Source organism: Allobosea sp. (genome assembly GCF_030695125.1).
GTDB lineage: Bacteria > Pseudomonadota > Alphaproteobacteria > Rhizobiales > Beijerinckiaceae > Allobosea.
Genome location: NZ_JAUYTP010000073.1, coordinates 54,157 through 163,922, shown reverse-complemented (window position 1 = coordinate 163,922; position 109,766 = coordinate 54,157). Strand labels below are relative to the sequence as shown.

At 68.7% G+C, this 109,766-nt stretch carries 109 protein-coding genes and 4 tRNA genes (2 of these 113 only partly in view); 55 read left to right on the top strand and 58 right to left on the bottom strand.

All coding sequences use genetic code 11. From position 1 onward, the window contains the following. The 4 genes in view from tssM to Q8S38_RS22035 are tightly spaced (at most 4 nt apart) and all read left to right on the top strand, a layout consistent with a single transcriptional unit that may run on beyond the window. Positions 1–2,136 carry the 3' portion of a type VI secretion system membrane subunit TssM gene (gene tssM, locus Q8S38_RS22050; RefSeq protein ID WP_305682483.1) on the top strand. The gene continues 1,479 nt to the left of window position 1, outside the view, so only the last 2,136 of its 3,615 coding nucleotides appear in the window; its start codon lies off the left edge, out of view; the stop codon is at positions 2,134–2,136. Between the two features lie 4 nt (positions 2,137–2,140). Beyond that, positions 2,141–2,848 carry a type VI secretion system-associated protein TagF gene (gene tagF / locus Q8S38_RS22045; RefSeq protein ID WP_305682482.1) on the top strand — a complete coding sequence of 236 codons (708 nt, stop codon included), beginning with the start codon at positions 2,141–2,143 and terminating at the stop codon, positions 2,846–2,848. Further along, positions 2,845–3,654: a PP2C family protein-serine/threonine phosphatase gene (locus Q8S38_RS22040; protein ID WP_305682481.1), complete on the top strand. Its 810-nt coding sequence runs from the start codon at positions 2,845–2,847 to the stop codon at positions 3,652–3,654. The genes tagF and Q8S38_RS22040 overlap by 4 nt, the downstream gene beginning before the upstream one ends. Continuing rightward, positions 3,651–5,732: a serine/threonine-protein kinase gene (locus Q8S38_RS22035; RefSeq protein ID WP_305682480.1), complete on the top strand. Its 2,082-nt coding sequence runs from the start codon at positions 3,651–3,653 to the stop codon at positions 5,730–5,732. Before Q8S38_RS22040 ends, Q8S38_RS22035 begins: the two co-directional genes overlap by 4 nt. A gap of 20 nt (positions 5,733–5,752) precedes the next feature. Here the strand turns inward: Q8S38_RS22035 and Q8S38_RS22030 are convergent, their stop codons facing one another. The 5 genes from Q8S38_RS22030 to Q8S38_RS22010 form a co-directional block, all read right to left on the bottom strand. Continuing rightward, a complete protein-coding gene (locus tag Q8S38_RS22030; protein WP_305682479.1) occupies positions 5,753–6,034 on the bottom strand; it encodes a hypothetical protein in 282 nt (93 codons plus the stop codon). A gap of 47 nt (positions 6,035–6,081) precedes the next feature. After that, positions 6,082–7,698 (bottom strand): transglycosylase SLT domain-containing protein, encoded by a 1,617-nt coding sequence (locus tag Q8S38_RS22025; RefSeq protein ID WP_305682478.1) that lies wholly within the window; start codon positions 7,696–7,698, stop codon positions 6,082–6,084. Positions 7,699–7,845: 147 nt separating this feature from the next. Beyond that, entirely contained in the window at positions 7,846–9,447 is a 1,602-nt protein-coding gene (locus Q8S38_RS22020; RefSeq protein WP_305682477.1) for a class I SAM-dependent methyltransferase, read from the bottom strand. A gap of 86 nt (positions 9,448–9,533) precedes the next feature. Next, complete coding sequence (locus tag Q8S38_RS22015) at positions 9,534–10,754, bottom strand: OmpA family protein (protein WP_305682476.1); 1,221 nt, start codon at positions 10,752–10,754, stop codon at positions 9,534–9,536. A 36-nt stretch (positions 10,755–10,790) separates the two neighbouring features. Further along, positions 10,791–12,311, bottom strand: coding sequence for a caspase family protein (locus Q8S38_RS22010; protein ID WP_305682475.1), 1,521 nt, complete (start codon positions 12,309–12,311; stop codon positions 10,791–10,793). A gap of 176 nt (positions 12,312–12,487) precedes the next feature. Here Q8S38_RS22010 and Q8S38_RS22005 point away from each other — a divergent pair, with 176 nt between their 5' ends. From Q8S38_RS22005 to Q8S38_RS21995, 3 genes are read left to right on the top strand one after another with little or no spacing between them, the layout of a single operon-like run. Next, positions 12,488–13,774 (top strand): DUF4399 domain-containing protein, encoded by a 1,287-nt coding sequence (locus Q8S38_RS22005; protein WP_305682474.1) that lies wholly within the window; start codon positions 12,488–12,490, stop codon positions 13,772–13,774. Then, positions 13,771–14,253: a DUF4399 domain-containing protein gene (locus Q8S38_RS22000; protein ID WP_305682473.1), complete on the top strand. Its 483-nt coding sequence runs from the start codon at positions 13,771–13,773 to the stop codon at positions 14,251–14,253. Before Q8S38_RS22005 ends, Q8S38_RS22000 begins: the two co-directional genes overlap by 4 nt. 48 nt (positions 14,254–14,301) lie before the next feature. Beyond that, positions 14,302–16,137: an SUMF1/EgtB/PvdO family nonheme iron enzyme gene (locus Q8S38_RS21995; RefSeq protein ID WP_305682472.1), complete on the top strand. Its 1,836-nt coding sequence runs from the start codon at positions 14,302–14,304 to the stop codon at positions 16,135–16,137. On the opposite strand, the gene Q8S38_RS21990 is transcribed toward Q8S38_RS21995, so the two are convergent. Beyond that, complete coding sequence (locus tag Q8S38_RS21990; RefSeq protein WP_305682471.1) at positions 16,134–16,529, bottom strand: hypothetical protein; 396 nt, start codon at positions 16,527–16,529, stop codon at positions 16,134–16,136. The genes Q8S38_RS21995 and Q8S38_RS21990 overlap by 4 nt on opposite strands. A 176-nt stretch (positions 16,530–16,705) precedes the next feature. On the opposite strand from Q8S38_RS21990, the gene Q8S38_RS21985 reads away from it, so the two are divergent. Continuing rightward, the gene (locus Q8S38_RS21985; protein ID WP_305682470.1) at positions 16,706–17,503 is read left to right on the top strand and encodes a GGDEF domain-containing protein; all 798 of its coding nucleotides are present in this window, start codon (positions 16,706–16,708) and stop codon (positions 17,501–17,503) included. A gap of 72 nt (positions 17,504–17,575) precedes the next feature. Here Q8S38_RS21985 and Q8S38_RS21980 read toward each other — a convergent pair. The 4 genes from Q8S38_RS21980 to Q8S38_RS21965 form a co-directional block, all read right to left on the bottom strand. Next, positions 17,576–17,649 (bottom strand) — tRNA-Gly (locus tag Q8S38_RS21980). Between the two features lie 35 nt (positions 17,650–17,684). Continuing rightward, positions 17,685–19,832 carry a heavy metal translocating P-type ATPase gene (locus tag Q8S38_RS21975; protein WP_305682514.1) on the bottom strand — a complete coding sequence of 716 codons (2,148 nt, stop codon included), beginning with the start codon at positions 19,830–19,832 and terminating at the stop codon, positions 17,685–17,687. Between the two features lie 286 nt (positions 19,833–20,118). Then, on the bottom strand, positions 20,119–22,677 hold the full coding sequence (locus Q8S38_RS21970) for a heavy metal translocating P-type ATPase (RefSeq protein ID WP_305682469.1): 2,559 nt from the start codon (positions 22,675–22,677) through the stop codon (positions 20,119–20,121). 253 nt (positions 22,678–22,930) lie between these two features. Next, the gene (locus Q8S38_RS21965; RefSeq protein WP_305682468.1) at positions 22,931–23,758 is read right to left on the bottom strand and encodes a phosphogluconate dehydrogenase C-terminal domain-containing protein; all 828 of its coding nucleotides are present in this window, start codon (positions 23,756–23,758) and stop codon (positions 22,931–22,933) included. A gap of 120 nt (positions 23,759–23,878) precedes the next feature. Between Q8S38_RS21965 and Q8S38_RS21960 the strand changes: the two genes are divergently transcribed. Genes Q8S38_RS21960 through nanR form a run of 3 tightly spaced genes read left to right on the top strand, consistent with a single transcriptional unit; the run spans position 23,879 to position 27,233 of the window. Then, positions 23,879–25,135, top strand: coding sequence for a ribulose-bisphosphate carboxylase large subunit family protein (locus Q8S38_RS21960; protein WP_305682513.1), 1,257 nt, complete (start codon positions 23,879–23,881; stop codon positions 25,133–25,135). After that, positions 25,132–26,508, top strand: a complete 1,377-nt coding sequence (locus Q8S38_RS21955; protein ID WP_305682467.1) for a four-carbon acid sugar kinase family protein — start codon at positions 25,132–25,134, stop codon at positions 26,506–26,508. The genes Q8S38_RS21960 and Q8S38_RS21955 overlap by 4 nt, the downstream gene beginning before the upstream one ends. Then, positions 26,505–27,233 (top strand): transcriptional regulator NanR, encoded by a 729-nt coding sequence (gene nanR / locus Q8S38_RS21950; RefSeq protein ID WP_305682466.1) that lies wholly within the window; start codon positions 26,505–26,507, stop codon positions 27,231–27,233. The genes Q8S38_RS21955 and nanR overlap by 4 nt, the downstream gene beginning before the upstream one ends. Before the next feature lie 61 nt (positions 27,234–27,294). Here nanR and Q8S38_RS21945 read toward each other — a convergent pair whose 3' ends face one another. From Q8S38_RS21945 to Q8S38_RS21930, 4 genes are all read right to left on the bottom strand, one after another. Then, positions 27,295–28,281: an amino acid ABC transporter substrate-binding protein gene (locus Q8S38_RS21945; protein WP_305682512.1), complete on the bottom strand. Its 987-nt coding sequence runs from the start codon at positions 28,279–28,281 to the stop codon at positions 27,295–27,297. 92 nt (positions 28,282–28,373) lie between these two features. Further along, positions 28,374–29,009, bottom strand: coding sequence for a L,D-transpeptidase (locus Q8S38_RS21940; protein WP_305682465.1), 636 nt, complete (start codon positions 29,007–29,009; stop codon positions 28,374–28,376). A 13-nt stretch (positions 29,010–29,022) separates the two neighbouring features. Beyond that, entirely contained in the window at positions 29,023–29,526 is a 504-nt protein-coding gene (locus Q8S38_RS21935; protein WP_305682464.1) for a hypothetical protein, read from the bottom strand. 301 nt (positions 29,527–29,827) lie between these two features. Continuing rightward, positions 29,828–29,912: transfer RNA gene (locus tag Q8S38_RS21930), tRNA-Tyr, on the bottom strand. Between the two features lie 186 nt (positions 29,913–30,098). Between Q8S38_RS21930 and Q8S38_RS21925 the strand changes: the two genes are divergently transcribed. Beyond that, positions 30,099–30,929 carry a TrmH family RNA methyltransferase gene (locus tag Q8S38_RS21925; protein ID WP_371125944.1) on the top strand — a complete coding sequence of 277 codons (831 nt, stop codon included), beginning with the start codon at positions 30,099–30,101 and terminating at the stop codon, positions 30,927–30,929. 19 nt (positions 30,930–30,948) lie between these two features. Here the strand turns inward: Q8S38_RS21925 and Q8S38_RS21920 are convergent, their stop codons facing one another. Further along, positions 30,949–31,497 carry a hypothetical protein gene (locus Q8S38_RS21920; RefSeq protein ID WP_305682462.1) on the bottom strand — a complete coding sequence of 183 codons (549 nt, stop codon included), beginning with the start codon at positions 31,495–31,497 and terminating at the stop codon, positions 30,949–30,951. Positions 31,498–31,877: 380 nt separating this feature from the next. Here Q8S38_RS21920 and Q8S38_RS21915 point away from each other — a divergent pair, with 380 nt between their 5' ends. The 6 genes from Q8S38_RS21915 (at position 31,878) to Q8S38_RS21890 (ending at position 36,849) form a co-directional block, all read left to right on the top strand. Next, positions 31,878–33,551 carry an MFS transporter gene (locus Q8S38_RS21915; protein WP_371125943.1) on the top strand — a complete coding sequence of 558 codons (1,674 nt, stop codon included), beginning with the start codon at positions 31,878–31,880 and terminating at the stop codon, positions 33,549–33,551. 150 nt (positions 33,552–33,701) lie between these two features. Further along, positions 33,702–33,776: transfer RNA gene (locus Q8S38_RS21910), tRNA-Thr, on the top strand. Between the two features lie 104 nt (positions 33,777–33,880). Beyond that, complete coding sequence (locus Q8S38_RS21905) at positions 33,881–34,309, top strand: hypothetical protein (protein ID WP_305682461.1); 429 nt, start codon at positions 33,881–33,883, stop codon at positions 34,307–34,309. A gap of 132 nt (positions 34,310–34,441) precedes the next feature. Beyond that, complete coding sequence (locus Q8S38_RS21900) at positions 34,442–35,425, top strand: MBL fold metallo-hydrolase (protein WP_305682460.1); 984 nt, start codon at positions 34,442–34,444, stop codon at positions 35,423–35,425. Between the two features lie 148 nt (positions 35,426–35,573). Next, entirely contained in the window at positions 35,574–36,347 is a 774-nt protein-coding gene (locus Q8S38_RS21895; RefSeq protein ID WP_305682459.1) for an NAD kinase, read from the top strand. Positions 36,348–36,432: 85 nt separating this feature from the next. Continuing rightward, a complete protein-coding gene (locus Q8S38_RS21890; RefSeq protein ID WP_305682458.1) occupies positions 36,433–36,849 on the top strand; it encodes a carboxymuconolactone decarboxylase family protein in 417 nt (138 codons plus the stop codon). A gap of 7 nt (positions 36,850–36,856) precedes the next feature. On the opposite strand, the gene Q8S38_RS21885 is transcribed toward Q8S38_RS21890, so the two are convergent. Both Q8S38_RS21885 and Q8S38_RS21880 read right to left on the bottom strand, forming a co-directional pair. Then, on the bottom strand, positions 36,857–38,071 hold the full coding sequence (locus Q8S38_RS21885; protein ID WP_305682457.1) for a DUF2336 domain-containing protein: 1,215 nt from the start codon (positions 38,069–38,071) through the stop codon (positions 36,857–36,859). Then, positions 38,068–39,156, bottom strand: coding sequence for a lytic transglycosylase domain-containing protein (locus Q8S38_RS21880; RefSeq protein ID WP_305682456.1), 1,089 nt, complete (start codon positions 39,154–39,156; stop codon positions 38,068–38,070). Before Q8S38_RS21880 ends, Q8S38_RS21885 begins: the two co-directional genes overlap by 4 nt. Positions 39,157–39,307: 151 nt before the next feature. On the opposite strand from Q8S38_RS21880, the gene Q8S38_RS21875 reads away from it, so the two are divergent. Genes Q8S38_RS21875 through Q8S38_RS21865 form a run of 3 tightly spaced genes read left to right on the top strand, consistent with a single transcriptional unit; the run spans position 39,308 to position 40,915 of the window. Then, the gene (locus Q8S38_RS21875) at positions 39,308–39,805 is read left to right on the top strand and encodes a MaoC family dehydratase (RefSeq protein WP_305682455.1); all 498 of its coding nucleotides are present in this window, start codon (positions 39,308–39,310) and stop codon (positions 39,803–39,805) included. A gap of 5 nt (positions 39,806–39,810) precedes the next feature. Next, positions 39,811–40,689 carry an HpcH/HpaI aldolase/citrate lyase family protein gene (locus Q8S38_RS21870; RefSeq protein WP_305682454.1) on the top strand — a complete coding sequence of 293 codons (879 nt, stop codon included), beginning with the start codon at positions 39,811–39,813 and terminating at the stop codon, positions 40,687–40,689. Positions 40,690–40,708: 19 nt separating this feature from the next. Next, a complete protein-coding gene (locus tag Q8S38_RS21865) occupies positions 40,709–40,915 on the top strand; it encodes a heavy-metal-associated domain-containing protein (protein ID WP_305682453.1) in 207 nt (68 codons plus the stop codon). A 167-nt stretch (positions 40,916–41,082) separates the two neighbouring features. Here Q8S38_RS21865 and Q8S38_RS21860 read toward each other — a convergent pair whose 3' ends face one another. Both Q8S38_RS21860 and Q8S38_RS21855 read right to left on the bottom strand, forming a co-directional pair. Continuing rightward, positions 41,083–41,688 carry a flavin reductase family protein gene (locus tag Q8S38_RS21860; RefSeq protein ID WP_305682452.1) on the bottom strand — a complete coding sequence of 202 codons (606 nt, stop codon included), beginning with the start codon at positions 41,686–41,688 and terminating at the stop codon, positions 41,083–41,085. 4 nt (positions 41,689–41,692) lie between these two features. Beyond that, the gene (locus Q8S38_RS21855; protein WP_305682451.1) at positions 41,693–42,262 is read right to left on the bottom strand and encodes a nitroreductase family protein; all 570 of its coding nucleotides are present in this window, start codon (positions 42,260–42,262) and stop codon (positions 41,693–41,695) included. 104 nt (positions 42,263–42,366) lie between these two features. On the opposite strand from Q8S38_RS21855, the gene Q8S38_RS21850 reads away from it, so the two are divergent. Then, positions 42,367–43,293: a hypothetical protein gene (locus Q8S38_RS21850; RefSeq protein WP_305682450.1), complete on the top strand. Its 927-nt coding sequence runs from the start codon at positions 42,367–42,369 to the stop codon at positions 43,291–43,293. A gap of 10 nt (positions 43,294–43,303) precedes the next feature. Here Q8S38_RS21850 and Q8S38_RS21845 read toward each other — a convergent pair whose 3' ends face one another. From Q8S38_RS21845 to yidD, 6 genes are all read right to left on the bottom strand, one after another. Further along, complete coding sequence (locus tag Q8S38_RS21845) at positions 43,304–44,059, bottom strand: SGNH/GDSL hydrolase family protein (RefSeq protein ID WP_305682449.1); 756 nt, start codon at positions 44,057–44,059, stop codon at positions 43,304–43,306. Positions 44,060–44,070: 11 nt separating this feature from the next. Continuing rightward, positions 44,071–45,276, bottom strand: coding sequence for an OpgC family protein (locus Q8S38_RS21840; protein WP_305682448.1), 1,206 nt, complete (start codon positions 45,274–45,276; stop codon positions 44,071–44,073). A 227-nt stretch (positions 45,277–45,503) separates the two neighbouring features. Then, positions 45,504–46,139, bottom strand: a complete 636-nt coding sequence (locus Q8S38_RS21835; protein ID WP_305682447.1) for a GDYXXLXY domain-containing protein — start codon at positions 46,137–46,139, stop codon at positions 45,504–45,506. Beyond that, positions 46,139–47,425: a DUF2157 domain-containing protein gene (locus tag Q8S38_RS21830; RefSeq protein WP_305682446.1), complete on the bottom strand. Its 1,287-nt coding sequence runs from the start codon at positions 47,423–47,425 to the stop codon at positions 46,139–46,141. The genes Q8S38_RS21835 and Q8S38_RS21830 overlap by 1 nt, the downstream gene beginning before the upstream one ends. 151 nt (positions 47,426–47,576) lie before the next feature. Then, entirely contained in the window at positions 47,577–49,586 is a 2,010-nt protein-coding gene (thrS, locus tag Q8S38_RS21825) for a threonine--tRNA ligase (protein WP_305682445.1), read from the bottom strand. 185 nt (positions 49,587–49,771) lie between these two features. Further along, positions 49,772–50,122, bottom strand: coding sequence for a membrane protein insertion efficiency factor YidD (yidD, locus tag Q8S38_RS21820; RefSeq protein WP_305682444.1), 351 nt, complete (start codon positions 50,120–50,122; stop codon positions 49,772–49,774). A gap of 34 nt (positions 50,123–50,156) precedes the next feature. On the opposite strand from yidD, the gene Q8S38_RS21815 reads away from it, so the two are divergent. Next, positions 50,157–50,903, top strand: a complete 747-nt coding sequence (locus Q8S38_RS21815) for a phosphatase PAP2 family protein (protein WP_305682443.1) — start codon at positions 50,157–50,159, stop codon at positions 50,901–50,903. Between the two features lie 16 nt (positions 50,904–50,919). Here Q8S38_RS21815 and Q8S38_RS21810 read toward each other — a convergent pair whose 3' ends face one another. Beyond that, the gene (locus tag Q8S38_RS21810) at positions 50,920–51,369 is read right to left on the bottom strand and encodes an iron-sulfur cluster assembly scaffold protein (RefSeq protein WP_305682442.1); all 450 of its coding nucleotides are present in this window, start codon (positions 51,367–51,369) and stop codon (positions 50,920–50,922) included. A 184-nt stretch (positions 51,370–51,553) separates the two neighbouring features. Between Q8S38_RS21810 and folE the strand changes: the two genes are divergently transcribed. From folE to Q8S38_RS21795, 3 genes are all read left to right on the top strand, one after another. Beyond that, positions 51,554–52,195, top strand: a complete 642-nt coding sequence (gene folE / locus Q8S38_RS21805) for a GTP cyclohydrolase I FolE (protein WP_305682441.1) — start codon at positions 51,554–51,556, stop codon at positions 52,193–52,195. 89 nt (positions 52,196–52,284) lie between these two features. Then, positions 52,285–52,689: a phosphoribosyl-AMP cyclohydrolase gene (gene hisI, locus Q8S38_RS21800; protein ID WP_305682440.1), complete on the top strand. Its 405-nt coding sequence runs from the start codon at positions 52,285–52,287 to the stop codon at positions 52,687–52,689. A gap of 267 nt (positions 52,690–52,956) precedes the next feature. After that, complete coding sequence (locus Q8S38_RS21795; RefSeq protein WP_305682439.1) at positions 52,957–53,928, top strand: patatin-like phospholipase family protein; 972 nt, start codon at positions 52,957–52,959, stop codon at positions 53,926–53,928. A 9-nt stretch (positions 53,929–53,937) separates the two neighbouring features. On the opposite strand, the gene Q8S38_RS21790 is transcribed toward Q8S38_RS21795, so the two are convergent. Further along, on the bottom strand, positions 53,938–54,369 hold the full coding sequence (locus Q8S38_RS21790) for a CBS domain-containing protein (RefSeq protein WP_305682438.1): 432 nt from the start codon (positions 54,367–54,369) through the stop codon (positions 53,938–53,940). Between the two features lie 194 nt (positions 54,370–54,563). Continuing rightward, positions 54,564–55,385, bottom strand: a complete 822-nt coding sequence (locus Q8S38_RS21785; RefSeq protein WP_305682437.1) for a rhomboid family intramembrane serine protease — start codon at positions 55,383–55,385, stop codon at positions 54,564–54,566. A gap of 446 nt (positions 55,386–55,831) precedes the next feature. On the opposite strand from Q8S38_RS21785, the gene Q8S38_RS21780 reads away from it, so the two are divergent. The 4 genes from Q8S38_RS21780 (at position 55,832) to Q8S38_RS21765 (ending at position 58,721) form a co-directional block, all read left to right on the top strand. Continuing rightward, positions 55,832–56,410 carry a PAS domain-containing protein gene (locus Q8S38_RS21780; RefSeq protein ID WP_305682436.1) on the top strand — a complete coding sequence of 193 codons (579 nt, stop codon included), beginning with the start codon at positions 55,832–55,834 and terminating at the stop codon, positions 56,408–56,410. 62 nt (positions 56,411–56,472) lie between these two features. Continuing rightward, positions 56,473–57,087: a PilZ domain-containing protein gene (locus tag Q8S38_RS21775; protein ID WP_305682435.1), complete on the top strand. Its 615-nt coding sequence runs from the start codon at positions 56,473–56,475 to the stop codon at positions 57,085–57,087. Between the two features lie 96 nt (positions 57,088–57,183). Beyond that, positions 57,184–57,882 carry an HAD hydrolase-like protein gene (locus Q8S38_RS21770; RefSeq protein ID WP_305682434.1) on the top strand — a complete coding sequence of 233 codons (699 nt, stop codon included), beginning with the start codon at positions 57,184–57,186 and terminating at the stop codon, positions 57,880–57,882. A 227-nt stretch (positions 57,883–58,109) separates the two neighbouring features. Beyond that, positions 58,110–58,721 (top strand): transglutaminase-like cysteine peptidase, encoded by a 612-nt coding sequence (locus Q8S38_RS21765; RefSeq protein ID WP_371125942.1) that lies wholly within the window; start codon positions 58,110–58,112, stop codon positions 58,719–58,721. 190 nt (positions 58,722–58,911) lie between these two features. Here the strand turns inward: Q8S38_RS21765 and Q8S38_RS21760 are convergent, their stop codons facing one another. Both Q8S38_RS21760 and Q8S38_RS21755 read right to left on the bottom strand, forming a co-directional pair. Then, positions 58,912–59,442, bottom strand: a complete 531-nt coding sequence (locus tag Q8S38_RS21760; protein WP_305682432.1) for a gamma carbonic anhydrase family protein — start codon at positions 59,440–59,442, stop codon at positions 58,912–58,914. Between the two features lie 60 nt (positions 59,443–59,502). Next, positions 59,503–59,829 carry a DUF6949 family protein gene (locus Q8S38_RS21755; RefSeq protein WP_305682431.1) on the bottom strand — a complete coding sequence of 109 codons (327 nt, stop codon included), beginning with the start codon at positions 59,827–59,829 and terminating at the stop codon, positions 59,503–59,505. A 179-nt stretch (positions 59,830–60,008) separates the two neighbouring features. Between Q8S38_RS21755 and Q8S38_RS21750 the strand changes: the two genes are divergently transcribed. Further along, a complete protein-coding gene (locus Q8S38_RS21750; RefSeq protein ID WP_305682430.1) occupies positions 60,009–60,785 on the top strand; it encodes a hypothetical protein in 777 nt (258 codons plus the stop codon). A gap of 138 nt (positions 60,786–60,923) precedes the next feature. Here Q8S38_RS21750 and Q8S38_RS21745 read toward each other — a convergent pair whose 3' ends face one another. Both Q8S38_RS21745 and Q8S38_RS21740 read right to left on the bottom strand, forming a co-directional pair. After that, positions 60,924–61,136, bottom strand: a complete 213-nt coding sequence (locus Q8S38_RS21745) for a DUF3126 family protein (protein WP_054141925.1) — start codon at positions 61,134–61,136, stop codon at positions 60,924–60,926. 271 nt (positions 61,137–61,407) lie between these two features. Continuing rightward, a complete protein-coding gene (locus tag Q8S38_RS21740) occupies positions 61,408–62,403 on the bottom strand; it encodes a helix-turn-helix domain-containing protein (RefSeq protein ID WP_305682429.1) in 996 nt (331 codons plus the stop codon). Positions 62,404–62,451: 48 nt separating this feature from the next. Here Q8S38_RS21740 and Q8S38_RS21735 point away from each other — a divergent pair, with 48 nt between their 5' ends. The 3 genes from Q8S38_RS21735 (at position 62,452) to Q8S38_RS21725 (ending at position 66,733) form a co-directional block, all read left to right on the top strand. Then, positions 62,452–64,554 carry a methyl-accepting chemotaxis protein gene (locus Q8S38_RS21735; RefSeq protein ID WP_305682428.1) on the top strand — a complete coding sequence of 701 codons (2,103 nt, stop codon included), beginning with the start codon at positions 62,452–62,454 and terminating at the stop codon, positions 64,552–64,554. A gap of 992 nt (positions 64,555–65,546) precedes the next feature. Then, on the top strand, positions 65,547–65,984 hold the full coding sequence (locus Q8S38_RS21730; protein ID WP_305682427.1) for a hypothetical protein: 438 nt from the start codon (positions 65,547–65,549) through the stop codon (positions 65,982–65,984). Between the two features lie 14 nt (positions 65,985–65,998). Further along, positions 65,999–66,733 (top strand): hypothetical protein, encoded by a 735-nt coding sequence (locus Q8S38_RS21725; protein WP_305682426.1) that lies wholly within the window; start codon positions 65,999–66,001, stop codon positions 66,731–66,733. 248 nt (positions 66,734–66,981) lie between these two features. Here Q8S38_RS21725 and Q8S38_RS21720 read toward each other — a convergent pair whose 3' ends face one another. After that, entirely contained in the window at positions 66,982–68,304 is a 1,323-nt protein-coding gene (locus Q8S38_RS21720) for a serine hydroxymethyltransferase (protein WP_305682425.1), read from the bottom strand. A gap of 128 nt (positions 68,305–68,432) precedes the next feature. Between Q8S38_RS21720 and Q8S38_RS21715 the strand changes: the two genes are divergently transcribed. Further along, positions 68,433–69,323: a LysR substrate-binding domain-containing protein gene (locus Q8S38_RS21715; RefSeq protein WP_305682424.1), complete on the top strand. Its 891-nt coding sequence runs from the start codon at positions 68,433–68,435 to the stop codon at positions 69,321–69,323. A gap of 206 nt (positions 69,324–69,529) precedes the next feature. Here Q8S38_RS21715 and cysE read toward each other — a convergent pair whose 3' ends face one another. Together cysE and Q8S38_RS21705 are read right to left on the bottom strand one after the other, a co-directional pair. Then, complete coding sequence (gene cysE / locus Q8S38_RS21710; protein WP_305682423.1) at positions 69,530–70,378, bottom strand: serine O-acetyltransferase; 849 nt, start codon at positions 70,376–70,378, stop codon at positions 69,530–69,532. A gap of 177 nt (positions 70,379–70,555) precedes the next feature. After that, positions 70,556–71,323 (bottom strand): alpha/beta fold hydrolase, encoded by a 768-nt coding sequence (locus tag Q8S38_RS21705; RefSeq protein ID WP_305682422.1) that lies wholly within the window; start codon positions 71,321–71,323, stop codon positions 70,556–70,558. A gap of 96 nt (positions 71,324–71,419) precedes the next feature. On the opposite strand from Q8S38_RS21705, the gene Q8S38_RS21700 reads away from it, so the two are divergent. From Q8S38_RS21700 to Q8S38_RS21685, 4 genes are all read left to right on the top strand, one after another. Next, positions 71,420–72,403 (top strand): acetyltransferase domain-containing protein, encoded by a 984-nt coding sequence (locus Q8S38_RS21700; protein WP_305682421.1) that lies wholly within the window; start codon positions 71,420–71,422, stop codon positions 72,401–72,403. Between the two features lie 73 nt (positions 72,404–72,476). Further along, a complete protein-coding gene (locus tag Q8S38_RS21695; RefSeq protein ID WP_305682420.1) occupies positions 72,477–72,731 on the top strand; it encodes a zinc-finger domain-containing protein in 255 nt (84 codons plus the stop codon). Between the two features lie 112 nt (positions 72,732–72,843). Then, on the top strand, positions 72,844–74,025 hold the full coding sequence (locus Q8S38_RS21690; RefSeq protein ID WP_305682419.1) for an FAD-dependent monooxygenase: 1,182 nt from the start codon (positions 72,844–72,846) through the stop codon (positions 74,023–74,025). Positions 74,026–74,114: 89 nt separating this feature from the next. Next, positions 74,115–74,432, top strand: coding sequence for a hypothetical protein (locus Q8S38_RS21685; RefSeq protein ID WP_305682418.1), 318 nt, complete (start codon positions 74,115–74,117; stop codon positions 74,430–74,432). Between the two features lie 9 nt (positions 74,433–74,441). Here the strand turns inward: Q8S38_RS21685 and chrA are convergent, their stop codons facing one another. From chrA to Q8S38_RS21670, 3 genes are all read right to left on the bottom strand, one after another. Then, entirely contained in the window at positions 74,442–75,836 is a 1,395-nt protein-coding gene (chrA, locus tag Q8S38_RS21680; RefSeq protein WP_305682417.1) for a chromate efflux transporter, read from the bottom strand. After that, a complete protein-coding gene (locus Q8S38_RS21675) occupies positions 75,833–76,666 on the bottom strand; it encodes a sulfurtransferase/chromate resistance protein (protein ID WP_305682416.1) in 834 nt (277 codons plus the stop codon). Before Q8S38_RS21675 ends, chrA begins: the two co-directional genes overlap by 4 nt. Positions 76,667–76,796: 130 nt before the next feature. Beyond that, the gene (locus Q8S38_RS21670) at positions 76,797–78,059 is read right to left on the bottom strand and encodes a hemolysin family protein (RefSeq protein ID WP_305682510.1); all 1,263 of its coding nucleotides are present in this window, start codon (positions 78,057–78,059) and stop codon (positions 76,797–76,799) included. 129 nt (positions 78,060–78,188) lie between these two features. Between Q8S38_RS21670 and Q8S38_RS21665 the strand changes: the two genes are divergently transcribed. Next, entirely contained in the window at positions 78,189–78,854 is a 666-nt protein-coding gene (locus tag Q8S38_RS21665) for a DUF938 domain-containing protein (RefSeq protein WP_305682415.1), read from the top strand. Between the two features lie 33 nt (positions 78,855–78,887). On the opposite strand, the gene Q8S38_RS21660 is transcribed toward Q8S38_RS21665, so the two are convergent. The 6 genes from Q8S38_RS21660 to Q8S38_RS21635 form a co-directional block, all read right to left on the bottom strand. Next, on the bottom strand, positions 78,888–79,187 hold the full coding sequence (locus tag Q8S38_RS21660) for a type II toxin-antitoxin system RelE/ParE family toxin (protein ID WP_305682414.1): 300 nt from the start codon (positions 79,185–79,187) through the stop codon (positions 78,888–78,890). Between the two features lie 2 nt (positions 79,188–79,189). Beyond that, positions 79,190–79,453: a type II toxin-antitoxin system ParD family antitoxin gene (locus tag Q8S38_RS21655; protein WP_305682413.1), complete on the bottom strand. Its 264-nt coding sequence runs from the start codon at positions 79,451–79,453 to the stop codon at positions 79,190–79,192. Positions 79,454–79,603: 150 nt separating this feature from the next. Continuing rightward, a tRNA-Leu gene (locus Q8S38_RS21650) sits at positions 79,604–79,690 on the bottom strand. Between the two features lie 66 nt (positions 79,691–79,756). Further along, entirely contained in the window at positions 79,757–80,431 is a 675-nt protein-coding gene (locus Q8S38_RS21645) for a DUF1190 domain-containing protein (protein ID WP_305682412.1), read from the bottom strand. 28 nt (positions 80,432–80,459) lie between these two features. Beyond that, complete coding sequence (locus tag Q8S38_RS21640; RefSeq protein WP_305682411.1) at positions 80,460–82,040, bottom strand: AMP-binding protein; 1,581 nt, start codon at positions 82,038–82,040, stop codon at positions 80,460–80,462. Positions 82,041–82,137: 97 nt separating this feature from the next. Further along, positions 82,138–84,963: a phosphoenolpyruvate carboxylase gene (locus tag Q8S38_RS21635; RefSeq protein ID WP_305682410.1), complete on the bottom strand. Its 2,826-nt coding sequence runs from the start codon at positions 84,961–84,963 to the stop codon at positions 82,138–82,140. Between the two features lie 180 nt (positions 84,964–85,143). Here Q8S38_RS21635 and rutB point away from each other — a divergent pair, with 180 nt between their 5' ends. From rutB to Q8S38_RS21620, 3 genes are all read left to right on the top strand, one after another. After that, entirely contained in the window at positions 85,144–85,878 is a 735-nt protein-coding gene (gene rutB / locus Q8S38_RS21630; protein WP_305682409.1) for a pyrimidine utilization protein B, read from the top strand. A 47-nt stretch (positions 85,879–85,925) separates the two neighbouring features. Next, positions 85,926–87,128 (top strand): Zn-dependent hydrolase, encoded by a 1,203-nt coding sequence (locus tag Q8S38_RS21625; RefSeq protein WP_305682408.1) that lies wholly within the window; start codon positions 85,926–85,928, stop codon positions 87,126–87,128. Positions 87,129–87,248: 120 nt separating this feature from the next. Then, positions 87,249–88,163, top strand: a complete 915-nt coding sequence (locus Q8S38_RS21620; RefSeq protein WP_305682407.1) for a DMT family transporter — start codon at positions 87,249–87,251, stop codon at positions 88,161–88,163. 9 nt (positions 88,164–88,172) lie between these two features. Here Q8S38_RS21620 and Q8S38_RS21615 read toward each other — a convergent pair whose 3' ends face one another. From Q8S38_RS21615 to Q8S38_RS21600, 4 genes are all read right to left on the bottom strand, one after another. After that, a complete protein-coding gene (locus tag Q8S38_RS21615; RefSeq protein WP_305682406.1) occupies positions 88,173–88,667 on the bottom strand; it encodes a methyltransferase family protein in 495 nt (164 codons plus the stop codon). Positions 88,668–88,719: 52 nt separating this feature from the next. Continuing rightward, on the bottom strand, positions 88,720–89,229 hold the full coding sequence (gene gpt / locus Q8S38_RS21610) for a xanthine phosphoribosyltransferase (protein WP_291826491.1): 510 nt from the start codon (positions 89,227–89,229) through the stop codon (positions 88,720–88,722). 116 nt (positions 89,230–89,345) lie between these two features. Beyond that, positions 89,346–90,110 carry a competence/damage-inducible protein A gene (locus Q8S38_RS21605; protein WP_305682405.1) on the bottom strand — a complete coding sequence of 255 codons (765 nt, stop codon included), beginning with the start codon at positions 90,108–90,110 and terminating at the stop codon, positions 89,346–89,348. 100 nt (positions 90,111–90,210) lie between these two features. Further along, positions 90,211–91,068 carry an FkbM family methyltransferase gene (locus Q8S38_RS21600; protein WP_305682404.1) on the bottom strand — a complete coding sequence of 286 codons (858 nt, stop codon included), beginning with the start codon at positions 91,066–91,068 and terminating at the stop codon, positions 90,211–90,213. A 214-nt stretch (positions 91,069–91,282) separates the two neighbouring features. On the opposite strand from Q8S38_RS21600, the gene map reads away from it, so the two are divergent. Both map and radC read left to right on the top strand, forming a co-directional pair. Beyond that, positions 91,283–92,107 (top strand): type I methionyl aminopeptidase, encoded by an 825-nt coding sequence (gene map, locus Q8S38_RS21595; protein WP_305682509.1) that lies wholly within the window; start codon positions 91,283–91,285, stop codon positions 92,105–92,107. Continuing rightward, on the top strand, positions 92,104–92,856 hold the full coding sequence (gene radC / locus Q8S38_RS21590; protein ID WP_371125941.1) for a RadC family protein: 753 nt from the start codon (positions 92,104–92,106) through the stop codon (positions 92,854–92,856). The genes map and radC overlap by 4 nt, the downstream gene beginning before the upstream one ends. Before the next feature lie 36 nt (positions 92,857–92,892). On the opposite strand, the gene Q8S38_RS21585 is transcribed toward radC, so the two are convergent. After that, positions 92,893–93,378 carry a hypothetical protein gene (locus Q8S38_RS21585; RefSeq protein WP_305682402.1) on the bottom strand — a complete coding sequence of 162 codons (486 nt, stop codon included), beginning with the start codon at positions 93,376–93,378 and terminating at the stop codon, positions 92,893–92,895. Between the two features lie 214 nt (positions 93,379–93,592). Here Q8S38_RS21585 and Q8S38_RS21580 point away from each other — a divergent pair, with 214 nt between their 5' ends. The 5 genes from Q8S38_RS21580 to Q8S38_RS21560 all read left to right on the top strand — a co-directional run bounded on the left by Q8S38_RS21580 (position 93,593) and on the right by Q8S38_RS21560 (position 100,112). Beyond that, the gene (locus Q8S38_RS21580; protein ID WP_305682401.1) at positions 93,593–95,008 is read left to right on the top strand and encodes a circularly permuted type 2 ATP-grasp protein; all 1,416 of its coding nucleotides are present in this window, start codon (positions 93,593–93,595) and stop codon (positions 95,006–95,008) included. A gap of 73 nt (positions 95,009–95,081) precedes the next feature. After that, the gene (locus Q8S38_RS21575) at positions 95,082–96,023 is read left to right on the top strand and encodes an alpha-E domain-containing protein (protein WP_305682400.1); all 942 of its coding nucleotides are present in this window, start codon (positions 95,082–95,084) and stop codon (positions 96,021–96,023) included. Between the two features lie 86 nt (positions 96,024–96,109). Next, positions 96,110–96,937 (top strand): transglutaminase family protein, encoded by an 828-nt coding sequence (locus Q8S38_RS21570; protein ID WP_305682399.1) that lies wholly within the window; start codon positions 96,110–96,112, stop codon positions 96,935–96,937. A gap of 105 nt (positions 96,938–97,042) precedes the next feature. Continuing rightward, positions 97,043–97,792 carry a proteasome-type protease gene (locus tag Q8S38_RS21565; RefSeq protein WP_305682398.1) on the top strand — a complete coding sequence of 250 codons (750 nt, stop codon included), beginning with the start codon at positions 97,043–97,045 and terminating at the stop codon, positions 97,790–97,792. 88 nt (positions 97,793–97,880) lie between these two features. Then, a complete protein-coding gene (locus Q8S38_RS21560; protein ID WP_305682397.1) occupies positions 97,881–100,112 on the top strand; it encodes a putative bifunctional diguanylate cyclase/phosphodiesterase in 2,232 nt (743 codons plus the stop codon). Between the two features lie 30 nt (positions 100,113–100,142). On the opposite strand, the gene Q8S38_RS21555 is transcribed toward Q8S38_RS21560, so the two are convergent. Continuing rightward, a complete protein-coding gene (locus Q8S38_RS21555; RefSeq protein ID WP_305682396.1) occupies positions 100,143–100,742 on the bottom strand; it encodes an exopolysaccharide biosynthesis protein in 600 nt (199 codons plus the stop codon). A gap of 94 nt (positions 100,743–100,836) precedes the next feature. Beyond that, entirely contained in the window at positions 100,837–101,106 is a 270-nt protein-coding gene (locus Q8S38_RS21550; RefSeq protein ID WP_305682395.1) for an usg protein, read from the bottom strand. 188 nt (positions 101,107–101,294) lie between these two features. Here Q8S38_RS21550 and bcsS point away from each other — a divergent pair, with 188 nt between their 5' ends. Next, a complete protein-coding gene (bcsS, locus tag Q8S38_RS21545) occupies positions 101,295–102,020 on the top strand; it encodes a cellulose biosynthesis protein BcsS (RefSeq protein WP_305682394.1) in 726 nt (241 codons plus the stop codon). A gap of 12 nt (positions 102,021–102,032) precedes the next feature. Here bcsS and Q8S38_RS21540 read toward each other — a convergent pair whose 3' ends face one another. Beyond that, positions 102,033–102,767, bottom strand: coding sequence for an SDR family NAD(P)-dependent oxidoreductase (locus Q8S38_RS21540; protein WP_305682393.1), 735 nt, complete (start codon positions 102,765–102,767; stop codon positions 102,033–102,035). 83 nt (positions 102,768–102,850) lie between these two features. Here Q8S38_RS21540 and Q8S38_RS21535 point away from each other — a divergent pair, with 83 nt between their 5' ends. Further along, positions 102,851–103,015, top strand: a complete 165-nt coding sequence (locus tag Q8S38_RS21535) for a DUF2256 domain-containing protein (protein WP_305682392.1) — start codon at positions 102,851–102,853, stop codon at positions 103,013–103,015. Positions 103,016–103,187: 172 nt separating this feature from the next. On the opposite strand, the gene Q8S38_RS21530 is transcribed toward Q8S38_RS21535, so the two are convergent. From Q8S38_RS21530 to Q8S38_RS21515, 4 genes are read right to left on the bottom strand one after another with little or no spacing between them, the layout of a single operon-like run. After that, the gene (locus Q8S38_RS21530; RefSeq protein ID WP_305682391.1) at positions 103,188–104,786 is read right to left on the bottom strand and encodes a molybdopterin-binding/glycosyltransferase family 2 protein; all 1,599 of its coding nucleotides are present in this window, start codon (positions 104,784–104,786) and stop codon (positions 103,188–103,190) included. Beyond that, positions 104,783–105,475 carry an XdhC family protein gene (locus Q8S38_RS21525; RefSeq protein ID WP_305682390.1) on the bottom strand — a complete coding sequence of 231 codons (693 nt, stop codon included), beginning with the start codon at positions 105,473–105,475 and terminating at the stop codon, positions 104,783–104,785. The genes Q8S38_RS21530 and Q8S38_RS21525 overlap by 4 nt, the downstream gene beginning before the upstream one ends. 4 nt (positions 105,476–105,479) lie before the next feature. Next, on the bottom strand, positions 105,480–106,109 hold the full coding sequence (locus Q8S38_RS21520; RefSeq protein WP_305682389.1) for a LysE family translocator: 630 nt from the start codon (positions 106,107–106,109) through the stop codon (positions 105,480–105,482). Next, positions 106,109–106,432: an XdhC family protein gene (locus tag Q8S38_RS21515; RefSeq protein WP_305682388.1), complete on the bottom strand. Its 324-nt coding sequence runs from the start codon at positions 106,430–106,432 to the stop codon at positions 106,109–106,111. Before Q8S38_RS21515 ends, Q8S38_RS21520 begins: the two co-directional genes overlap by 1 nt. 199 nt (positions 106,433–106,631) lie before the next feature. Between Q8S38_RS21515 and Q8S38_RS21510 the strand changes: the two genes are divergently transcribed. After that, positions 106,632–107,402, top strand: coding sequence for an esterase/lipase family protein (locus tag Q8S38_RS21510; RefSeq protein ID WP_371125940.1), 771 nt, complete (start codon positions 106,632–106,634; stop codon positions 107,400–107,402). Positions 107,403–107,545: 143 nt separating this feature from the next. Here Q8S38_RS21510 and Q8S38_RS21505 read toward each other — a convergent pair whose 3' ends face one another. Continuing rightward, complete coding sequence (locus Q8S38_RS21505) at positions 107,546–108,745, bottom strand: vWA domain-containing protein (protein ID WP_305682387.1); 1,200 nt, start codon at positions 108,743–108,745, stop codon at positions 107,546–107,548. Positions 108,746–108,896: 151 nt separating this feature from the next. Continuing rightward, positions 108,897–109,274 (bottom strand): nuclear transport factor 2 family protein, encoded by a 378-nt coding sequence (locus tag Q8S38_RS21500; RefSeq protein ID WP_305682386.1) that lies wholly within the window; start codon positions 109,272–109,274, stop codon positions 108,897–108,899. A 54-nt stretch (positions 109,275–109,328) separates the two neighbouring features. Between Q8S38_RS21500 and Q8S38_RS21495 the strand changes: the two genes are divergently transcribed. Both Q8S38_RS21495 and Q8S38_RS21490 read left to right on the top strand, forming a co-directional pair. Then, positions 109,329–109,616 (top strand): BrnT family toxin, encoded by a 288-nt coding sequence (locus Q8S38_RS21495; RefSeq protein ID WP_305682385.1) that lies wholly within the window; start codon positions 109,329–109,331, stop codon positions 109,614–109,616. Beyond that, on the top strand, positions 109,613–109,766 hold the 5' portion of the coding sequence (locus Q8S38_RS21490; protein ID WP_305682384.1) for a hypothetical protein. Its footprint extends 56 nt past the window's final position; the window shows 154 of its 210 coding nt (coding positions 1–154); its start codon is at positions 109,613–109,615; the stop codon falls past the right edge of the window. Before Q8S38_RS21495 ends, Q8S38_RS21490 begins: the two co-directional genes overlap by 4 nt.

Genomic DNA, 109,766 nt, shown 5'->3' with positions numbered 1-109,766 from the left:
AGCCGCGTCCTGCCGCTGTTGCATAAGCTGCGGCACCTGCCGGCGGGCTACGCCACCCGCGAGGAGCCGACGCCGACCGCCGCCACCTTCGGCCTCAGCCAGCGCGCCCGCTTGCAGAACGCGGCCGAACTGACCTATCAGCAGGCGTTGGAGCGGATGCTGCGCTCGCGCATTATCTTCCGGCTGGAGGAGCAGCTCGAGGCCAACCAGACCAATCCCGGCTTCGTCTACGAGGCGCTCAAGGTCTACATGATGGTCGGCGGCCAGGCGAAGCTCGACCGCGACCTCGTCATCGCCTGGATGCGGCTGGACTGGGCCGAGAACCTCTTCCCCGGCGCCGCCAACGCGAAGGGCCGCGAGGCGCTGGAGGAGCATCTGGTCGCGATGCTCGATCTCGACGACGGCGAGGCCGAGCCGCTGGTCAAGCTCAACCAGTCGCTGATCGAGAACAGCCAGCGCACGCTGCGCCGCCTCAGCATCGCGGAACGCGCCTATGAGCTCTTGCGCACCCAGGCCCGCTCGCAGAGCCAGAAGGACTGGGTCGCGGCCCGCCGCGGCGGCTCCGACGTGCGCCTGGCTTTCGAAGGCGTCGGCGGCGAAGACCTCGACGCGGTCCGCGTGCCCTATTTCTACACCTATGACGGCTTCCAGAACGCCTTCGTCGACCGCCTCGGCGACATCGGCGACCGCATCGAGAAGGAGCGCTGGGTGCTGGGCGAGAATGTCGACCAGCAGGCGATCATCTCGCAATACGCCACGCTCTTCCAGGACCTGCTCAAGCTCTACAGCCGCGATTTCGTCGCCTCCTGGCAGCGCACCCTGGCGCGGCTCAAGCTGCGCCCGCTCAACGCCGACAAGCCGCAATATGTCGCGCTCAGCGCGATGGCCGCGCCGACCTCGCCCTTCAAGCAGATCCTCGAATCCGTCCGCGACGAGACGCAGCTCACCAAGGAGCGCGCCTCCCCCCGCAAGGCGGCCGCAGCGGCCGCGACCGATGTTCTGGAGAAGCGCGCGAGCGAGGCGCTGAGCCGGCTGGGCACCAATCTCCCGCTCAGCGCGCCCGGCGTCGAGCGCGTGCTCGGCGGCGGCGGCAACGAGGCGCTCGGCGCCGATATCGAGGCCCAGTTCAAGCCCTTCCATGTCCTGGTCGAGGGCGATCTCGGCCGCCGCCCGGTCGACCAGCTCCTGCAGGTCCTGTCCGAGATCAACCAGAACCTAGCCACCGCCGCGACCAACCCGGCCCAGGCGGCTGCGGCCAATGCCGCGCTGGTGCCGCTGATCGCGACGCTGCGCGCCAATTCCTCGCGCTACCCCGCCCCCTTCGGCGCTATGGTCGTGTCGGCCGTCAACGACTTCGAGGGCGATGCCACCGGCGCCACCGTCGCCCTGCTGCGCCAGGCGCTGGGCGATCAGGTCAGCCGCGTCTGCACGGAGATCCTGACCAACCGCTATCCCTTCGTGAAGGGCAGCGCGCGCGACGTGCCGCTGGCCGATTTCGCCCGCCTGTTCGCGCCCGGCGGCATCATGGACAAGTTCTACAAGGAGCGGCTCGAACCCTATGTCGACAGCTCCAAGGCGCAGTGGAGCTGGCGCGCCGACAGCCGCGTCGCCCGCTCGCTCTCCGCGACGACACTGCGCGAGTTCCAGCGCGCCAGCGAGATTCGGGAAGCCTTCTTCCCGACCGGCGGCAACCTGCCCTCCTTCCAGATGATCGTGGTGCCGACCGCGCTCTCGGCGGATGCCGCCAATGCCAAGCTCGAGATCAACGGCTTCACCGTCACGAGCCAGCAGGGCGTCAACACGCCCGCCCCGGTGATGTGGCCGGGCGCCGGCATCGGCCGCACCGCGATCACGCTGACGCTGGGCGGGGCGAGCGGCGGCGGCGTCTTCGGCGGCGGCTTCTTCTCCTCGGGGCCAAGCGCGCCATCCGGCGAAATCAAGCTGTTCGAGCGCGACGGCGTCTGGTCCTTCTTCCGCCTGCTCGACACCGGCTCTGTGCTGCGCCAGGGCGACAATGTCGGGCTGACGCTGGCGGCGGGCGGGCGCCAGGTCGGCTATCAGTTCGGCGTCGGCTCGCTGAAGAACCCGCTGATCCTGCCCGCCCTGCGGGAGATCCGCTGCCCGTCGGGGATCTGAGGCGATGAGCTGCGGCCTGTTCGGGAAGCTGCCGGCCAAGCGCGACTTCATCGCGGTGAACGCGCCGGCGGCCTTCCTCAAGGTCTACGAGGCCTGGCTCCAGGGCGGGCTGACCGCGAGCCGGCTCGCGCTGGCCGGACGCTGGCAGGAGGCCTTCCTCAACGCGCCGATCTGGCGCTTCTGGATCGGCCAGGGCCTGTGCGGGCAGGCCGTCGCCGGGGCCTTCATGCCCTCCGTCGACGGCGTCGGCCGCTACTTTCCGCTGACCGTCTTCGCCCTGGCGCAGCCCGGCGGCGCGATCCCGCATCCGGAACTCGACCCGCAGGACGCCTGGTATGCCGGGATCGAGGATTTCCTGCTGCAGGCCCTCGATCCGGGGGCGAGCTTCGAGGCCGTCTCGGAGCGCCTGGCGCGGCTAGCCGTCCCCAATGACTCGCTGCTCGCGCCGCCGCCGCAGGATATGGTGCGCCTCTCGGACGGCACCATCGTCACCGCGCTGGACGCGGCCGGCTTTCCCGCCCGGCTCGCCGCCCTGCGGGTCGAGGATCACGCCCGCGCCTATGCCCATTCGACCTGCTTCTGGACCGTTGGCGGCGAGAATTTCGAGCCGCTCGCTTTGGTCGGGCACGGGCTGCCCGACCCCTATCTCTTCGCCGGCCTGCTGACCGGCCATTTCGATGCGTTCCTCGAACCGGGGCGGGCCGTGTCATGAGCGATCTCAGCCAGAATCCGAGCCAGACCGCATCGGCCTTCGAGACCGGCGCCGTCAGCCATGTCGGCCGCATCCGCAGCGCCAACGAGGACAATCTCGTCGTCCGGCCCGAATTCGGCATCTGGGCGGTCGCCGACGGCATGGGCGGTCATGAGAACGGCGCGCTCGCCAGCGCCACGGTGGCCGCCGCGATCGAGAGCATCGGCAAGACCCAGTCGGCGCCCGACCTGCTGGCCCGGCTGGAGAATGGCGTGCTGGACGCCAATGCGACGCTGCGCCGCCACATCGCGGAGGGCAACGGCGCGGCAATGGGCTCGACGCTGGCGGTCCTGCTCGTCCACGAGCGTCACTTCGCCTGCGTCTGGTGTGGCGACAGCCGGATCTACCTCATCCGTGCCGGCCAGATCCTGCAGATCTCGCGCGACCACACCGAGGTCCAGGAACTGGTCGAGCGCGGCGTGATGACCGCCGCGGAAGCCAGGCTCTCGCCGCGACGCCATGTCATCACCCGCGCGATCGGCGTCCACGACGTGCCCGAACTCGACCTCGACAGCGGCGAGATCGAGGATGGCGACGTCTTCGTGCTCTGCTCCGATGGCCTGACCGAGCATGTCGCGGAGGCCGAGATCCTGGAAGCGGTCGAGGAGAGGGGCGCGCAGCAGGCCTGCAACGCCCTGCTGCAGCTCACCCTGCAGCGCGGAGCGCGCGACAACGTTACGGTGATCATCATGCGCTATAGCCGCAGGGACGACCGGACGACCCGGTGGATGCCGAACAGGCGCATGCAGGAGACCGACACGCCATGAGCGACTCCGAGCGCACCATCTTCGCGCCCCGCGCCGGCGCCGTCTCCGTCGGGACCACCCTGAACGGCATCTACGAGGTCGAGCGGCTGATCGGGGTCGGCGGCATGGGCGAGGTCTACAAGGGCCGCGCCATCCAGACCGGCGACGCGGTGGCGATCAAGATGATCCGCCCGGAACTCGCGCGCGACGAGGCGGCGCTCGCCCTGTTCCGGCGCGAGGCCGCCGCCCTGCACAACCTCTACAACGAAGCCATCGTCCGCTATTACGTCTTCACCATCGATCCGGGGACGCAGTCGCCCTATCTGGCGATGGAGTTCGTCGACGGCCAGCCGCTCTCGGAGCGCATCAAGCAGGCGCCGCTGAGCCTCGACGAGGTCGATGTGCTGCGCCGGCGCATAGGACCGGGCCTCCACGCCGCCCATCTGCTGGGCATCGTCCACCGCGACGTCTCGCCGGACAACATCATCCTGCCCGGCGGCAGCATCGCCCGCGCCAAGATCATCGATTTCGGCATCGCCCGCTCCAGCATCCTGGGCGAAGGCACGGTCATCGGCTCGGGCTTCGCCGGCAAGTACAACTACGTCTCGCCCGAGCAGCTCGGGCTCTATGGCGGCGACGTCACCGGCCGCTCCGACATGTACAGCTTCGGCCTCGTCCTCGCCGAAGCGATGACCGGCAAGCCGCTCGACATGGGCGGCAGCCAGGTCCAGATCCTCGAGAAGCGCCGTCGCCTGCCCGACCTCTCGGGCATCGACGCCCGCATCCGCCCGCTCCTGGCCCGCATGCTCGCCGCCGACCCGGCCGAGCGCTTCGCCGACATGTCGGAGGTCGCCGCCTGGCAGCCGCAGGCGCCGGCCGCCGCGGCCGCGGCCGGCAGGTCCCCGCTGCGCGCCGTCGCCGGCATCGCCGCGCTCGCCCTGCTGGCGGGCGGCGGATTCTATGGCTGGACCCTGCTGAACGACGAGCCGCCGCGCGGCAGCGCCCCGCCTCCGGCTCTCAACGAAACCCGCAGCGACCCGCCGGCCCAGGCCCAGACCCCGGCCCAGACACCCAACCCGGCGCAGGCCCAGAACCGCGTGCCGGAGCTGATCGAGCCGCCCGCCGTACCGACACCCGTCGTGGTGACCCCGCCGCCTGTGACGCAGCCGCCCCCGAACCCGCCGCCCGCGCTCAACGAGCCGCCGGCCGCCGCCGCCGCACCGCCCCAGCCCCAGCCACAACCGCAGCCGACGCAGCCCTCGCCGCCGCGACCCGAGCCGCAGACCGCCGTCGTCGCCCCGCCGCCGGTCGCGGCCCCGACCCGGCCCGATCCGCGCATGCCGCAGCCGACCGTGGCCGAGCCGGCGCGCCCGCCGGCGACGCCGGCCGTGCCGCCTGCCGCGCAACCGCGCCCGGAGACACCGCCCGCAGCGCCGGGGCGCAGCGACCCGGCCCAGATCGCGGTCGCTCAGCCGCCCCGCCCGCCGATCGAGCGCGTGCAGCGCTACATCGCGACCTATGACGGCGGCCCGTGCTTCTTCCTCTGGCCGACCGAGTTGACCGCGACGCGCGCGGTTCTGGAGGGCTTTGGCAACCGCACCGAGCCCTTCGTCGCCTTCGACACCACCTTCAAGGCGGCGCAGGGCTTCGAGGCGCAGATCCATCTGCGGCCGATCACGGCGGCGCAATGCCCGATGGCGGATTTCCTGCGCGCGCTCGGGGACAACATCGACCGCACCCCGCGGCTCCAGATCAACGCCTTCAACATGAAGAGCGGCGAGGTGCTGAGCGGGACCATCGACAATGACGGCGGCCGCAACGTCGCCGTCGTGCTGATCGGTGACGACGGGCTCGTCTACAATCTCGGCAGCTATCTGCGCCGCGACGGACGGCGCGCCACCTTCAACCTCAAGCTGGAATCGGCCGGGGGCGGGCCGCGGCCCCAGACCGTCCTGACCTTCGTCAGCACGGCACCGCTGCCGGCCCTGTCGGGCCCCAACCCCACCCCGTCGACGGATTTCTTCGCCAGCCTCCAGCAGGACGTCCTGCGCCAGGGCGAACCGCTCGGGCTGGGCGTGCGCTATTTCCGGATCGAGTAACCGGTCGCCGATGCGCCCGCTCAGTCGGCCTCGCGGTAAAGCACGCCCCAATCGTCCTGCCAGAGCCCCTGCGGATCCGCGACGACGATCGGCGCCCGGATCTCGTTGGCGAGCCGCACCGCGGCCCGGAAGGCATCGACCGGCGGCATCGGGTCGCTCAGGAAGTCGTTGACGAGATGCCCGCCCGCCAGTTCGGCCGGACAGGAAATCTGGCCGTGGGTCTCGCCGTCGCCGGCGCTCAGACTGAGCGTGATCGCGTCCGGCTGCGGTTCGTCCACCTGCTCGAAACGGTTGGCCGCCATGGTCCTGGTCTCCTCTGCGGTTCGGGCGGGCCGGCGGCCACGTCCGTCTACTTCTTCGCGCGCTCCGCCTGCTGGGGCGCGGCAGGGCGCACCGTCTTGTAGCGGTCGAGCCTGACCTTGATCATCTCGTTGAACTTGCGGTGGACCTCGGAGACCGACAGCGTCTTGGTCTCGCCGCCGGCATCCGCATAGAAGATCGGCCGGTTCGCCTGGGCCGGCCGCGGCAGCAGATCGGCCGCCTTGACGTCGGGCTTTTCCTCCATCGTCTCGATGAAGGTCTGGGCGGCGTCCGGCCCAAGGAAATGGATCAGGTAAATCTCGCCACCGGTGAGGTGGCGGCCCATGGCCTTCTCCAGCCGCAGCGTATCGCGCTTCAGCATCTCGCCGGCCAGCAGCGCCGAGAGATAGGGCTCGCGCCTGAGATCGAGGATGCGCTGGCGCTCGGCCGCATCGGCCACGACGAACTGGCGGCCATTGCGCCCGATCAGCTTCGCCTCCGCCGCCAGACCGTGCTTCGTTCCGAATTCGCTGACGACGCCGAGCCAGGTCTGCTCGATGAACTGGTAGAGGCCCGTGGCCGAGGACGTCTTGGCCTGAACCGAGGTCGAGAACGACGATTCCTTGTCCGCCACCGCCATCAGCAGCGTCGGATCCGCGCCCACCACCTTGCCGGCGCGCACGATCGTCTCGACGAGATGCCGCCGGATCCGGATCGGCCCGAAGGTCAGCAACTGCTCGGGGTCGCCGCCGGTCGTGATCGGCGCCTGCGGAATGCGCGAGCGCAGGCCCGGCGCCGCCTGGCCGGCGGGCAGTTTCGGCGGCACCAGGAGGATGTTGGACGGCGGCTGCGTCAGCGGCACGACCGGGATTTCCGGCGCCGCTTCGACCTGAGCCTTGATCTCGGCCAGCGTCGGATCGGCCTTCAGCGCAAATTCCGTCGCCTGCCGCGCCGCCTCCAGATCGCTCTCGACCGAGGACAGGATCAGCGAGGGACGCGCCGCCGTCTGCAGCGCCGGAGCGGCCAGGCTCGCGACCATGTCCGGATCCGGGGGAGCCTCCCCCTGCCCCATCTTGTTCAGGGCAATACCGAGCACGGCCGCAGTGAGACAGACGATCCCGACCGCGACCCCGATCATCATCGCCCGCCCCGACACGCCGCGCGCCGCGATTTCAGGCCCGGGCGACGCGAGCGGCTTCGGTATCGAGTCCGTGGAATCGAGGGTGCCGGAAACAGCCTTCGTGATCGCGACAGGTCGCTCGCCGGAGACACCGCGTCGCAAAGCCTCGAACCAGTCTTCGCCACGGGCGTCGAGGGCCGTCAATTCGGCGACCAGCCGACGCGCGGTGAGCGCGGGCACCCGCGCCTCCCGCTCGATCACGCCGGCAGCCGCCTTGTCGCCCAGTTCGGCGATGGTCTTGAGCGCGAAGAACCAGAGCTGCAGCGGCGTGCGACGATTGTCGAGCACCGTACCGGCCCCGGGCTGGAGCATGTAGTTGCAATGCTCGCAGGAACAGGCGCGTAGCTTCACGCGCGGCTCGAAACGGCCAGGACGGCTGCAGGCCGGGCAGGTCAGGCTGCTGCCGCCATGGCGCGCGCGCATCAGAGCGTCGAGGCAGGCCTCTTCCGGAAAGACGGCCTGGAACTGCCTGAAGCGTTCACTCATCGGGCCTCGCCAGCACTGCCGGTCCCTGGAAAGCCGCGGTCGGGCGAGTGGGCCCATCGCCCCTGCTGGATACCGCTGCGTCAGGATATGCGAGCCGCATGGCCGCGACAACGGCGTGCCGTCCGCCGCCAGCCGCAGGACGGCGCCTCAGGAAACGAGCAGCCCCAGCCGCGCCACATCCTTCAGGTGGACCGCCACCGCCTCGGCCGTGGCGAGTCGGGGCAAATCGCCGACATCGCGCCCCGAGCCATGCGCCTCGTCGAGGAAGGCGTTGAGATCGCTCAGGATGGTCTCCTGCGTGCGCGAGCCGTCGAGCAGGCCCACGAATTTTCGGACGACGACGCCATCGAGCGCCACCATGCGATGGCGCAGATCCGTGACCTCCCGGGACGTCGTCGCCTGCCAGCGCGCCACCGCGCTTGCCAGCGGCCGTTCCGAAATCGTCGTCGTCAGCGCCGGGGGCTCGAGCCTGATGTCGAGCAGGCCAGCCTTGAAGATCGCCAGCAGCGCCTCGTCGAGCCGGGCGATCTCCGCCGCGACATCGCCCTGCAAGGCAGCGCCGACATCCGCCACCGCCTGGGCGACGAGATCGTCGAAGGCGACACCGGCCGGCCACGCCGCGCCCAGCCGCCGCAGCGCCGCCTTGCAGAGCGGCAGGTCGACCGAGAGTTTCACCCCCGCGTCGAAGGCGAAGCGATCGACGCCCGACCGCGTCTCCTCGCCCTCCCCGGCTTCGACCAGCCGGGCCTGGGCCGCCAGGTGATAGGGTTTCAAGGCGCCGGGCTTGACCCCGCGCCGCAGCGGAACGTCCTGCCGACAGAGCAGCGTCTCGCGGAAGGCCCGCCCGATCAGCAGGTCGAGCGTCTGCTCGCGGCGGGCCGCCTCCTCGACGGGGATGCCCGCCAGCATCGCCTGCGCCGGCCCCTTGGCAGCGCCATACATGTTGGGGAAAGAGGCTTCGGCCAGGAACTGCAGGCCGTGCTGCTCGGCGGCGCCCAGCACCTCATGCAGCGCGAAGGCGCGCGCGCCCGGGTTGAGATCGTCGTGAAACAGCACATTGTCGGGCGTGTCGTCGAGTTGCTGCAGCCTCTGCCGCAGCGCCGCCCCGTGGAACGTCTCGGCGTCGCTGGCTTCGGCGACGGCTTTCAGCGCCGCGCGCGCCACCCGCACCCGCTCCTGCGGCTCGGCGATGTCGCGCGTGGCATAGAGCATCACGTCGCGGGCGAGATCGCGCAGCCGGCAGCCCGGCAGGGCATTGTAGCTGACATAGGCGATGCCTTGCGGCGCCAGCAACTCGCCGAAGATCGCGATGATCCGCTCGCGCACGATATCGGGCACCCAGGAATAGACGCCATGGACCAGGATGTAGTCGAACCGCCCGAGCTCGGGCCCGACATCCATGATGTTGCGGTGGTGGAAGGCCAGGTTGCCGAGGCCAAGCTCCGTCGTGGCCCGCTGCGCCAGCGCGATCGCGCTGCCGCTGAGATCGATGCCGACGAACGCGCTACCGGGATATTGGGCGGCCATCGGAAGCAGGTTGCCGCCCCGCCCGCAGCCGAGTTCAAGCACCCGCATCGCCGCGGCAGGCGCGGCCGCCATGCCATGGGCGTGCGCGATCGTCGCCAGCCGGGCCGGATGGGTCTGCGCGAAGGCATGCCCGGGATAGGCGACGGCGTCATAGGGGTTGATGTCCGTGCCGTTCATCCGCGCCGCCCGTCCCTGTTGCCCCTTGCGGACCACCTCCGGCATCGAAGCCTGACCTGGGCCGCCGCGCCTCCTCCGTTCGAAGGACAGCCGCCCCGCGGCGCCGCCGGAGGCCGCACCGCGCACCGCCTTCAGCAGCCGATAACCTTGAACTCCACCCGGCGGTCGAGCGCATCGCTCGCGTCGTCCTTGCCGGTGCCGACGAGATTGTCCTTGAAGCCACGGCCGCTCGCGATCATCCGGCTGCGTCCGTCGGGCATGCCGGTCAGCAGCAGGTCCATGATGAACTGCGCCCGCAGGACCGAGAGCCGCTCGTTCAGGGACGGCGTGCCTGTGCGCGAGCTGTGGCCGACGATCTCGAGGCAGGCGCCCTTCTGGCGCACGCGCGTCGCGATCTGGCTCAGCCACATCGGATAGGGCTCGGTCGTCTGCGGGTTGTCGATGAACTGGGTCGAGCCGGGCCGGAACAGGAGCCGGACCATGAGCTGGTCGGTGGACAGCCCGTAATCGACGAGATCGCCGAACGCATCGACCGCATCGTCGCGCCGACCGAGCTTGGCGCTGGCGAGATAGGTGCCGATCCGGACGCGATGCTGGTCGCCACCCGGCAGCCTGCGGGCGGCGCGATAGAACGCCAGCGACTCGCGGAAACGCTGGGCCTCGTATTCGGCGATGCCGTCCTGGATCAGCGCATTGGCGGCGAGGCGGTCGACATAGGCCGGGTCGAGCCCCGCGCCCAGCGGCGTGCCCTGGCAGGTCTGCACATAGGCGTCGGTGGCCTGGTCCTTCGCCCAGACCGGCGCATCGCGGAAGAACAGCGTTGGCGTGACGTCGACGTTCTCGGGCGTCGCACGCGCCACCCCGCGCGACACCACCGTGCGGGACTTGAGATCGGCCAGCGTAAGGCAGATCCGGAACGCATCCCTCGGGCCATCGGCCCCGACCTGGCTGATCGCCGTGAAGGTGCCGACCAGCACGACCGGATCGCGCGCCAGAACCTCCGCCGTGAAGGGCTGCACGACGAAGCGCGGATAGGAGGTCCGCACCATCGCGATCAGCGCCTCCTGCATCGCGCGCGTCGCCGCCGATTGCGCGCCCGATGCGGCGTCGATCAGCGGATCGATGACCAGTTCGATGCGATCGCCACTGAGGTTGGCCTTGCCGAAGAGATCGGCCGCCGCCCGCTGCAGCGCTTCGGGAAACGGCGCCGGGACGGGCGGTGCCGGCTGGGCCCGCGCGCCAACGGTCAGCACCAGCATGGCCATCAGGGCCAGCAGAACCGATATCGGGCCGCGCGCGATCGCGGCCCACCACCGACGCAGCATCCAGGACGGGACCAGGTGGCCGCTCATTTCAGCGACGGGCGAGGGAGAGTGGGGCGCGGTGGATCAGCGGCACAGCAGCAGTTGCTCCTTCGCCTGCGCGGTCAGCTCTCCGAGCTGGGCGCGCAGCAGGATTTCGCTGCAGGCCGCGGCGCTGGGCCGGGCGTTCTGCGCCCGCACGGCCTGCGGACGCGCGGCTGACGGCGCCGCGATGGCAGGCGGCGGCGCCGCGGTGCGCTCGGTCAGCGAACGCTCGACCGAGGGCGGGGCCAACCGCGAGAGGCTCGGCTGATCCGGCGGCGACATGGTCAGGCTGCCCATCCGCGCCGCCATCGCCTGCTCGAGCAGCACGCGCTCGTCGGCCAGGCGGCGCTTCTCGGTTTCGAGCGAGGCGAGTTCGCGCTCGCGGCGCACCACCTCCTCGGCGAGTCGCTCCCGCTCCGCCCGCGCCTGGCCGCTCTGACCGGGAAGGGGAACAGGGCGCACCGTTCCGACCAGGGCGCCGGCAGGCCGCGCGGCGACAGCCGGCGCCGCACCCTGCGCCCCCTCGCCGTCGCGCCTGGCAAGATCGATCGCCGCCTGCTGGCGCACCTTCTCGGCCCGCTCGACACGATCGAGCAAAGCACGCTCGCGCGCAGCGAACTCGCGCGCCAGCGCCTCGCGCTCCTTCGCCTCGCCGGCACGTCGCTCGATCAGGTCGAGCCGCGTACGCGCATCGATGGTGAAGAAGCTCGTCGGGTAACGCGCGATGAAGTCGTGATAGACCGCCGGATCCTCGTTGACGCGGATGCGACGCCAGACGTCACTGTCGGTCTCCTCGCGGTTCAGGTAGAAATCGCCGAGCAGCGAGAGCGACAACTCCGGCGTCTGGCGGCCATTGGTCGCGTCATAGACGCTCTTCTGAACGCGCCGGAACATCGTCGCCACCTCGAGCCCCGGCTGCTCGATCTCGCGGACCAGGGCGGCCGTGAACGGGCTGTTGCGCCCCGCCCCGTCGGCGGCGACGTCATTGGCCTGGGTGGCATAGGCGATCACCATGCCCTGCGCCCGCGCCACGGGGGCGAGCCCGCTGCCGACGGCGAAGCCGCGCGTCGCCTGGCGCTTGGCGAGCTGGCCGACGAAGGGATTGTTCCGGCAGGCGTCGAGCACCATGATCTTGACGCCGCGCGAGAAGTTCAGCGCCGTCACGACGTCGTTGAGCCGCGTCGTCTCGTACTGGACGCCGATCTCGTCTTCGACCCGCGCCTCGATCGGCACGAGGTAGTTCTCACCGTTGAACTGCAGGCCGTGGCCGGCATAGTAGAACATCACCGCGTCGGCATCCTGCGCCAGCCGCGCGAAACGCGTCACCGCTTGGTCCATGCCGCGCTTGTCGAGATCGACACCGTCGACCACCTCGAAGCCGACCTTGCGCAGCGACGCCGCCATGTCGCGCGCGTCGTTGACGGTGTTGGGCAGGACGGGGGCGTTGGCATAGCTCGAATTGCCGATGACGAGCGCGACCCTGCGCTCGCTGGCCGCGGCCGGCAAAGCCAGCATCAGCAGCGCGCATCCGATCACAACACGCAGTCCGGCAGCGAGGATCATGAGGCCCTTCCCTACCGCAAGCTAGCGCAGCATCAGGCGAAAATCCAGTCCGGCGAACTGGATTCGCCCGTGACGAACCCGGCCCAAGTCCCTGATGGAAAGGCTATTTGGCTTGCCCAAGCGGCACGGCGCTGGTAACTTTCGGTTGAGCGGGCGCATGCGACAGGGAGACGCCGATGCACAGTGTTCGGCTCCGTCTCGTGTCGCCGGCCCTGGCATGGCTGCTGGCAGCGCTCCTGCTGAGCGTGATCGCCGCCCTGCCGCCACCCGCGCTGGCGCAGGACCCGCCGCGCCCCCGCAGCAAGGCGCCCGCCGATGCCAGGCTCGATTTCATCGGATTGACCGAGGGCGCGCGCATCCCCGGCAAGGTGGTCATACGCTTTGCGCTGGAGGGGATGGAGGTCGCGGCTGCAGGCCCGCCGCAGCCCAATGCCGGGCACCATCACGTCCTGATCGACACTGAACTGCCCCCGCTGGATCAGCCGATCCCGAGCGACTTCAACCATATCCATCTCGGCAACGGCCAGACCGAAGTCGAGATCGTGCTGACGCCAGGGCGCCACACGCTGCAATTGCTCTTCGCCGATCACGACCACGTTCCCCATGATCCGCCGGTGATGTCGCCGCGCATCACGGTCGAGGTCAGCGACGAGGCGCAGGAGAAGGGGCGCGTCACGGCGGCGCCGGACGCCAGGGTGTTCTTCGTCGATCTCGTCGATGGCGCCACGATCCAGACACGCTCGCGCATTCGCTTCGGTGCGGAGGGGGTCGTGCTCGCGCCGGCCGGCACCAAGCACCCCAATGGCGGGCATCACCACCTGCTGATCAACACAGGGCTGCCGCCGCTCGACCACGAGATCCCCAGCGACTTCAACCATATCCATTTCGGCCGCGGCCAGACCGAGGCCGAGGTCACGCTGCCGCCGGGCGAGCACACGCTGCAGCTCCTGCTCGGCGACCATGACCATGTCCCGCATGATCCGCCGCTGATGTCGCCGCGCATCCGCGTCCGCGTGGTCGAGGGCGCGCAGGTCGCCTCCGCGATCCAGCCGACCGCACCGGCCGAGACCCGCCCGGCGCTGACGCCCGCCCCCGACGACGCCGCCGTCTACTTCATCTATCCGCGCGACGGCGACGCCATCTTCCCCAACACCACCGTCCGCTTCGGGCTGCGCAACATGGGCGTGGCGCCCGCCGGCGTCGCCAAGCCCAACACCGGGCACCACCACCTCATCATCAATGCGCCGACGCCGCCGCTCGACCAGGCGATCCCCGCCGATCTGAACCATATCCATCTCGGCGGCGGCCAGACCGAGCGCCGGATCACCCTGCCCATGGGCGAGCACACGCTCCAGCTCATCTTCACCGACGAGAACCATGTCCCGCATGATCCGCCGGTGATCTCGGAGCGGATCAAGGTTCTGGTGGCTCCGGGCGGCAAGAGACCGGCGAGGCGTCGATGAAAACCCAGCGCAGCCTTACCGTCCGGGTGGACCGCCCCGTCACGCGGCGCTTCCCGCGCAGCACCGCCCTCGCCTTGCTGTTCGCTTCTCTCGCGACATCCGCCGCCTGGGCCCAGCCGGAGCCACGCCAGCCCTCGCCGAAGGGCGCCCAGGTCTATTTCCATTACCCGCTCGACGGTTTGCGTGTGCCCGAGCGTTTCACCGTGCGCATGGGGCTGAAGGAAATGGGCGTCGCGCCCGCGGGAACGGAATGGCCCAATGCCGGTCATCACCATTTGTTGATCAATACCGAGCCCGGTCCGTTCGATCAGCCCATTCCGGCCGACAACAACAATCTCCATCTCGGCAACGGCCAGACCGAGGTGGTCGTGACACTGCCCAAGGGCCGGCATACCTTGCAGCTGTTGCTGGGAGACCATAACCACGTGCCGCACGATCCCCCGGTGATGTCGCGCAAGATCACGATCTATGTTCGCTGAGATCGCGCAGTTCGGCCACGAGGGCATCGCAGGGGAATGAAGCACGGCATGTCCTGGTTGCGCTGCCTGTCCTGGTTGCGATGCGCGTCGCTGGCGGCCTGCGCCGCGCTGCTGCTGGCGTCCCCGACACGCGCGCAGACTGGCGACGCCGCCTCCGGCCGCGTCGCCCTTGTCATCGGCAACGCCGGTTACCCGCAGGCGCCCGTGCCGGAAGCGGCGGTCGACGCCCGCGCCGTGGCCGTTGCGCTGCGCACCGGCGGCTTCGACATCGTCACGGCCGATGACGCCAACGGGCCCGCGCTGCAGGCCGCGATCGCGGGTTTTGCCGGCAGGCTGCGACCGGGCGTCCAGGCGATCGTGTTTTACGCCGGCCATGCGGTGCAGCTGCGCAACCGCAATTTCCTGGTCCCGGTCGATGCCCGCCTGCGCTCGGCCTCCGAGATCGCGCAGGCCGCGGTCGATCTCGACCTGCTGCTCGACGCGCTGATCGTGGCGCGGCCCGCCAGCGCGCTGGTGGTGCTCGACGCCAGCCGCGACAACCCCTGGCAGGCGGACCTCTCCGGTCCCTCCAAAGGCCTGCTCGCGGTCGAGCGCATGGACGCGATCAGCGTGATGTTCACCACCGCGCCCGGCCGCACCGTTGCGGATGGCGGCGCCCGCGGCAATCCCGCGATCGACGAATGGATCAAGGCCATCCGGACGCCCGGCCTCGACATGACCGCGGCGCTGGCGCGCACCCGCGACGCCGTCGCGCGGCTGACGCGGCGCAGCCAGCAGATCTGGACGTCCTCGGAGCCGCCAGCGGGGCTGGTCGTCACCCCGCTCGCGCGCCCCGCCCAGATCGCCCAGAACAACCGCGCCGTCATCCCGCTGCCGCCGCCGGAATCCCCCGCCGCCCGGCAGGACGCCTATGAGCTCGCCTTCTGGGAATCGATCCGTTCGAGCGAGAACCCGGCCGAGTACCGCGCCTATCTCGAAGCCTATCCCGATGGCCGCTTCGCCAGTCTCGCCCGCACGCGCGAGCAGCAGTTCACCGCACGGCAGAACGCCGCCGCCGCCTCCCCGCCCGCCGCGCCGCCATCACCACCGGCGGCCCGCCCGCCGGCAGGGCCGGTCGCGGCGGTGCGCGAACCCGCCCGCCCGGCCGCGCCCGCGGCCCCCCCTGCGACACTGCGCACGCTGCGCGATTGCGAGGGCTGCCCGGAACTCACCCTGATCGCGCCCGGTACGTTCGAAATGGGCGCCAACGAGCTCTACGAGTTCGAGAAGCCCGTCCACACCGTCACCATCCGCAACGCCTTCTATCTCGGCCTGCGTGAGGTGACGTTCGAGGAGTGGGACGCCTGCATCGACCAGGGCGGCTGCACCCATCGCCCCAATGATCGCGGGCTGGGCCGCGGCAAGCGCCCGGTCACCGACATCCACTGGAACGACGCCAACGCCTACCTGACCTGGCTCTCCGCCAGGACCGGCCAGCGCTATCGCCTGCCCAGCGAGGCCGAATGGGAGTACGCCGCCCGAGGCGGCACCACGACGACCTATCCCTGGGGCGCGACGATGGTGAAGGAGCGCGCCAACTGCGTCGGCTGCAATGAGCCGACCCGCCGGCAGGCTGTCGAGACCGGCCAGTTCCCGGCCAATGGCTTCGGCCTCTACGACATGGCGGGCAATGCGGCCGAATGGGTCGCCGATTGCTGGAGCGACAGCTACCGGGCGACCCCGCGCGACGGCACCGCCGTCAACCCGCCCGGCTGCCGCGAGCGCGTGCTGCGCGGCGGCTCCTTCAACAACGATCCGCGCTATCTGCGCTCGGCCGCCCGCTTCAAATACGAGGCCGATGTGCGCTTCTTCACCAACGGCTTCAGGGTCCTGCGCGAACCTTAGGGGCGTGTGCCCCGAAACCAGAGGCGCAGCGGAATCTGCCGGTCGCTGCCGCAGGTGACGAAGCTGTGCGCGCTCTCCGACAAGGTGCCGGTGAAGGCGCAAGAGGCTCCGGCCAGCGTCATTTGCGCGGTGTAGCGCTGGCCGCGCAGGCTGATCCGGATATGGCCGGTCTTCTCCGGCGTTTCGCCGGGACCGCAGACGGCGTTGTGCTTCATCAGCACCGGGCCCGAGAAGGCCGGCGCCCCGGCCCGCCCCGCCTTCTCCTCGGCTAGGCTGGCGCTGACGTCCCACTCGCCGAGATAGCCGAAGCGCCCGGCGAGTTCACGCGCCGAAGCTCCGGCGCCCGCGGCGGCGAGGGACAGGATCACGATCGACGCCGGAACCAGACGCATGGCGCTTCTCTCATGGATGGAGGAGCCTACCACACCCTTCGCCCAGCCCAAGAGTCAACCCAACCCAAGAGCCTCCAAACACGAAGAAGACATACCCGCCAGTCGCCACTCATAACTGTCGATATTTATAGATGATTCATTGTTTTGAGTTGTGTTGACGCAGCAGAGGACTGGCAATGTTGTCTCGTAGAATTTCCATCTCGTCATGGAATCAAATCTGGCGCGCGTTGCTTGTTCTGACGCTGTCTTCGATCGGACTATCGGTCATCATCACCATCACCATTTTGGAGATGACGATGACGGGAGAACCGGGCGCGACGATTTCGGAGCACGAGGTCTGGGTCAACGCCATCGCCTATTCGATTCTCATTCCCGGGATCGTTTGTCCGGTGATCGTCTACATGCTGCTTGTCACCCTGCGCGAACTCAACCTCGCACGGGCGGAACTGGACGCCGTTGCCAACGGCGATCCGCTGACCGGCCTGCTCAATCGCCGTGGTTTCGACGCAGCCGGCGCCGGTTTGATCGCGCAGGCAGGTTCGCGGCATCAGCCTGTCTGCGCCCTGATGTGCGACATCGACAGCTTCAAGCAGGTCAACGATACCCATGGCCATGATTGCGGCGATATCGCCATTCGTCATGTCGCGAGCATCGTGAAGACCGTCATGGAAGCCGTGCCGAACGCGAGCGTCGGCCGACAGGGCGGAGACGAATTCGCAGTGCTCGTGACCGGGCTATCATCCCGAGAGCTGGCCCACTACGCCGAGATCATTCGCCAATCGGTCCAGTCGAACCCGATCGCCTGGAATGAGGACACGATTCCCCTCACGGTCAGCCTCGGCACCAGCATGTCCGCGGGCGGCGAGGACACCACCGTCAGGGTGCTTCTGTCACGGGCCGACCGCGCGCTGTACGAGGCCAAGCTGCGCGGCAAGAACCGCGTCGAGGCCGCCGCGCAGGCCGAAACCGCCTGAGCGTCGCTATACCGCAGAACCAGTGAGAGACCGCCAGCGGCTTCGCGCGCGGGCGGATGATGGCGAGAAAGCTGGAGCGGGTACCGGGAATCGAACCCGGGTATTCAGCTTGGAAGGCTGCTGCTCTACCATTGAGCTACACCCGCATCGCCCTTCGAAATTCCCCAGAGACGGCCGGAAGTCAACCCGTCGCGTGCAGTCGCAGGTCGGTTTCCGCCACCGACGGCGGGGCGGCGTGCCTCCCACCCCTGAAATAACCGAGCAGCCGCAACGCATTCAGCGTGACCAGCACGGTGCCGCCCGTATCGGCCAGGATCGCCACCCACAGGCCGGTCGCCCCGATCACCGTGGTGACGAGGAACAGCGCCTTCAGCCCGAGCGCGATCGCGATGTTCTGGCGGATGTTGGCCATCGTCGCGCGCGCCAGACCGATCAGCGCCGGCACATCGCCGACGCGGTCATGCAGCAGCGCCGCATCCGCCGCCTCCAGCGCGACGCCGGTGCCGGAGCCCATAGCAATGCCGACCTGCGCGCTGGCGAGAGCCGGGGCGTCGTTGATGCCGTCGCCGACCATGGCGGTGCGGCGCGCGGCGGCCATCGCCTGGATGGCCTCGGCCTTGTCGGAGGGCAGCATCTGCGCCTTCACCTCGAGGCCGAGAGCCTGCCCGATCGCCTCGGCGGCGAGCCGGTTATCGCCGGTGAGCATGACCGGTTGGATGCCCATCGCCTTGAGGGCCGCCACTGCCGCCGCCGCATCGGGCCGCGGCGCGTCGCGCAGCGCGATCAGGCCGATCGCCTGCGCGCCGTCGACGACCACGACGACCGTTTTGCCCTCGCCTTCAAGCCCGGAGATGCGCGCCAGGATTTCGTCGTCCAGCGGTGCCCAGCCAGCGGCATGGCGCGGCGCCCCGACGAAGACGGCGCGGTCGGCGATCGTACCGGCCATGCCCTTGCCTGGCACGGCGGCGACATCCAGAGCCTCGCGCGCCGGAAGTCCATCACCGTCGGCACGCGTGACGATCGCCGCAGCCAGCGGATGGCTGGAGCGCCGCTCGATCGCCGCCGCCAGCGCCAGAACCGCGCTGGCCTCGCCGACGAGCGCGACGACGTCGGTGACGGCGGGTTTGCCGAGCGTCAGCGTGCCGGTCTTGTCGAAGGCCACGGCCTGGATCGCCGCGAGATTTTCCATCACTGCCCCGCCCTTGATCAGCAGGCCGCGCCGCGCGCCGGCCGCCAGGCTCGCGGCGATGGCGGCGGGAACCGAAATCACCAGCGCGCAGGGGCAGCCGATCAGCAGCAGCGCCAGCCCGCGATAGATCCACGGGCTCCACTCGCCCCCCGCCAGCAGGGGCGGCGCGACCGCGACCAGAACCGAGAGGCCGACGATGAACGGCATGTAGAGCCGCGAGAACCGGTCGATGAAGCGCTCCGTCGGCGCCTTGGCATCCTGCGCCTCCTCGACCAGCGCGACGATGCGGGCGATCATCGTGTCCTGGGCGGCGCGCCCGACGCGGACCGTCAGCGCCGCCTCGTGGTTGATCGTCCCGGCGAACACCTCGGCGCCCGGCTCCTTCGGACGCGGCATCGATTCGCCGGTGATCGAGGCCTCGTCGACGCTGGAGAGCCCGACCAGCACCGTGCCGTCGGCCGGGATGCGGTCGCCCGGGCGCACCAGCACGCTCTGGCCGATCCGCAGCGTTGCCGCCGGCACTTCCGTGATCTGGCCCTCGACCTCGAGCAGCGCCGTCTGCGGCACCAGATCCGCCAGCGCCCGGATGCCTGCACGCGCCTTGTCGGCCGCGACGCTCTCCAGAACCTCGCCGACGCAGAACAGGAAGACGACGATGCTGGCCTCCTCGGCCGCGCCGATGAACAGCGCGCCGACCACCGCGATCGTCATCAGCATCTCGATCGTGAACGGGGCCCCGGCCCGCGCCGAGGCCAGCGCCCGCCGCGCGATCGGCACGGCTGCGACGAGGCTGGCGACGATGAACAGCGGGGCATGCCAACCCGGGGCCACGAGCCCCACCAGATAGGCCAGCACGACCAGCCCGCCGGACACCAGCGCGAGGCGGCCCTTGGCCTGCCGCCACCAGGCCACCGGCGCCGTGCCGACAATCCCCGCGCCACCGCCCGGCTGCGCGGCGTCGAGACGGCTCGGCACATAGCCGAGCGCCGCGATCCGGCTTTCGATCACCGTCGCGCTGGTCAGCATCTCGTCGAGCCCCAGCGAAAGCGTCTCCTTGGTCACGGATATCCGGATGTCGGAGACGCCCGGCAGGCGCTCCAGCGCGGTCCGGATCGTGTTGGCGCAGTTGCCGCAATCCATGCCCTGCACGCGCCAGACCACTGAGCCGGCCTCTCGCGCGGCGGCGGCGATGTCGGGTTCTGCCGAACCGTGATCATGGTCGTGAGCGTGGCCGCAGGACGGTCCATGGACATGCGCCGGGCCTGCCGGCTGAGCAGGCGCGGCGTGAGAATGCTCATGCCCGCCGCAGCAGGACGCGCCTTGCTTGTGCGGGTGATCGGAGCCGTGAGGATGGGACTGGGACATGCTGCACCGGTGCTGGGAATCGCGAACCGGCGGGACCCTAATCCCTGTAGTCACTAGAGGTTCAAGCGGTTTTTCGCAGGTCCACCCCGGACGCGATCGGGAGCGAAGCCGCCAGCGTCTCCCGGCTGCGATGAGCGGCGAAGGGCGGGCGAAATCCCTTCAGCCGCAATGCGTTGGCGACGACGCTGACGCTCGACAGCGCCATCGCGAGCCCGGCGAACATCGGCGACATCAGGATGCCGAAGGCCGGATAGAGCACGCCGGCTGCGACCGGGATCAGCACGGCGTTGTAGCCGAAGGCCCAGAACAGGTTTTCCGCGATGTTGCGGATCGTCGCGCGCGAGAGCGCCACGGCATTGGGCACATTGCGCAGATCGCCCGACATCAACACGACGTCGGCGCTCTCGATGGCGATGTCCGTCCCGGTCCCGATCGCAAGCCCGACATCGGCCTGCGCCAGCGCCGGCGCGTCATTGATGCCGTCGCCGACGAAGGCGACGCGCGCCCCGCCCGCCTGCAGCCGCTGGATGACCGCGACCTTGCCGGCCGGCAGAACCTCCGCGACGACCTCGTCGATCGGCAGACCCCTCGCGATGGCCTCGGCCGTGGCGCGGTTGTCGCCGGTGATCATGACGATGCGCAGGCCCTGCGCCCGCAACGCGTCCAGCGCCGCGACGCTCGTCTCCTTGAGCGGGTCGGACACCGCCAGCACGGCCGCCAGCCGCCCGTCGATGGCGGCATAGAGCGGCGACTTCCCCTCCCCGCCCAGTCGCGCGGCAATGCCGGCGAACGCCGCGATGGCAATGCCCTCCCGCTCCAGCAGCCGGTCGGCGCCGACGAGCAGGGCCCGGCCCTCGACGATCGCCGAGACGCCGAAGCCCGGCTCGGCGGCGAAATTCGACGGCGCCACGACCGGCAGCCCGCGCAGGCCCGCCGCCGCGACGATCGCCTCGGCGATCGGGTGCTCGGACCGGCTCTCGACGCCCGCGACCAGGCGCAGGACCTCGTCCTCGTCGAACCCGTCCGCAACCGTGATGTCGGTCAGTTCCGGCTGCCCCTTGGTGATCGTCCCGGTCTTGTCGAGCGCGACGACGGTCACGTCGCGCAGCGCCTGCAGCGCCTCGCCGCGCCGGAACAGCACACCCATCTGCGCGGCCTTGCCGGTGCCGACCATGATCGAGGTCGGCGTCGCCAGCCCCATCGCGCAGGGGCAGGCGATGATCAGCACCGCGACCGCATTCACGATCGCCAGCGACAGTGCCGGGGCGGGCCCGAAGACCATCCAGACGGCGAAGGTTGCGAGCGCCGCCGCCATCACCGCCGGCACGAACCACAGCGTCACCTTGTCGACCAGCGCCTGGATCGGCAGCTTGGAGCCCTGCGCCGCCTCCATCGTCCGCACGATCTGGGCCAGCAGCGAGTCGGCGCCGACCGTGGTCGCCCGCAGCCGGAACGCGCCCGCCTTGTTGACCGTGCCGCCGACGACGGCGTCGCCGGCCTGCTTCGAAACGGGGATCGGCTCGCCGGTGATCATCGATTCATCGACATAGGACGAGCCCTCGAGGACCTCGCCGTCGACAGGCAGCCGCTCGCCGGGGCGCACCAGAACGACATCGCCGGACCGGACTTCGGCCAGTGGCACATCCGCCTCGCGGCCGTCGCGCCAGAGGCGCGCGGTCTTGGCCTGCAGAGTCAGCAACTGGCGGATGGCGTCGCCGGTGCGGCCCTTGGCGCGGGTTTCCGCATAGCGGCCGAACAGGATCAGCGTGACGATCACCGCACCGGCCTCGAAATAGGTGTAGGCGAGCCCCGCCGGCAGCAAACCGGGCAGGAAGGTCGAGACCACCGAATAGAGATAGGCCGTCGTCGTCCCCAGCATGACCAGGGAGTTCATGTCGGGCGCGCCGCGCAGCAAAGCGGGCCCACCCTTGCGGTAGAACTGCAGGCCCGGCCCGAACTGGACGAGGCTCGCCAGCAGGAAGGAGAGGTAGCGGATATTGGCCTCGCCGATCGAACCCGCCAGCGCGTGGTGGAGCCCGTCGGAGAGATGCGCGCCCATCTCGAAGACGACGATCGGCAGCGTCGCGATCGCGGCCAGCACCAGCTTGCGGCGCAGGCTGGAGAGTTCCGCCTCACGGGCCGCGCGGTCGAGATCGGTCTGGGCGGCGGCATCGAGAATGGGGGTCGCCGGATAACCGGCCTTGGCCAGCGCGTCTGTCAAAACCGCGACCGTCTGCGCCCCGCCGACATAGCGGGCATGGGCGCGGCCAGTGGCGAGGTTGACGCTGCCCTCCAGCACGCCCGGCACTGCCGCAAGAGCGCCCTCGACCCGGCCGACGCAAGAGGCGCAGCTCATGCCCTCGACCGCGAAATCGGCGGAGTCTTCCCGCGGTTCGTAGCCGGCCTTGCGGATCGCATCGAGAACCGGCTGGATCGACCTGCCCTCGTCGAGATCGAGGCTGGCGCGGTGGGTCGCGAGATTGACGGACGCCGCCGCGACACCGGGAACCGCCCGCGCCGCTTTCTCGACCCGCCCGACGCAGGAGGCGCAGCTCATCCCGTCGATCGCGATCTCGATCCGGGTCGGGCTGTCGGGAATGGTCGCCTGCATGGTGGTCATCTCGCCTGAGCCTCCGAGTCCGGGGCAAGGGGACGAGATGGGGCTTCCCATCATGGGAAGGTCAAGGGGTCAAAGCGGACCGATGACGCATAGAGTTTCGCCGAATATTCCCTCGGCCCTCATCCTGAGGAGCCAGTCCGCAAGGACTGGCGTCTCGAAGGGTGCTTCAGGAGGCTCCCGAACCATCTGGACCATCCTTCGAGACAGCCCTCGGGCTTCCTCAGGATGAGGGCTCGTGTGGTGAGTCAGGTGCTCAGGTGATGCGGCGCACGCTGGCGGCGATCTCCTCCGGCTCGAACAGCCGCTTCCAGTCCGGCTTCAGGATCGTGTCCTTGCCGAAGACGATCGCCTTGTTGCAGGCGTCGGAGAACACGCCCTGCACCTGCTCGAAGGTGACGGCGGCGAGAATGTTCATATGGCCGAGCAGGAAGTCGCGCGCCGCCTCGCGCGGCACGCCGCGCGCGATTGCCTCCTCCATCGCCTCGCGCATCGCGTCGAGCAGCGTCGCGCAGACCGTCTCCGACAGGCCCGGCTCCAGGATCGCCATCTGCTCCACGGTGACGCGGTGCGAGCGCATCACCGGCGCCCAGATCGCCCGCGCCACCTCCTCGCCCAGCGCGTAATGCGCGTCCGGCCCCTGCATCAGCGCGTTGACGATGTGCTGCTTCGCCGCGATGCCACCGAAATGATCGGCCTTGGCGGCGGGGTCCGTCTCGTCGTTGAAGATCGGCGGATGGCAGGGATGCGTCACGAAATAGGTGATGTCGGCCCGCTCCGGCAGATGCCCGGCATGCGGGGCGGCAGCATCGAGGATCACCACGATCGTGCCCGGGGCGAGCTTGGGCAGCAGCGTCGTCGCCACCGCCCCGACATGGGTGTCGGGCACCGCCAGAACGACGACCTCCGCCCCCGCGATCGCTTCTTCGGCCTCGAGGCAGGCGAGCCCGAAGGCCTCGCGCACCCTTTCCCGGCCGGCCGGGCTGACCTCGACGGGCCGCATGGTGAAACGCGAGGCGGCAAGGTTGCGGCCCAGCCGCATCCCCATCTTGCCACCGGCGCCGAACAGGGCGACCACCGTCATGCTGCATCTCCCGTAGAGGCGTCCAACTGGTATGATGAGTTGATCCCATGGGGGTTTCATGCTGTCAATCTGGTGTGATGACATCATGAGTTTAGTGACGGGAGCGAAGGCGTGGACGGGATGCAACGCGTCGAGGCGGATTACTGGCTGGAGACGCCGGGCGATCCGCGCCGCACCGCCGAGGCGATGGCGGGCGAGCAATCGAGCGGCACCTTCATCGCGGTGCCCGGCGAAACACCCGAGCTGACCGCCCGCGCCGCCGCGCGCGTCGAGCGGCTGGAACTGCTCGACCACGCCGATCGTCGCTCCCTGCCCGGCGCCACGGCCGACCCGCCGGCGCCGCGGGAGGGCTATCGCCGCGCCCATGTCACCCTGTCCTGGCCGCTCGAGACCATCGGTGCCTCGCTGCCGAACCTCCTCGCCACCATCGCCGGCAACCTCTTCGAACTGCGGCAGGTTTCGGGCCTCAAGCTGCTCGACATCCGCCTGCCGCGGGCCTTCGCCGAGGCCTATGGCGGGCCGCGCTTCGGCATCGCCGGCACCCGACGGCTGGCCGGCGTCGCCAGCGGCCCGCTGATCGGGACGATCATCAAGCCCAGCGTCGGCTTCGGCCCGCAGGAGACGGCGGCGCTGGTCGACACGCTCTGCCGCGCCGGCATCGACTTCATCAAGGACGACGAATTGCAGTCGGACGGAGCGCTCTGCCCGTTCGAGGCGCGGGTCGATGCGGTGATGCGCGTCGTCGAGGCGCAGGCCGATCGCAGCGGCCGCAAGACCATGGTCGCCTTCAACCTGACCGGCGATCTCGACCAGATGAAGCGCCGCCACGACCATGTGCTGAAGGCGGGCGGCACCTGCGTGATGGCGAGCCTGAACTCGGTCGGCCTCGTCGGCATGATCGAGTTGGGGAAGTTCTCGCAACTGCCGATCCATGCCCATCGTAACGGCTGGGGCTATCTGTCCCGCAGCCCGGCGCTGGGTTGGACCTACACCGCCTGGCACAAGCTCTGGCGGCTGGCCGGCGCCGACCAAATGCACGTCAACGGGCTCGCCAACAAGTTCAGCGAGCCCGACGACAGCGTCATCGCCTCGGCGAAGGCCTGCCTCGCACCGCTCTTCCCCCATCGCGCGGATGCGATCATGCCGGTGTTCTCCTCCGGCCAGACCATCCGGCAGGCGCAGGGCACCTGGCGCGCGCTGGGCACGACCGACCTGATCTTCGCGGCGGGCGGGGGCATCCTCGCCCATCCCGACGGCCCCGGAGCCGGCGTGGCGGCGCTGCGCGATTCCTGGAGCGCGGCGGTCGCGGGCGTCACGCTGGAGGACAAGGCCCTCGACAGCCCGGCGCTGGCGGCTGCACTGGGGCACTACGCATGAGCGAGGCTTTGCCGCCCGGCCCGCTGCTGGCCTATTACGGCGACGACTTCACCGGCTCGGCCGCCGTGATGGAGGTGATGAGCTTCGCCGGGCTCGATTCGGTCATGTTTCTCAAGCCCCCCTCCCCGCAACGGCTGGCCGCCTTCGCCGACCGCCGCTGCATCGGCATCGCCGGCATCGCGCGCTCGCAATCGCCGGCCTGGATGGACGCGCATCTGCCGGCGATCTACCGCTCGTTGGTCGGCATCGGCGCGCCGCTGATCCACTACAAGACCTGCTCGACCTTCGACTCGGCCCCCGCGATCGGCTCGATCGGCCGTGCGATCGATCTTGGCGTGGCGACGCTGTCCCCTGGCTGGGTGCCGCTTCTCGTCGCGGCGCCGCCGATCGGCCGCTACCAGCTCTTCGGCAACCTGTTTGCCGTCGTCGGCGGCGTCGGGCACCGGCTCGACCGGCACCCGGTGATGGCGCGCCATCCGGTGACGCCGATGGATGAAGCCGACCTGACCCGCCATCTGGCGCGCCAGACCAACAGGCGGATCGGCCTGATCGACTGGCCCGCGCTCCAGAACGACCGGGTGCCGGACGTCCTGGCAGCCATCAGGGGCGACGGCATCCCCGTGATCGCGATCGACGGCGTCGACGAACCCAGCTTGGCCGCCGCGGGACGGTTGATCTGGCAGGACCGTGCGGCCTGCCGCTTCGTCGCCGGTTCGCAAGGCGTCGAATATGCGCTCGTGGCGCATTGGCGCGCGGCCGGCCTGATCCCGCGCTCGCCGCCGACGCTGCGCGCCGCACCGGTGGCACAGATCGCCGTCGTCTCCGGCTCCTGTTCGCCCGTGACCGCCGGCCAGATCGCCCATGCGGGGCAGCACGGCTTCGAACCCATCCGGCTCGACGCGACGCGCGCTGTGGATACCGCAGCCTGGCAGGCGGAATGCGGCCGCGCGGTCGCCGCAGCGCTGGCGGCGGTCGGAACAGGCGCCTCGCCCCTCGTCTTCACCGCGCAGGGCCCCGACGACCCCGCCGTGCCGGCCATGGCCGAGGCCTGCCGCAGCGCCGGCCTCGACATGGCGACGGTCAACGACCGCATCGGCGCGGGCCTCGGCACCATTCTGGGCGCCATCCTCGACGCATCCAGCGTGACCCGCGCCCTGATCGCCGGGGGCGACACCTCCGGCCATGCCACGCTGTCGCTCGGCATCGACGCACTGTCGGCCATCGCCGCGATCGCGCCGGGCTCGCCGCTCTGCCGCGCTTATGCCGATGATCCCCGCCGCGACGGGCTTGAACTCGCGCTGAAAGGCGGCCAGATCGGCGGCGACGACTATTTTGCGGCCGTCCGCGCCGGCGGCCCGCTTCCCCCGCCATGACCAAGACCGCACCGACCGTGACGCCCGAACCGATCCCCCGCCGCAAGTTGCATCAGGAGGTTCTCGACCGCCTGCTCGCCCGCATCCAGGCCGGCGAGTTCGCACCCGGGGCGCAACTGCCCTCCGAACGCGAATTGATGGACGCCTATGGTGTCGGCCGTCCCTCGATCCGCGAGGCGCTGCAGCAACTGGAACGCTCAGGCATCGTCGGGATCAGCCATGGCGAGCGTGCCCGCGTCCTGTTGCCCACGGCCCAGGCGATGATCGGGCAGATGGCCGACGCCGCGCGCTATCTGCTCAGCGTCGAGCCGCGCACGCTCGACCATCTCAAGGAGGCGCGCGTCCTGCTTGAGGCCGGAGTCGCCCGGCTGGCGGCGCAGCGCGTCGACGCGGCCGGTCTCGCGGTGCTGCGCCAACGGCTCGATGCGCATCGCCAGGCCGAGCTCGACGACTTCCTCGCCTGCGACATCGCCTTCCATCGCCAGATCGCGGCGATGACCGGCAACCCGGTCTTCGTCGCCGCCGTCGAGGCGATGCTGGCCTGGCTTGGTGTCTATTACCGCTCGCTGGTGCGCGCACCCGGCGCCGAACGCTTGACGCTGGAGGAACACCGGCGCATTTATGACGCGATCGCCGCGGGCGATGGCGACGCGGCGGCGCTGGCCATGTCCGACCATTTGAACCGGGCCAACGCGCTGTACCGGCGCCTCTCGACGCAGGATTGAGCACCGTCCTGAACCGCCGCCCGCAGCGCCCGCCAGCGTCAGCCTTGCCGGCCGAGAGGCTTCAGCGCAGCGGCGGCGCGTAAAGCACGCCGCCCATGTTCCAGAGTTGGTTCAGCCCACGTGGAATGGCGAGCTTGGAGCCCGTGCCGAGATTGCGCTCATAGATCTCGGCATAGCTGCCGCTCGCCCGCACGGCCTTGACCGCCCAGTCGGCAGACAGGCCCAGCGCCTTGCCGAAGCCGCCCTCGGCGCCGGTGAAGCGGCGGACATCGGGCTTCTGCGATTTCAGCGCATCGTCGAGGTTGCCGGCCGCAATGCCGAGTTCCTCCGCGTTGATCAACGCGAAATTGACCCACTTCACCACGGTGAACCAGGCGAAGTCGTCGGCGCGGACCACCGGCCCGAGCGGCTCCTTCGAGATCACGTCGGGCAGGACGATCGCCTCGCTGGGCCTGGCCAGCCGCAGCCGCTCGCCATAAAGCGCCGACTGGTCGCGGGTCAGGACATCGCACTGGCCGGCTTCGAAAGCGGCGAAGGCCTCGGCCGCGCCCGGAAACAGCTTCTCCTCATAGGTCATCGCGTTGGCGCGGAAGAAGTCGGCCAGGTTGAACTGCGAGGTCGTGCCGGTCTCGACGCAGATCTTCGCCTTGTCGAGCGCCAGCGCGCCGTCGACACCGAGCGCGCGCTTGGCCAGGAAGCCCTGGCCGTCATGATAGGTGATGCCTGCGAAGGCGAGGCCGAGCTCTGCCTCGCGGCCGAGCGTCCAAGTCGAGTTGCGCGAGAGCAGATCGACCTTCGCCCCCTTGAGCGCATCGAAGCGCTCGCTCGCCGACAAGGGCGTGAAGCTCACCTTCTCCGCATCGCCGAGCACGGCCGCCGCCAGCGCCCGGCAGAAATCGACGTCGAACCCGCGCCATCGGCCCTGCGCGTCCTTGGCCGAAAACCCGTTCAGCCCCTCGCTGACGCCGCAGGCGAGCGTGCCGCGCTGCTTCACCGTATCCAGCGTCCCCGCTCCGGTGGGGCTTGCCACCGCCGCGGCCCAGAGCATGGCAGCCAAGACGCCGAGCCCACGCCGGCACATTGATGAAACCCGCGACATGACGTTCCCCCCCTGATGTGTCGTGCGGGCGCGGCGGCGCGCTACAGCGTCGCCTTGTGCCGGATGATCACCTTGGTCCCGAGCGGTACGCGCTCATAGAGATCGGCGACGTCGCCATTGGCCAGCCGGAAGCACCCCGACGAGATCGCCTCCCCGATCGTCTCGGGCTGGTTGGTGCCGTGGATGCGAAACACCGTCGAGCCGAGATAGAGCGCCCGCGCGCCCATCGGATTGCCCGGCCCGCCGGCCATGAAGCGCGGCAGATAGGGCTGGCGCTGCAGCATCTCCGGCGGCGGGCGCCAGTCCGGCCATTCCGCCTTGCGGCTGACCTGCACCAGACCCGACCACTGGAAGCCCTCGCGGCCGACGCCGATGCCGTAGCGCAGCGCCCGCCCATTGCCCTGCACGACATAGAGGAAGCGCTCGGCCGATTGGATGATCACCGTCCCCGGTGGCTCGCTGGAGCGAAACAGCACCATCTGCCGGGCATAGGGACCCTCGGTGATGCTGACCTCCTCGGTCGAGACGCGGCCCGGCTCGTCGCCGATATCCATCGTCTCCTGCACGGCGGCGGGCGGGCGCGGCTGGGCCTGCGCTGTCTGCGGCAGCGCCAGACAGGCCATCAAGGCCGCGGCCGCCAGCCCAGTCCGAACCGGGCGCAAGGTGTCGTGAGTCATCGGGTCCTCCCGCTCAGCGGCAACGCACATAGATGAAGGTGCCATAGCGGCGATGCGCGTCGGGATCGACGAAGCGCATCACCAGCATCGCATCGGTCGCCGACAGGATCTCGCGATCCTGGAGATCGCCGGGCGGCGCCTCGAAGCCGAGGAAATTCCGCCCGCCCGCACCGGCCTTGAGCCTGAGTTCGTAGAGCTTGGCGTCGTCGGCGACATGCATCATCACGCCGTTGCGAGCGCCCTTGGCGATGACATAGGGCTGATTGCAGCTCGCTTTGGCCTGCGCCTCGGTGCGCTTGCGGTCCTTCTCGTTGTGGAAGGATGCGATGCCCCAGCTCCCGATCAGCTTGTCGATGCCGATGTCGCTCGGCGCGGCGACTGAGGCGACGACCACGGCCTGCGCCGTCCGCTCCTCTCCGCTGGACAGGCAGCCGCCGAGCGCCAGAGCGGCGAATAGGGCCAAAGCCGGACCGGCGACACGCTGTCTGCAACTGATCTTGACGTTACTGGTGACCATCCCCGCCCCGCCTCGAACCTGACGTTGTTTCGACCCGACAGTTGCGGAAGTAGGCCATGGTTTCGCCGACAGGGCAATCGTCTCGATCAGGCGGCCAACCCGATCGCCTGCGAGCACGCCGCGACGCTCTCCCGAGCGGCGGCGTGTCGTGGTGCCGCCATCCCCGGAGCGCGCGCCGGATATCGATGCAGGATCTCGATGCAGGATCGTTCGTCCCGGCCTGCAGCACCAGGACAAACGAAAAACGGCGAACCCGATCGCTGGGTGCGACCCGGTTCGCCGTTCTGATCGGAAAAGGAGATGGTGGGGGAAGCAGGACTCGAACCTGCGAAGGCATAGCCAGCGGATTTACAGTCCGCCCCCTTTGCCGCTCGGGACATTCCCCCGCCCGCGCTGCTTGCGGCCAAGCCGCAGGCGATGTCTCATGTCACTCGCGTGACGGCGACAGGCGCGGCCGGACTTATGGTGACCGGGCCGCCCCCTGTCAACGGCAAAAAGCCCTCTGCCCCATGGGCATCGCGCGTCCTCCCGGCAATTCCAGGCTGGCCAAGCCGGGGATGTCATGTCAGGGCATGCGCCAGCGCCGCAGGAGAAGCCCGATGCCAGCCCCGTTTCGTCCCAAGCCGGACCGCAGCGACCGGCCGCGCCAGACCAGCCCCCGGCGCGCCGACGGCACGCTCCACCATCGCCCCGGCGATATCGACGAGGCCGTGCTCTACGGCGTCCATCCCGTCATCGAGGCGCTGCGAAACCCAAAGCGACGCCACCGCCGCCTGCTCGCCACCGAAAACGGCGTCAAGCGCCTGCAGGAGGAGATCGGCGATCTGCCGCTGGAGCCGGAGATCGTGCGCCCCTCCGAGATCGACCGGCTGCTGACGCCCGATTCGGTGCATCAGGGGCTCTACCTCGTCTGCGACCCGCTGCCCTCGCCCGATCTCGACAGCCTGGCCGACGATGCGATCGTGCTGGCCCTCGACCAGATCACCGATCCCCACAATGTCGGCGCGATCCTGCGCTCGGCGGCGGCCTTCGGCGCAGCGGCGGTCATCGTTACGATCCGCCATTCGCCGGCCGCCACCGGCGTGCTGGCGAAATCGGCCTCAGGCGCGCTCGAGCATGTGCCGCTGATCGCGGTGCGCAATCTCGGCGATGCGCTCGACCAGCTCGGCAAGCGCGGCTTCCAGCGCATCGGCTTCGATTCGGACGGCGAGATTCCCTTCGACGACGTCGCCCTGACGCGCCCGCTGGTCATGGTGATGGGCGCCGAAGGCAAGGGACTGCGCCAGCGCTCGCGCGACCTCTGCGACCAGGTCGCGCGGCTGGAAGTGCCGGGCACCATCACCAGCCTCAATGTCTCCAACGCGACCGCGATCGCGCTCTACGCCGCCAGCCGGCGGCGCTGAGACGCGAGGTCACCTCCGCTCAGCGGCCGGGCACGATCAGCAGCAAGGCGCCCGTCTCCGCATGGGCGAAGCGGCTGCGCCGCCCGTCGCGCGGCTCGGGGTCGTTGATGCGGATGACGCGCGTCGCCGGCCGGTCGCGGCGCCCCTCGAGCCGGTAGAGCGTCGGCTCCGGCGTCGGCCCGCGCACGATGCCGATGCGCACAGGCATGTGCTCGAAGGACCGGCGGTCGATCGCACGCTCCGGCTCGAGGCCCGGATCAGACAGCCTATGGCTGGACCGTGCCGACACCGGATTGGTCGAGGGCCCGGGATAGCCGAGCGCCCCCAGCCGGACGGACCCATGCCCATGCCCATATGCATGGCGGTGACCGCGGATGCGGTGGCCGTCCGCGCCGCCCCAGCGGTTGCGCGAAACCTGGTGGATGCCCGACGCGCCCGAGCCGATGGCTTTCGACGCGGTTGCGGACGGACGCGCCGCCGCGCCGGCGGCCTCCGCCTCGACCGGTGTCAGGGGCGTCAACAGCAGCGCGGCCAGCAGGCCGAGGCCGATCGTCGTGGCGCGCGACATGGCGCTCCTCCTCATCCGCATCCTGAAGGCCTCCGCGGCCGAGTATAGGCGCAACACCCGCTTTGGGAAGCCGCCTGCAGCGGCGTCGATCGCTGGGGTGCCGTGTCCGTCCACTGGCCGCGAAGGCCGCGAAAACCGCGCGCGAAGCGCCCGGGCCAGCCGGCCTCCAGGTCCCCGCCTATAGTCGTAAGACGAAGTATGCAAGACCAAGTGCTTGATTGAAAAGTGTTTTTCTGAAGCGCATCAGTCCCGCCCGGAACGGCATGGCGCAGCAATGGCTCCGCTGCCGGATCAGCCGGCATCCCATCGACGACAGACGGGACAGGCAACGGGCAGCGCGGATCGTCCCGCTGCCGGGGACATCGCAGGGGAGATACGCCATGACCATGGCAGCAAACGTCGCGGGGGCGAAGGTCGCCAACCGCCCCATGACGGCGGAAGAGAAGCGCGTCATTCTCGCGTCATCGCTCGGTACCGTCTTCGAATGGTACGATTTCTATCTGTACGGCTCGCTGGCCGTGATGATCGGCGCGCATTTCTTCTCGGCCTTCGATCCCAACACCCGCGCCATCTTCGCGCTGCTGGCCTTCGCGGCGGGCTTTCTGGTGCGTCCCTTCGGCGCGCTGTTCTTCGGCCGCCTGGGTGACCTGATCGGCCGCAAATACACCTTCCTCGTCACCATCGTGATCATGGGCGCCTCGACCTTCCTGGTCGGCCTGCTGCCCAGCTACAACACGATCGGCTGGGCGGCTCCCGTCATCCTGATCGCGCTGCGCATGCTGCAGGGCCTGGCGCTCGGCGGCGAATATGGCGGTGCGGCGGTCTATGTCGCCGAACATGCTCCCCCCGGCCGCCGCGGCTTCTACACCTCCTGGATCCAGACCACGGCGACGCTGGGCCTGCTGCTCTCGCTGCTCGTCATCCTCGGCATCCGCGTCAACATGGGCGAGGCCGAATTCGCCGCCTGGGGCTGGCGCATTCCGTTCCTGCTCTCGATCTTCCTGCTCGCGATCTCGGTCTGGATCCGCATGCAGATGCAGGAATCCCCCGCCTTCAAGAAGATGAAGGAAGAGGGCACCGGCTCGAAGGCGCCGCTGTCGGAAGCCTTCGGCCAGTGGAAGAACGCCCGCATCGCGCTGCTGGCCCTGTTCGGCCTCACCGCCGGCCAGGCCGTCGTCTGGTACACCGGCCAGTTCTACGCGCTGTTCTTCATCCAGAGCATCCTCAAGGTCGACCTGTATTCGGCCAACGTGCTGATCGCCTGGTCGCTCATCCTCGGCACCGGCGGCTTCATCTTCTTCGGCTCGCTGTCGGACCGGATCGGCCGCAAGCCGGTCATCCTCGCCGGCTGCCTGATCGCGGCGCTGACCTATTTCCCGCTCTTCAGCGCACTGACCACGGCCGCCAACCCCGGCCTCGCCGCAGCGCATCAGAACGTCAAGGTCCAGGTCGTCGCCGATCCTGCCACCTGCGGCTCGGTCTTCGATCCCGTCGGCGTGCGCACCTTCACCGCGCCCTGCGACATCGCCCGCCGGACGCTCGCGACCCAGGCCATCGTCTACACCCAGGCCCCGGCTCCCGCCGGGACGCCTGCCAAGGTCACCGTCAACGGCAAGGATCTGGCCATCGACGCGACCTTTGCCGCCACCCTGGCCAAGGAGGCGATCGCCGCCGGCTACCCGGCCCCGGGCGATGCCCGCATCGTCAAGGTCGGTTTCTTCAGCGCGCTGAACTCCGCCCAGTCGCTGACGATCATCGCCATTCTGACGATCCTCGTCATCTACGTGACGATGGTCTACGGCCCGATCGCCGCCGCGCTGGTCGAACTCTTCCCGACCCGCATCCGCTACACCGGCATGTCGCTGCCCTACCATATCGGCAATGGCTGGTTCGGCGGTCTGCTGCCTGCGACCTCGTTTGCGATGGTGGCCGGCACCGGCGACATCTTCTACGGCCTCTGGTACCCGATCGTGATCGCGATGATGACCTTCATCATCGGCATGCTCTTCGTGCCCGAGACCAAGGATCGCGACATCATGACCCACGAGAACTGAGCCCTTCGCTCAGTCCTGCGCGACAGCGAGCCCCGCCTTCTCGAAGGCGGGGCTTTTTCGCGGCGGCGAACGCGTCAGCGATCTTGCGGTCGATCATGCGTCCGCTGATCTTGCCGTGGCGGAGCCCGGCTGATAACCGCTACGCCAGATGCCGGCGTAGCACAGCGGTAGTGCAGCGGTTTTGTAAACCGAAGGTCGGGAGTTCGATCCTCTCCGCCGGCACCAGTCTCCTAGCTCCAGGCTTCGTCCCGGGCCAAGCCGCCCGCAACCCGCCATCGTGCTGCCGCGACCTCGTGAATCATCGCACCGGCTCCCAACCTGAAGCGATCATGCACAGACCCGAAGATCTCCTTGCCCTCGCCGATCGCTGCGAAACCACGGCCAAGCCGGACCGGACGCTCGATGCCGACATCTACGAGGCGCTCGGCTACACGGTCCGCCGGAAGCCGAGCCATCTCGTCGGCCGCCGCACACCCCCCGGGGGCCTCTACCAGGAGGGCCCGCTCTGGAAGACGCTGGGTTCGGTGAGTGCCAATATCGACGTCGCGATCGGCCTTCTCAGGCACAAGGCGCCGGACTGGCGCTGGAGCGTCCAGTCGATCGTCCATGACGAGAGCGCAGCCTTCCAGGCGCTCGTGGCCGAGTGCTCGGCGAGCGGCACGATCGGCGCATTGACGCTCTGCGCCGCGATGCTGCGGGCCTTCGCGCGCCGGCAGGGCGTCGCCGCCGCCGACAAGGGCGAGCCGACCTCCCCGTAAGCCGGGCCTGCCCTCGGGCCCTCACGAAAACTTGACCCGCTCGGTGCCCCAGCGAAAGCCCCCGGCGATTGAACCGGCCGCGCAGCCCGCTAGGGTCCGGCAGGCTCTGCTCGAGCCGAGGGAGACAAAACCATGACCGATTTCAACCTGTCGCGCCGCGGCGTCATCGCCGGAGCCGGCGCGCTGGCCGCCGCAACCACATTGGACCTGCCGGCGTTCAGCCCGGCCTATGCGCAAGGAGCTCCCGTGACCCAGGCCCCCGGATTCTATCGCTACAAGATCGGCGACATCACCCTCACCGCGATCAATGACGGCTTCGGCCGCCGTCCGCTCGAAGGCTTCGTCCGCAACGCCGAGCTCGCCGACGTCAAGAAGGCGATGGAGCAGGCCTTCCTGCCGGCCGACGCGCTCAACATCAGCTTCACCACGCTGGCCGTGCAGCAGGGCGGCAAGCTCACCCTGATCGACACCGGCAACGGCGATTCCGGCGCTCCGACCTCGGGCACCTGGGCCGCCAACTTCAAGGCTGCCGGCTTCGACCCGAAGGACGTCTCGACCGTCGTGTTCAGCCATTTCCACGGCGACCACATCAACGGCTTCCGCCTCAAGGACGGCAGCGCGATGTTCCCCAATGCGGAGGTCATGGTGCCGGCCGCCGAATGGGCCTTCTGGATGGACGACGCCAAGATGAGCGCCGCGCCCGAGGCCATGAAGGGCGCCTTCGGCAATGTCCGCCGCGTCTTTGCGCCCATCGCCAAGGATGTGAAGCAGTTCGAGGCCGGCAAGGAGATCGTCCCCGGCATCACCTCGGTCGCCGCCTATGGCCATACGCCGGGCCACACCACCTTCGCGCTCGCCTCGGGCGGCAAGTCGCTGATGGTGATGTCGGACACCACCAACCACCCGGCCCTGTTCGTGCGCAATCCCGACTGGTCGGCCGTGTTCGACATGGACGGCCCCCAGGCCGCCGCCACCCGCCGCAAGCTGCTCGACATGGTCGCCGCCGACAAGATGCAGGTCGCGTTCTACCACGCGCCCTTCCCGGCCACCGGCCACATCGCCAAATCCGGCAACGGCTTCGAGATGGTGCCGGTGCAGTGGAGCCCGGCGGTCTGAGGCCACGTTTCGACCGATCCGATCTGGAAGGCCGGGGGCGACCCCGGCCTTTTTCATGGCCGCGTTTCATGCCGGCTCGCGATTGTCCCGCCGCCCATGCTAAGGCACGGCCTTGCGCCGCCACGGCGCGCCGCCTTCAGGATACGCGATGACCGAGCGCTTTCAGGCCATCTCCTTCGTCGCCAGCGAGACGCCGGAGGCCCAGGCGGCCCTGGCCAAGCTGACCGAGCGCTACGGCAATGCCGACACCGCGACAGCCGACGTCATCGTGGCGCTGGGCGGCGACGGGCTGATGCTGCAGACATTGCATCGCTTCATTGGCACCGGCACGCCGATCTACGGGATGAATCGCGGCTCCGTCGGCTTCCTGATGAATGAGTTCAGCGAGCGCGGCCTGCGCAAGAAACTGGCGCAGGCGCAGCGCAGTGTCGTCCACCCGCTCTCGATGCGGGCCATCGACAAGGACGGCACCGAGGTTCACGCCGAGGCGATCAACGAGGTCTCGCTGCTGCGCCGCTCCTACCAGGCCGCCAAGCTGAAGATCTCGGTGGACGGCCAGGTCCGCCTGCCCGAACTCGTCGCCGACGGCGTGCTGCTGGCGACGCCGGCCGGCTCGACCGCCTACAACCTCTCCGCCAACGGCCCGATCCTGCCGCTCGACGCGCCCCTGCTGGCGCTGACCCCGATCTCGGCCTTCCGCCCCCGTCGCTGGCGCGGGGCGCTCCTGCCCGACCACGCCAAGGTCACGATCGAGGTGCTCGAAGCCGAGAAACGCCCGGTCAGCGCGGTCGCCGACCATGTCCAGATCGACAATGTGTTGCGCGTCGAGATCGAGATCGATCGCCAGGTCGATCTCGTCATGCTGCACGACCCCGGCCACAGCCTCGACGAGCGGATCCTGCGCGAGCAGTTCGGGTATTGAGGGATCCCTCGGCGTGCGACGCAATGGTCGTGGTCGCAGCGGGCGTCTAGCTTCGTTGGACGCAAGCCAGCCGGAGCCCAGCGCCATGACCCGAGACGACATCACCGTTGCAGCGACGGATATCGGAACAGCCAGCTTCATGGCGACCCTCGGGCGCGTGCCGGACAATTTCAGCCTTCTGTCGCAGCATGCTCCCGCCGCCTTCGCGGGTTATGGCCTGATCCGCGCCGCGATCATGCGCGACCGGGACGAAGGCGGCGCGCTCGATCTCAAGACCAAGGAGCTGATCTTCGCCCTGCTCGACACGCTGATCGGCCAGAAGAACGGCGCGAAGAACCACGCCGCCACGGCGATGAAGCTTGGTCTGACGCTGCCTGAGCTCTCGGAGGGTCTCGTTCAGGTCATCATGGCCGGCGGGATCACCACCTGGAACGAGACCGGCGCCGATGTCATGCGCCACTGCGTTCAGCTGGAAGCGGAGCGGGCGGCGGAGACGGGATGATGGCCGCTCAGGCCGCCTGCCGGATGTCCCCGATCTCGAGCTCGACCAGCAGCGCCGGGTCGGCCTCGACGAGATAGGCAAACGCCGCGTCGTCGGCGAGTGAATCGGCCATCGCCCTGGCTTCCTCGCGCGCGGCTTCGGCATCCATGCGGCGCAACAGGCCCATCAGCGCATGGGCTTCCGAACCGTCGAGCCCCTCGCAGGCGATCAGCACCTCGCGCAACAAGGACCGGTCGAGGCCGCGCCCGGCCCCGCCCGTGTCGAAGCCGCGCGCGTTGAGCGCCATGATCGCGGCGGTGAAGGCCGGCTGCAGCGAGGCCGGCAGCCCCGCCTTGCGATAGAGCGCCTTGAGGCCTGCGCCGCGACGGTCGCGGAGCAACGCGGCGACGCGCGCGCTGGGCAGTTCCGACAGGGCGACGAACGCCGCCTCCGCCAGAGCCGGTTCGCCCGAGAGCAGCGAGCGCAGCATCAGCCCCGGCGTCAGGCGCCCGTTGAGTCTGAGCACCTCGACGATGGCCGGCGCGTCGCTGTCCTCGCCGCCGGCCGCCAGCGCGACCGCAACGCGTTCGGTGGATTCGCGCGCCAGACGGGCGCTGCGCTCCGGCGTCAGCCAACCGCAGCCGGTGACGAAACGCGACAGCGCGTCGGAGACCTTCGCGGCGATCGACTGGCGCAGGCCGGGCGGCAGATCGGCGCGGTCCAGCAGTGCCTCGCGCAAGGGACCGCTGTCGCCGGCCCGCTCGACCATGCGTTCCAGCGAGAAATCGGGAATGTCGGCCGTGCGGTTGCCGGCCAGCGTCACCAGCGCCTCCTCGCAGCCGACTTCGGCGAGCGCCGCGCTGACGCCCGCCGAGAGCGAGGAACGCATCGCGATGGCGCGCTGGGCGAGCGTGTCGCCGATCGCGGCCGCATCGACCAGATCGGCCTCGCTCAGCACCGGCGAATGCGCCAGCACCAGGGCTGCGACATCGCTCTGGTCGGCGATCAGCCCGAGTACGAGATTGCGCGGCGCGCGCGCCGACGACGCCATCTCCTCGGCGATCGCGCGGCGCACACGCGGCGAGGGATCGTCGATCAGCGAGATCAGAGCGGTCTCGGCCTCGGCCCGGTCCTCCTCGGTCATGCCGGAGCGCAGATAGGCGCCCGCCAGCGCGGCCGCGCCACCGGCGCGCTCCTCGGCATTGGCCGTGCGGGCCCAGAGCAGAAAGCGGCGAACGATCATCGCGCGTTCCGCTGGATCATGAAGGCGGAGAGATCGAGCGGGGCCCGACGCGCCTTGGCGGCAGGCCGCTCCTGGGCTGTGGCGGCAGGCTGCGTCAGCTCGACAGGCCGCGTCGGCGGCAGCGGGGCGCCGATGGCCTGGCCGGCCAGGCGCGAGGCGGCGGCGTTGGCGGCGGCCGCATCGGCCTCCGTCGGCGCCACGGCGGTGGCGTCGGTAGCCGTCAGGCGCGGGAAATAGCGGTCGGCGGGATCAAGCGAGGCGGTGCGGCTGGCGTCCTTGCGCGGCGTCGCCCAGAGATTGGCGACCGCCTGCGACACCGGCGCGCGCGAGCCCTCGGTCGAGAACAGCCCGATCAGCCCCTTGGCGCGCCCCGGTGCCAGCGCGGCGGCGATCTCGGCGGGCTTGTCGCCCTGTCCGGTCGTCGCCTGCGTCACCGTCGCCGAAGCCGCGAGCTGCGTATTGGCGTGGCTGGCGGCGAGCACGCCATAAACCTCCTGCGCACCCCGCGCCCGGCCGGTCTTGTCGAAGAAGATGCTGCGATTGGCGGCGGCGGCCTCGGGAAAATCCTTCGCCGCCGCGCGGGTCGGGTCGCTGGCCGCAGCCTTGATCAGGTCGGAGGCGCCGCGCGCACCCAGCACATGCGCCATGTAGAGCTCGCCCGCATGCGGCTGGCGGCCGAGCGCCCCGGCAAGCTGGTCACGGTTTTTCTGCGTCAGCGCGCCCGCCATCACGGCTGCGACCTGCGGATCCTTGCGGAGTTCGAGGATCTTTTCGCGGGCCGCGGGGTCGGCAACCGTCAGGCGCCCGCCACTCGACTCGGTGATCGCATCGGCATAGCTGGACAGGCCCTGCTTGGGCCCCTCCTGCTTGACCATGGAGAGCCAGGTCTGCTCGATGAACTGGAACAGCCCGGTCGCGCTCGAGGTCTTGGCCTTGGCATCGGGCTCCAGCGACGATTCGCGTTGCGCCGTCTTCAGCAGATAATCGAAGCCGGCGCCGGTCTTGGCCGCGCCGTCGCGAATCGCGCTGACGACCGGGTTGGTCGGCTGGGCTTCACGCGTCTGCGGGGTGGAGAACAGGAACATCGGCACTCTCGGGCGAACCCGCCGGCGGCGGCCGCCGCATGACGTTGCGGCGCTGTGGGGAGAGTGGCCCGGTTATGGTAAGCGAACGGTTAATCGGGATGGATTCGCGCTGGCGGCCGGGCGGCTGCCGCAATGTCACGGAGACGCAGCGATGCCGGAGCTGAAGCGCCACAAGCGCGGGGGGATCTATTTCGAGGATTTCGAGATTGGCGCCGTCATCGAGCACGGCCTGACGCGCACCGTGACGCAGATGGACAACATGTTGTTTTCCAACATGACGCTGAACCCGCAACCCCTTCATATCGATGCGCATTTCTGCGCGACCGAGACCGAATGGGGCCAGCCCCTGATGAACTCGCTGTTCACGCTGGGGCTGATGATCGGCATCTCGGTCAACGACACCACGGTCGGCACGACGATCGGCAATCTCGGCATGACCGACGTCACCTTCCCGGCCCCGCTCTTCGAGGGCGACACGATCAACGTCACCACCGAGATCGTCGCCAAGCGCGAATCGCGCTCGCGGCCCGACGCCGGCATCGTCGAGTTTCATCATCGCGCCTACAAGCAGGACGGCACGCTGGTGGCGCAGTGCCGCCGCCAGGCCTTCATGCGCCGGCACCCTGCCCCCGTCACCCTGGACGTCTGACCCTGATGCGCTCGCTCCTCTTCGTCCCCGGCGACAGCCCCCGCAAGCAGCAGAAGGGCCTCGCCAGCGGCACTGATGCGCTGATCCTCGATCTCGAGGATTCGGTCGCGCTCGACGCCAAGCCGCAGGCGCGCGAGATCACCCGCGCCTTTCTGGAGGCCGCCCGCGCCCTGCCGCGCCGGCCGCTCCTGATCGTGCGCATCAACGCGCTGACGACGGGCCTGACCGAGGCCGATCTCGATGCCGTCATGCCCGGCGCGCCCGATGCCATCATGCTTCCCAAGGCCGAGGGCGGCAGCGACGCCGGCCATCTCGCCGCCAAGATCGCCGTGCGCGAGGCCGAATGCGACCTGCCCGATGGCGGGACCAGGATCATCCCGATCGCGACCGAGACCGGCAAGGGCATCTTCGGGATGGGCAGCTATGCCGGCGCGACGCACCGGCTCGCGGCCCTGACCTGGGGCGCCGAGGACCTCTCGGCCGATCTCGGCGCCGAGACCAACCGGCTCGAGAGCGGCGCCTATACCGATCCGTATCGCCTCGCCCGCTCGCTGACGCTGTTTGCCGCAGCCGCCGCCCAGGTCGATGCGATCGACACCGTCTTCACCGCGTTTCGCGATGCGGAAGCCTTCCGCGCCGAGTGCCTCGCGGCGCGCCGCGACGGCTTCACCGGCAAGATGGCGATCCACCCCGACCAGGTCGCGCCGATCAACGAGATCTTCGCGCCCTCGCCGGACGCGCTGGCCCGGGCCGAGGCCATCATCGCGCTGTTCGAGGCGAATCCCGGGGTAGGCGTGATCGGGCTCGATGGCGAAATGCTCGATCGTCCCCATCTGATCAGGGCGCAGCGCGTCAAGGCGCGGGCTGCGAAACGGATTGAATGAACCGCTGGAGACGATTCCAATGACTCAGGTTTTCGAGGTTTCGGGCATGCATTGCGGCGGCTGCCTGTCGCGCGTGCAACAGGCCGCGACCAAGCTCGCTCCGGGGACGCGCGTGACCCTGGAGCCGCCGCGCCTGACCCTGCCGGAAGGGGCCGCGCTCGACGCCGCCGCCATCAACGCAGCGCTGGCACCGCTCGGCGACTACCGCGTGAAGGCCGCGGGCTGACTGGGCTTCACCGTCATCCTGGACAAGCCGCGCAGCGGCGCAGGCCGGGATCCATCCTCAAGCGCCGGCGTGCCCGATGATGGATCCCGGACGACCTTCGGTCGCCCAGGATGACGGCCAGGTTTCGGTGCCTAAGCAAAGGCCCTACCGAGCGTGGCCGTCACCCCTCACCCGCCCGGCGGGCGCTCGATCGAGAACAGGTGGTCGACCTCGGCATAATCCGCATAGCCGCAGCGCGCGATCGGATGCGCGGCGGCGGTGTCGAAGCGCCCGTCGCGGATGAAGGCGTCGTCCATGAAGATGCCGACGACCTGGCCCAGCACCATCCAGCGCTCGACCGCGTTGCCGTCGAGATCGACGAGCTGCTGCACCGAGAGCAGCTTGCATTCGAGCGCGGCGGGGCTCGCCGCCACGCGCGGCGGCTTGACGAAGCGCGACGGCGCCATCTCGAGCCCGGCATGGCCATACTCGCTCGTCCCGCGCGCCAGCGGCGCCGAGGTCAGGTTCATCGGATGCGCCAGCGCCTTGGTCACCATGGAGCAGGTGAACTCACCGGTCTCCTCGATGAAGGCGACCGCGTCCTTCTTGCCCTCGGAGGAGAACATGACGATGTGCGGCCGTGTCGAAACCGCATTGAAATAGCTGTAGGGTGAGAGATTGATCTCGCCCTTCGCGCTCATCGCCGTGATCCAGCCGATCGGGCGCGGCGTCACGATCGCCTTGAAGGGGTCGTGACCGAGGCCGTGGTCCTGCAGCGCGGGCGAATAGATCATGTCGTCACACTCCGTAATGGCTGACGATGTCGGCGAGCACCGGCCGCTCGCGGTCGGCGGGAACCGATGCCGGCGTGCCGAGATGGATGAAACCGGCGATGCGCTCTTCCGCCGCCAGCCCGAACGACGTCAGCACGCTGCGATCGAACGCGAACCAGTTGGTCAGCCAGCAGCCGCCGAAGCCCATTGCCTGTGCCGCGACGAGCATCGACATGCAGACCGCTCCGGCCGTCAGCTCCTGTTCCCATTGCGGGATTTTCACATGCGGAGCGGCGCGCGACACCACGGCGACGATCACCGGCGCCTGCAGCAGGCGGTTGCGCTCGAAGGCGACCTGTTCGGGCTTGGCGTCCGGATTGCGGTTCTGGAAGGCCTGCGCCACGACATCGGCGGCTTGCGCACGCGCCTCGCCGGAAAACACGATGAAGCGCCAGGGCACGAGCTTGCCATGGTCGGGCACACGCGAGGCGATGGTCAGGAGGTCGTCGAGTTGCCCGGCGTCGGGGCCGGGCGCGGCAAGGAATTGCGGCGGCACCGAGCGGCGCAGCTTGAGCAGGGAGAGCGTATCGGTCATGAAGCACCTGGGCGCGAGGAACCGGCCCAGACCTAGTGTCTTGCCATGATCAGGACAAGCGAGCCTGCTGAGACGGAAACGCAAGGCGACCAAGGGCTGTGAGCATGTTTGAATTCGACCGGTTCGAGGGACGGCGCGGGCTGGCTGCGGGCGTGCTCGCTTCCATGCTCGCCCTGCTGCCGGGACAAAGCGTCGCGCAGACGGTACCGGCGACGCCAGGTCCCGCGGGCGGCCCCGCGACGGAAGCCGCGCCGACCCAGCCTGCACCCGCCCCTGCTGCCTCGCTTGCCTCGCTGCGGCTCGCCGCCCAGTTCGCCAACGACCGCAAGCCGATCCGCTCCGGCCTCGTCTGGCGCATCCTCAGCGAAACGGCGGATGGCTCGCCGCCCCGCATCGTGGCGCGCTCGTCGGATGCCGAGCCGGTCTTTGCGCTCGAGCCCGGAACCTATCTGCTGCATGCCGCCTACGGCTTCGCCAGCGGCACGAAGCGCATCACCTTGGGCGCGCAAGGGTTGCGCGACCAACTCGCCATCAGCGCGGGAGGGCTTTCGCTGGCCGGCTCGATCGGCGATGCGCCGATCGCCCCCGCCCAGCTCAGCTTCCAGGTCTTCGTGCCCCTGCAGGGCAATTCGGAGGGCCGCCTCGTCACCAATGCGCGTGGCAGCGAGCTCATTCGCCTGCCGGAGGGCACCTATCACGTCGTCTCGACCTATGGCGATTCCAACGCGATCCAGCGCGCCGATGTGAAGGTCGAATCCGGCAGGATCACCGACGCGACGCTGCATCACCGCGCCGCCCGCGTCACCCTGAAGCTGGTCGCGGCAGCCGGCGGCGAGGCCTTCGCCGGCACCGCCTTCAGCGTTCTGACGCCCGGCGGCGACGTCATCCGCGAGGCGATCGGCGCCTTTCCGCAGGTGATCCTGGCGGAGGGCGACTATGTCCTGATCGCCCGGCAGGAGGGCCAGGTCTATTCGCGCGACTTCAAGGTCGAGTCCGGCCTCGACCGCGACATCGAGGTCCTGGCGCGCTGAACCCGCGCGCTCAGTAGGTGACCTTGCGCGCCTCGGTTCGCTCCGGGCGGGCCGTCGTGACCGCGGCCGCGACGCCATCGGCGATCCGGATGGCCAGGCAGCGATAGCCGGCCTCGACCAGTTCCGTCCCGTTCATGCCGATCAGCTCTTCGGGGGTGAAACGCTGCGAATGCGCCCACTCCTTCATCATCCCGTAGCGCGGGAAGACGGGCACGCCCGAGGCGTCGGCGGCGCGCTTCAGCACGGCCCGGTAATCGTCGTAATGGGGATAGCGATCCGCGCGCTGCAGCCAGGGCAGGTCCATCATCACCAGATCGATGCCGGCGCCCTGGATCTTGCGGATGCCCTTCTTGAGGATCTTGGCGAGCTTGTCCTCGCCGACATGGTTGACCACATCGGCCGCGACCGTCTGCCAGATCACGAGGGCGGGCGCCTGCTCGATGACGTCGGTGTTCATCCGCGTCAGCATCTCATAGGCGGATTGGCCGCCGACGCCGCGATTGACCACGCGGATTTCAGCCTGCGGCAGTCGCCGCCGCAACTCGTCCTGCAGAACGGTGGGGTAGCTCTTGTCCTCGCCGCTCGCTCCCGCGCCAGCCGTGGTCGATGACCCGATCGCTACGATGGTGAGCTTGCCGGTGTCGCGCAACGTCTTCGTCGCGATCGGCAAGGCGGGCTGGAAGCCGCTGGCGGACGCACCGGCGCGACAGCGCTGGTCGGCGGCGTCGGCGAGCGTCATCGGCCCTGCGACCGCAGGCAGCGCCACGGCACAAACGCTCAGCGCGGCTGCGACGATGCCTGCTGCGACGGCTTGGCGGACGGGCCACCGGAGAGCGTGAGCGACTGATACCACGTCAGGAAAATCCCCAGACCGACCAGAATGCTAACCCCGACCAGGCAAACGAGCAACTGCGGGCCCATTGCGAAGCCGGTTTCGGCCATCACGATCTGGCCTGCGATCGATAGAACCGTACCGGCACAGAAGACGTCGAGCGAATGCTTCCCGACCGTCGCGAGCATGCGACCGACGGCGTGCCGCAGCAGACCAGCGCCCGCCGGCAGCCACCGCATCGCCAGCCAGACCAGGGCCAGAAGATGCAGCAGGCGGCTCCAGGCCAGATTGGTCTTGTCCGAGCCGAGCTGGACCGAGTCGAACCAGTCGTTGAAGAGCGCGATCCCGGTCGGATTGCCGGAGGCGGTCTTCGCCAGATAGGCGCCGACGAGGATGGCCAGCGCGACCGCGTCCAGCCAGCGCGCCTGCGGCGTGGCGATGCCCCGCTGCATCGCCAGACCGATGACGATGCCCAGCGTGAAGATCACCTGCCAGGCGAAGGGGTTGAAGAACCAGCCCGCCGCATGGACATTGGGGAAGTTCAGCCCGAACCACAGCGCCGCCTGCCAGATCGACAGCGACACCAGCACGGTTGCGATCGGGCTGCGGCGTGCAGCCAGATAGACCAGCGGAAACAGGGCCAGCAGCACGATATAGAGCGGCAGGATGTCGAGATAGGACGGCTGGTAGCGCAGCAGCAGGACGTCGACCAGCGCCGCCAGCGTGTCGCTGAAGAAGGGCTGGATGTTGATCGCCTCGATGTAGAGCGGGTTCTGCGTGCGCGTTACCGCCGCCGCCACGACGCCGCAGACGAGGATGAACATCGCGAGATGCGCGATGTAGAGCGTCCAGAGCCGGGCGCCGATCTTCAGCGCGCTGACGACGAGCCCGCGACGCTCGATCAGGCTGCCATAGGCCAGCGTCGCGGAGACGCCGGCCAGCAGCACGAAGGCGTCGGCCCCGTCCGAGAAGCCGAAATTATGCGGCATATAGGCGGCGATGATGTTGCCGGGCATGTGATTGATGAAGATCATCAGCAGGGCGAGCCCGCGGATCACATCGATGCGGGCGTCCCGCGCCACCGCCACGCCGCCCTCGCCCGGGCCGCGGCCCAGGAGCATGAAGCGCAACAGGGTGATGACCTGCGTCACAGGGCGACATCCAGCATGTTAACGGACGAGATCTCAGGAACGTCGGGTCGGCGTGTCGGGTTCCCGATCTGAACGCCAGCACCCAACTCGTTCATGTGGCGTTCATAAAGCCGACGCGGTTAACGGTCACTGAACTTCGCTTCACAAGCCTGTGTGGCGGCCGTGAGGCAAAGCCTCGTGCGAGGGCGCTGAAGGGCGTGTCAGCGCGCCATCAGGGGCACGCCGGCTCAGTAAGGCGGCTCCGCATAGACGAGCTTGCCGTCGATCAGCAAGCGCTTGATCGCCGCCTCGCCGGACGCCGAGACGGCCGCCACGACCTCGATGCGCGCCCGCGGCGTGGTCTCGATCCTGCGCCCCTGGCCCTGCGGCACGAAATAGCTCTCCAGCCCATAAGCGATGCGCAGGCGCCGTGCGCCCGCTGCGCAATCGGGCTGTCCCGCTTCGTTCACCGCACAGGCGCCCGTGGAGACCACACGCCCTGCCATGACGACATCGGTTCCCGAGACGGCGGGCCTTGCCCTGGCGACGCCGGTGGCCCGGGCAAACCCCTCGGCATCGGCTGCGAGGCTGACGTAGACCGTCTCCCCACGCCGAAACGGCGGTGCGCCGCCGGCGGGCGTGGCCTCGACGAGGCTGATCGGATAGGCGAGCACGACGTAGTCGCCGCGAAACAGGTCGCGCGGATCGACCGGCACGGTCTTCAGCCGAACCTCCGTCCCGCTGCGCAGGATGCCGGCTCGGCTTTGGACCAGCGCCAGCAGGCCGCCGCTCAGGAGCAGCATCGCCGCGAGCATCCGCCACAGCAGCGGCAGGCGGGCGATCAGCGCATCCGCCGCGGGCAAGCGAAAGGCGGACATCGCCATCAGGCTGCCTCCCCGGCCGGCCGCGCGAGGCGCGCGAACAGCCGCCGGGCCGCGCCGGCCAGCGCGAGCAGCAACGCCCCTGCGACCAGAAAGAACAGCGACTGGTCGAGCAGCGTGCCGATCGTCTGCCAGAGCAGGATCAGGATCGCGAGGCCGAACATGCCCGAGCCCGCCAGCGTCAGACGCCGCACCCCGCCGGTGACGCCCGCGACGACGAGCGCGATGGCGGAGCCCAGCACGAGGCTCGCCACCACCACCTTGCCCGCAAGCCCGGTGGCGAGCCCGCTCCAGAACACCAGCGGCACGACGAGGCCGAGCACCAGCGCCAGCGCCAGCGGCCAGGCGAAGCGCCGGTCGCGCGCCAGCCCGGCACAGGCCGCGATTGCGGCAAACGCCGCGGCATAAGCCGCATAGTTGGCCCAGAAGGCCCGCCCCGCGCGCGAGCCGTAAAGGTCGAGGATGCGGATCAACTCGAAATCGAGCATCAGCACGAAGCCGAACAGCCCCCAGGGCAGGCAGCAGCCCAACAGGGCGAGGCCGCCGCGGTCGAGCGCCATCGCCCCCAGGGCGACAAAGGAGGCCGAGATCGCCAGACCATAGGCGAGCAGGCCGTAATCGAAACCGCGGCCAACCCAGTCGCCGGGCACCATCACCAGCCAGAACGCCAGAGCGAGCACGGCGAGATGATGGACGAGGCGGTTCTGCCGCCCCCAGGCCAGCCACAGCGCCGGGAGGTAGACAAGGAAGAAGGCCAGATGCAGCGCGCCCTGGCTTTCCTGCCAGCGCCCGCCGCTCCAGGCGCAAAGCGCCACGAAGGCGATGGCCAGGGCGCCATTGGAGCGCAGCAGCGCCGCGACGACGAGCGCGCCGAGCGCGACCAGCAGAGCCCCGGCCGGCCAGTCCGCCGGCAGATGATACATCTGGCCGATCAGCGCGATGCCCGCTCCGAAGATGAGGACGCCGCAACTGGCCGCCGCATCCGCCCCCATCCGCGAACCGCGGCTGTCGAGACGGGCGGCGATGCCGAGGGCTGCGACGACCCCGATCAGGATCGCCGCGAGCTTGAGCAAGCGCGGGATCAGCTCCCAGTTCGCGGCCACGAAGGCGGCCATGCTCGACGCGATCAGGAGACCACCGAACAGCCCGAGCAGGCCCGGCAGTTTGAAGCCGCCCTCGGCCGCGACCGAACGGCGGATCGCCCCGGCGGCCTCGGCCGTGACCAGCCCCTCGCCGACCCAGCGAATGAGATCGGCCTCGAGCCGCTTGCGATAGGACCCCGTCAGCATGTGCGGCAATCTGGCATGGGGGACTGGCGGTTGGCGAGGGGTGTCAGAGACACGTCATGCTCGGGCTCGACCCGAGCATCTCGTTCAGAGAATGCCTCCCCGCGAGAGATTCTCGGGTCGGCGCTGCGCGCCGCCCGAGAATGACGCGCGATCAGCCTGCAGCCTTCGCCGCCCGTTCCGCGTTACGCCGCTTCAGGTCCGGCGGCGTCGCCTCGTCGGTCATCGCCTCCAGCATCGCGTCGAGGCTCATCACCGTCTGCGCCTGGCTGCCGAGGCGGCGCACGGTCACGGTGCGCTCCTCCGCCTCGCGCTTGCCGACCGCCAGGATCACCGGGACCTTGGCCAGCGAATGCTCGCGCACCTTGTAGGAGATCTTCTCGTTGCGCAGGTCGGCCCGCGCCCGCAGGCCGGCTGACAGGCAGGCCATGGTCACGTCCTCGGCATAGGCATCGGCCTCGGAGGTGATCGGGCAGACCAGGATCTGCTCGGGCGCGAGCCAGAGCGGGAAATGCCCGGCGAAGTTCTCGATCAGGATTCCGGTGAAGCGCTCCAGCGAGCCGCAGATGGCGCGATGCACCATGCTCGGCGTCTTCTTCTCGCCGTCGGAGCCGATATAGAAGGCACCGAAACGCTCGGGCAGGTTGAAATCGACCTGCGTCGTGCCGCACTGCCAGTCGCGGCCGATGGCGTCGCGCAGGACATATTCGAATTTCGGCCCGTAAAACGCCCCCTCGCCCGGGTTGATCTCGGTCTTGATCCGGTTGCCCGACTGCGTCGCGATCTCGATCAGGACGCGGTTCATCACGTCCTCGGCATGGTCCCACATCGCATCCGTGCCGACGCGCTTGTCGGGCCGTGTCGAGAGCTTGATGACGAGATCGTCGGTGAAGCCGAAATCGGCATAGACCGACAGGATCAGCTCATTGATCTTCAGGCACTCGGCCGCCAGATCGTCCTCGGCGCAGAAGATATGCGCATCGTCCTGCGTGAAGCCGCGCACGCGCATCAGCCCGTGCAGCGCGCCCGAGGGCTCGTAGCGATGCACCGCGCCGAATTCCGCCAGCCGGATCGGCAGATCGCGGTAGCTCTTCAGACCGTGCTTGAAGATCTGCACATGGCCGGGGCAGTTCATCGGCTTCAGCGCGAAGACCTTCTGGTCCTTCGTCGCGTCGTTGGGGTTCTCGAAGGCCGAGGCCGACTTCACCGCGAACATGTTGTCCTGATACCAGCCCCAGTGGCCGGACGTCTCCCAGAGCGACTTGTCGAGAATCTGCGGCGCGTTGACCTCTTCATAGTCGGCGGCGAGCCGGCGGCGCATATAGGTCAGGATCTCCTGGAACAGCCGCCAGCCCTTGGAGTGCCAGAACACGACGCCCGGCCCCTCCTCCTGGAAGTGGAACAGGTTCATCTCGCGGCCGAGCTTGCGGTGGTCGCGCTTCTCCGCCTCCTCGATCTGGTGAAGATGCGCGTCGAGCTCTTCCTGCTTGGCGAAGGCGGTGCCGTAGATGCGGGTCAGCATGGCGTTGTTGCTGTCGCCGCGCCAATAGGCGCCGGCCACCTTCATCAGCTTGAAGGCGGTGCCGACCTTGCCGACCGAGGTCATGTGCGGGCCGCGGCAGAGGTCGATCCAATCGCCCTGCGCATACATCTTCAGCGTCTGGTCTTCCGGAATCGCGTCGACGAGTTCGACCTTGTAGGCCTCGCCCTTGTCCGCGAAGAACGCCTTGGCCTTCTCGCGGCTCCACTCGTCCTTGGTGAAGGGCGCGTCCCTGGCGATGATCTCCCGCATCTTCTTCTCGATGACCGGCAAATCGTCGGGCGTGAAAGGCTCGTTGCGGGCGAAATCATAGAAGAAGCCGCCCTCGATCACCGGGCCGATCGTCACCTGCGTGCCGGGCCAGAGCGCCTGCACGGCCTCGGCGAGGACATGGGCGCAGTCATGCCGGATCAGCTCCAGCGCGCGCGGATCCTCGCGCGTCAGGAACTCGATCTTCGAGTCCTTCGCGATCGGATCGGCGAGATCGACGACCACGCCATCGATGGCCATGGCCACGGTGCGCTTGAGGAGAGAGGGCGAGATGCCGCCGGCGATCGCCTTTCCGGTGATGCCGGAGGGAAACTCGCGCATTGCGCCATCGGGAAATGTCAGGGAGATCGTCATCGATCGTCGCTCCTGCTCACTCGGGGATACGAACCCCGTAAGACAAGGCCGGATACATGGGGAGGCAAGCCAGAGGCTGAACTTGCGCGGCGATGTCCGTATCCGGTTGAGGACACCGCCAAGGGGCCCCGCCTATACCAGCGCAGGTCGGCAGGCAATCGCCTCGGAACGAACGCTCGGCCCCCTTAAGGCTCGGCCGGCGCGTTGACCCCGCGCCAGCGGCCATAGGACCACGGCCGATACCAGCGCGCCTCGGCCGGCAACGCCTCGCAGACGAGGTCGATGCCGCTCGTGCCCAGCGGGGTGCAGCGGCAGATCCGCGCCACCCCGACCCAGCCGCCGCGCCACAGCCCGAAACGCTGGATCGCCTCGTCGGTATAGGCCGAGCAGCTCGGCCAATGCCGGCAGTGCCGGCCGATCAGCATCGACAGGCTGAGCTGGTAGCCGCGGATCGCGAAATGGGCGCCGCGCCGCGGAGCCCGCTTTATCCGCGCCGCCTGCGCGAAAAGACGTGACAAGGCGCGCTGCGATGCCATTTCATCGCGCTCGTCATCCAAACCGAGATTCGCCATGAACCGCCCCGTTTCGCGACCCAACCCGTTCCGCCTGGGCGCCGCCGCGTTGGGTCTGGCTGCAGCCTTGATGGTCGGGTCCGTTCCGGCGGCCGCCCAGCAGCGCGCCAACCTGTTGTGGCTGGAACCGGGCAAGGTCGACATCGCCTCGCTGATCGGCCTGCCGCCCGCGATGAACTCGCCCGAACAGAAGCGGGAATTCGACGAGGTTCTCCAGATCACCCTCAACCGCACGCCCGAGCGCGAGAAGGCGGCCATCGCCGACCAGTATCAGACGCTCGCGCGGTTTCTCGAAGGCGCCGACATACCCTTCGCCGGCAACGAGCATCGCGAGGTCCGGCTTCTCTATCGCGAGGCGCAGATCGAGCTCGGCATCGTGCTGCTCGGCGTCCGCCGCCTGACCAGCCGGCAGCGGCCGTTCACGGTCTGGAACAAGGTCCGGGTCAAGCCCTGCCCGGGCGGCCGCCCCGAGGGAACGTCCTTCCCCGCCGGCCACGCCGCCACGGCCGCGCTCTATGCCGAGTTGCTCAAGGAGGCCGCGCCCGAACTCGCCGCCAAGCTCGAGCAGAGGGTGGCCGATTACGGCGAGAGCCGCCTGGTCTGCGGCTTTCATTACCGCAGCGATCTGGTGGCGGGCGACAAGGCCGGCCGGGCCATCGCCAGGGCGCTGCTGGCGGAGCGCGCCTTTCGCGCCCGTTTCGACGACACCCGCGCCGAGACGAGGTTGGCGCTGGGCCTCAAATAGGGCCGGCCCGCCCGGCTCACGCGACCGCCTGCCCGCTGCGGCGCTGCTCGATCTGCGCGATGGCGTCCACCACGGCATCGAAGGTCAGCAGCGTCGAGGCATGGCGCGCCTTGTAGTCGCGCACCGGAACCAGCACCGCGAGATCCGCCCATTTGCCCTCGGGCGGCTCGGCATTGTCCTTGAGGATGGCACGGGCCTGCTCCCGGACATGGCGCAGTTCAGCGGCCGTCGAGCCGACGACATGGTGCGCCATGATCGCCGACGAAGCCTGGCCGAGCGCGCAGGCCTTGACCTCATGCCCGAAGCCGGTGACCACATCGCCCGCCATGGTGACGTCGACCGTCACCGTCGAGCCGCAGAGACGCGAATGCGCCTTGACGGTGGCGTCCGGCATCGGCAGCCGCTCCAGCAGCGGGATGTTGGCAGCCAGTTCGAGGATGCGCTTGTTATAGACGTCGCTCAGCATGTCGTGATCTCCGCCGGCCCTGGAATGACTGGCGCGGCTCGTCAATATAAGGTGGATGATGGGCCAGCGGGAGAGCCCAAGTGGGCGCACCGGCGCCTGAAAAAAATCGCGGCAAACCGATGGTCCGCGTGGTCCAGCCAGAGATCGGCAGCGTAGATCGGTTCACCGTAACGGGAGGCGCCACATGAACCCTGTGGTTAAGTCCTTGTCGGTCGAGCGGACCCTGGGTCCCTCCGCAGACAAGTTTCTGATCAAGCAGCCGACGCAGGAGCAGGCCGAAGAAGCCGTCCGCACCCTTCTCCTGTGGGCCGGCGACGACCCGTCGCGCGAGGGCCTGCTCGATACGCCACGGCGCGTCGCCAAGGCGTATCGGGAGTTCTACAAGGGCTATGGCGAGGATCCCCACGAAATCCTCGATCGCGTCTTCGAGGAGGTCGAAGGCTACAGGGACATGGTCCTGGTCCGCGACATCCCGTTCTATTCGCATTGCGAGCACCATATGGTGCCCTTCGTCGGCAAGGCCCATATCGGCTACTACCCCTCGACCGGGGTCGTCGGCCTGTCGAAGCTCGCCCGCGTGGTCGATGTCTACGCGCGCCGCCTCCAGACCCAGGAGACGATGACCGCGCAGATCGCCGACGTCATCGACAAGGCCCTGAAGCCCCGCGGCGTCGCCGTGCTGGTCGAGGCCGAGCACATGTGCATGTCGATGCGCGGCGTGCAGAAGCAGGGCTCCTCGACGATGACGACCCGCTACACCGGCGTCTTCAGCGACCCCGGTGAACAGGTCCGCTTCTTCACCATGGTCAAGTCGCCGGGGCTGTGACGCCTGCGGATTTGCGATTGGCCGGGGGGCCGGCCAGCCCTACAAGGGCGCATCCTCGCGATGCGCCCTTTGTCGTTCCGGAGCCCGCCATGCCGTCCTTCCCCGTCGCCGCCGACAAGCAGGCCCTCGAAGAGGGCACCACGCTCAGCCCGCGCTTCGACGCAAACGGCCTCGTCACCTGCGTCACCACCGATGCTGCGACGGGCGAGCTGCTGATGGTCGCGCATATGAACGCGCAGGCGCTGGCCCGCTCGATCGAGACCGGCGAGGCCTGGTACTGGTCGCGCTCGCGCGGCGAGCTCTGGCACAAGGGCGCCACCTCCGGCCAGGCCCAGACGATCGTCGAGATGCGGGTCGATTGCGACCAGGACGCGCTCTGGCTGAAGGTCAAAGTCGCGGGCGATGGCGGCTGCTGCCACACCGGCCGCCGCTCCTGCTTCTACCGCGTCCAGCCCCTGCGCGAGGACGCCGGCTCGCCGCTGCTGTTTGTCTGAACGGCCGGAACCCTGTCTTGAGGAGGCCGGCGGCGACCCCGTCGCGGCCATTTCATCGTCCCGTCAAATGCCGTCGCTAACGGCTGGCGTTCATGGGGCGGGATCGTCACCGGGAGGTGACGGTTTGCCCACGGGTTGCGGCCAGACGGCGACGCCTCATCGGCACGGTCGCCAGGCCGACGCGACGCCGTCACCAGCCGAGGACCCGGCCCTGGCGCGAGATGTGCCTGCGGGTCTCGACATCGAAACTGCCGAGGTGATGCGCCGATGAACGACGCCAGCATGCCGAAGCCCCCACCGAACGGCCGGCCGAAGATCGGGCTGGCGCTGGGCGGCGGCGCCGCCCGCGGCTGGGCTCATATCGGCGTGCTCGAGGTCCTGAAGGAGGCGGGCTATACGCCCGACGTCATCGCCGGGACCTCGATTGGCGCGGTCGTCGGCGGCTGCTTTGCCGCCGGCAAGCTCGGCGAACTCACCGAATTCGCCACCGGCCTGACCAAGCGCCGCGTCGTCGGCCTGATGGACTTCCATATCGGCGGCGCCGGCCTGATCGGCGGCGGCCGGCTCAAGCGCCTGCTGGAGCGCGATCTCGCCGGGCAGCGCATCGAGGCCCTGCCGACGCGCTTCGTCGCCATCGCCACCGAGCTCGGCACCGGCCACGAGATCTGGCTCACGCAAGGCGCGCTGGTCGAGGCGCTGGGCGCCTCCTATGCGCTGCCGGGCGTGTTCGATCCGGTCAAGCTCGGCGGCCGCTGGCTGATGGATGGCGCACTGGTCAATCCGGTGCCGGTCACGGCCGCGCGCGCGCTCGGGGCCGACATCGTGATCTGCGTCAACCTCAACAGCGATCTCGCCGGCCGCGGCACCATCATCCAGCAGCATGCCGCCGATCCCGAACCCGACATCGTGCCCGAACTGGACGTCAGGCCGACCTCGCGCTGGCTCGGCGGGATCACGGGCGCGGCGCGGCGGGTGCGGGGTCTCGTCGGCCGCACGAGCGAGATCAGGCCCGGCCTCGCCGGCGTCATGATCGACGCCTTCAACATCACCCAGGACCGGATTTCGCGCTCGCGCCTGGCGGGCGATCCGCCCGACGTCATGATCGGCCCCAGGCTCGGCCGCATGGGGCTGTTCGACTTCCACCGGGCGCAGGAGACGATCGAACTCGGTCGCCAGGCCACCCGCCGCTGCCTTGACGATATCGAGACGGCGATCGCCGGCAGCCGCCTCTCGACCTGAAGCGCCGCCTCAGGCCATCGCGATGTAGTCGCGCATCGCCCGGCTCTCGGCCTCGATCGCCGCGACGCGATGCTTGACGACGTCGCCGATCGAGATGAGCCCGATGACGCTGCCGTTCTCGACGACGGGGACATGGCGGAAGCGGCCCGACGTCATGGTTTCCATCAGTTCGTCGACGCTGGTCTGCGGGCGACAGGTCACGACCTTCGCCGTCATCACCCGCGAGACGGGGCTCTCGAGCGCGGCAGCCCCGCTCTCGCCGAGCGCCCGGATGATGTCGCGCTCGGACAGGATGCCGACCAGCGCCCCGTCGGCCCCCATCACGACCACGGCGCCGATCCGCTTTTCGCTGAGTGTGCGAACCGCCTCGCCCAGGGTGCGATGCGGCTGGACCGAAATCACCTCGCGGCCCTTGTCGCCCAGAAGCTTCTCGACATTCATGGCGTGTCCTCCTTGGGGTGGCGCCGTTGTCCGGCGCGCGGGATCGCGCTGGTCCCGGTGGAGGTCCGGCAGGGACGCGCGCCGGAGGGTCTCGGGAACGCTGCGATTGCCGCCAGTGTGGGCGAAGACACCGGCGCAGGCAAGGCGCGTCCGAGGCGTGTTCAAAGGGCGCCCGGAGGGGCGCAAAGCCGGCTTCAGCGCCGCACGGCGCCCCGGTCGAACAGCGGGAACAGCAGGAGCCCGACCATGAACCCCCCGATATGGGCCTCCCAGGCGATGCTGGTCTCCTCTCCCATGATCGGCACCAGCCCGGACCCGAACAGGATGTTCGTGGCAAACCAGATCCCGATGAACAGCATCGCGCGCGAATTGCGCCAGAGCTGGCCCATCGGCTCGGCCGGGATCGCACGGACCACTGCGTCGTCGGCAAGCGCGCCGAAGCGCAGCCCCGGCGCGAAGACGAACCGGATCGCCGCCGCCGTCGCGCCCGAGACCGCGGCGGAAGCGCCGACGAGCGGCAGCACGTCGAGATCGCGCGCAAACCAGTGCAGCAGCGCCCCGCCGATCGTCGACAACCCCATCAGACTGAGGAACCGCCCCGTCCCCAGCCGACGCGCCACGGGGCTGCCGAAGGCCGCGAGCCAGACCACATTGGTGACGAGATGCACCCAGGAGCCGTGCAGCAGCCCGTAGCTCAGCAGGGTCCAGAGGCGCGGCCCGCCATCGGACAGCAGCAGCCGCACGAGTTGCAGACGGTCGGCGAGATCCTGCCCCGCAGACGCGCCCGCCACGGCGCTAACCATCTCCTCGAGGCGCTCGGGCGCCAGCCACAGGCTGAGGCGCGCCGGCACGAAGGCCAGCCAGGAGAGCAGCAGATAATCGTCATAGGCCGACAGCAGCGAGCGCCCGCCCTGGATCGCGGCCAGCACCACGGTCAGCCAGACGATGGCCGCGGGGAGGTTGAGGATCGGTTCGCGCTGGGGTGGGGCCGAGTGGCCGGCAGGAGGGTATGACATGCCGGCCAACCCTTGCCGAAGCCGCCGCCGCTGGCAAGCCAAGCGAACGGAGGCGAGGCAGACGGGCGAAGGCTCCGGCCGCAGCGCAGCGACGTGAAAAAGGGGAGAAGCCTTGCGGCCCTCCCCTTTCTCCCGGCTGTGCAGGCGCGCCGCCAGATGGCGCAGCGCCACGGTCACATCCCCCGCCGGCCCCTTCCGAACACGGGCCCGGAGCCCGTGAAAACCGAAAATTTTATATACATTGTAATGGGTTATCCACAATCTCAAGGTCTTGTTAACCTTAACGCACCGTTTACCCGAACAGCGACCGGCCCGCATGGCAAGACGGCATGCCACCTGCGTCTCTCGCAGTTCGAAGGGTCGATTCGTCCCGCCTCCTGACGTTTCTGCGCCATCGCGGGACGCAACGGCGCGCATGACGGCGGCCGGCAGCACTGGGTACCGGAATGAAGAACACAAGCACGCGCCTCGTCTTCGAGTACTGGGACGCTCTCCGTGGAGAGCGCACGGCACCCGAGCGCGGCGAAATCGAGCCGGGCGCCCTGCGTCATGCGCTGGCCGACACCTTCGTTCTCGAGAATGAACCGATCGGGCCTGTCTTCAGGCTTGCCGGCACGCGGCTTTGCGCCCTGCTCGGCCATGAGCTTCGCGGCCGCGCCTTCACCGCGCTGTGGAGCGAGGTCGAATCGCAAAGCGAAATGCGCCGCCTGACCCAGACCGTCATGGATGAAAGCGCCGGCGCCGTGGCGGGCCTGACCGGCGAAACCCGCACGGGAGCGCCGATCTATCTCGAGCTGCTGCTGTTGCCGCTGCGCTATCGCGGCCGCACCCACGCCCGGATGCTGGGGGCCCTGTCCGCCGCCATCACGCCGGAATGGCTCGGTCTCGACACCATCGACACGATGCGGATGATTTCCTTGCGGATGCTCTGGCCTGGCATCGGCCTGAGCCAGCAGCCGCAGCCCCAGCTTCAAACCCGTGTGCGGGCGCCGAAATTCATGGTGCTGCCGGGCGGCAGGGCCTGATCGACACACCATGCGTTAACCAGAGCGCCGATAGGATGCCCGCGAAAGCAGGCTGACCCTTGATGTTGAGCGCCCTACAAACGCCCCGGACGGCCGCACGCACTGCCGAGCGCAGGCGCCATCATCGTATGAAAGTCGTGCTGCTGGGCCGCTACATGCTGCCCAACCGCATGGAATATCCCTGCCAGTCGATCGACATCTCGCCCGGAGGCGTGCATCTCGCCGCGCCGGCGCGTGCCAATCCCGGCGATCGCGTCATCGTTTATCTCGAACATCTCGGCCGCATCGAAGGCACCTGCGTGCGCACGACGATGGAAGGCTTCGCGATGACGATCACCGCGACCAGCCGCAAGCGCGAGAAGTTCACCGCCCAATTGACCTGGCTCGCCAACCGCGAGGAACTCGGCCTGCCCGAGGACCGTCGCCACGAGCGGATCGTTCCCCGGAACCCGCGCGCCGTCGTCGCGATGGACGACGGCACCGAGCACGTCGTCCGCATCATCGACATCTCCTTGTCAGGCACGGCCTTCTCCAGCGATCTCGACCTGCCGATGAACACGCCTGTCCGCATCGGCTCGACGCCCGCCAAGATCGTGCGGCGCTTCGACGGCGGCTATGCGGCGGAGTTCCGCTTCCCGCTGTCGGCCGATCTGCTCGACGAAAACCTCGAGCTCTGACACCACGCAGGGGAGACCGCGCACAGCCCTGAAGGCTTGCGCCGGCTAACCGCAGCCGCCATAGCCAGCAGCGTCTGAAACGCAGCACGGCCGGGCATGCCTTACAAGCTGATCATCTTCGACTTCGACGGAACGCTGGCCGACACCTTTCCCTGGTTCACCGCGGTCCTCAACGATGTCGCGGAGCGCTATCGCTTCCGCCGGATCGAGGCTGACGAGGTCGAAGCCCTGCGCGGCTACAGCGCGCGCCAGTTGATCGCCCATCTCGGCATCCCCCCGTGGAAGCTGCCCTTCATCGCACGCCATATGCGCCGTCTGGCGACGGACGACAGCGATCCCGTGCCGGTTTTCCCGGGCGCAGAGGCCATGCTGCGGGAGTTGCGGCAGGCGGGCTTCGTCCTCGCGGTGGTCAGTTCCAACACGGAGCGCAACATCCGGCGGGCCTTCGGGCCCGAGATGGCGGCGCTGTTCAGCCACTACGCCTGCGGCGCCGGCCTGTTCGGCAAGGCCTCGAAGTTCCGCCAGATCGCCCGGCGGACCGGGATCGAGCATGGGCACTGCCTGTGCGTTGGCGACGAGATCCGCGATGGCGAGGCGGCCCGCGATGCGGGCATGGCCTTCGGCGCGGTGAGCTGGGGTTTCACCAACCCTGACGCTCTGCAGGCGCTGGCTCCCCGCTTCATGTTCTTTCATCCACGCGAGATCAGCGCGGAGCTTCTGGCCCATGGCAGCTCCGCGCCGCACAGCGAGCCCGCCCGGCGCGGAGCTGACGCCATACGGGACCCAAATGGTTAACCGACCCTGTTCATGACGACGGCGATAATTAACGCCCCCTGAATTCACTAGCCTGCTTTCGCCACAGCCTGTTTCCGCGCAATTTATACTGACACCCATCGCCAGCAACGTTCGGCGAATTGCCTACAATTGTTCGCTTTCATTTCAAAACAAATCCATCGGCTGACGGCATCGTCCACCCCAGGGACAAGGAAGGGGACGATATGCTTTCAACAAACCGGACTTTCATGGGGACTGCTCTCGCGCTGCTGCTGATCGTCGGCGGCGCATCCACCGCTCAGGCACAGCCCGCCAGCGCCGGCATTCCGGTCGCCAGCGCACCGGCGGATGCCTCTGGCGATGCCCGCGCCCCTTATGCCTGGAGCGATCTGTGCCGGCGCAGCCCGGCCGAATGCCGCGTCGATCTGCGTGAACCCGATCGCGTCGAGATGACGCCGAAGCTCTGGAAGTCGATCGTCGCGATCAACAGCCGCGTCAATCGCGAGATCGAAGCGATCACCGACGAGGATCATTGGGGTGTCGTCGACCGCTGGGACCTGCCCGACGATGGCAAGGGCGACTGCGAGGATTTCGCGCTCCTGAAGCGCAAGCGCCTGGCCGAGGCCGGCGTGCCGCGCCGCGCCATGGTGATGACGGTCGTGATCGACGAGGAAAACGCCGGCCATGCCGTGATGATGATCCGCACCGACCGCGGTGACTTCATCCTCGACAACAAGCGCAACGCCGTCCTGCCCTGGAGCCAGACCGGCTACGTCTACGTCAAGCGCGAGTCGCAACTGCGGACCGGCTGGACCTCGCTGGGCGGCGCCCAGACCGCGACGGTCGCCTCGGTTCGCTGAGGCCTCAGGTTTCGGCGTCTGCCCTCCGGGGCGACGCCTGGCGAAATCGGAGCGGGCCTCGGCCTTCTCCGAAAGGACGGCGAGACTTGGTCACGTCCCCCACCCACCCGTCCCCAGGCCGGGTTTCGCCAAAGGGCCGGCTCCCTTCCCCGGGGAGCCGGCCCGCTTTGTCATGAGAGTCGGGCGCGCCCTAGTCCAGCCTGACCAGCCCGGCGGCGAACTGCTTCCAGCGCGCGACATAGCCAGCGGCCGAGGCGGTGATGCTGGCAGCGGCAGCCTCGTCGAGCGTGCGGATGGCGCGCGCGGGCGAGCCGACGATCAGCGAGTTGTCCGGAAACTCCTTGCCTTCGGTGACGAGCGCATTGGCGCCGACCAGGCAGTTGGCGCCGATCCGGGCGCCGTTGAGCACGGTCGCCCCCATGCCGACCAGGCTGTTCTGGCCGATGCTGCAACCATGCAGGATGGCGCGGTGGCCGATCGTGCAGCCCTCGCCGACGACGAGCGGAAAGCCCATGTCGGTGTGCAGCACGCAGCCTTCCTGGATGTTGCTGCCGGCCTGGATCTCGATCCACTCATTGTCGCCGCGCAGGACCGCGCCGAACCAGATGCCGACATCGACGCCGATGCGGACCTTGCCGATCAGATGGGCATCGGGCGCCAGCCACCATTGTCCGGAGGCGGGGGTCTCGGGCGTCAGCCCGTCGAGGCTGTAGAGCGGCATCGCAGAATCCTTCCGGCGCGCAGGCGAAGGATCAGGAGTGAGCGACCGGCAGACCCGGCGTCAAGAGCCGAGCACGTGCAGCAGGTCGAGCACGACGCGGCCGCAGAAGATGCTCCAGACCGAGGCGATCATGCTCGCCACCATCACGAACGGGATCGGCCGCCCTTCGATCCGCCGGCCGCGCACGGTGTTGCGCAGGATCAGGAACGGCGCGCTGAACACGACGACGGGCACGCTCGCCACCGCCGCCAGGCCGCCCGCCTGCAGCAGGCGAAAATCGGCCCGCTGCGTCGTGAACAATTCGAAGGCGGAGGCCAGCAGGCCCGCAAAGGCGAAGCCGACCAGCAGGGCCTTGAGCGTCTCCAGCGCGGACGGATCGATCATCACGGAATTGCGGGCTCCGACGGGCGAGACAGCCGCACAGTGCCGCATGGTTTATAAAGTGTGAAGAAAAGCCTGACGCAATGGTTAACGCGGCAGGCCGCATGCGCGCGGTCATGGTTTACGCCGCGTTAACGCGGCGATGCTTGAGTGAAGCCGGGCCCGCACCCGAAAAGGCACCCGTCGTGAGCGCATATCATCCGCAGGATCTGGCCGGTGAGCCTGGTTTGCAGCCCCCGCGCAGCCCGCTCGGACACGCGGCGTCCGGGCTGGCCGGCAGCGTGCGCGCCCGCCTCAAGCGCCCGCCTCCGCCCCTGCCGCGGGCCGATGGCGCTTTGCTCAAGGCCGCCGCCGCGATCGTGCTGCTCGGCGGGCTGGCGACGGGACTTGCGCTCTATCTCGGCCATCGCGAGGTTCCGCTCGAGCCGGTGGTCCAGCCGGCGCGGATCGGCGCGATCGCGCTGATGGTGCCGCAGGACCTGACCGGTGCCGAGCCCGACGATTCGAGCCGGCTCGTCGGCATGGTCCGCTTGCGGCTCGACTGGCCGAGCCTCGGGCCGGCCCAGCCCCAGGCTCCGAACCGCCAGCGCCTGCTGATCACGCTGAGCCCGCAGGACAAGGTCAACGACCCGCAGACGCAGCTCTCGGTCTATGCCCGCTTCCTGACGCCCACCGTCTGGTCCAACCCCGGTGGGCTGGTCGTGCGCGGCTTCCGCAAGGGCTCACCCTATGAGGGCGACGAGCTCTATGTCTCGGTGCCCGACGGGCGCGGCTTCGCGGCACGCTGCCCCCTCGACGCGGCGAAATCCGATTCCGCACGGCCCGATCTCGACGAGCCCTGCCGCGTCACCTTCCGCCATCGCGGGATGGACGTGAACATCCGCTTCCCGCGCGCGATCATCGCCGATTGGGAGCTGATGCTCGGCGGCGTCCGCCGCACCATCGACGGCCTGATGCGCTGATCGTCGGCTTCCAAGCCGGGATTTCGTCAGGGTGAGCCGGCTGGCGTTGCGTTCGAGAACCGATGCGGAGCGGACTGGTGTCCGTGAGCACCGGAAGCGCAGAAGGCCGCCTCGGACGGCAGCCCTCGCGAAATCCCGTCAGTCTTCGAGATCGACGTCCAGGATCGCCATCGTGAAGTTGAACGAGCGATCGCCGTCCTCGTCGTCGACATGGATGATGCCGATGAACTCGTCGGCGAGATAGACCTCGGCCGAATCGTTCTTCTTCATCCGCGCGCGCACGCTGATGCCGTGGTTGTTGAAGGTGCGCCGCAGATAGCCCTCGAGCTTGGCGAGTTCGGTCTTGTCCATGATATCGATCCTCATCGGTTGGCGGGAGCGATGCCATGACCGGGCCGGCAGGGCAAGCCGCGAAGCCGCCCCTCCCCTGCAACCGCCCCCGCCCCGGCAGCGCGGGGCCCCTTCTCCCGCAGAAGGGCGCGCAGACACTCGCCAGCCGCCCCCACCCCACCTATGGCATGCCTCCCTTACGGCGGCGCCGTCGAAGATCAGGGAGCGGCATCGCCTGGCGACCCCGAAGCGCCGGGCACAGGGTTTCGGCAGCAGGCGCTGCGGCTGAGGGTCACCCGCGGATGTCGCGCGGCAGGATTCCGAGCGTGGCGCGCAGCGAGCGCGACATCTGGGCTGCGTTCTCGAACCCTGCAGCGACCGCGGCCTCGCCGGCGGCGCGCCCCGATGTCAACGCATCGACCGCGACCTGGCACCGCAAATCCAGCAGGGAGCGATACGGGGTCCGGCCTGTCGTCGCGCGATAGCAGCGGATGAAGTGGAACTTGCTCATGCCGAGGACGCCGGCCATGTCGTCGAGCCGGATATCATGGGCAATGTTCTCCCGCAGATAAGCGTCGATCCTCTGCAGTTCCAGTCGTTCCAGTTTCCGGTCCGGCCGCACCGCCGGCCCATTGGCGGACTGGAGGCTGGCGAAGGTGGCGACAGCCACCTGTCCCAGGGAATCGACGAGAAGCTCCTTGAACGGCGGCGCGCCCTTCAGGACCTCCCTGAGCTGCGTGAAGACGCCAAGCAGCGCGGGCGACTGAAAGTAGATCTCCGGCCGGCTCCAGCACGACTGCCCCTGCACAGCTTCGGAAACGGCATCGGGCTCGATATAGAGGGCGCTGAATGCCTGTGGACGGTCGGTGGGCTTGCACCATCCCTCGACGGCGATGCCAGCCGGCAAAAACGTCAGCGTTTCCCGGAGATCGCGGCCCCGCCGCGGTTTCTCGCCCTCCACCCGCATCAGACCATCGTCGAAAACCAGATCGTGCAGGGCCAGGAAATGCCGGTCGCTCCTGACCGAGAACTCGTAATCGACGGGGTTCGTCGTCTCGACATGCTCGACCGTATAAGCCGGGGTGCCGATCTCCGACCGCACAACCTTGGTGCGACGCTTGAGCGTGAGATCGATGATGCTGTGTTTTGCCACGAGCCAATAACGCTCAGCACGTTCCGAAAGTGAAAAAAGAATGAGCGATCCAGGCCCAAAAGACAACCGCGCCCATTCCGCCGAAATGACGTAAATTGCGGCAGAGAAAGCATTGGAAAGAAAGCGATATATCACCCGAAACGCGGGACATGCGTCGATTGAACTAGCGATAAATTCAAATCAATGAACGTAGAACTCATATTTTTATCACGAAGCGATGCGTTAATCTACAGCACAAACATAATATTACTGACAACCAACGCATCAAACGACAAGCATGACGCAGATGCCGTTGCAGCGAATATTTTCAATTCACGAAAATTTAAACTTCTCGGGCGATTTTTAGAGGGTCGAAGGAAAGAGGCCCGGCCAAGCCAGCCTACCATAACAAAAATTGCGGCGAGCGCCGGCTGTGGCGCCCCTCGCCGGGAAGGAAACGCAATGTCGATTCGCAATTTCATGAATATGGGCAACCTGTCCGCGGAGGCCGCCGCCATCAGGCGCACCCAGGCGGTCATCGAGTTCGATCCCTCGGGCAAGATCCTGTGGGCGAACGACCTGTTCCTCGAGGCCGTCGGCTACTCGCTGGCCGAGATCGAGGGCCAGCATCATTCGATCTTCGTCGAAGCCGCCGAGCGGACCCGCCCGGACTATCAGGGCTTCTGGCCGAGACTGGCTGCCGGCGAGGCGATCGAGGATCAGTTCCTGCGGATCGGCAAGGGCGGCAAGCGCCTGTGGCTTCAGGCCGTCTACACGCCTGTCATGGACCCGGGCGGACGGGTCAAGAAGGTCGTGAAGTTCGCCACCGACATCACCGCGCACAAGACGGAGATCGCCAACATGGAGGGCCAGCTCGCGGCCCTCGACAAGGCTCAGGCTGTCATCGCCTTCGATCTCACCGGCAAGATCCTGCACGCCAACGCCAACTTTCTGGCGGTGACCGGATATGCGCTCGAGGAGATCGTGGGGCGGCATCATCGTATCTTTGTCAGCGAGGAGGAGCGTTCCAGCACGGCCTATGGCCAGTTCTGGGAGAAGCTGCGGCGCGGGGAGTATGAGGAGGGCCGCTATCGCCGCATCGGCAAGGGCGGCAAGGCCGTCTGGATTCAGGCGAGCTACAACCCGATCCTCGACGCGATGGGCGCGCCCATCAAGGTGGTGAAATACGCCACCGACATCACCGCCAGCAAGGAAAACGAAGAGCAGATGGAGTTCGCGATCGCCGAGGTCGGCACGGTCGTCGAAGCGGCCAAGGCCCGCGACCTGACCCGACGGATCGCGCTTCAGGACCTCAACCCCAAGAACACATCGCTGTGCGAAGGCGTGAACGCGCTCGTGGACACGCTCGCGAGCCTCGTCGGCGAGGTTGCCGCCGCCGCGCAGGGCATCGACACGGCCGCCAAGGAAATCTCGATGGGCGCGGACGACCTGTCGAAGCGCACGGAGGAACAGGCCTCCAGCCTCGAGGAGACCGCTGCGACGACCGAGGAACTGGCCGCGAGCGTCAAGGCCTCCGCCAACAACGCCCGCAACGCGGCCACCCTGGCCTCCGAGGCGACCGGCGCCGCGCAATCCGGCGGGGACATCGCCGGAGAGGCCGTCAGGGCGATGGCGCGCATCGAAGATGCCTCCCAGAAGATCCAGGCGATCACCCGCGTCATCGACGACATCGCGTTCCAGACGAACCTGCTGGCCCTGAACGCGGCGGTGGAGGCCGCGCGCGCCGGCGACGCCGGAAAGGGCTTCGCGGTCGTGGCGAGCGAGGTCCGCACCCTTGCCCAACGCTCCGGCGAGGCCGCCAAGGACATCTCGTCGCTGATCTCGTCCTCGAACGCGGAGGTCGGCGAGGGCGTCAAGCTCGTGCGCAAGGCGGGCGAATCCCTGACCGTCATCCTCGAGGCCTCGCGAAAAGTGGCCTCGACGATCGCCGATATCTCGGCTGCCGGCGGCGAGCAGGCCAACGGCATCGACGAGATGAGCCAGACGGTCGCCCATCTCGACGAGATGACCCAGTCCAACGCGGCGCTTGCGGAAGAAAGCGCGGCCTCGGCCAACGCCCTGGCTGATCGCATCGCCCAGCTCAACCAGCTCGTGGCGGGCTATCGCACCGAGGCGGGCGGCGCCGTCGCGGCCTCGAGCGCGATCGGCCTGCAGCGGCAGGTGTCGGCGGCCTTCGCGCAGCCCCGTGCCGCGCGACCGGCAACGCCCCCCGCCGCGCGCCCGGCACAACCCCCGCTGAAAAAGGCCGTCAACGCGCACGCCTCCTCCGGCTGGGACGAGTTCTGAGCGGCGGCCTCGTGAGGCCTGGGCGTGCGCCCGGCCTCGCGTGACGAGGACGTACCACACCGCGCCGCCCCCTCCCCCTTGTGGAGAGGCGCCAGAGCCGCGACGCCTCTTGCCTTCTCCCCTCGCGGGAGAAGGTGCCCCGGCAGGGGCGGATGAGGGGGCGCCGAGCGCTCAGGCCGCGACGCCTTTTCCCTCTTCCCGGATGGGAGAAGGTGGCGCGGAGCGCCGGATGAGGGCCTGCCGTCGCAGCAAGCAGGCGCCACGGCTCCGTCGCGCTTCAACGATTAGCGGCGGTCCCTCATCCCTGCCCCTCTCCTTACTAGAGAGGGGTTCCCCGCGCCTTCCCTCGAAACCGTACAGCCGAAATCCCCGCCCGCGCTCGCACGCAGGCGTCATCAACGAGGGGCAGCGGAGCGCCGCGAGGCGCGAAGGTAGCAAACCGCATCCGTTGAGCCAGGATGCGGCGCGGCGGGATTGAGCCACCCGCCGCACGCCCCGTGGCGCTCCGCTTGTCGGCGATTTGACGACTCCGGGCCGCGCTTATCGGGTCGAAGGCCAGCTTTCGCCGCGAGCCCTCGGGCGCCAGTTCCCCTCATCGGGTTGTCGCGCCGTCAGGCATGGGACGAAGGCGTGATGCCCAAGACTTTTCCAGCGAGCTCCTCGCACAGGGGCCGTAGTACCCCCAGGGCAGTGCCCCGAAGCCTCCCGAGTGCGGGGTGCAAACCCGCCCGCAGGCGCCGCGCCCATCCCCACCAACGGCTTGCCTTCCGGATGGCTGCCCCTCGGGGATGAGGTGGGGAGAGTATGGGGGTGATGGGGGGAGCGGGGATAAGTTGCGGGGGATCATCCCCTTGGTGCAAGCACAGCGAGGACTCCCAAAAGCGCGTGGGATGTGCTGATCTCAGGGGATGGCACTCAAAAGTCTCTTTTACGCTGAGAAGACCATCCCCATTGGCGTAAAATGGACCGTACCCGATCCGAGCGATGGATACATGCGTTTCGCCGTGCCTCTGGAGATCGACGGTATAACAGAATCGGGGCTTATTCTGACTGGTGGTACTTACGCGCACCACCCAGACGAGCACGTCACGTTTGAAATGGCGGTCAACGACTATGCCGGAACCCGCCGTATCAGGCTTTGCCGGCTAGACTGGCGCTCGCTTCAGGACGGCCATTCAAACCTCCGCAAAAAGTGCTCTGGTCAATGGGCAGGTAAGCGCGTCCCAGCCACGCACCTTCATACCTTTGAGGCCAATTGGATTGAAGGCGAACAGCGAATGAAGAAGGGGAAATTGCCGTGCGCGGAACCGATTTCTCAGCCTCTACAAACGTTTGACGAACTTCGCTCCTTTGTTGGAAGTTACTTTAGAATCAACAACATAAGCGTTGTTCCCACCCCGAATTGGGTGTACGATCTGTTTCGATCATGATAAACGTAAGCGCCATGACACCAGAGGCCGAAGCGGCGGTTCAATCAGCCGTCAGGGACCTTGTGCGCCTTCGCAATCGTAACGGCATATTTTACGTCAGCCTTCCACTCGTCTGCCATGAGGGGTCGAGTGTCACGGTCCGTGTCGATCAAACGAGCTTCGGGTTCCGCGTGAGCGATGCCGGCTTTGCGTTCCGCGAAGTCGAAGACATGGGCGCAGGAAAGGTTTTCACGAAGACAGCAAAGCGTTTTGCCGAAGCGCTCGACGTGCATATCGCGGATCGGATTCTCTTTACTGACGTAACGAGAGAAGAGCTTGAGCGCGGCATCATGGATGTCGGGCTCGCTTCATGGCGGACGATCGAGCGGATCGCGGAACACGCGTTCGATGATGACGAAGGCACGCTGTCCAGTGAGTTAACGACGCGCCTCACTGCTCTTTTTGGCGAGCCAAACGTGAAGCCAGAGCCTGATGTGTTGGGTCAGTCTACGACTTCGTGGCCTATGACCGCTGTCGTAACGCAGCACGGGCATTCAACGGTGTTTCAGGCCGTCAGCGCGCACCCTCACTCGATCAATAAAGCGGCAACTGCGTTCCATGACATTTCTCGCCTCGACAGCGCACCGAAGATTGTCGCTTTCGTGAGAAGCAAGGCAGCACTAGGAACTAAACTTACGCTTCTTGCGCCCGCTCGGGTCATTGAAGCCGGCCAGGACGATGGAGTGCTAGAGCGAGCGTCTGCGGCATGATGACATGGCTTAGGTTGTGAATCAGGGCGGTTGAACGAATCTGTCGCGCGAGAGGAAGCGCGAAGCGCTGGCCACGCGCTTGCCACGGACTTGAATAAGTCTCTATCGAGGCCGATCAATGCGCCGAAATCCGGAGATCAAACGCCTCGTTCTGCGGCAGACACCGCGGTTTGACCGATGAGCCGACCCGCGCCCGTCACGGCTGTCCGGCCCCGAAGCTGGGGAAAGGTTGGTCCTGCCCCTCCCCCTCACCGCATAAAACACAACTCCCGGAACCGCCCCCGGAACGCCGTCACTTCCCGCGCGATCGCCTCCGCCGGGCGTGAGCCGTTGAGCCCCTCGGCGATGTAGGCCGCGAGTTCGGGCATGTCGGCGGGGGTCATGCCGAAGCGGACGATTTCGGGGGTGCCGAGCCGCAGGCCGTTGACGTCTCCCGCCACCTCCGGCAGCGGCAGGCCGATGCCGCAGCTCAGGATGTTGATGGCGCGCAGCTTTTGCGCCGCCGCCTGGCCGCCGCCATAGGCATGGGCCTCGATCGCGAACTGGTGCGAGGTGGTGATGCCGCGCTCGCGCGCATAGACCGGGATCTGCCGCTCGCAGAGTGCCTCGGCCAGCGCCTTGGCGGTAGCGGCCATCATCTGCGCGTAATCGCGGCCAAAAGCCTTCCAGTCGAGCAGCGTGATTGCGAGCGAAGCCGATTTGGCCGCGTCGAAATTCGCCGTCAGCCCGGGATAGGCGATGGCGTCGAGCCGCTTGGCGATGGCGGCGTCATTGGTGACGATCAGCCCCGAGGGCGGGCCGCCGAGGCTCTTATAGGTGCTCATCGTCATCAGATGGGCGCCCTCCTCCAGCGGCTGCTGCCAGGCCTGGCCGGCGATCATCCCCGACATATGCGCCGCGTCGAACAGCACGAGCGCGCCGACCTCGTCGGCAATCGCGCGGATTTCGCGGATCGGATGCGGGAAGAGGTTCAGGCTCGCGCCGATGGTGATCATCTTCGGCTTCAGCCGCAGCGCATCCGCCCGCAACTGTGCGACATCGACGGTATAGTTGACCGGGTCGACCGGGGCCGGATGGGTGACGATGCCGTAGAGCCCGGCCGCGCCGGCGCCGTGATGCGTGACATGCCCGCCGATCGAGGGCGGCGGCGCGATGATGCAGTCGCCGGGCCTGGCCGCGACCATGAAGGCGTAGAGATTGGCGATGGCGCCAGAGGGCACGCGGATCTCGGCATATTTGGCGCCGAAAACCTCGGCCGCGAGCTCGGCGGCGATGATCTCGATCTGCTCGATCGCCTCCAGACCCATCTCGTATTTCTCGCCGGGATAGCCGAGCGAGGGTCGCGCGCCGAGGCCGGACGCCAGCGCCGCTTCGGCGCGCGGGTTCATCACATTGGTCGCGGGGTTGAGGTTGAAGCAGTCGCGCTCGTGGATGTTGCGGTTTTCCGTCGTCAGCGCCGAAAGCCGGGCCTCGATGGCGTCGAGCGGCTGGCCGCTGACGCCGCCGGCGATGGCGAGCACGTAATCCTCGCTCGCGGCGGGAACCCAGTCGCGCCTGCCCAGTGCCGTCATCGCCATTCTCCCGCCCCGCCGGGGCCTGTCTGAAACTGAGGCCATAGGAGCGGTTTGCGCCGCCTGGCGCAAACGAGTATTCGTCGCGCGAAGGCGGAGAAAATCTCAGCCTCCCGCCGGACGCTTCCATGGCCGTCAAGCCGCCCCGCCCCCGCCTGCCCTCGCTCAAGGCGCTGCGCGCTTTCGAAGCGGCGGCGCGTCTCGAAAGCTTCACCGAGGCCGCCGCCGAGCTCAGCGTCACGCCCGGCGCCGTCACCCAGCAGATCCGCCAGCTCGAGGCCGCTCTGGGGCTGCCGCTGTTCCGCCGGCTGCCGCAGGGCGTGGTGCCGACGGTCGCCGCCCGCGAGGTGCTGCCCCGGCTGACGCGCGGCTTCGACATCCTGGCCCAGGCCGCCCAGAGCCTGCGCGAAAGCGAGAGCCAGCGCGCACTCACCATCGCGGCCCTGCCTTGCATCGCGCAGCTCTGGCTCTCGCCGCGCCTGCCCGCCTTGCAGCGCGCCTGGCCGGATCTGCAGGTGTCGATTTCGGCGATGGAGGCGCCGCCCGATCCGCGCCGCGAGCCGCATGATCTGTCGATCTTCTACCGCGAGCCGGGTTCAGGCCCGCCAGCGCTGACGCTGCGGGGCGAGGACGCGATCCTGCCGGTCTGTGCGCCAGCGCTGGCGGAACGCCTTAGCTCGACCGCCGATCTCGCCGGCCAGACTCTGCTGCACGATGCCGTCTGGCAGAGCGACTGGGCGCGCTGGCTCGCTCATGCGGGGGCACCGCGCGCCCTCGATCCGACGCGCGGCCCGCGCTTCTCGCTCTACAGCCTGGCGCTGGATGCGGCGCTGACGGGCTCGGGCGTGCTGATGGGGCGGCTCTCGCTGGTTGCGCCGCTCCTGGCGCAGGGCCGGCTGGTCGCGCCCCTCCAGCCGCCGCTGCCGCTCAGCGAGCGGCTGACAGTGGCGCCCGCGACGGCGGAGCGCCCGCATCCGCGCCAGGCCGAGATCGCCACCTGGCTGGTCGCGCAGGGGTAGGACTGCCGGTCTCTCCAGGGAAACGCGTGTCATCCCGGACGAAGCCCTCGGGTCCGATCTTCGATCGGCCCAAGGATAAACTCCGCGGAGATCCGGGATCCATTCCGGAGCGCGTCCCGGTGAGGTTCCGGAATGGGTCCCGGGTCAAGCCCGGGACGACCGCGTGTTTCAACATCACGAGCGGGCCTGCGCTGAGGCCGCCAGCCTTAGATATAGGAGCCGCAATCGCCGCCGAGGATCTGGTCCATCGAGCGCGCGGGCTCGGCGCAACCGGCCTCGCCGACCACCTTGGCCGGCACACCCGCCACCGTCTTGTTGCGCGGCACAGAAGCCAGCACGACCGAGCCCGCCGCGACGCGCGAGCACTGCCCGACCTCGATATTGCCGAGAATCTTGGCGCCGGCGCCGAGCAGCACGCCCTTGCGGATCTTGGGATGGCGGTCGCCGCCCTGCTTGCCGGTGCCGCCGAGCGTGACGCTGTGCAGCATCGAGACGTCGTCCTCGATCACCGCCGTCTCGCCGACGACGAGGCCGGTGGCATGGTCGAGGAAGATGCCCTTGCCGATGACGGCCGCCGGGTTGATGTCGGTCTGGAACACCTCCGAGGCGCGGCTCTGCAGATACAGCGCGAAATCGCGCCGGTCCCGCCGCCACAGCCAATGCGCCAGCCGGTGGCATTGCAGGGCATGGAAGCCCTTGAAGAAGAGCACCGGCTCGAGCACGCGGTAGCAGGCCGGGTCGCGATCGAGCACGGCGACGACATCGGCACGCATGCCGGCGCCGATCGCCTCGTCGGCGGCGAGCGCCTCGGCGAAGGCCTGTTCGATCAGATCCGCCGTCACCGCGGGGTGGCCGAGCCGGGCGGCGACGCGGTGGCCCACCGCCGCCTCGAAGCCCGGCTGGTTGAGCACGGAGGCGACGATCAGGCTGCCCAGCGCCGGTTCGGCGGCGACCGCGGCCTCAGCCTCGCGCCGCAGCCGGGACCAGACGGGGTCAAGCCGTTCGAGCCCGCTCTTGGGGTCGCGGGCTTCGACGACGGAGCGTCCTGACGACATGATTGTTCTCCGCGAAAGTCTTTCGTCGATGCCGATCTTAGCATCCGAGGCGGCATCGACGCCAAAGCTGTTTGCGAGCCGCATGCGGTTCCGGATGTGGTGCGCCGGATTCACTTTGTCAAAAGCGGCCGCCAACCCATTGCCGGCAGGCGGTTTTCGAACCGTCTCGCCGCGACCTCACAAACGCGACAGAAAATCGAGCACCGCCTGCTTGTGGCTCTTGTCGCCGACGGCGAGGTTGTGGTCGCGGCCCTGGATGTCGAAGGCCTCCGCCCCCGGAATCAACCACGCCAGCGCCGGGCCGGAGCCCGCGACGTCGTCCGTCGTGCCGACGCTGACCAGCGTCGGCACCGCGATGCGGCCGACCTCGGCTGCGCTCAGCGTCTGCCGCGAGCCACGAATGCAGGCGGCGAGCGCCGCGAGATCGCTCTTGGTCGCCTCGGCGAAGGCGCGGAACATCCGCTGCATCGGGTCGGTCAGGCCATCGAGCGAGGGCGCCTCCATCGCGTCGGCGATGCCCAGCGGCAGGCCGACGCCTTCGACGAGATGGATGCCGAGCCCGCCGAGCAGGAGCGCGGTCAGCCGCTGCGGATGCGCCAGCGCCAGATGGGCGGAAATGCGGGCGCCCATCGAATAGCCCATCACCGCCGCGCGCGGGATGGCGAGATGGTCCATCAGCCGGCGGACATCCTCGGCCATGATCTGGGAGGAGTAGGCGGCCGGCTCGTAGAGCTTCTGGCTCTGGCCATGGCCGCGATTGTCGAGCGCGACGACGCGGTAGCCGGCATGGGTCAGCGTCTTCGTCCATTGGGTGTTGACCCAGTTGACCATGTGGCTGGAGCCGAAGCCATGGACCAGAACCACCGTCGCATGGCGGTCGACATCGCCGGTGGGCGCGAGATCGACATAGGCGAGGCTGACGCCGTCGGAAGAGAAGCTCTGCATGGCGGTCCGTTACCGTCGCGGGAATTGCGCTCTCCCATGCCACCAACGCCCCGGCTTGGGTAGCGGCCGCAGCGCAGCCTGCCTATGAAGGGCGCCATGAGCGCCGTCCCGCCTCCTCCTGCCGCCCCCTCGCCGCGCCTGCGGCTGGAGGCCGTCGACCTCGCCCGGGGCCTCGCGCTTCTGGCGATGTTCGTCTTCCACTTCGCCTATGATCTCTCCTATTTCGGCCTGATCGAGACCGATGTCCCTGCCGAGCCCGGCTGGCGCTGGTTCGCGCGGCTGATCGCCGGCTCCTTCCTGACGCTGGTCGGAGTGAGCCTCGTGCTGGCGACACGCGACGGACTGAACCGCCCCGCCTTCCTGAAGCGCCTCGCGATGGTCACCAGCGCGGCCGCGCTGGTGACCATCGCGACCTTTTTCGCGATGCCGCGCAGCTTCATCTTCTTCGGCATCCTCCACCATGTCGCGCTCGGCAGCGTGCTAGCACTGCCCTTCCTGCGGCTGCCGGTCGTTGCGGTCGCGGGCGCGGCCATCATCGCCTTTGCCCTGCCCTTTCTCGTCGCCCATCCGCTGCTCGATGAGCCCTGGCTCGCCTGGCTCGGCTTCTCGCGTGCGCCGATCGTGACGGCGGATTTCGTGCCGGTCTTCCCCTGGTTCGGCTGCGTGCTCTCAGGGATGGTGCTGGCGCGGCTCGCTTTGCCGCGCCTCGCCGGCAGCCGCCTCGCCGCCTGGCGCCCGGCCTCCCTGCCGGCCCGGATCATTACCTGGGGCGGAAGGCACAGCCTGCTGGTCTATCTCGTCCACCAGCCGGTCTTCATCGGCGCGCTGATGCTCGCGCTTCAGCTGAACCCGCCGCAGCCGATGTCGGAGGAGCGCGGCTTCATGCTCTCCTGCCAGCGCAGCTGCGGGACGGGTCCGCTGGGCACGGACACCTGCGAGCGGCTCTGCGCCTGCACGGTCGATTCGCTGAAACGCGAGAGCCTCTGGCGGGAGACGCTGACCGACACCCTCGATCCGACGCAGCGCGAGCGGGTCTCCGCGCTGGCCAAGGCCTGCCTGCGTCCTGAGGCACCGCGCTGAGACAATCGCGCACTGGCGTCAGGCCTCCCGGCGCGATAGTTTGCGCCGACATCACGAAGCAAGAGCGACGATCATGGCCGATCACGGCATTCCGCATTTCCACAACGACAAGGGCGTCGCCGTCATCCATGTAGGTGCGCGCGAATTCATGTGCATCGGTGCCAAGCCGCCTTTCGACCACCCGCATGTCTATCTCGACATGGGCGCCGACCATGAGATCGTCTGCCCCTACTGCTCGACGCTCTACAAGTTCGACGCGACCCTGAAGGCCGGGACCTGCTCGCCGCCCGAATGTGCCCATCACGAGACGGCGCAGGCCGCCGCCTGACACCGCCGTCCGTGGGACGAAGGACCAGCCCGCGCCCGGCACGCGGATCCTCACCGGCGCGCTTTCAGAGGGGCGGACGCGCCCATCCTGATTCGGTTGCGAAAGCCTCGTTTTGGTCTCTTCTCCCCATTTCCTGATCGTCGGTGCCGGCATCGGCGGGCTGACGATGGCGCTGTCTCTGGCGCGGCGCGGCATCGCCGCGACTGTTATCGAGAAGCGCACCGGCTTCGGCGAACTTGGCGCCGGCCTCCAGATCAGCCCCAATTCCGGCCGCGTGCTCGATGGTCTCGACCTGACCCTGCCGCTCAAGCGCGTCGCCGTCAGTTCGCATGGCCTCGTCATCCGCCGCTGGAACGATGGCCGCGCGCTGCTCGAGATGCCGTCGCATCCCGAGCGGCTGACAACGCCCTACCGCGCGCTCAAGCGCAACGACCTGCATACGGTCCTGCTCGATGCGGCCCGCGCCATGCCCAATATCCGCCTCGTCATCGGCCGCGGCGTCGACGAGATCACGCAGGACGAGACCGGCGTCTCGACGACGCTGACCGGCCAGAACGGCCAGTGGGAGAGCTTCCATGGCCTGGGGCTCATCGGCGCCGACGGCCTCTGGTCCCGCGTGCGCGACCTGAGCGGCGACGCCTCGCCCCCGGTATTCACCGGCTTCGAGGCCTGGCGCGCGCTGGCGCCGGCAAGAGCGACCGGCACGCCGCGCGTCAACCTCCATCTCGGCCCGGGTCGCCATGCCGTGCATTATCCGGTCGCCGCCGGGCACCAGACCAATCTCGTCATCGTCCGACGGGCGAGCGAGGCGCGCGAGGGCTGGACGCGCGAGGGCGATGCCGCCGTGCTGGCGCAGCATGTCGCGGGCGCCTCGCCGGACCTGCGCGCGCTGTCCGCCGCGGCGAGCGGCTGGCAGGTCTGGTCGCTGTTCGATCGCAAGCCGGCGGCGATGGCGCGCGGCCGGATCGCGCTTCTGGGCGATGCGGCCCATCCCGTCCTGCCCTTCCTGGCGCAGGGGGCCTCGCTCGCGATCGAGGATGCGGCCGTTCTGGCGCGCCTCCTCGCGCAGGCCCTGGAGGCGGAGGGCGCGCGCGGCGTCCCCGCCGCGATGGCCGCTTACGCGACCACGCGCGCGGCCCGCGTCGCGCGCGTGCAGGAGGCCAGCCGCAGCAATGGCCGGACCTTCCATCTCGGCTGGCCGCTCAGCATCGGGCGCGATCTCGCCTTGCGGCGGCTGGGCGGAGACGGGCTGAGCCGCCGCTACGGCTGGCTCTACCAGTGGCGCGATGCCTGAACCGGCCTCCCGGCCCGACCCTTGGTCATCTCGCCTTCGCCGCAATTCGTCACTAGCTTCGCATCACTCCGCATGGATATGAAAGCGACATGATCCGCGTCAATCTCCACGAACAGCTGTCCGGCCGCACCGCCCGCATGCCGCGCTGGGCCGCCTGGCTGGCGATGGCGGGCAGCCTCGTGGTCGGCGTCGTGCTGTTCCTGGTGGCCGCCAGCCTCGCGCTGATCCTGATCCCGGTCGTCGCGATCGTCGGTACGATCGCGGTCTGGCGCCTGCGCGCCCGGATGAAGGCGGCCGGCTTCGGCCAGCCCGGCCCGTTCCCGCCGCAGGGACGCCAGGCCGGTCCCGCCGAGATCATCGACGCCGAATATCGCATCATCGACCAGGGCGACCCGCCGCGCCGCTGATCGCCGGCGTCAGGGCGCCAGCCGCGTCAGCACGACGCCCGCCGCCGCGCAGATCGCGAGCGTGGGGATCATCCCCAGCTTGAACCGCAGCATGGCGACCATGGCACCGGCGCAGAGCAGCGCGGCCCGCCAGTCGAGCGAGGCCCAGACCGGCCAGTCCGGCGCCAGGCCGAGAAAGGCCACTGGCCGCAGCTCGCGAAACATCACATGCAGCCCGAACCAGAGCGCAAGGTTCATGATCACGCCGACGACGGCCGCCGTGATCGCGCCCAGCGCCGCCGACAGCGCCCGGTTGCCGCGCAGCGCCTCGACATAGGGCCCGCCGAGGAAGATCCACAAAAAGCACGGGGCGAAGGTGACCCAGAGCGTCAGCAGCGCCCCTAGGCCGCCCGCCAGCAGCGGCGGCAAAGCGCCCGGCGCCCGGAACCCGGCGAGAAAGCCGACGAATTGCAGGACCAGGATCAAGGGGCCCGGCGTCGTCTCGGCCAGGCCGAGCCCGTCGATCATCTCGCCGGCCTGCAGCCAGCCATAGGTCTCGACCGCCGCCTGCGCGACATAGGCCAGCACGGCATAGGCACCGCCGAAGGTGACCACCGCCATCGTGCTGAAGAAGCGGCCGATCTGCGTCCAGACGCTGTCGCCCCCGCTCCAGAGCCAGAGCAGCGCGACGGGCGCCAGCCAGAGCGGCAGCCAGAGCGCCAGGGTCCGGAACGCCCTGCCTGTCGAGGGGCGGACATGGGTGAGCTCGCCGCGTGCGAACAGGACATCGACGATGCCGGTGACCTCGGTCCCCGCCGCGCCATGGCCGGCCTGCGCGCCGAAGACCGCCGGGCTCAGCCGATGGCCGGCCCAGCCGATCAGGCCCGCCGCCAGGATGATAGCCGGGAACGGCGCCTTGAACAGGAAGATCGCCACGAAGGCGGCGACCGCGATCGCCCCCATCGCCCGGTTCTTCAGCGCCCGCCGGCTGATCCGCAGCCCCGCCTCGACGACGACGGCTAGCACCGCGGCCTTGATCCCGAAGAACAGCCCGTCGACGAGCGGCACCTCGCGATAGAGCACATAGAGGATGCTCAAGCCGAGCATCACCACCGCGCCGGGCAGGATGAAGAGCAACCCGGCGATCAGCCCGCCGATCGTGCGGTGCATCAGCCAGCCGATATAGACGGCGAGTTGCTGCGCCTCGGGGCCGGGCAGCAGCATGCAGTAGTTCAGCGCGTGCAGGAAACGCGCCTCGCCGATCCAGCGCCGCTCCTCGACGAGTTCCTTGTGCATCAGGGCGATCTGCCCCGCCGGCCCGCCGAAGGAGAGCAGGCCGATACGGGCCCAGACGCGGGTGGCCTGCGCCAGCGTCGGCAGCGCGGGACGAATCTCGGCGTCGTTGACAGGCGGGAGGGAGGTCACAATGTCGGCCCTTTGGCGGCAACGGCCCCGGCGGGCCAGTGATGGGTTTCCTCGCTGGCATCCCGGCACCACCGGTAGAACGCGTCGTAAAGCAGCATGCCGGCGTCCAGCTGCGCCAGGTCATCCCTGAACATCCGCGACAGTCCCAGCGAGGCGGCCAGGAAGCCAGCGGCCTCGGGCACGCTCTCCAGGGTGGCGGTGTCGGCCGCGCGCACGATCGCGGCGAGCCGGTCGAGCGCCGGGGTGGCGAGCCCGAACTCGTCGATCATGACGTCGAAGGTGCAGCGCTCGCCCCGATGGCTCCAGAACACCCCGTCGATGTCGAAGGGCGTCGCCGCGAAGCGCTCGGCCACAGCCGCGACCTCCGCGGGCGAGACGAACAGGAACACGGCGTCGCGATCGACGAAACGCCGGATCAGCCAGGGGCAGGCGATCCGGTCGACCTTTGGCCGCGTCCTGGTGACCCAGACGGTGCGGCCGGCGGCATCGCGCGGCGGCAGTGTCTCGCTGCGCAGCAGGAGGCCGTCCGCGTCGCGCCAGGCCTCGAAGCCGCCCGCGAGATTCTCGGCGGCGATGCCGTTGTGGCGCAGCCAGGCCGCGACGCCCTCGCTGAGCTTCAGGCCGCGCTGGCACGACACGACGACGCGGCGCCCGGCATAAGCATCGGCCCAGACCGCGACATCGGCATGAGACCGCCTCTCCGACCCCGGCAGCAGGCGAGGATCGGCCGCGACATCCTCGGGAATCCGGACATCGATGATGACGGGCGCATCGGGCAGGCCGACGAGCTTCGACAACTGGGCAGCGCTGATCGAGATGTTGGAAGACATGGGCGTCCATCCTGAAGCTGAGGATATTGGACGCGAGCCTTGGGCCGAAGCCTCACGGGGTCGTCGCGGTGAACCCCTGAAGGCCTTAAACCATGTCCTACCGCCCTCCGTCAAACCGCGGAAGACAGCATCAGTCGATGCGGCTGACCAGGATCTTGTCGATCCGGCGGCCGTCGAGATCGACGACCTCGTAGCGCCAATGGCCCTTCTCGAAGACCTCGCCGACCACGGGAAGGTGGTTCAGCTCGGCCAGGATGAAGCCGGCGACCGTCTGGAAATCGGCATCGCGCGGGATGTGGATGCCGAGCTCATGCGAGAACTCGTCGACCTGCATCCAGCCGGCAACCAGCCAGGATCCGTCGGCGCGGGTGACGATCGGCGGTTCGTCCTGCTCCTCTTCCTGGAAGGCGCCGATGATCGCCTCCAACACGTCGCCGGGCGTGATGATGCCCTCGAAATGCCCGTACTCGTCGAAGACCAGCGCCATATGCACGCGCGAGGCCCGGATCTCGCGCAGCACCTGCAGCGCGCCGGCGGTGTCCATCACGACGGGGGCTTCGCTAACCAGCCCGCGCAGCTCGTGCGTGCCGCCATCGGAGAGGAAGTCGATCAATTCCTTGACCACGACGACGCCGATGATCGAATCCGACTCGCCGTCCTGGACCGGCAGGCGCGAGCGCCGCGTGGCGCGCAGCTGCGCGCGGATCTCGTCGGCGCTGTCGGTCAGGTCGATGACCTCGACCTCGCGGCGCGGCGTCATCAGCGCCCGCGCCGACCGGTCGGCCAGCCGCATCACGCCGGTGATCATCTCGCGCTCGTCGCGCTCGAGCACGCCGGCCGTCTCGGCCTCGGCGATGATGGTGCGGACCTCCTCCTCGGTGACCTTCTCCTCGGGCTCGCCCTTCTGGCCGAGCAAAGCGAGCACCGCCCGCCCCGAAATATCGAGCAGGAAGACCAAAGGCGCGCCGACCTTGGCGATCAGCGACATGGTGGGCGCCACCCGCGCCGCCACACGCTCGGGATCGCGCAGCGCGATCTGCTTGGGCACGAGTTCGCCGATGATCAGCGAGAGATAGGTGATGCCGACGACGACGAGGCCGACGCCGAAACCATCGGCGACGACCTGCGAGAAGCCCTGTTCCGAGAGCCAGGCCGACAGCCGCGCGCCGAGCGTGGCGCCCGAGAAAGCGCCCGACAGCACGCCGACCAGCGTGATCCCGATCTGCACGGTGGAGAGGAAGCGGCCGGGATTGTCGGCCAGCCGGATCGCGGTGGTCGCGCCCTTGTTGCCTTGGTCGCTGAGAACCCTGAGCCTGGCCGGGCGGGACGAGACGACGGCGAGTTCAGACATGGCGAGGAGACCGTTGATCACGGTCAGGGCCACGACGATCAATATCTCGGTTAACAAAACCAGTCCGTGCCATGCGAAACCGCGCTTGGCGGCGGATCGCTTCGAGTGCCCTTATAGCCGATGATGGCCCCTTTGCGATGGGGCGCGGGAAAGATTCCACGGGAGCCGCCGATGTCCGATCACAAACCCATGCCCTGGGAGCCTTCGGTGCAGACGCCGCAGGAGGATCGTCGCCTGCACGCGCCCGCCGTCGCCCGCAACCGCGACGCCATCCTGGCGATGCTGCAGGCAGAACTCCCGGCCCGCGGCACGGTGCTGGAGATCGCCAGCGGCTCGGGCGAGCATGTCGTGCATTTCGCCCAGGCCCTGCCCGCGCTGACCTTCCAGCCGAGCGATCCGAGCCCCGAGGCGCTGGCCAGCATCGCGGCCTGGGTCGCGCAGAGCGGCGCCCCCACCATCCTGCCGCCGCTGCAGATCGACGCCGCCGCGCCGGACTGGCCGGCCCGTTTGGCGCCAGCAGGCGCGCCGGACGCGATCCTCTGCATCAACATGATCCACATTGCGCCCTGGGCGGCGACGCAGGGCCTCCTGCGCGGCGCCGGCGCCCTGCTCCCGGCCGGCGCGAAGCTGATCCTCTACGGCCCCTTCCGCCGCCCCGGCCGCCCGCTCGAACCCGGCAACGCCGCCTTCGACGACAGCCTGCGCGAACGCAACCCCGACTGGGGCCTGCGCGACCTCGACGAGGTTGCCGCGCTGGCGGCGCAGGCGGGTTTCGCAGCGCCGAGGGTGATCGAGATGCCGGCGAACAATCTGACGGTGGTGCTGGGGCGCATGTAGACCCGGGCAACTGCAATCGGGTGCTTTGCCCTGTCAGTCCCCCGGGAAAAGGATGCGCTCGTAATCGCGGGCTCCATGCAGAACATGGATCACCTCGATGACATCGTCGCGGATCCGGTAGAAGATCAGATAGTTGCCGTGGACGCGGCGCCGCACGCCCGACGCCTCCCATTTGGGCAGCAGGGGGTAGGCTCGCGGTGTGCCGGCAAGGCGTTGGCAGGATTCGTAGAGTTCATCGACGAAGGTTGCGGCGCGAACCGGATTGTCTTGCGCAATGTCGCGCCCGATCCCGATGAGGTCAGCCATCGCCGCCTCGGTCAGGACGACCTGCACGATTATGCGCTTTCCGATGACAGCTTCAGTTCGTCGCGCAGGCGCCGGAACGCTTCGTCGAGAGGCACGACCCGACCGGCTTCCGCATCGGCGATACCGCGAGCGAGCGCGGTGTCGAGCGCTTCGAGCCTGGCGGCGCGCTCGCTCTCCTTGAGATAGCGCTCACGCACCAACGTGCGGACATATTCGCTGTTGGATGCGAACGCTCCGCGCTTAGCCTCGTCTCGAACGAACTGTTCGAGCTCGGGGGTCAGTGTCAGCGTCATCTGGCCCTGTGGCTTCACGGCGGCACTCCTCAACACCGAAGTGTCCCACACCGTGAAAGAAGTGCAACACACTTTATCTGACCGGCAGGACACATAGCGCGTGACGCAGCGCTGGCGCTTCTCCCGAGCCATGGAGCAAGCTGGCGCCTTTGGTGCGGACGGCGGGGATCGAACCCGCATAGCCTTGCGGCTGAGAGATTTTAAGTCTCTTGCGTCTACCAGTTTCGCCACGTCCGCCTGAGGAGAGCGGTAGCGGCGCGGGGGCCGTCGCGCAAGCGCTGCGGCGGATCAACGGCGAGACGCTCAGTTGCGCCGCGCCGGCTTGTACCATTCGACGCCGTCGGGATCGACATAGAGGCCCGGCGCCACGTCGGAGCCGATCGCCTTTTTCTGCATCGGCACGGGCACCGTGTCGTCGCGGTCGCCGCGCTTGACGTAAGGCGCGCCACCCGGCTGCGCGCCCTGGCCGTGACCTTGCCCGCGCGACGCCGCCAGCCCGACCGTGCCCTGCCGGCCGGCGACCCTGTCCTGAAGCTCGCTGACGGTCCGTCCGGCGAAGGGTGCGCGGCCGCCGCCCTCGATCACCGGCCAGGCGCGGCGCGCAGCCCCTTCGCCGGTCACGCGCACGCCGATGAAGCGCGGCACATAGGTCGCACCGCCCTTGCCGAAGCTGTCCCAGCCGCCGGCTGCGATCATCTGCGCGCCGCAGCGCTTGTGGGCGCGCTCGCACAGGGCCCGCGTCGCGAAGCGCGGTGCGCTCTGTTCGAACTCGGCGCGCGCATTGCGATAGGCGAACTCGCATTGCTGCGGCGTCAGGCGCCCGGCCTCGACACATTCGTCGCGCCGCTCATAGACGGCGCCCTGGGCCGCGCCCGGCCCCTGCGCCGCGAGATCGGCGGGGATGGCGAAGAACAGGGCGGGCGCCAGCGTGGCGGCGCGCAGTCCCGCAAGGAGCGAAGCGGCTGGGATCGTGATCATGCGCTGCAACATCATCACGATTATGGCTTTACAGCAGCGAGCGCCGCGACCGGGCGAGTTCGAGCGTCGCGGCATAGTCGATCTTGCCGCTGCCGAGCACGGGGATCGAGTTCGTCACCAGGATGGCGCGCGGCACCCAGAGCTCGGGAAACCCCTGCGCCTTCGCCGTCTCCTGCAGCACGCTGCGCTCGGCATTGGGCTTCTCGGTGACGAGCACGAGCTGCTCGCCCTTGCGGGCATCGGGCAGCGCCACGACGACATGGTTCTGGTCGGGCCACAGCCCGGAGATCATCGATTCGACCGCCGCCAGCGAGACCATTTCGCCGCCGAGCTTGGCGAAGCGCTTGGCCCGGCCCTTGATGACGACGAAACCATCGTCGAGCGTGACGATGTCGCCGGTATCGTGCCAGCCGCCCTCGGGCGGGACGATGACGCCCGGCCGGTCGACGCTGAGATAGCCGGCCATGATGTTGGGCCCGCGCACGCAGAGCTTGCCGCCTTCATGGATGCCCTCGACGGGCTCCAGCCGCGCCTCGATGTCGGGCAGCAGCCGCCCGACGCTGCCATCGCGCGTCGCGATCGGCGTGTTGCAGGCCAGAACCGGCGAGCATTCCGTGCAGCCATAGCCCTCCAGGATCGTGGTGCCGTAGGGCTCCCACATCCGCCGCGTCTCGGGCTTCACCCGCTCGGCCCCGGCCACCACATAGCGCACGCTCTTGAGGTCGGTGGGGTCGGCAGCGCGCGCATAGCCTTGCAGGAAGGTATCGGTGGCGAACAGGAAGGTGCAGCCGGTCTCGCCGATCAGCTTCGGCACCTGCTTGTAGTGCAGCGGGCTCGGATAGAGCACGACCTTCATGCCCGACAGGAGCGGCATCAGCATGCCCGCCGTCAGCCCGAAGGAGTGGAACGCCGGCAGCGGGTTCATGACGATGTCGCGCTCGGACAGAAAGCCCGCCGCGAGCGCGAAGATCTGGCGCGCATTGGACACCAGATTGGCGTGGCTCAGCGCGACGCCCTTGGGCTTGCCCTCGGTGCCGGAGGTGAACAGCAGCACGGCGGGGTCGTCCGACGGAGCGGCGTAACGGCGATGCACGAAGCCGGGAACGAGGCTCGACAGCGCGCCGATCGCCTTGTCGAGGCTGGTGATCTCTTTGCGGACATCCTCGAGATAGACAATCCGCCGGCCCTCGCCGAGCGCCTCCAGCTCGTCGTCGAGCTTGGCCTGCTCGACGAAGCGCCGCGAGGTGACGATGACCTTCAACTCGGCGAGTTCGCCGGCCGCGCGCAGATTCTTGACGCCGGCGGTGAAATTCAGAAGCGCGGGAACGCGCCCGAAGGCGGTCAGCCCGAAGAAGGTCACCGCCATCGCCTGCACATTGGGCAGGAGCATGCCGACATGCTCGCGCTCCTGCGTCAGGGCGGCCAGCTTGCGGCCCAGAACCAGCGCACCGAGCACGAGGTTGCCATAGCTCAGCGGCTTGCGCTCGGGGTCCTCCAGCGCGATCCGGGCCTTGCCATGGCGGGACACCGCCTGCAGCAGCGCCGAAAACAGGGTGATGCGCGCGCCGGCTTCATCGAAGACGGGCAAATCTCGATCGGTGTCGGCCATGCTTGGCTCGGCTCCCGGCTGGCGTTTCCTCTTGGCTTCCTAACTAAGCCACGCGCGCCGGGTTGCAATGAAATCCTGAGTGAAAGCCCCCCGCCCATCACCCAAACGCGCCGATCTCGTGCTGGATGGCACCCGAGATCTCGCGCAGCAGCTCGAACAGCGCCTGCATCGGCGCGATCACGTCGCGGTGCAGCGCCTCATAGGTGCCGGTTTCGCGCGGCCCTGGCGGCTCGCCGAAATCGAGCCCGATGGTGGGGTCGGGCCGCAGCGGGAAGATGTCGGCCAGCAAGGCGAGGCTGGCGGGCACGTCGAGCCGCAGAAGCCGCTCGACCAACACCTCGCGGGTGATACCGGCATGGGGCCGGAAATCCGGGATATGGCTGGCGCGCAGCCAGATGCCGTGCATCGCCGCCAGCCGGAGCGCATGCAGCGCCACCAGCCGCGCCGGCATCTCCGGAACGTCCGGCGCCGCCGCCTTCAGCTTCAGCGCATCCGAGGACAGCCGCCAGAACAGGCTGCGCAGCGAAGGCGCGAGATCGAGCCGCGACAGCGCCTCGCCGACGGCCAGCAACTCGTCTCGCCGTCCCTCGCGCATGGTGCGGCGCGCCCGGTCGAACCAGCTGCCGGGGTCGAGCGAGTCGAGATAGGCGCGCAGCACGTCGAGATCGCTCGCGGCGAGCGCGTGCTCCGCCAGGCGATAGGCCCGGTCGAAGCGGTCGGAGCGCTCGCGCATCGCGTTGAACAGGTCGGGCGCCCGCGCCGCCGCCTGGCCGATGCCGTGGACGCTGTTGGCGAGCCAGCCGAGCTGCTGCAGGATCGCGTTGTTGGGAATGGCGCGCAGTTCGCGCGGATGGCGGATGCGCGTCGGCCCGCCGGCATCGCTCTGGCGCGCGGCCGGGCGCGAGCCGGTCTTGTCGAGCAGCGAGGGGCCGAAAGTGCCGATCAGCGCGGCATAGCCGGGGTCGTCGACCAGCGTCGTCATCTCCTCGCGCACGGTCTGGAAGAACTCGCTGGCGAAGTCGGGCTCGTCATAGATCGGGTCGGCGACATCGTCGGCCACCGGCACCAGCACCGCCTCCGCGATGCGCCCGACGGTCGCCGCCGCCAGCTGTGGCGTGCCGAACATCAGATAGCCGTCGCTGCCCTGAAAGCTGGTCTCGCGCACCGTCCGCAGGCCGGCCTTGGCGAAGGCGGCGCGCGCCCAGGCGGGTTCGAGATAGGCGAGCCGGTCGGCGAGGCTGCCGGGATGAGCGCCCCGCCCGGCGGATTCGCCATGGGTGTCGAAAATCACCAGCTCGACCTCGGCGAGATCGTAGCGGCGCAGCAGCTCGCAGATCCGGATGCGCAGCCGCTCGATCCAGAAGGTCGCGGCGACCTGCCCGATATAGCGGCCGGAATCGGAATAGCCGAACTGGACGCAGAAGCGGCCATGGCGCTTGAGATAGGCACGGAAATACGGGCTGCGCAGCGCCTCGTCGATGATGCGCGGCCCCTGCTCCAGCGCGTCTTCCGTCTCGAACAGCGGCGAGATCTCGACGCGGTCGGCGATGCCGAAGCGGCTGGCGAGCCAGAGCGCACAGAGCAGCGTGTAACCGGTCTCGGTCTCGGCCACGAGAAACCGCACCGCCTTGGTGCCATCCACATGCTTCACGATCTGCGCGATCGTCATCAGCATGCGCGTCGCCGAGGCGCGCTCGGCCGCCAGCGCGCCGAAATCGACCGCGATGGGCGCGACCTTCGCCAGCAGACCGTTCACCGCCGAGAGAAAGGCGCGCCGCTGCGCCGGTTGCGTCGGCTCCTCGTCGAGCGGGATCACGCCGCGCATGGCGTTGTGGAGCTGAGAGGCGTTGAGCCGGAAATGCGGCAGCGCGATCGAGACGCCATGGGCGACGCAGCCGGCCCTGACAAGGCAGAGCGCCATCGTCGTGTCGTCGTCGGCAGACAGCGCGATGGCCTCGTCCAGCGCCGCGATCAGGCGCGATGCTTCGGGCAGCGCCGCCTCGCGCTCGTTGACCAGCGCCAGCGCGAAGGCCTGCAGCGCCGGCAGAGCGGGCTGCGTCGTGATCGGCGGCGCCAGCGCCAACTGCCGCTCGACCGCCGCCAGCGCCGTGCCGACCAGCGCGCGCACAGCAGCGGTTGCCGGCACAGCCGGCAGCTTCTCCAGGATGCGCGCGAACTGGCCCTGCTTCGATTCCAGCCGGTAGCGCAGCGTGTCCCACCAGCCGATATCGGTGCGCCCATCCGTGTCGCAGCCGACCCAGGAGGCGAGGATCACCGGACACGGCGCCAGTTCGTGCCAGCGCTCGGGCGCGAGCCCCTGCGCCGCCCGCAGCAGCGCGGCGTTCAGGCGGTCGATCGCGTCGCGGGCATGGCGCACGGCATAGCGCGCCTGCTCGAACTCGTCCTGTAGCGTGATCCGCCCGTCGGGCCGGAAGGACAGCGCCGCATCGTCGATTACCGCCTCGCCAGCCGCCTCCCCGCTGGCCTGCGCGGCGAGCGCATGGGCGAGCTTGCGGCTCATGCCGAAGGTCGGATGCGCCGTGAAGACGGCCGCAAAGCGCAGCCGCTCGACGGCGTCGCGATAGGCCGCCAGCGGATCGGCCGCGCCGGACGCAGCCTCGACGAGCGTGCCGGCGAGCGCGGCGAAGGCGGCCTCGCCGTCGCCCGCCAGCCCGACATAGGCCGCCAGCCGCCCGGCGCGCTGGCGCAGCGCCTCCCGCCCCAGCCGCCGCACGAGCCCGCAGGCCGCCTCGACGTCGAGCTCGCCACGGTCCATCCGCCGCGTCAGCCACAGCGTCACGCGCAGGACCGGGTTGCCGAACGGGTCCTCGCGTGCGTCGCCCCGCGCCTGGGCGATCTCCTCAAGCAGCCGCGCGGCCAGAGCCGCCTCGTCCCCGATCACGTTCTCGACGCCGTCATTCATCGCGCAGCCCTCCCGGAATCGGCCGAGGCAAATTTCAGACCGGCCCGTTTCAGACCGGAACCGCACGGGCGCGCAAGGCGGCACGGCATAGCTCTTGCTGGCAACGCCCGCCCGTCTTGCCGGTCCCGCCCGGCATGCGATGCTCGCCCGCGCCCCGTCCATGCCTTGCCGGAGATGCCGATGCACGCCTTGTCCGCCGCAGGTCTGCCCGAGCCTGACACGACTGCCGCTTCAATCGTCCTGCCGGCGCGGCCCGAACCGCTGCGCCTCGATCCGGGCCGCACCGCGCTGATCATCGTCGACATGCAGAACGCCTATGCCTCGCCGGGCGGCTATATCGACCTCGCCGGCTTCGACATCGCCGGCACGCCGGCCGTGATCCGGCAGGTCGCGCTGGCGGCGGAGGCGGCCCGCAAGGCCGGCATCCCGGTGATTTTCCTGCAAAATGGCTGGGATGCGGAGTATCGCGAGGCGGGCGGCCCGGGCTCGCCGAACTGGCACAAGTCGAACGCGCTGAAGACGATGCGCCGCAAGCCCGAACTCGACGGCAAGCTGCTCGCAAAGGGCGGCTGGGACTATGCCATCGTCGATGCGCTGACCCCGCAACCGGGCGATCTCGTCGTACCCAAGCCGCGCTACAGCGTCTTCTTCAACACCAACATCGACAGCCTGTTGCGGGCGCGCGGCATCCGCAATCTCGTCTTCACCGGCATTGCCACCAATGTCTGCGTCGAATCCTCGCTGCGCGACGCCTTCCATCTCGAATATTTCAGCGTCGTGCTGGAAGACGCCACCCATGCGGCCGGGCCAGACTTCGCCCAGAAGGCCGCGCTCTACAACATCGAGACCTTCTTCGGCTGGGTCTCGACCGTCGCCGATTTCGCCGGCGCGGTCGGCCAGCAGCCGCCCGCCTGAGCCTGAAACACCCCGCGCCGCCCCGCCTGCCCGAAAGCGAGCCCGCCATGCCTGCCGTCGACACTGAAGCCTTCCTGCGTGATCTCTATGAGCTGCGCGGCATCGGCACCTTCAAGACCGGCGTCCACCGCCCGACCTATTCCCCGCAGGACATGGAGGCGCGCCGCTGGCTGATGGCCAAGCTGACCGAATGCGGGCTGGAGGCCTCGATCGACGGCATCGGCAATGTCTATGGCCGCCATCCCGGCCCCGGCCCGCATCTGCTCGTCGGCAGCCATATCGAATCGCAGAACGAGGCCGGCTGGCTCGACGGCGCGCTCGGCGTCGTCGCCGGCATCGCGCTCGCCCGGGCAGGCCTGCCGGTCGATGTCTGCGCCTTCGCCGACGAGGAGGGCCATTTCAGCCTCAGCCTGCCCGGCAGCCGCTCGATGATCGGCGATCTGACCGAGGAGGCGATCGACGGCGCCCGCAACCGCACCGACGGCACGCCGCTGCGCGAGGCCCTGCGCGCCGCCGGACTCGAGGGCCTGCCGCGACGGCAGCTCGAGATCGGCCGCTACAAGGGCTATTACGAGATGCATATCGAGCAGGGCACGCAGCTCGAAGAGGCGGGCCTGCGGCTTGGCGTCGTCACCGGCATCGTCGCGATCTGGCAGTGGCGCATCGTCGTCGAGGGCCAGCAGGACCATGCCGGCGGCACCACCATGGCCGAGCGCCGGGATGCGGGCTTGAGCGCGGTCAGGCTGCTCGCGGCCATCGACGCCGAGTTCCCGCGTCTCGTCGGCGAGCGCACGACCTGGACCACCGGCCGCTTCCGGCTCGAGCCCGACGCGCCCAATATCATTCCCGGCCGGGCCGAGATCCTGTTCCAGTTCCGCGACGTCTCGGTGGCGGTGCTGGAGCGGCTGGAGGCGGGGCTCAGGTCGCTGGTGCAGGAGGCCAACCGCCGCGAGCGCTGCAGGATCACGCTGTCCTCCGTCTCGAAGGCGGTGCCGGCGCTCTGCGACCCCGCGATGATGCAGGCCCTCTCCGACGCCGCCGAGGCGCTCGCGCCCGGCGCCTGGCAGACCATGCCGTCCGGCGCCGGCCATGACGCGCAGGTCATCGCCCGCACAATGCCGGCCTCGATGCTGTTCGTGCCCTCGATCGGCGGCATCTCGCATCACTGGACCGAGGACACGAAGGACGAGGATCTCGCGCTCGGGATCGAGGTGCTGCACGGCGCGGCCGAGCGCTTCCTGGCGGGGTAGACCGCGCGGGGCGCAGGGTTGCGTCACTGCTGGCGCCCCTTGCCCGGCGGCGACCGCGCCCGCATAGGAGCGGGCACAGCCGGAGCCGTTCTCCGGCCCCGTGCCTTGCGAAAGCCCCTCGTGACAGACCTCGCCTCCCCCGCCGCCGCGCTCGCGCGCCGACGCCTCTGGCTCGGCATCGGCTGCGGCCTGCTGACCAGCCTGATCTGGGGCGTGCAGTCCGTGGTCTCACGCCAGTCGGTGGCGGATGGGCTGAGCGCGGCGGACGTCACCATCCTGCGCTTCGTCGTGGCATCGCTGATCCTTCTGCCGCTCGCGCGGCGGCGGATGCGGCCCTTTCCGGTCGGCGCGCTCGGCTGGCGGCGGGCGCTGATCCTGACCGCGCTCGCGGGCGCGCCCTATGCCCTCGTCCTCGTCGGCGGCGCGACCTTCGCCCCGGCGCTGCACGCCTCGGTGATCGTGCCCGGCCTGATCCCGGTGATGACGGTGGCGCTGGCCTTCCTCGTGCTGGGCGAGAGGCCGGGGCCGCTGCGGCTGCTCGGCCTCGCGCTGGTGCTGGCCGGCATCGGTGCCTTCGGCTGGCAGGCCTTCGGGGAATCGGGCGCGGGGGCCAACGCCTGGATCGGCGATCTCTTCTTCGTCGCCAATGCGGTGATGTGGTCGGTCTTCGGGCTTCTGGCGCTGCGCTGGCGGACGGACGCCATCGACGTCACCATCGCGACCTGCCTGCTCTCGCTGCTGATCCTGCCGGTGTTCGCGGCGACCATGCCGATCCGGCTCGGCGAGGTCGCCTGGTCGGCGATCGCGCTGCAGGCGCTCTATCAGGGCGCGCTGGTCGGCGTCGGCGCGCTGTTTCTCTACACCAAATCGGTCGAATTGCTGGGCGCCGGGCGCGCGACGCTGTTCCTGCCGCTCAACCCGGTCGTCACCGCGCTCGCCGCGATCCTGCTGCTCGGCGAATATCCCTCCCCGGTCGAGATCGCCGGGATGGTGCTGGTGATCGCCGGCATGAGCGTCGCGCTGCGGGCGCGATAGGCAGACGCGTCAGTGCCGGCCGATCCAGCGGCGCACCAGGCCGCGATAGGCCAGCCAGGCCGGCCCGAACAGCGCCTCGAGATGGCGCTCCTCGCGCGCGATGGCGAGCTTCAGGACCAGGAATGCGGCGACGAGCCCGGTCACGATCAGCCAGAGATTGCCGAAGCCGAGGCCGGCCCCGACCATCATCAGGGTGTTGCCGAAATAGATCGGGTTGCGGCTGATCGCGAAGGGCCCGCTCTCGACCAGCGCGGTCGCGGCGCGATGCGGCAGGATGTTGGCCCGCGCCCTTGCCATCGTCGCCATCGCGGAGAGGTCGAAGCCGGCGCCGACCGCCAGCAGCGCCCAGCCCAGGGGGCCGAGCCAGCCCGCAAGCGCGCCGTCGGGCGCAGGATACGGCAGCGGCAGCAGCCTCTGCAGCGCCATCGCGATCAGGATCGCCCCGCCATAGAGCAAGGGTGGCCAGGGAATGCGGTTGGGCCGCTCCGTCGCTGCGTCGCTCATCGCGATCTCCTCGTGACGGTGGCGGCCGGCCCGCCCTCGGCCCTTGTGATCCTCAGCCCTTGTGATCCTTGGCGATGGGCTCGACATAAGCCAGCCCCATATCCCAGGGAAAATAGATCCAGGTGTCCTGGCTGACCTCGGTGACGAAGGTGTCGACGGTGGGCACGCCGGCGGGCTTGGCGTAGACCGTGGCGAAATGCGCGTTCGGCAGCATCTCGCGCACGACGCGGGCCGTCTTGCCGGTGTCGGTGAGGTCGTCGACGACGAGCACGCCCCGGCCCTTGCCGTCGCCGATCGCCTTGATCGAGGGCGCGACGTCCTTGAGCACCTTGAGCTCGGTCTGGTTCTTGTAGTCGTGATAGCTGGCGACGCAGACGGTCTCGATCAGACGCAGGCCGAGTTCGCGGCAGATGATCGCCGCCGGCACCAGCCCGCCGCGGGTGATGCAGACGATCGCCTCGAACGGCCCCTTCTCCGCCAGCCGCCAGGCGAGCGCCCGCGCGTCACGGTGGAACTGGTCCCAGGAAACGGGGAAAGCCTTGTTGGAGGTCGGCTCGGCCATGGCGCGGAGGCTCCGGATCGGTGCGGGGCGAATTGCCCTTCAGCCCGTGGCAAAACCCTATCGGCGCGCCGCTGGCAAGAGGCGACGCACCGCTCGTCCCCGCAAAAGCCCTTGCGTCAGGCGCTCAGCTTCGCCTGCTCGGCCGCGATCATCGCCTTCACGGCCTCCATCGCGGTCGCCAGCGCGACGGGATCGCGCGAGCGCACCACGACATTGGTGTCCGGCCCCGTCTCCGAGAAGAATGGATAAGAGCCGATCGAGACGCCCGGATGGGCTTTTGCGACCTCGGCCAGCGCCGTGCCGATATCGCCCTCGCGCAGGCCGGCGCGGACCGTGTCGGACAGAATCTTCACCCCGGTCTGCAGCGTCGGCGCGACGACGTCGAGCATGGCCTGCATGATCGAGGGCACGCCCGCCATCACATAGACATTGCCGATGTTGAAGCCTGGCGCCTTCGACACCGAATTGGCGATGAGATCGGCCCCGGCGGGAATCCGCGCCATCCGCAGCCGCGCCTCGTTGAGCTGGTCGGGCGGGAAGCGCTCGGCCAGCATCGCGATGGCGCGCGGATCGTGGTCGATCGAGACGCCGAAGGCAGCCGCCACCGAATCGGCAGTGATGTCGTCATGGGTGGGGCCGATGCCGCCGGTCGTGAAGACATAGGTGTAGCGGCTGCGCAGGGCGTTCAGCGCCGCGACGATCTCCTCCTCGATATCGGGCACGATCCGGACCTGGCGCAACTCGATGCCGATATTGGTCAGATACTCGGCGATATAGCCGATGTTCTTGTCCTTGGTCCGGCCCGAGAGGATCTCGTCGCCGATGACGAGGATCGCGGCAGTGACGCTCGCCGGGGAGGATGTCGTGTCGCTTGCGGTCATTCCCGGCTCCTGGCTGGCGCGGCGCGCAGGGCTCGCCGCGTCTGTCTAGCTAGGGGTTTGCCCGCGCCGGCTCAAGCGCCGTGAACGCCGCGCCTGCGTGTCAGGCCGACGGCGCTTTGCGCTCATAGACCAGGTTGAGCCGGGTCTGCGCCACCAGGGTGTAGCCGCTCTGCACCAGCAGCGCCGCGAGGTCGCTCTGCCAGCGCTGGCGCGAATCCTCGACGATGATCAGTCCCGGCCACAGGCTCTGGGGCGCGTCGCGCAGGAACGGCTCCAGGATCAGATCCTCGGCGCCCTCGACATCGAGCTTGATCGCATCGAGCCGCTCATAGCCCTCGTTCTGGACCAGCGCGAGCAGCGTCATCGCCGGCACCCGCACCGTGCTGCCGGTACTGGAGCGCAGGATCCGCACGCTCGATTCGCCGCGATTGGTCGGGTCGATGAACAGCGTGAGTTCGCCCGGCTTGTCGGCCAGCGCGCAGGCGACCGCCTTGATCGTGCCGAACGGGTTCTGCGCGATGTTGAAGGCAAGCCGCGCGAACACCTCGGGCTGCGGCTCGACGGCGACGATCCGTGCGCTCGGCCCCGCCTTGGCCGCGACGAACAGGGAATACGCGCCGATATTGGCGCCGATATCGATGAAGCGGAACCCCTCGCGCAGGCGCTGGGCGAGCAGATCGCGCTCCAGCAGGTCGAAATACTGCGGCGTGAACAGGACGCGCTTCTCGCAGACATTGCCGTCCGGATAGAGCCGCATCCGGGCGCCCAGCGATTCGATGTCGACCGGGCGGCCCGCCAGCGAGCGCAGGCCGATCCGGCGCAGCGCATAGGCGAGTTTGCGGCCCAGGAAGCTGTCGGAAGCGCAGCGCGTCCAGGCGATGAGGCGTGCGAGCCGCCGCCCCGGTGCGAAGGCGCCGTAAGGCTTGTCCTCCGCCTGTGATTGTTCGATGATGGCCATGTCGCCCGCCTGTACACCCGGTCGCGGCTCGGCGCCAGCCGGACGATCACCCTCATCGCGCCGGCGATTTCGGGCGCCCTGGGGCGGATCGAGCCGAGCATCGTGCCTTGCACCGGGCCCGGACCCAATGGATAAGGCCGCCGGTGGCCGCTCGCCCTGCCCCGATACGACCGCATCGACTGGAGACGACCGCAGCCATGAGATCGACGTCGCAATGACCTTCGACGAGAGCCTGGGACGGACCCGCATGCGCGAGCCCGCCATCAAGATCCACGGCGCAGAAGCATTCGCGGCGATGCACAAGGCCGGCCGGCTGACGGCCGAGGGCCTCGATATGCTCGGGGACTATGTGAAGCCCGGCGTCACCACCCAGCGCCTCGACGATCTCGCCTTCCAGTTCGCCAGGGACAACGGCGCCTACCCTGCGACCCTGTTTTACCGCGGCTACACCAAGTCGATCTGCACCTCGATCAACCATGTCGTCTGCCACGGCATCCCCGACGACAAGCCCTTGCGCGAGGGCGACATCATGAACATCGACTACACGCTGATCGTCGATGGCTGGCATGGCGATTCGAGCCGGATGTACGGCGTCGGCGAGATCCCGCGAAAGGCCGAGCGGCTGATCGAGATCACCTATGAGAGCCTGCTGCGCGGCATCAAGGCGGTGCGCGCCGGCGCGACCACCGGCGATATCGGATTCGCGATCCAGCGCTATGCCGAGGCCGAGCGCTGCTCGGTGGTGCGGGATTTCTGCGGCCACGGCGTCGGCCGCAACTTCCACGACGCGCCCAACATCCTGCATTACGGCTCGCCGGGCGAAGGCCCGCCGCTGAAGCCCGGCATGATCTTCACCATCGAGCCGATGATCAATCTCGGCAAACCCGGCGTGAAGGTGCTCTCCGACGGCTGGACCGCCGTGACGCGGGACCGCTCGCTCTCGGCCCAGTTCGAGCACACGATCGGCGTCACCGAGACGGGCTGCGAGATCTTCACGCTCTCGCCCGCCGGACGCGATAACCCGCTCGCGGCGCCATGACCGGCAAGGCGGGCGCCGGTCAGGATCGCTCGTTGCGGCCTGTCTCGCCCGCTCCAACCACCGGCGCGGCTGCGGATACCCCGCATTACCGCGGCCACAGGGAGCGGCTGCGCAGCCGCTTCCAGGAGGCCGGGTCCGCCACCCTGCCCGACTACGAACTGCTGGAATTACTGCTGTTCCGCTCGATCCCGCAGCGGGACGTCAAGCCGCTCGCCAAGGAACTGATCGCGCGCTTCGGCTCCTTCGCCGAGGTCCTCGGCGCGCCGGCCGCGCGGCTGACGGAGGTCAAGGGCGTCGGCGAGGGCGTCGCGCTCGATCTCAAGATCGTCGAGGCCGCGCTGCAGCGCATGGCCCGCGGCGCCGTCGCCAAACGCACCGTCCTGTCGTCCTGGTCGTCGGTGCTCGACTATTGCCGCACCACCATGGCCTTCGCCGAGCGCGAGCAGTTCCGCATCCTCTTTCTCGACAAGAAGAACGCCGTGATCGCCGACGAGGTCCAGCAGACCGGCACCGTCGATCACACGCCCGTCTACCCCCGCGAGGTCGTGCGGCGGGCCCTCGAGCTCTCGGCCTCGGCCGTCATCCTGGTCCACAACCATCCTTCGGGGGACCCGACGCCCTCGGGCGCCGACGTGAAGATGACCCGCGAACTCGTTGATATCGCTAAGCCCCTGGGCGTCGCGATCCATGACCACGTCATCGTCGGGCGCGACGGCCATGCGAGCTTCCGCGGGCTGGGGCTGATCTAGGCCCCGCCTTCGCCGCCCCTCGGGCGGCGCTGGTCGTCAGGCGACGCGGGCGGAATAGCGATTGACCAGCGAACGCAGGCGCGGCGGATAATCCGGGCGGCGGGTCAGGTTCAGGAGATTGCCGTAAACCGGCTCGTAGAACTCCACCACATATTCGTTGAGGTAAAAGATCATGCAGGTGCCGATGCTCCCGTCGGCGCGCCGAAAACCGGGCCTGTCGTTGGGCATGCGATCGATACAGCCATCGCCGCGCGGCCAGGGCTGCATATCGTTCATCCACGTCTCGAACATCTTGATCCGCGCCTTCGTCTTGGGCCCGATGATGCCGTCGGTCGCGAGAAGCTGCCTGGCTCTCTCGCCGAACTGCCGGCGCTCGGCCGCAACCGACTCATGCGAGATCCAGAGGTTGAGATAGTATTGGACCAGGGTGACGTCGTCGCGATTGTTGGCGCGGCCTGGGCCCACCCCCATCGTCACCGTGAAGAAGATCTGATCGTCACCGAAATCGAGAATCTTTGCCATCGTCGTTGTCCCTGCCCGACCCTGCGAACCGCCTGGTTTCATGACGCTAGGGAACGGAGACGAGGAGCGCTGTTCCCGGCGGGACAGGCTCGTTTGAGCGCCCCCATGATTTGCGCAAGGATTGGGCAACACGCGGCGCAACCCTGACCATCAGCCCCCTTTCCGAACGCCTGCGAATGCGCATAGGCTGATAAAAATGGGGAAAGAAGACTGCATGGTCGCGTTCGATGAGATGACGGGGACGGGGGGCGATGTCCGGCAGGCCTATACGGCGCTGGACCGCTGGCTGAAGGAAGCGCCGCCGGAGATGCTGGCGTTGCGGCGCAGCCAGGCCGAACTGTTCTTCCGCCGCATCGGCATCACCTTCGCCGTCTATGGCGACGAGGAATCGACCGAGCGCCTGATTCCCTTCGACATCATCCCGCGCGTGCTGACCAAGCCGGAATGGACCAAGCTCGAAGCCGGGCTGCGCCAGCGCGTCACCGCGCTCAACATGTTCCTGGCCGATGTCTACGGCCCCAAGGAATGCATCAAGGCCGGCATCATTCCCGCCGATCTGGTCTATCGCAACGCCTGCTACCAGCTCGAGATGGTCGATTTCCAGGTGCCGCACGGCATCTACTGCCATATCGCCGGCATCGACATCGTGCGCGTCGACGCCGACACCTTCTACGTGCTGGAGGACAATGCCCGCACCCCGTCGGGCGTCTCCTACATGATGGAGAACCGCGAGGTGATGCTGCGGCTCTTCCCGGAGCTCTTCGCCACGCACCGGGTCGCCCCGGTCGACAACTATCCCGACCAGTTGCTGGCGACGCTGCGCTCGGTCGCGCCGCGCTCCTCCTCCGCCGACCCCAACATCTGCCTGCTGACGCCGGGCCAGTACAACTCGGCCTTCTACGAGCACTCCTTCCTGGCCGACAAGCTCGGCGTCGAGCTGGTCGAAGGCTCGGACCTTCTGGTCAAGGACGACGTGGTCTATATGCGCACGACGCAGGGGCCCAAGCGCGTCGACGTGATCTACCGGCGCATCGACGACGACTTCATCGACCCGCTCGTCTTCCGCAGCGACTCGGTGCTCGGCGTGCCCGGGCTGATCGGCGCCTACAAGGCCGGCAACGTCACGCTCGCCAACGCGGTCGGCACCGGCGTCGCCGACGACAAAGCGGTCTACAGCTACATGCCTGAGATCGTCCGGTTCTTCACCGGCGAGGAGCCGATCCTGAAGAACGTGCCGACCTTCCGCTGCCGCGAGCCCGAGGCCAACGCCTATGTGCTCGACAATCTCGACAAGCTCGTCGTCAAGGAGGTCAACGGCTCGGGCGGCTACGGCATGCTCGTCGGCCCCCACGCCAACAAGGCGCAGATCGAGACCTTCCGCCGCAAGCTCAAGGCCAGCCCCGAAGGCTTCATCGCCCAGCCGACGCTGGCGCTCTCGACCTGCCCGACCTTCGTGGCGTCGGGCGTGGCGCCGCGCCATGTCGATCTGCGGCCCTATGTGCTCTCGGGCGCCAACGGCATCTCCTGCGTGCCCGGCGGCCTGACCCGCGTCGCCCTCAAGGAAGGCTCCCTCGTCGTCAACTCCAGCCAGGGCGGTGGCACCAAAGATACCTGGGTGCTCGATGCCTGATCTCGGCGGAGGTTCCCTGCTTCACCGTCCCACGGACACGTCCCGCCTCGTCGCCAAAAGGCCCGATCTGACTATGCTTTCGCGCACCGCAGACAGCCTCTACTGGGTCTCCCGCTACGTCGAGCGAGCGGAATACCTCGCCCGCATCCTCGACGCGACGATGCGGCTGTCGAACCTGCCCTCCTCCTATGGCGGCGCTGGCAGCGAATGGCAGAGCGCGGTCGCCACCGCCGGCTGCGACGAGGCCTTCGCCAAGGCCTATGGCGAGGCCAATGAGCGCAATGTCTGCGACTTCCTGACCTTCAACCCCGACAACCCCTCCTCGATCCGCAACTGCCTCGCGCTCGCCCGCTCCAATGCGCGCGGCGTCCGCACGGCGCTGACCTCGGAGATGTGGGATGCGCTCAACGGCGCCTGGCTGGAGCTGCAGCGCTTCGAGAAGAAGCGCATGGACCGCGAGGAGTTCGCCCGCTTCCTCGACTGGGTGAAGAACGTCTCGCTCGTCTTCGACGGCTCGGCTTACCGCACCATGCTGCGCGACGACGGCTACTGGTTCTCCAGGCTCGGCGTCTATGTCGAGCGCGCCGACAACACCGCCCGCATCCTCGACGTGAAATACCATGTGCTGCTGCCGGCCAACGAGCAGGTCGGCGGGTCGCTCGACTATTTCCAGTGGACCACCGTGCTGCGCGAGGTCTCCGCGCTCACCGCCTATCACTGGGTCTATCGCGAGGCGGTGAAGCCGCTGCTGATCGCCGACCTCTTGATCCTCAACCGGCGCATGCCGCGTTCTCTGGCCGCCTGCTACGAGAACATCTCGCGCTTCCTCGATCTGCTCGGCGATTCCTATGGCCGCCAGGGCCCGGCCCAGCGCCAGGCGCGCAAGACGCTCGCCAATCTCTCGAACACCAGCATCGATGACGTCTTCCAGCACGGGCTGCACGAATTCATCGAGGACTTCATCACCGAGAACAACCGCCTCGGCGGCACGATCATCGAGCAGTATCTGCAATGAGCCGACGCGGCCGGCTCGCTTCGGGCGGCTGCGGCGGCTAGGAAGACCCGAAGAGTTCAGCACCGACGCCTCCAGTTGCGATTGCCATGCGGATCAGGATTTCTCACGCGATCAGCTACGTTTATGCCGAGCCGGCGCGGCATATCACGCAGATCCTGCGGCTGACCCCGCGCGACCATGATGGCCAGCATGTGATGTCCTGGCGCATCGAGCCGACCATCGACGGCCGGCTGCGCGCGACGCAGGATCCCTTCGGCAACATCGTCCACACCTTCTCGGCCGACGGTCCGATCGCCGAAATGGCGATCCAGGTCGAGGGGCTAATCGAAACCACCGATCTCGCCGGCATCGTGCGCGGCATCACCGAGCGCGTCCCGGTCGAGGTCTTCCGCCGTGACACGCTGCTGACGATGCCCGACGCGGCGCTGGCGGGCTTCGCCGAGGAGGCGACGCAATCGGCCGAAACGCCGCTGGCGAAGATGCATGCGCTGATGGACGCGCTGCATGAGAAGATCGCCTGCATCGAGACCGGGCAGCGCACCGGGCTCGGCGCGGCGGCAGCCTTCGCCGCCGGCGAAGGCATTCCGCAAGACATCGCCCACATCTTCATGGCCTGCGCCCGCCATCTCGAAAGGCCGGCCCGCTATGTCTCGGGCTATGTCGCGCAGTCCGACGCCTTGACCCATGCCAACGGCGCCCATGCCTGGGCCGAGATTCATCTCGACGGTTACGGCTGGATCGGCTTCGACGCCGCCAACGGCCTGTGCCCGATCGACACCCATGTGCGCGTCGCCGCCGGGCTCGATTTTGCCGATGCGGCTCCGATCCGCGGCGCGCGCAAAGGCGGCGACGGCGAAGCCCTCGCGGTGCGCGTCAGCGCCCGCGACGCCGGCGGACGCGCCGCGAACCAGTAGGCGCTCCCAAACGCTCTGGTCCAAGCCGCCTCAGAATGGCTGGCGGGTCCGCGATCGATATGCGACGAAAGCCCGGCCCGCTTTCGCCAGACCAGGATCGCCCCCTTGACCTATTGCGCCGGAATCCTTGTGCAGGACGGGCTCGTCATGATCGCCGATACCCGCACCAATGCGGGGCTCGACGACATCTCGACCTTCCGCAAGCTGCATGTCTTCTCCTGGCCGGGCGACCGCACCTTCGGGCTGATGACGGCAGGCAACCTCTCGGTGACGCAGTCCGTCGTCAGCCTGTTGCATGAAGGCCTGCCCAACCCCGAGACGGGCGCCAACGACTCGCTCCACAACGCCACCTCGATGTTTCGCGCGGCCCAGTTGGTCGGGCGCGCCATTCGCCATGTCCGGGCTGAGGATGGCCCCGCCTTGAAGGATGCCGGCGTCAAGTTCGACGTCTCGATGCTGTTCGGCGGCCAGATCAAGGGCGAGCCGATGCGGCTCTTCATGATCTACGGCGCCGGCAATTTCATCGAATGCGGGATGGACGCGCCCTTCCTGCAGATCGGCGAGCACAAATACGGCAAACCGATCCTCGATCGCGCGATCACCTACAAGACGCATCTCTACGACGCTCTCAAGGTCGGACTCATCTCGATGGATTCGACGATGCGCTCCAATCTCGGCGTCGGCTTGCCGATCGATCTGATCGTCATGCGGCGCGACGCCGACGAGCCGGAGCTGACCCGCCGCATCGAGGCCGGCGAGCCCTATTTCCACGACCTGCGCGAACGCTGGTCGGCAGCCCTGAGGGCCGCCCACACCGCGATCCCGAGACCGCCTTACGAGCCAAAATCCGGGTGAGAAAGGTCCATGGCGCTTCGATTCGTCAACGGGATATCAAGACTCCCCTGCGATGGTCGGCGTCATTGTGGTCTCCCCGGGACATCTGATGTCGTCGCCCGCCGTCGCGAAACTGACCAATGCGGATGCCTCCGCGCGGATGCTGAAGAGTACGGTCGCGACGCTGGGCTGCGCCTTCGTGATGGTGATGGCAGCGGCCGTGGCCGTCGTTCTGGCGATCGCAGGGGACGCCAACCGCCTCGAGGCGGAACGCCAGCGCGACCGCATCGAGGCGGCCATCGAAAGCCAGGTGCGCCTGCGCGAACTGCGTTTCCAGAGCCTCGCCGCAGCCGGCGAATTGCAGAATTCTCTGGCGGGGCCGGACCCGCTGCTGACACTTCAAACGGCGTTGGCCCAGCTCGGCGGCCGCTTTCTCGAATTCGACGGCGCCTACATCGTGTCGTCATCGGGCGTCGTGTTTGCCGGCATCGAGGGCAACAGCCCCGCCGGGCAGGCCGGTTATGACGCGCTGAAGCACTTCAGCCCGACCCTTCCCGGGGCGCGGAATGCCGGCGGTGCGCCGATGGTCCGGCTGCCCGATCTGCGGGGCGGCCCGGGCACGGCGGCGTGGTCGCTGACCCATGACGGATTCGAGACCGTCAGCGTGATGACGATCGACATCGCACCGCGCCGCGGCTCTCTTCTTTCGCAATTGTTGGGCCCTATCAAGGTCGTCGGCTACCGGCGCGTGACCGATTCGATCCTCTCGGAACTGGCGCAGCGCTACCGCATCGCCGATATCCGCATCGTTCGCACCGCGCCCAGCGACCCGCTGTCCAGCCGCGCCATCCCCTCGGCGGACGGCACCGTCCGGGCCTGGCTGAGCTGGGCGCCCGACCGCCCCGGCGATGCCATGCTGCGCCAGTTCGCCTGGGCGCTCGCCGGCGTCGGCCTGCTGTTCGCCGCGATCTTCGCCTTCGTCGTCCATCGTCTGCGCGGCGCCGCCGACCAGATCGCCGTTCGCGAGGGGCAGATCCAGCGGCTCGCCGGCCAGGACGAACTGTCGCTTCTGCCCAACCGGCGCACCTTCGATCTCAGGCTCGATCAGGAACTCGCCCATCTCGGCCGGACGGGTGCGGGACTCGCCGTGCTGTTGATCGATCTCGACCGCTTCAAGGCGGTCAACGACACCTATGGCCATACGGCCGGCGACGAACTGATCCGGCAAGTGGCGCAAAGGCTGTCGCGGCTGGTGCGCAGCGGCGACACCGTCGCGCGCATCGGCGGCGACGAGTTCGGCATCATCCAGACCTATGGCAACTTCCCGGCCGGCTGCGCCGCGCTGGGCGAGCGCATCCTGGCGAGCTTGACCGAGCCCTTCGTCATCATGGGGGTCGCCACCACCATCGGCTGCTCGATCGGCATCGCGCTGGCGCCCGACGACGCCACGGATCGCGAGACCCTGCTGAGGCTCGCCGACACCGCGCTCTATCAATCCAAGCATGGCGGCCGCAACCGCTACTCCTTCTTCGAAGCGCAGATGAACCGCACGCTGGCGCTGAAGCGCATGGTCGAGGAGGATCTGCGCCGCGCCATCGAAAACGACGAGTTGCTGCTGCACTACCAGCCCCAGGTCTCGGTCGACGGCGCGACCATCGTCGGCGTCGAGGCGCTGGTGCGCTGGAACCATCCCGAACACGGCATGGTGCCGCCCGCCGAGTTCATCGGCATCGCCGAGGAGCGCGGCCTGATCGTGCCGCTCAGCGAATGGGTGCTGCGGCAGGCCTGCAAGGAGGCCAAGCGCTGGGAGGGCATCCGCCTCGCCGTCAACGTCTCGCCGATCCAGTTCCGGCACAAGGACTTCGTCGCCAACGTCATCCGCATCATCGACGAGACCGGTTTCGACCCGACACGCCTCGAACTCGAGCTGACGGAAGGCGTCGTCGTCGACGATGCCGACGCCGCGGAAGCCGCGATGATGGATCTGCGGGCCCATGGCGTCGGGCTGGCGCTCGACGATTTCGGCACGGGCTATTCGAGCCTGATCTATCTGCGCCGCTTCGCCTTCGACAAGATCAAGATCGACCGCTCCTTCCTGGAATACATGGAGACCACCGGCGAATCCGCCATTCTGGTTCACTCCATCGCCCATCTCGGCCGGGCGCTCGGCCTGCGCGTCTGCGCGGAAGGTGTCGAGACGGCCGAGCAGCATCGCTTCATGCAGGCGATCGGCTGCCACGAACTGCAGGGCTTCCTGTTCTCGAAGGGCGTGCCGGCTGACGAGATCGACCGGCTGCTCACGCAGGACAAGCCCTTCGCCGGGATCCTCGCCGCCGCCTGATCCCTTCGGGCCCGCCGAACGGCCTGCCCCTCAGAAGAACAGGCCGTGGATGCCGCTGAAGATCGCGTAGGCGAACCCGGCGCTGAGGACGAGGCCGATCGCGCCGAAGACCGTTCCCGCGATGATCAGAAGCCCGTCCCGCTCCACAAGGCCCAGCCCGACCAGGCAGACGGCCAGCCCGAGCGGGATCTGCCCGATGAACGGCGCCGCGACGACCAGGCCCAGCGCCAGCACCAGGATCAGCAGGCCGAGAACCGGGATGGCGTAGACGCTGCCAAGGACGGTCAGGCGCGGTTGCGAAAAGCGCTCCAGCCGCAGGAGAACCGGCACCGCCCGGTCGATGGCCCGCGTCAGGACCGGCTTGCTGAGGCTGCGCGACAACAAGGCCGACGGCAGCCAGGGGATGGCCCGCCCGGTCAGCATCTGCGCAGCGACAAAGGCCAGCACCAGCCCGCAGACCAGCGGGATCGGCGGCGGCATCGGCAGGCAGTTCGGCAGCCCGAGCAGGACGACGAGCAGCGCATAGGCCCTGTCCTTCAACGCCGCGACGATCGAGCCCACGGCGATGCGCTCTCCGGGCAAGGCGGCCAGCGCCATGAGGAGACCGGAGGTGCGCAAGGGTGATGACAAGGGATCGGGCCAGGCCGTGACAGGATCAGCGGCCTAGCACGCGCCGCGCCGTTGCAACAAGCAGCGCCGACGACAGGCCGCCCTGCGCCGCCGTTCAATGCAGGGTCAGCACCCCGTTGACGGCGACGATCTCGGCCGGCCGGATCAGGCGCGAATGCGCCACCGTGACGGAATGCAGCGGACCATCGAGTTCCCGTTTCCAGAAATCGAGGAACTGAAGCAGTTCCGGGAAGCGCGGCGCGAGATCGTAGTTCTGCCAGATATAGCTCTGCAGCACGCTGCGGTGGTCGGGCATCCGATAGAGGATCGTCGCCGTCGTCAGCCCGTATCCCGCCAGTTGTCGCCTGAAATCGGTGGTGCTCATCTGCCCTCTCCCTTTCGTCGGCACATGATGAAAGCTTAGCCAGATCCAGCCCTCAGGCTGCGCCCGCGTGGTTAACAAACGCTTGCCAGCCTCGTGCGCGCCTGCTGCAATTGCGGTAGCGCCCATCCGGCAGGCCGGGCGTCGGGGGTGCGTGCGTGGCGTATGGGTGCGCGATCGCGGGGGGCGCGATGCTGGCCGCCGTCCTGACGGCGGCGCCGGCCGGGAGCGCTTTCGCCCAGGAGGCCGAGACCGAAGCCGAGGCCGAGGAGCGCGCGGCCCTCTCCACCGTCCTGTTCGGCTCGCTCGAGGCCGGCCCGGCCAAGACCTTCGTCTCGCTCGGCATGAAGACCGCGCTGAGCGGCGCCCTCGCCGGTAGCGGCTTGCGTGCGCTGCTCAAGATCGGAGGCGCCCAGGAGGAGGCGCAGCGGCAGCGCCCGCGCGGCGTCGCCTATAAGAGCGAGTCTCAGGCACTCATCGGCTATGAATGGCGGATCGGCGATACATTCCTCGCGCTCTATGCCGGCTCGGACCAGGAGGGCGAACAGCGCGAATGGCGCAACGGCATCCTCTATCGCAACCGCTATGGCGCCAGACTCCAGGGTGACCTTTGGATGACGCCGATGCCGGGCATGATGCTGCATGCCGGCGCCTATGCCTCGACGCTCGACCGAAGGCTCTGGGGTCGCGCCGCGCCCGGCTGGCTGTTGCCGCGCGGCTGGCTGTCGCAGGATCTCTATGCCGGGCCGGAGGTCGAGGCCTACCGGGCCGGCCGCTACACCAAACTCAGGCTCGGCCTGCATCTGACGGGCCTGCGCCTGTTTGGTGTCGTCTGGCGGCTGTCGGGCGGCTGGCAGCGCAGCAGCGACCGCCCGTCCGAAGCCTATGCGACGCTCGGCGTCCACTGGCTGCGCTGAGTCCCGCCCACCCTACCCTTTGGTGCGCAGCGACGACCGGCCGCCATCGACGCCGATGATCTGCCCGGTGATCCAGGAGGCGTCGTCGGAGGCGAGCAGCGCCGCGAGCGGTGCGATGTCCTCGGGCTCGCCCAGCCGCTGCAGCGGGTGCAGATCGGCGATCGCCTTCGCCATCGCCTCGTTGCCCGTGAGTGCCGCCGCCAGCGGTGTCCGCGTCAGCGACGGCGCGATGCAGTTGACGCGGATGCGCGGCGCGAGTTCCGCCGCGAGCGACAGCGTCAGCCCCTCGATCGCCCCCTTCGCCATCGCCACCGAGGCATGGGCGGCAAAGCCCTGAGCGACCGCCACCGTCGAGAACAGCACGACGCCCGCCGTGCCCTCAGCCTGCTTCAGATGCGGCAGGGCGGCTTGAATCGCCTTCACAGCGCCCAGCGCGTTGATGCTGAAATCCTTGAGGAAATCAGCCTCGGCCAGCCGCGCGACCGGCTTCAGGTTGATCGTGCCGACGGCATAGACCAGCCCCTTCAGCGCGCCACCTTGCGAAGCCGCCTGCGTCGCGGCGGCGAAGACGTCGCCCTCGGTCACGTCCCCGGCGGTGAAGCCCGCGCCGATCTCGCGCGCGAGCGCTTCAAGCCGGACCGCATCGCGTCCCACCAGATGCACCGACAGGCCGCGCGTCTTGACGGCGCGTGCCACCGCGGCCCCGATGCCGCCGCTGCCGCCATAGATCAGGATGGTGTCGCTCATGTCGCCGCTCCAATTGGGTCTCGCCAGCGTATACGTCGGCGCGGGTCGCTCTGGACCAGCGCGGCGGACGAGCGTGACGGGACATGGCCAAGCGAATCGAGAAAGCCAACCTGCCCCAGAAACCCTGTCAGGCCTGCGGCCGGCCCTTCACCTGGCGCAAGAAATGGGCGCGCGTCTGGGACGAGGTGAAGTTCTGCTCGGAGCGCTGCCGGCGGGAGCCCCATGCCGGCAAGCGAGAGGCCTCATAGAATCATAGCGCCCGGTCGCCATAGAAATCGCGACAAGCCAGGACGTCATCCTGGGCGACCGAAGGTCGTCCCGGGATCCATCATCAAGCGCGTTGGCATCCTATGATGGATCCCGGACGCGCCGCTTCGCGGCTCATCCAGGATGACGGCCGCTCGAAACCACTTGGCAGATTTAGCGCTCCAGCTGCGCCAGCGCCTCGGGCGTGTCGATGTCGAGCGCGATCGCGGGGTCGTCGAGCGGCACCTCGACGAGCGCCTCCCCTGCCGCGTCGAGCAGACGCCGAGCGCCCTGGTCGCCCTCGAGTTTCGCAACCTCCGCAAACAGCGCTCGTGCCAGCAGCACGGGGTTGCCGCGCTGCCCCAGAAGCGTCGGCACGACGGCCAGCGCCTCGCCGCTCTCCGCAAAGACCTGCGCCAGCCGGTCGATCACGGCAGCCGTGACATTGGGCATGTCCCCGAGCGAAACCACGACACCGGCCACCCTCTCCGGCAAGGCGGCAAGCCCCGCCTTGACCGATCCGGCGAGCCCGCTGGCGAAATCGGGATTGTGGACCAGCGTGACGTCGAGCCCGGCGAGCGCGGCCGCGACCTCCGCCTGCTGATGCCCGGTCACGACGATTACAGGGCGGGCGACCGAGGCGAGTTGAGCCTCGACGGCATGGCGCAGCATCGGCTGGCCGCGCACGCTCTGGAGCAGCTTGTTGTCGGGCCCCATCCGCGTCGAACGGCCCGCGGCCAGCACCAGTCCGGCGACCGGCGCAGCCTCTAGAAGGGCGGGCGCGCGCGGCTGCGGCCGCGAGACGATCTCCATCAAAAGCCCGCCGACGCCCATCGCCTGGATATCGGCACGCGTCACGGCAATGCCGGCGAGGCAACGCTGAAGCACCCAGTCGAAGCCGTTTTCCTTGGGCGAGCGCGCACAGCCCGGCGCGCCGATCACCGGCTTGCCGCCGATCTCGCCGATCAGCAGCAGATTGCCGGGGTCGACCGGCATGCCCAAATGCTCGATGCGCCCACCGGCCGCCAGCAGCGCCTGCGGGATGACGTCGCGCCGGTCGGTGATCGCGGAAGCCCCGAACACGACGACGAGGTCCGCGGCTTCCGCCTGCGCCGCGATTTCCTGCGCCAGCGGCGCCTCCTGATGTGGCACGCGCCGGTCGGCTGCGACCTGCGCCTTGGCCGGCCCGAGCCGCTCGGCCATCACCCGCAACGTCTTGTCGACGACGGAGGGCTTCAGCCCCAGCAGCACCGTCGAGATCACGGCCACACGCAGCGGCTTGTAGGGCGCGACCGCCAGCGGCCTCTGCCCTTCCAGCGCGGCCAGCGCCTGCTCGACCTGCACTGCGGGCAGGCCATAGGGAATGATCTTGACCGTGCCGACCATCTCGCCCGCGACGACCGCCTTCATCGGCGCCAGCGTCGCCACCGTGATCGCCTCGTCGATCCGGTTGAGCCCGTCGATCGCAGACGCATCGATCGTGAGCACGCCCGCCGCCGCGGCAAAGAGGTTGACCCGGCCGGTGAAGGCCGCCTCGGTGACGATGCCGCGCCCGGCCAGTGCGGTCGCCAGCCGCGTCGCGGCCTCGTTCTCGCCGATGTCGCCCGCTTCGAGCCGCACTGCGACGAGTTCGGCGAGCCCCGCCTCGGCGAGACCGGCGACATCCGCCGCCGTCAGTGTCGCCCCTTTCTTTACGACGAGGCCGCCGGCGCGCACCGTATGCGCGGCGATGCAGCCTTCCGCATCAGTGACGGGAACGGGGCCGAACTTCATGCCGGCGCCCGGCGCGGGCCGCGCAGCGTCGAGACGATCTCGCCCAGGATCGCGAGCGCGATTTCGGCCGGCGACACCGCGCCGATGTCGAGCCCGATCGGCGCATGGATTCGGGCCGTCGCCGCCGCGTCGAAGCCCGCCGCTTCGAGCCGCTCGATGCGGCGCCCATGCGTCTTCCGGCTGCCGAGCGCGCCGATATAGAAGCACTCCGAGCGCAGCGCCGCCTCCAGGCCGGGATCGTCGATCTTGGGATCATGCGTCAGCGCGACGAAGGCGGTGTAGGCGTCGAGGCCCAGCGCCGCCAGGGCCACATCCGGCCAGTCGGTGACGAGCCGCACCTCGGGAAAACGCTCCGGCGTCGCAAAGGCCGTGCGTGGATCGATGATGACGAGATCGAGATCCAGCAGCTTGGCCATCGGCGCCATCGCCTGCGAGATGTGGACCGCACCGGTGACGATGACGCGCGGCGGCGGCGCCTGCACGGTCAGGAACAGCTGTCGGCCTTCGCTCTCGACCATGCCGCTCTTGGCCATGCGCAACTGCCTGTCGAGAGCCTCGGCCAGCGGGTCCCCGGGGATCTCGGCGGCCTTGACCAGCCGCTGCGCGCCACTGGCGACATCCGTGACCAGGATGGTGGCGCGGCGCGCCGCACGCTCCGCGTTCAACGTCGAAAGGGTGGCCAGATCCATCGTGTCAGCCCTTGTCGGTGGCGAGTTTGAGGCCGAGCCCGATCATCAGCGAGCCGCCGAGCCAGCGCCCGAAGGCGAATCCAACTTGCGTCTTCTTCATCGTCCGAACCACGGCCGATGCCCCGATCACCGTGACGAAATCCGCCGAGGAGAAGGCGAAGTTGACGATGGTGCCGAGGATCAGGAACTGCGCCCAGACCGGCAGCGAGCCCGCCGGATCGACGAACTGCGGCAACAGCGCGATGAAGAACAGCGCCACCTTCGGGTTGAGCACCTCGACGATGAAGGAATCGATCAGCGCGCGCTTGACCGTCTTGGGCGGGGCTGCGGGCGCATCCGCAGCCGCCAGCCGCGATCGGATCATGCCGATGCCGAGCCAAACCAGGTAGACCGCGCCCGCCAGCTTCACCGCGAGATAAAGCTCCGGCACATGCTTGAACACGGCCGACAGGCCGAAGGCCGCCGCGAAGACATGGATGTAGCAGCCGAGATGGATGCCCAGCATCGCCATGAAGCCGGCCTTGCGGCCATGCGCGATCGTCTGTGCGGCGGTGTAGAGCAGCGCCGGCCCCGGAAAATAGGCGACGACGAGCGTCAGCGTCGCGAACGCCAGCAGCGTCTCCCAGGAGGCCATCAGTTCACCTTTTCCACATACACCCGGATCCGCCCGCCGCAGGACAGGCCGACCTTCCAGGCGGTTTCGTCGGCAACGCCGAATTCGAGCGTCCGGGCCGCGCCATCGCCGATCACCTCGACCGCCTCCTCGACCACCGCGCCCTCGACGCAGCCGCCCGAGACCGAGCCCTGGAAATTCCCCTCCCCGTCGATGACGAGATGCGAGCCGACCGGGCGCGGTGCCGAACCCCAGGTCTCGATCACGGTGGCGAGCGCGACCGAGCGGCCGGCGCGCGCCCAGGCTTCGGCAGTGGCGAGGATGTCGGTGTCGGTGCTGATCATGGTCCTCGATCCCTGTTCTGACGCAGCCGCGGGACGCCGCATCTCGCCCGTCTCATCCTAGCGGCAGATGCCGCCGCAGGCGCGTCAACTTAAGCATGGCCGCAGCCGCTTGCGAGCCTGCGCAGCGCATGGCACGCGCGCCGTCTCGACCACGCAACCCGATCCCGCTATCCCTCCGGCAGGGGGACAGACAAGCGACATGGACGGCATCGTTTTCCTGCACGGGATCGCGCGCAGCGCAAGGTCGCTGGCGATCCTCGAAAAGGCGCTCCGCGCTGACGGCTATGCCACGCTCAACCTCGACTATCCGGCCCGCAGCCGCTGCATCGCCGACATCGTCGAGGCCTTGCGGGAACAGATCTCGCCCTTTGCAGAAAACTGCTCCGGCCGGCTCCATTTCGTCACCCATTCGATGGGCGGGCTCGTCGCCCGCGCCTTCATCGCTCGTCATCGCCCGGAGCGGCTCGGCCATGTCGTGATGCTGGCCCCGCCCAACGAGGGCAGCGAGATCGCCGATCTCTTCGGCGGCAACGCGCTCTATCGCGCGTTTTTCGGCCCGGCCGGGGCGGAGCTGGTGACCAAACGATCGGATTCGCTCTGCGAGGTCCTCGGCACGGTCGATTTTCCGCTCGGCGTCATCGCCGGCGACCGCTCGCTCGATCCGGTGGGGTGGCTCCTGCTGCCCGGCGCCAATGACGGGCGCGTCTCGGTCGAACGCACGCGCGTCGCCGGCATGGCCGACCACATCGTCATCCACGGCACCCATACGCTGATCATGAACAATCCCGAGGCGATCGCGCAGGTCCGGCATTTCCTGAAGCACGGGCGGTTCGCGCGTGCAGAGGTGGAATCCAAAGCAATTCGCAGTCAGGCCGAACATCGATCATCGGACCCGGCAACCGCGACCGATACCCCTCCCCCTTGTGGGGAGGGGAAGGGGTGGGGGGCGAAAAGCCAGGGCGATCCCTGAGACACAGGGCCCTATCGCGACTGCCGGGTCGCCTTTTCCATCCCCCGCTCGCCAAGCGGCAAGACCCCCACCCCTGCCCCTCCCCACAAGGGGGAGGGGTTTTCGTGGCGGCTATCGCGCGTCCAGCTTAATCGGAAAAGCCCTTACCCTGCCTTCTTCAGCCACAACCGCGGATCGCTCGCCCGCTCCGCCTCCGGCGACAGCGCCGCGCAGAGATCGGCCATGGCCGCGAGATTGTGGATCGGCCGGAAGGAATCGACATGCGGCAGCATCGCCCGGATGCCGCTGGCACGCGCCTCGAACTGCTCGAAGCGCAGGAGCGGGTTGAGCCAGACCAGCTGCCGGCAGGAGCGGTGCAGCCTGTCCATCTCGAAGGGCAGCTCCCCGTCGAGATGGCGTTCCAGCCCGTCGGTAAACAGCAGCACGATCGCCCCGCCGCCGAGCACGCGGCGCGACCAGACCCGGTTGAAGGCGTGCAGCGCGGTCGAGATCCGCGTGCCGCCCTCCCAGTCGGGCGCGGCCTTCCCCGCCAGCGCCAGCGCCTCGTCGGGGTCGCGGGCGCGCAAGCTGCGCGTGATGTTGGTCAGCCGCGTGCCGAAGACGAAGGAATGGACGCGCCGGCGCTGCTCGGTGACCGCATGCAGAAAATGCAGGAAGATGCGCGAATACTCCGCCATCGAGCCGGAGATGTCGACCAGGGCCACGATCGGCGGATGCACCTGCGCCAGCTCGCGGAAGGCGAGGTCGATCAGGCCGCCCCCGCCCCGCAGCGAGCGCCGAAAGGTCCGGCGCGGATCGATCCGCGCGCCCCGCGGCGCAGGCTCGAAGCGGCGGGTCGCGACGAGATCATCCGGCAACCGCAGCGCCGAAACGAGCTGCTTGGCGCGGGCGATCTCGGCCGCGCTCATCTGGGCGAAGTCGCGCGACTTCAGCGTCTCGCGGTCGGACACCGTGAGCTGCGCCGTCAGCTCGGTGATCTCGACCGGCGCGTCTTCCGCGGTCCTGGGCGGGGCGAAGGCCTCGGCGACGCGCAGCGCCCCGGCCTCCTCCTTCTGCGGCGCGCTGTCCGCCCCCGGCGAGACCGGCGACATCTGCGCCATGATCTTCTCGATCAGGTTGCGCCGGCGCCAGAACAGCGCGAAGGCCTGGTCGTAGACGGCGCTGTCCTCGTGACGCTTCACGAAGATGGCGTGCAGCGCCCAGTAGACATCCTCGCGCCCGCCCAGCGCCCCATCGGCCAGGGCCTCGACCGCCTCGACCACGGCGCCGGGCCCGACGCGCAACCCCGCGATCCGCAGCGCACGGGCGAAATAGGCGACGTTTTCGGGAAGCTTGCCGGTCATGAGAGGCGCGGTGTCTCCCTCCAGCCCTCATCCTGAGGAGCGGGCGAATGCCCGCGTCTCGAAGGATGGTTCAGGAGGCTCCGGAACCATCTGGAGCATCCTTCGAGACGCCGCGTGCCGCGGCTCCTCAGGATGAGGGCGGAAATGACCCTCACGGCCCCATCTCGGTCATGAACACCTTCTGGACGATCTGCCACTTGCTATCGACCTTCAGGAAGGAGAGCAGGTCGGTGAAATAGCGCGGCGGCATCTGGCATTTCACCTTGACCAGCGCCAGCGTCGGCCCGACGAGGTCGATGGTCAGGATATGGTCGCCGCGCACCATGCCGGCCGCCTTCGGCGAGGGCCGCTCGCGCACCGCCTTCAGCCATTCGTCGCGCGGCACGATCTTGATCGTGCCGTCCTCCTGCGCCGTGGTCAGCGCCGAGGTCGGATGGAAGGCATGCTCCAGCTTGGCGACATCGCCCTCGTAGAGACCGTTGAGATAGGTCCAGGTGACGGATTCGATGGCCCTGAGATCGTTGTACATGGTCTTGCCTCCTGCAGATTGACGCTCTGGAAGTCGAACAATAGATTCGGACGCATGCTGGGGCCTGATGTCCGTTTCGAATGGGATCCCGCGAAGGCCGAGAGCAACATACGCAAGCATGGGATCAGCTTCCAGCTCGCAACGCTCGTATTCGACGACCCACTGGCGATCACCGAACAAGACCGGATCGAAGCAGGCGAGCAGCGCTGGCAAACGATCGGCATGATCCAAGGCGCATTGTTGCTCGTTGTGGCCTATGTCGATCGAGGCCATGATGGCTTCGAGATCATCAGAATGATCTCGGCGCGGCGAGCCGAACCCAAGGAAAAGGAGGCGTTATGAGCAAAATGGTTACATATGAGCGCCGTCTTGGCGAAAAGGTGGAGCTCACCCCCGAGCAGCAGGCCGAGATCGAGGCGCTTCTGAAAAAGCCCGACAGCGAGATCGACTATTCCGACATCCCGCCGCTCGACGAAAAATTCTGGGCCAATG

What these genes read in the sequence shown, in the direction of transcription:
- tagF (WP_305682482.1), top strand. Translation starts at nt 2,141, where the DNA reads ATGAGCTGCGGCCTGTTCGGGAAGCTGCCGGCCAAGCGCGACTTCATC.
- Q8S38_RS22040 (WP_305682481.1), top strand. Translation starts at nt 2,845, where the DNA reads ATGAGCGATCTCAGCCAGAATCCGAGCCAGACCGCATCGGCCTTCGAG.
- Q8S38_RS22035 (WP_305682480.1), top strand. Translation starts at nt 3,651, where the DNA reads ATGAGCGACTCCGAGCGCACCATCTTCGCGCCCCGCGCCGGCGCCGTC.
- Q8S38_RS22030 (WP_305682479.1), bottom strand. Translation starts at nt 6,034, where the DNA reads ATGGCGGCCAACCGTTTCGAGCAGGTGGACGAACCGCAGCCGGACGCG.
- Q8S38_RS22025 (WP_305682478.1), bottom strand. Translation starts at nt 7,698, where the DNA reads ATGAGTGAACGCTTCAGGCAGTTCCAGGCCGTCTTTCCGGAAGAGGCC.
- Q8S38_RS22020 (WP_305682477.1), bottom strand. Translation starts at nt 9,447, where the DNA reads ATGCCGGAGGTGGTCCGCAAGGGGCAACAGGGACGGGCGGCGCGGATG.
- Q8S38_RS22015 (WP_305682476.1), bottom strand. Translation starts at nt 10,754, where the DNA reads ATGAGCGGCCACCTGGTCCCGTCCTGGATGCTGCGTCGGTGGTGGGCC.
- Q8S38_RS22010 (WP_305682475.1), bottom strand. Translation starts at nt 12,311, where the DNA reads ATGATCCTCGCTGCCGGACTGCGTGTTGTGATCGGATGCGCGCTGCTG.
- Q8S38_RS22005 (WP_305682474.1), top strand. Translation starts at nt 12,488, where the DNA reads ATGCACAGTGTTCGGCTCCGTCTCGTGTCGCCGGCCCTGGCATGGCTG.
- Q8S38_RS22000 (WP_305682473.1), top strand. Translation starts at nt 13,771, where the DNA reads ATGAAAACCCAGCGCAGCCTTACCGTCCGGGTGGACCGCCCCGTCACG.
- Q8S38_RS21995 (WP_305682472.1), top strand. Translation starts at nt 14,302, where the DNA reads ATGTCCTGGTTGCGCTGCCTGTCCTGGTTGCGATGCGCGTCGCTGGCG.
- Q8S38_RS21990 (WP_305682471.1), bottom strand. Translation starts at nt 16,529, where the DNA reads ATGCGTCTGGTTCCGGCGTCGATCGTGATCCTGTCCCTCGCCGCCGCG.
- Q8S38_RS21985 (WP_305682470.1), top strand. Translation starts at nt 16,706, where the DNA reads ATGTTGTCTCGTAGAATTTCCATCTCGTCATGGAATCAAATCTGGCGC.
- Q8S38_RS21975 (WP_305682514.1), bottom strand. Translation starts at nt 19,832, where the DNA reads ATGGATTGCGGCAACTGCGCCAACACGATCCGGACCGCGCTGGAGCGC.
- Q8S38_RS21970 (WP_305682469.1), bottom strand. Translation starts at nt 22,677, where the DNA reads ATGACCACCATGCAGGCGACCATTCCCGACAGCCCGACCCGGATCGAG.
- Q8S38_RS21965 (WP_305682468.1), bottom strand. Translation starts at nt 23,758, where the DNA reads ATGACGGTGGTCGCCCTGTTCGGCGCCGGTGGCAAGATGGGGATGCGG.
- Q8S38_RS21960 (WP_305682513.1), top strand. Translation starts at nt 23,879, where the DNA reads ATGCAACGCGTCGAGGCGGATTACTGGCTGGAGACGCCGGGCGATCCG.
- Q8S38_RS21955 (WP_305682467.1), top strand. Translation starts at nt 25,132, where the DNA reads ATGAGCGAGGCTTTGCCGCCCGGCCCGCTGCTGGCCTATTACGGCGAC.
- nanR (WP_305682466.1), top strand. Translation starts at nt 26,505, where the DNA reads ATGACCAAGACCGCACCGACCGTGACGCCCGAACCGATCCCCCGCCGC.
- Q8S38_RS21945 (WP_305682512.1), bottom strand. Translation starts at nt 28,281, where the DNA reads ATGCTCTGGGCCGCGGCGGTGGCAAGCCCCACCGGAGCGGGGACGCTG.
- Q8S38_RS21940 (WP_305682465.1), bottom strand. Translation starts at nt 29,009, where the DNA reads ATGACTCACGACACCTTGCGCCCGGTTCGGACTGGGCTGGCGGCCGCG.
- Q8S38_RS21935 (WP_305682464.1), bottom strand. Translation starts at nt 29,526, where the DNA reads ATGGTCACCAGTAACGTCAAGATCAGTTGCAGACAGCGTGTCGCCGGT.
- Q8S38_RS21925 (WP_371125944.1), top strand. Translation starts at nt 30,099, where the DNA reads ATGCGCCAGCGCCGCAGGAGAAGCCCGATGCCAGCCCCGTTTCGTCCC.
- Q8S38_RS21920 (WP_305682462.1), bottom strand. Translation starts at nt 31,497, where the DNA reads ATGTCGCGCGCCACGACGATCGGCCTCGGCCTGCTGGCCGCGCTGCTG.
- Q8S38_RS21915 (WP_371125943.1), top strand. Translation starts at nt 31,878, where the DNA reads ATGACCATGGCAGCAAACGTCGCGGGGGCGAAGGTCGCCAACCGCCCC.
- Q8S38_RS21905 (WP_305682461.1), top strand. Translation starts at nt 33,881, where the DNA reads ATGCACAGACCCGAAGATCTCCTTGCCCTCGCCGATCGCTGCGAAACC.
- Q8S38_RS21900 (WP_305682460.1), top strand. Translation starts at nt 34,442, where the DNA reads ATGACCGATTTCAACCTGTCGCGCCGCGGCGTCATCGCCGGAGCCGGC.
- Q8S38_RS21895 (WP_305682459.1), top strand. Translation starts at nt 35,574, where the DNA reads ATGACCGAGCGCTTTCAGGCCATCTCCTTCGTCGCCAGCGAGACGCCG.
- Q8S38_RS21890 (WP_305682458.1), top strand. Translation starts at nt 36,433, where the DNA reads ATGACCCGAGACGACATCACCGTTGCAGCGACGGATATCGGAACAGCC.
- Q8S38_RS21885 (WP_305682457.1), bottom strand. Translation starts at nt 38,071, where the DNA reads ATGATCGTTCGCCGCTTTCTGCTCTGGGCCCGCACGGCCAATGCCGAG.
- Q8S38_RS21880 (WP_305682456.1), bottom strand. Translation starts at nt 39,156, where the DNA reads ATGTTCCTGTTCTCCACCCCGCAGACGCGTGAAGCCCAGCCGACCAAC.
- Q8S38_RS21875 (WP_305682455.1), top strand. Translation starts at nt 39,308, where the DNA reads ATGCCGGAGCTGAAGCGCCACAAGCGCGGGGGGATCTATTTCGAGGAT.
- Q8S38_RS21870 (WP_305682454.1), top strand. Translation starts at nt 39,811, where the DNA reads ATGCGCTCGCTCCTCTTCGTCCCCGGCGACAGCCCCCGCAAGCAGCAG.
- Q8S38_RS21865 (WP_305682453.1), top strand. Translation starts at nt 40,709, where the DNA reads ATGACTCAGGTTTTCGAGGTTTCGGGCATGCATTGCGGCGGCTGCCTG.
- Q8S38_RS21860 (WP_305682452.1), bottom strand. Translation starts at nt 41,688, where the DNA reads ATGATCTATTCGCCCGCGCTGCAGGACCACGGCCTCGGTCACGACCCC.
- Q8S38_RS21855 (WP_305682451.1), bottom strand. Translation starts at nt 42,262, where the DNA reads ATGACCGATACGCTCTCCCTGCTCAAGCTGCGCCGCTCGGTGCCGCCG.
- Q8S38_RS21850 (WP_305682450.1), top strand. Translation starts at nt 42,367, where the DNA reads ATGTTTGAATTCGACCGGTTCGAGGGACGGCGCGGGCTGGCTGCGGGC.
- Q8S38_RS21835 (WP_305682447.1), bottom strand. Translation starts at nt 46,139, where the DNA reads ATGGCGATGTCCGCCTTTCGCTTGCCCGCGGCGGATGCGCTGATCGCC.
- Q8S38_RS21830 (WP_305682446.1), bottom strand. Translation starts at nt 47,425, where the DNA reads ATGCTGACGGGGTCCTATCGCAAGCGGCTCGAGGCCGATCTCATTCGC.
- thrS (WP_305682445.1), bottom strand. Translation starts at nt 49,586, where the DNA reads ATGACGATCTCCCTGACATTTCCCGATGGCGCAATGCGCGAGTTTCCC.
- yidD (WP_305682444.1), bottom strand. Translation starts at nt 50,122, where the DNA reads ATGGCATCGCAGCGCGCCTTGTCACGTCTTTTCGCGCAGGCGGCGCGG.
- Q8S38_RS21815 (WP_305682443.1), top strand. Translation starts at nt 50,157, where the DNA reads ATGAACCGCCCCGTTTCGCGACCCAACCCGTTCCGCCTGGGCGCCGCC.
- Q8S38_RS21810 (WP_305682442.1), bottom strand. Translation starts at nt 51,369, where the DNA reads ATGCTGAGCGACGTCTATAACAAGCGCATCCTCGAACTGGCTGCCAAC.
- folE (WP_305682441.1), top strand. Translation starts at nt 51,554, where the DNA reads ATGAACCCTGTGGTTAAGTCCTTGTCGGTCGAGCGGACCCTGGGTCCC.
- hisI (WP_305682440.1), top strand. Translation starts at nt 52,285, where the DNA reads ATGCCGTCCTTCCCCGTCGCCGCCGACAAGCAGGCCCTCGAAGAGGGC.
- Q8S38_RS21795 (WP_305682439.1), top strand. Translation starts at nt 52,957, where the DNA reads ATGAACGACGCCAGCATGCCGAAGCCCCCACCGAACGGCCGGCCGAAG.
- Q8S38_RS21790 (WP_305682438.1), bottom strand. Translation starts at nt 54,369, where the DNA reads ATGAATGTCGAGAAGCTTCTGGGCGACAAGGGCCGCGAGGTGATTTCG.
- Q8S38_RS21785 (WP_305682437.1), bottom strand. Translation starts at nt 55,385, where the DNA reads ATGTCATACCCTCCTGCCGGCCACTCGGCCCCACCCCAGCGCGAACCG.
- Q8S38_RS21780 (WP_305682436.1), top strand. Translation starts at nt 55,832, where the DNA reads ATGAAGAACACAAGCACGCGCCTCGTCTTCGAGTACTGGGACGCTCTC.
- Q8S38_RS21775 (WP_305682435.1), top strand. Translation starts at nt 56,473, where the DNA reads ATGTTGAGCGCCCTACAAACGCCCCGGACGGCCGCACGCACTGCCGAG.
- Q8S38_RS21770 (WP_305682434.1), top strand. Translation starts at nt 57,184, where the DNA reads ATGCCTTACAAGCTGATCATCTTCGACTTCGACGGAACGCTGGCCGAC.
- Q8S38_RS21765 (WP_371125942.1), top strand. Translation starts at nt 58,110, where the DNA reads ATGGGGACTGCTCTCGCGCTGCTGCTGATCGTCGGCGGCGCATCCACC.
- Q8S38_RS21760 (WP_305682432.1), bottom strand. Translation starts at nt 59,442, where the DNA reads ATGCCGCTCTACAGCCTCGACGGGCTGACGCCCGAGACCCCCGCCTCC.
- Q8S38_RS21745 (WP_054141925.1), bottom strand. Translation starts at nt 61,136, where the DNA reads ATGGACAAGACCGAACTCGCCAAGCTCGAGGGCTATCTGCGGCGCACC.
- Q8S38_RS21735 (WP_305682428.1), top strand. Translation starts at nt 62,452, where the DNA reads ATGAACGTAGAACTCATATTTTTATCACGAAGCGATGCGTTAATCTAC.
- Q8S38_RS21730 (WP_305682427.1), top strand. Translation starts at nt 65,547, where the DNA reads ATGCGTTTCGCCGTGCCTCTGGAGATCGACGGTATAACAGAATCGGGG.
- Q8S38_RS21725 (WP_305682426.1), top strand. Translation starts at nt 65,999, where the DNA reads ATGACACCAGAGGCCGAAGCGGCGGTTCAATCAGCCGTCAGGGACCTT.
- Q8S38_RS21720 (WP_305682425.1), bottom strand. Translation starts at nt 68,304, where the DNA reads ATGACGGCACTGGGCAGGCGCGACTGGGTTCCCGCCGCGAGCGAGGAT.
- Q8S38_RS21715 (WP_305682424.1), top strand. Translation starts at nt 68,433, where the DNA reads ATGGCCGTCAAGCCGCCCCGCCCCCGCCTGCCCTCGCTCAAGGCGCTG.
- cysE (WP_305682423.1), bottom strand. Translation starts at nt 70,378, where the DNA reads ATGTCGTCAGGACGCTCCGTCGTCGAAGCCCGCGACCCCAAGAGCGGG.
- Q8S38_RS21705 (WP_305682422.1), bottom strand. Translation starts at nt 71,323, where the DNA reads ATGCAGAGCTTCTCTTCCGACGGCGTCAGCCTCGCCTATGTCGATCTC.
- Q8S38_RS21700 (WP_305682421.1), top strand. Translation starts at nt 71,420, where the DNA reads ATGAGCGCCGTCCCGCCTCCTCCTGCCGCCCCCTCGCCGCGCCTGCGG.
- Q8S38_RS21695 (WP_305682420.1), top strand. Translation starts at nt 72,477, where the DNA reads ATGGCCGATCACGGCATTCCGCATTTCCACAACGACAAGGGCGTCGCC.
- Q8S38_RS21685 (WP_305682418.1), top strand. Translation starts at nt 74,115, where the DNA reads ATGATCCGCGTCAATCTCCACGAACAGCTGTCCGGCCGCACCGCCCGC.
- Q8S38_RS21675 (WP_305682416.1), bottom strand. Translation starts at nt 76,666, where the DNA reads ATGTCTTCCAACATCTCGATCAGCGCTGCCCAGTTGTCGAAGCTCGTC.
- Q8S38_RS21665 (WP_305682415.1), top strand. Translation starts at nt 78,189, where the DNA reads ATGTCCGATCACAAACCCATGCCCTGGGAGCCTTCGGTGCAGACGCCG.
- Q8S38_RS21655 (WP_305682413.1), bottom strand. Translation starts at nt 79,453, where the DNA reads ATGACGCTGACACTGACCCCCGAGCTCGAACAGTTCGTTCGAGACGAG.
- Q8S38_RS21645 (WP_305682412.1), bottom strand. Translation starts at nt 80,431, where the DNA reads ATGATCACGATCCCAGCCGCTTCGCTCCTTGCGGGACTGCGCGCCGCC.
- Q8S38_RS21640 (WP_305682411.1), bottom strand. Translation starts at nt 82,040, where the DNA reads ATGGCCGACACCGATCGAGATTTGCCCGTCTTCGATGAAGCCGGCGCG.
- Q8S38_RS21635 (WP_305682410.1), bottom strand. Translation starts at nt 84,963, where the DNA reads ATGAATGACGGCGTCGAGAACGTGATCGGGGACGAGGCGGCTCTGGCC.
- rutB (WP_305682409.1), top strand. Translation starts at nt 85,144, where the DNA reads ATGCACGCCTTGTCCGCCGCAGGTCTGCCCGAGCCTGACACGACTGCC.
- Q8S38_RS21625 (WP_305682408.1), top strand. Translation starts at nt 85,926, where the DNA reads ATGCCTGCCGTCGACACTGAAGCCTTCCTGCGTGATCTCTATGAGCTG.
- Q8S38_RS21615 (WP_305682406.1), bottom strand. Translation starts at nt 88,667, where the DNA reads ATGAGCGACGCAGCGACGGAGCGGCCCAACCGCATTCCCTGGCCACCC.
- gpt (WP_291826491.1), bottom strand. Translation starts at nt 89,229, where the DNA reads ATGGCCGAGCCGACCTCCAACAAGGCTTTCCCCGTTTCCTGGGACCAG.
- Q8S38_RS21605 (WP_305682405.1), bottom strand. Translation starts at nt 90,110, where the DNA reads ATGACCGCAAGCGACACGACATCCTCCCCGGCGAGCGTCACTGCCGCG.
- Q8S38_RS21600 (WP_305682404.1), bottom strand. Translation starts at nt 91,068, where the DNA reads ATGGCCATCATCGAACAATCACAGGCGGAGGACAAGCCTTACGGCGCC.
- map (WP_305682509.1), top strand. Translation starts at nt 91,283, where the DNA reads ATGACCTTCGACGAGAGCCTGGGACGGACCCGCATGCGCGAGCCCGCC.
- radC (WP_371125941.1), top strand. Translation starts at nt 92,104, where the DNA reads ATGACCGGCAAGGCGGGCGCCGGTCAGGATCGCTCGTTGCGGCCTGTC.
- Q8S38_RS21585 (WP_305682402.1), bottom strand. Translation starts at nt 93,378, where the DNA reads ATGGCAAAGATTCTCGATTTCGGTGACGATCAGATCTTCTTCACGGTG.
- Q8S38_RS21580 (WP_305682401.1), top strand. Translation starts at nt 93,593, where the DNA reads ATGGTCGCGTTCGATGAGATGACGGGGACGGGGGGCGATGTCCGGCAG.
- Q8S38_RS21575 (WP_305682400.1), top strand. Translation starts at nt 95,082, where the DNA reads ATGCTTTCGCGCACCGCAGACAGCCTCTACTGGGTCTCCCGCTACGTC.
- Q8S38_RS21570 (WP_305682399.1), top strand. Translation starts at nt 96,110, where the DNA reads ATGCGGATCAGGATTTCTCACGCGATCAGCTACGTTTATGCCGAGCCG.
- Q8S38_RS21560 (WP_305682397.1), top strand. Translation starts at nt 97,881, where the DNA reads ATGTCGTCGCCCGCCGTCGCGAAACTGACCAATGCGGATGCCTCCGCG.
- Q8S38_RS21550 (WP_305682395.1), bottom strand. Translation starts at nt 101,106, where the DNA reads ATGAGCACCACCGATTTCAGGCGACAACTGGCGGGATACGGGCTGACG.
- bcsS (WP_305682394.1), top strand. Translation starts at nt 101,295, where the DNA reads ATGCTGGCCGCCGTCCTGACGGCGGCGCCGGCCGGGAGCGCTTTCGCC.
- Q8S38_RS21540 (WP_305682393.1), bottom strand. Translation starts at nt 102,767, where the DNA reads ATGAGCGACACCATCCTGATCTATGGCGGCAGCGGCGGCATCGGGGCC.
- Q8S38_RS21535 (WP_305682392.1), top strand. Translation starts at nt 102,851, where the DNA reads ATGGCCAAGCGAATCGAGAAAGCCAACCTGCCCCAGAAACCCTGTCAG.
- Q8S38_RS21530 (WP_305682391.1), bottom strand. Translation starts at nt 104,786, where the DNA reads ATGAAGTTCGGCCCCGTTCCCGTCACTGATGCGGAAGGCTGCATCGCC.
- Q8S38_RS21525 (WP_305682390.1), bottom strand. Translation starts at nt 105,475, where the DNA reads ATGGATCTGGCCACCCTTTCGACGTTGAACGCGGAGCGTGCGGCGCGC.
- Q8S38_RS21520 (WP_305682389.1), bottom strand. Translation starts at nt 106,109, where the DNA reads ATGGCCTCCTGGGAGACGCTGCTGGCGTTCGCGACGCTGACGCTCGTC.
- Q8S38_RS21515 (WP_305682388.1), bottom strand. Translation starts at nt 106,432, where the DNA reads ATGATCAGCACCGACACCGACATCCTCGCCACTGCCGAAGCCTGGGCG.
- Q8S38_RS21510 (WP_371125940.1), top strand. Translation starts at nt 106,632, where the DNA reads ATGGACGGCATCGTTTTCCTGCACGGGATCGCGCGCAGCGCAAGGTCG.
- Q8S38_RS21505 (WP_305682387.1), bottom strand. Translation starts at nt 108,745, where the DNA reads ATGACCGGCAAGCTTCCCGAAAACGTCGCCTATTTCGCCCGTGCGCTG.
- Q8S38_RS21500 (WP_305682386.1), bottom strand. Translation starts at nt 109,274, where the DNA reads ATGTACAACGATCTCAGGGCCATCGAATCCGTCACCTGGACCTATCTC.
- Q8S38_RS21495 (WP_305682385.1), top strand. Translation starts at nt 109,329, where the DNA reads ATGCTGGGGCCTGATGTCCGTTTCGAATGGGATCCCGCGAAGGCCGAG.